The sequence below is a fragment of the Marilutibacter penaei genome (assembly GCF_014145395.1).
In the GTDB taxonomy this organism is placed as follows: Bacteria; Pseudomonadota; Gammaproteobacteria; order Xanthomonadales; family Xanthomonadaceae; genus Marilutibacter; species Marilutibacter penaei.
In genome coordinates this window covers 1-113501 of record NZ_JACHTE010000004.1, presented here as the reverse complement: position 1 = coordinate 113501, position 113501 = coordinate 1, and the positions used below count along the sequence as shown (strand labels likewise).

Genomic DNA, 113501 nt, shown 5'->3' with positions numbered 1-113501 from the left:
TGCGTCGCGTGCTGGACGGCAACGCCGAGGCCAACTGGCCGGCACCGCCGAGCTGGGTGGAGCTCAGCCAGTCGGTGACGCAATGAAGGCCCGGGGCCGTACCGCCTGGCAGGCCGGAACCTGCGGTCGCTGACGCCGATAGCGGCCGGGAAGCCTCAGGCGGCTTCGGTCACGCGGCCCGGCGCGGCGTCGAAGTGCAGGCCGCACTCACGCTTCATGCCGAAGAACCGGGTGTCTTCTGCCGCCATCCCGGCCTCCAGGGGCCGCGTGCTGTGGGTGTCGCCGATCGATACATACCCCTCGTGCCAGAGCGGGTGGTAGGGGAGGTCGTGGCGGTTGAGGTAGTCCCAGACATCGCGATCGCTCCAGTCCGCCAGTGGGTGCAGTTTCCAGCGGCCGTCCTTCAGTTCGAGGAAGTCGATCGCCGCGCGGCTCCGTGACTGGTCGCGGCGCAGGCCGGCGATCCAGGTCCGCACGCCGAGCGCGGCCAGCGCGCGTTGCATCGGTTCGACCTTGTGCACGCGGTTGTAGTCGTCGATGGCTTCCATGCCGAGGGACTCCAGGCGACGCACGCGCGACTCGGTCCAGGCGTGCGCGGGGTCTGGATGGAACACCTTGAGGTTCAGCGCCAGGCGTTCGCGAAGTTCGCCGATGAACACATGCGTCTCGGGGAAGAGATAGCCGGTGTCGACGAGGATGACCGGGATGTCGGGGGACACGCGCGTGGCCATGTGCAGGGACACGGCGGCCTGTGCGCCGAAGCTCGAGGAGAGGGCATGGCTGCCGGCCGTGTTTTCCAGCGCCCAGGCCATCCGGTCGGCGGCATCGAGGCGACCCAGCCAGTGGTTCAGCTCGGACAGCGCGCGGGGCGATTCGGCGGCGGTGACGGGATCGGGGGGGCTCATGCGGTCACCTCGTAGTGCGAGGGATGGTCGTAGGCCACCACCGCGTTGCGCACGAGGAAATCACCGAAGCCTTCGTCGGTGCCGCGTTCCTTGGCGTAGCGCGCCAGCAGCGAATCGAGTTCCGCGAGGATCGCCGTTTCGTCGATGTTCTCGCGGTGCAGGGTATTGATGCGCTGGCCACGGTGATCCGCGCCGAGCATCAGGTTGTAGCGACCGGGCGCCTTGCCGACCAGCGCGATCTCGCCCAGGTAGGGGCGGGAGCAGCCGTTCGGGCAGCCGCTGACGCGCAGGTTGATCGGGGCATCGGCCAGGCCGTGTCGCGCCATCAATGCGTCGATGTGCCCGGTGAGTTCAGGCAGGTAGCGTTCGGCCTCGGCCATGGCGAGGCCGCAGGTAGGAAGTGCCACGCAGGCGATGGCATCGCGCTGGAGCGGCGTGGCGCTTCGGTGGGCGTCCAGCGCGTACACCGCGACCAGCGCGTCGACGGCATCGCGGCGCGCGGCGGGAATGCCTGCGATGACGAGGTTCTGGTTGGCGGTCATGCGGAACTCCGCGCCCTCGTTGGCCGCATCGAGCACCCGGGCGATCTCGCGCAGGCCCGACAGGTGGCGCACCTGGGTGTCGTCGACGATGCGGCCGGCAGGCAGCGCGAGGGTCAGGTGCCAGCGCCCGTCCTCGCCTTCCACCCAGCCGAACCGGTCGTTGTTGTGCTCGAACGCCCAGGGACGGTCCGGCTCCAGGGTGATGCCGGCGCGCTTCTCCACTTCCGCCTTGAAGTTGTCGAGGCCATGGTCGTCGATGGTGTACTTCAGGCGCGCACGCTTGCGCACGGTACGATTGCCCCAGTCCCGCTGCACGGTGACGACCGCGGTCGCGACGGCCTTGAGTGCATCGACCGGGACGAACCCGATCACGTTGGCCAGCCGAGGATAGGTCTCTGCATCGCCATGGGTCGCACCCATGCCGCCGCCGACGGCGACGTTGTAGCCGATGACTCTGCCTGCCTCGACGATGGCAATGAAGCCCAGGTCCTGCGCGAACACATCGACATCATTGAACGGGGGGATGGCGAAGCCGATCTTGAACTTGCGCGGCAGATAGGTCTCGCCATAGACCGGTTCGTCGACCTGCGGGCCGCCCGCGACCTGCTCCTCGTCCAGCCAGATCTCGTAGTACGCACGGGTGTTCGGCAGCAGGTGCTCTGACACCGCGGCGGCATGTGCGTACACCTCCGCATGCACGTCCGACTGCAAGGGGTTGGCGGACACCGCCACGTTGCGGTTGACGTCGCCGCAGGCGGCCAGCGTGTCGATCAGCGCGGCGTTGATGGCCTGCATCGTCGACTTGAGCTCGGTCTTGATCACCCCGTGGAACTGGAACGCCTGGCGGGTGGTGATGCGCAGGCCACGTTCGGCGAAGGTCGTCGCGATCGCGTCCAGCTTCAGCCATTGCGCGGGCGTGACCACGCCACCCGGCGTACGGGTGCGGATCATGAAGCTGTACGCCGGTTCCAGCTTCGCGACGCGACGGGCTTCGCGCACGTCCCGGTCGTCCTGCTGGTAGCTGCCGTGGTACTTGATCAGGGTCTGGTCGTCCTCGCGCAGCGACCCGGTCAACGGGTCGGCGAGGCTCTCAAGCAGGCTCCCGCGCAGTCCGATGCTGGCGCGCTTGATGTCTTCGACCGAATGCGTGCTCATTGCAGGTGTTCCTGGTGATGCCTAGTAGGTGTCGCGGGCGTAGCGGCCCTGTTGCTGGAGGTGGGCGAGGTAGGCCTCGGCATCCTCGCGGGACCTGCCACCGTGTTCGGCGACCACGTCCAGCAGGGCCGCGTGCACGTCCTTGCCCATGCCGATCGCGCCGCACACATAGAAATGCGCACCGTTCTCCAGCCAGTCGTACAGCGCGCGCCCCTGTTCGCGGATACGCTGTTGCACGTAGACCTTGTGCGCCTGGTCACGCGAGAACGCGAGGTCGATGCGGTGCAGGTGGCCGTCCCGGATCGCGCGCTGCCATTCGAGCTGGTAGAGGAAATCGGTGCGGAAATGCGGGTTTCCGAAGAAGAGCCAGTTGCGGCCGCTCGCGCCGACTTCGGCGCGCTCCTGCACGAAGGCGCGGAACGGTGCGACGCCGGTGCCGGGGCCGACCATGATGATGTCGCGTGACGCGTCCGCGGGCAGGCGAAAGCGTTCGTTCGGCTCGATGTAGACCGGAAGCCGGTCGCCCTCGGCGGCTCGCGAAAGGAAACTGGAGGCCGTGCCCCAGCGCGTACGTTCCTCGAACGCGTACTCGACGTGGGCCACCGTCAGGTGGACTTCATCACCAACCTGCTTCTGGCTGGACGCGATCGAATACAGGCGCGGGGTCATCGGGCGCAGCGCGGCGACCAGCGAGCCGGCATCCCAGCGGGTGGGGTGCCGCTGGAGGAGGTCGACGACCTGCAGGCGATCGAACAGCTGGGCCAGCTCCTCGCGACGTTCCGGCTCCAGCAGGGCGCCCAGCGAAGCTTCGCCGCCGCGTTCGACATGGGCGGCCAGGAAAGGCCGGGACAGGCGGGTCAGTTCGCGTCGGGTGGACAGCCACTCGCGGAGCGGGCGCTCTTCCCCGGACAGGCTGACCGGTGCCTCGCCATCGAGCGCCAGCGTGGCCAGCACCTCGTCGACGAGCAGCGGTGGATTCTCGGGCCATAGGCCCAGCGCATCGCCGGGTTCGTAGCGCAGCCCGGAGCCTTCCAGCGATATCTCGAAGTGGCGGACATCGCGGCCCTGCGGTGAACGCAGGCCGCTGGATGCGCTCAGCGCGTGGCCGGCCAGGAGCTCGGCGTGGAAGGGGCGGTCACGGTCATGTGCAGGCGCGACCGGATGGGGCCGCAGCGGCGTCACGGTGGCGCTGTGGGCCGGTGCACCCGGGGCGGCAAGGGCGCGTGCTTCCTCGACGGCCTGCTGCAGCCAGGGCGTCGCGACCGTGTCGATGTCCAGGTCGGCGTCGCCGCGTGCGAACAGCCGGGTCGCGCCGAGCTCGGCCAGGCGTTCGTCGAGCACGCGGCCGATCTCGCAGAACTGCGGGTAGCTGGAATCGCCGAGGCCCAGCACCGCGAACTTCAGCGCGGGGAGTTTCGGGGCACGGCGTCCACGAATGAACTCGACCAGGCCCAGGGCGTCGTCCGGCGGATCGCCTTCGCCCTGGGTGCTGATGACGATGTAGAGCTGCCTCTCGTCCTTGAGCTCGCGGGTCGGGTAGGCATCGGCACGCAACAGGCGGACCGCGATACCGGCCGACTCCGCCTGCGCCGCGAGCTTCTCGGCCAGTCGCCGGGCGTTGCCGGTCTGGCTCCCGTAGAGCACGGTGAGGGTGGACGAGGCGGCGGGAGGCGCCGCGGGGCTCGCTGTAGCGGCCGCCGGGCCGCCCGGGCGGGCCTGCCCGCGGGCCAGGCCAGCGGCGTAGCCGGACAGCCACCACAAGCCGGCGCCATCCAGGCCATCGGTCAGTTGGGTCAACAGTCCGGCCTGCGCGTCGGTGAGGGGCGCGGGCAGCGGGGCGGGGGTGGCGGACATGGCAACGGCCCTGCACGGGTTCCTTCGATGCCTGCAGCCTAGGTAGGCCCCCGCGCAAGCGGAAAGGATGGCTGGTTATGCGGTTATGCCATTCTCGAACTTCCGGCGGGTGGGGGAGGTCCGGATACTGCCGCATCGCAACATCACGCCCCTTCCTCCGCCTTCCGAGAGCGCCGCGAGTGCCATGGAACTGCCGCCCGAGCTGCTGTACTACATCGCGATCGGCTTCGCCGCGCAGCTCGTCGACGGCGCGCTGGGGATGGCATATGGGGTGACGGCGTCCAGCCTGTTGCTGGGCATGGGGGTGCCCCCGGCGGTGACGAGCGCCACGGTGCATGCCGCCGAGTGCTTCACCACCGGGGCGTCAGCAACGTCGCACCATGCGTTCGGGAACATCGACAAGCAACTGTTCAAGCGTCTGTTATTACCCGCCATCGCGGGTGCGGCGATAGGTGCCTGGCTGCTCTCGAGTCTGCCGGGAGATGCCATGCGACCTTGGATTGCGTGCTATCTGCTGGCGATGGGGCTCATCATCATCATCAAGGCATTCAGGGCCTTTCCAACCCGCGAAGTAACCAGTCATACTGCCCCGCTGGGGTTCTTCGGTGCCCTGGTCGACGCGATGGGCGGTGGGGGCTGGGGCCCGATCGTCGCCAGCAACCTGCTGGCGCGCGGCAACGGCTTCCGCCTGACCGTGGGCACGGTGAATGCGGTCGAATTCTTCGTCACCCTCACGGCATCGCTGATGTTCCTGCTGACGCTGGGCCTGTCCCACTGGGACGTCATCCTGGGCCTGGCCATCGGGGGTGTCGCCGCGGCTCCGCTGGGCGCCTGGCTGGTCAAGCGGGTGCGCCCGAAGCCCATGCTGGTGCTCGTGGGCCTGGTCGTCATCGCGCTCAGCGCGCGGACCCTGCTCAAGCACTTCGGACTGATCTGAGTCACGATGTCGAGAGTTTCCCCTTCATGATCCAACGCAATCTCCATCATGCCGTCATTTGAGCTGTCCCATCTCGATCGCCTCGAAGCCGAGAGCATCCACATCCTTCGCGAAGTCGCGGCGGAGTTCCAGAACCCGGTGATGCTGTACTCCGTCGGCAAGGACAGCTCCGTGCTCCTGCACCTGCTGGTGAAGGCCTTCGCACCGGCACGTCCGCCCATCCCGCTGCTGCATGTCGATACCGGCTGGAAGTTCCGCGAGATGATCGCGTTCCGTGACCGTCGCGCCGTGGAGACGGGCGTCGAACTGCGCACCCACACCAACCCGGAGGGCGTGGCTCACGGTGTCGGACCGTTCACGCACGGCGCCACGGTGCACACCGACGTCATGAAGACGCAGGCCCTCAAGCAGGCCCTCGACCATGGCAAGTTCGACGCAGCGATTGGCGGCGCGCGCAGGGACGAGGAGAAGTCGCGTGCCAAGGAGCGCATCTTCAGCTTCCGGAACGCCCAGCATCGCTGGGATCCGAAGGCGCAGCGCCCCGAACTGTGGGACGTCTACAACACGCGCGTGAACAAGGGGGAGAGCGTACGCGTGTTCCCGCTGTCCAACTGGACCGAGCTGGACGTGTGGCTCTACATCTATCGGGAGAACATCCCGGTGCCCCAGCTCTACTTCGCGGCGGACCGGCCCGTCGTGGAGCGTGAAGGCGCGCTGATCATGGTCGACGACGAACGCATGCCGCTCCTCGAGGGCGAGGTGCCCCAGCCCCGAAAGGTGCGCTTCCGCACGCTGGGCTGCTACCCCCTCACCGGCGCGATCGAATCCGAGGCGGACACGCTGGAGAAGATCATCGCCGAGATGCTGGTGTCCACCACGTCCGAGCGCCAGGGCCGGGTGATCGACCACGACCCGACCGCGTCGATGGAGAAGAAGAAGCAGGAGGGGTACTTCTGATGGGCGCCCACGATACCGGCACACAGGATGCCGCCGCAGCGGTTGCCGCCTACCTGGAGCAGCACGAGACGAAGGGCCTGCTGCGATTCATCACCTGCGGCAGTGTCGATGACGGCAAGAGCACGCTCATCGGCCGTCTTCTCCACGACACCAAGCGGTTGTTCGACGACCAGCTGGCGGCGCTGGAGTCCGACAGCCGGCGCCATGGCACGCAAAACGGCGAGATCGATTTCGCCCTGCTCGTCGACGGCCTGTCCGCCGAGCGCGAACAGGGGATCACGATCGACGTTGCGTACCGGTTCTTCAGTACCGAAAGGCGCAAGTTCATCGTTGCCGACTGCCCGGGCCACGAGCAGTACACCCGCAACATGGCCACCGGCGCGTCGACGGCGGACGTCGCGGTCGTGCTCGTGGATGCACGCAAGGGCCTGCTCACGCAGACCCACCGGCACAGCTACATCGTGTCCCTGCTCGGTATCCGGCATGTGCTGTTGGCCGTCAACAAGATGGACCTGGTCGACTACGACCAGGGCGTCTTCGATGCCATCGTCGACGGCTACCGCGCGCTCGCCGACGCGCTCGGGATCGCGCACGTGCAGGCGGTGCCGTTGTCCGCGCTCAAGGGCGACAACCTGATCGGGCGCTCGTCGTCCACCCCGTGGTACGACGGTCCCAGTGCGCTGGAGTACCTGGAGACGGTGGACGTTTCACGCGCGGGCAACGACATCGGCTTCCGCCTGCCGGTGCAATGGGTCAACCGTCCCAACCAGGATTTCCGTGGCTTCGCGGGCACGGTATGCGCCGGCGAGGTTCGCCCGGGCGATCCCGTGGTGGCCCTGCCATCGGGGCGTCGATCGAAGGTCGCGCGGATCGTCACTGCCGAGGGTGACCTGGACCGGGCCATCGCCGGCCAGGCCATCACGCTGACCCTGGACGACGAGCTCGATGTCAGCCGCGGCGACGTCATCGCCAGTGCCGGCCGTCCGGCGGAGGTGTCCGACCAGTTCTCGGCGCACGTGCTGTGGATGGGCGAGCAGCCGCTGCTGCCGGGCCGTCCCTACTGGTTCAAGATCGGTGCGCGCCAGGTCAGTGCCACGGTGACCGACATCAAGCACAAGGTGGACGTCAACACGCGCGATGAGCTGGCGGCCCGGCACCTGGATCTCAACGAAGTCGGGTTGTGCAACCTCCATCTCGACCAGCCGATCCCGTTCGAGCGCTATGCGGACAATCGCAGCCTGGGCGGCTTCATCATCATCGACCGGATGAGCAACGCCACCGTGGGCGCCGGGACGCTGGAATTCGCGCTGCGCCGGGCGGGCAACATCCATTGGCAGCACGTCGATGTCGACCGGGCGGCCCGCGCGGCCAGCAAGGGGCAGGCTGCGCGCTGCGTCTGGTTCACCGGCCTGTCCGGCTCGGGCAAGTCGACGATCGCCAACCTGGTCGACAAGCGCCTGCATGCCCTGGGTCGCCACGCCTTCGTGCTGGATGGCGACAACGTGCGCCATGGCCTGAACAAGGACCTTGGCTTCACCGACGAGGACCGGGTCGAGAACATCCGCCGCGTGGCCGAGGTCGCGAAGCTGATGACCGACGCAGGCCTGATCGTGCTGGTCAGCTTCATTTCGCCGTTCCGAGCCGAGCGGCGCCTGGCGCGCGAGCTGTTCGACGCGGACGAGTTCATCGAGGTGCACGTCGACACGCCGCTGGAGGTGGCCGAGCAGCGCGACGTCAAGGGCCTCTACGCGAAGGCGCGCGCGGGGAAGATCCCCAACTTCACGGGCATCGACTCGCCCTACGAGGCCCCGGAGCAGGCCGAGCTGGTGCTCGACACGGTCTCCGAGGATGCGGAACGGCTGGCCGACCGGGTCGTCCAGCGCCTGCTGGGCTGAAGCCGGGACAGGCATCGGGACCGGGAACCATGCCCCGGTCCCGTTGCGCGGGATGCTTCAACAGCAGCCGTGGTCGCCGTGACGCGTGCCGCTGTCCGCAGCGACCGGCGTTCCCCGGGTCTCGCCACGCGCACTCGCGCGCTGGTGCGCCGCGATGACCTGCGCCACGCAGGCGGTGACTTTCTTGCCCATCGGAATGTGCAGGAACTCGTTGGGTCCATGCGCGTTCGAATGCGGGCCCAGCACCCCCGTGATCATGAACTGTGCGCCCGGGAACTTCTCCCCGAGCATGCCCATGAACGGGATCGAACCCCCTTCGCCCATGTACATCGCGGGCGCCTTGTAGAAGGCCTGGCTGGCCTCCTCGATGGCCGTGGCCAGCCAAGGCGACATCTCCGGTGCATTCCAGCCGGTGGACGCCTTCTCCAGGTTCAGCGAAACCTTCGCGCCGTTCGGCGCATCGTGCAGCAAGGCGTGTTTCAGCAATGCGCCGGCTTCGGCGCCGTCCAGGGTCGGCGGCAGGCGCAGGGAGAGCTTGACCGAGGTTTGCGGCCGGAGGACGTTGCCCGCGGAATCCAGCGGGGGGATCCCGCCGATGCCTGTGATCGAGAGCGCCGGTCGCCATGTCCGGTTGAGTACCAGTTCGGCGCGATCGTCGTTCATCGGCGTCATGCCTTCGAGCAGCGGGAACTTGGCGAACACTTCGTCGCCCAGCACCGATGCGGCGCGGTCGGCCTGCTCCAGGCGTTCGGCGGGGATCTCCACGTGCAGCCCATCCAGCAGGATGCGGCCGGTCTTCTCGTCCTCGATGCGCGAAAGGAGCTGGCGCAACAGCCGGAAGCTGGAGGGCACGATGCCGGACGCATCGCCTGAGTGCACGCCTTCGTCCAGCACCTCCACCGTCAGGTTGCCCCCGGCCAGGCCACGCAGCGAGGTCGTGCACCACAGCTGGTCGTAGTTGCCGCAGCCGGAATCGAGGCACACGACCAGCGAAGGCCGCCCGATCCGGTCGGCGAGGTGGTCGACGTAGGCGGGCAGGTCGTAGCTGCCGGACTCTTCGCAGGCTTCGATGATCACCACGCAGCGTGCGTGCGGCAGGTCCTGCTCCTGCAGCGCCTTGATCGCGGTCAGCGAACCGAAGATGGCATAGCCATCGTCGGCGCCCCCGCGGCCGTACAGCCGGTCGCCGCGCAGGACGGGCGTCCAGGGGCCCAGGTCCTCGTCCCAGCCGGTCATCTCCGGCTGCTTGTCCAGGTGGCCGTAAAGGAGGACGCAGTCGTCCTCGCTGCCGCCGCCGGACGCGGGGATGTCGATGTAGATGAGGGGCGTGCGTCCTTCCAGGCGCACCACCTCCAGCTGCATCCCGGGGATGTCCTGCGCCTCCGCCCAGGTCACCATCAGCTTGACGGCGTCCTCCATGTAACCGTGTGCCACCCAGTCGGCATCGAACATCGGCGACTTGTTGGGAATGCGGATGTATTCGATGAGCTCGGGGACGATCTCGTCGTCCCATTTCCGGGCGACGAAACGTTCGACCTGGCTGGCATCCATGGGGCTGGCCTCTGGGTTAAGGATTTCCACCATTCTAGCGATCCCGCCGGGTAGGACTTTTCCTACAGATGAACGCGTGGAAAGCGCAGTCCCGGCGAGCCGACTGCCGATACCCGCCGGTGTGGTCGAGCGGGAGACTGTGGTGGCCCGGAACGCGGGACGTCGCCAGAGGAGTGCCGCCATGCGCTACAAGCAGATTCTCAGGGCCGTGGGCCTGGCGTTGCTGGTGGCATTCAGTGTCCTGACCGGCGCGGGCGTGGCGGGGGAACGCGTCGACATCAACACGGCCGATGCGCAGACCCTGGACCGCGTGCTCACCAACGTCGGGCCGGCCAAGGCGGCCGCCATCATCGCCTACCGCGACGCCCACGGCCCCTTCCGCAGCGCGGAGGAACTGGTACTCGTCCGCGGCATCGGCCTCAAGACGGTGGAGAAGAACCGGGACCGGATAGACGTCGGCAGCTCCGCGGCGCGGCGTCCTGCAGGTTCTGGTGGCGTGCTGCCCCGGATCGTGCCGGTCACGCCGTGAGCGTTGCCGGCGGAGGAACGCCTGTCCGTCCTGCAAGGAGGCAGGAGGGGCGACCGTCAGGGCTGGAGGCCCGGAGGAGTCGGGGGGAGTCCCCGGACATGGAGGTACACCGCCCGTCGCGGAAGGACTCGCGATCGGGCGGCCCGGGTTCGGAGGCGGTCATGGGCTCCGGTGGGCCGCGTTGGGGCGGGGAGCGCCACCGTGGCGTCGTCCCGGGGATGCACCGACTACACTGTCCGGATGGTGGAGCAGATACCGGTTCCGGGCCCGGCATGGCGCGTGCTGCGCGCGCAGGACTGCGTCCGGACGCGCTGGAAGAACGGCCTCGGGTGGACACGCGAGGTGGCGCGAGGGTGCCTGCCGCCGGATGCGCCTTCCGCGCAGATCGTCGATGGCTGGGACTGGCGCCTGTCGATCGGTGAGATCGACGCCGATGCGGATTTCTCGACGTTCCACGGGGTGGACCGTGAGCTCACCCTGCTCTCCGGCGCGGGCGTGCGTCTGCGCGGCGCGGATGGGAGCCTGCGAGAAGTCCTGCCGCCGCATGGGAGCGCCCGTTTCGACGGCGAGACGCGGCTTCATGGCGAGCGCGTGGACGGGCGTGTCGAGGTGCTCAACCTGATGTGGCGGCGTGATGCGGTCGCCGTCCAGTCGTGGTTCCGCCCCCTGGTCGGGCCGATGCTGGTATTCGCGGCACCGGGTGAGACCTGGCTCGTGCACCTGGTGGCCGGGCAGGCGCGCCTGGACCGGGACGAGCGGACGCCCCTTCTGGAAATGGGGGACAGCGTGCTGCTCAGCGCCACCGACGCGCGGGAACGTTGCCTGTTGGAGGGCGGCGGAGCGGTCGTGCTTGCGAAGCTCGCCCCGCTGTCGCGCGGCATGACGGACGATCAGTAGACATCCCGGCGGTAGCGCCCCGCTTCGATCATCGTGTCCACCGTGATGTCGCCCAGGATGTCGCGAAGGGCCGCGTCGACACCGGGTGCCATGCCCTGGAGGCTGCCGCACACGTGGATCGCGGCTCCGGCCTGGACCCATTCGTCGAGCCTGGAGGCCTGGTCGCGCACCAGGTCCTGCACGTAACGAAGGGGACCGGCATCGCGGGAGAACACCCTGTCCAGGCGGCTCAACTGGCCCGCCTCCAGCCAGGCTGCGAGGTCGGCTTCGAAAAAGCGGTCGTGCGCATGGGTGCGCTCGCCAAACAGCAGCCAGTTCCGGGGTCGGCGCTGCTCGATCCGTGCCCGGAGCAGTGCACGCAGTCCGGCCAGGCCAGTGCCGTTGCCGATCAGGACCAGCGGTCGCTCATCCGCCGGGGGATGGAAGCCGGCATTGCGACGGATGCGCAGGTCGATGCGCGCCCCCGGCGGGGCGTGCGCGGTCAACCAGCCGCTGCCACTGCCCAGCCGGCCGTCCTCGCCCCGCATCTGCCTGACAAGGAGGCGCAGCTCCCCCTCGGCCGGGGTGGAGGCGATGGAGTACTCACGGTGCGGCAGCGGCTGCAGTCCGTCGGCGAGGGCCTGCGCCGTGGAGTGCACGCCCAGTGCATCGAAAGCGGGTGGCTGGCTTCGCGCAAGGACGTCCCGCAGCGGCTGCCGGCCGTCCTCGACCTCCACCGCTGCGTCGCCATCCGCGCCCAGGCGCTCCAGCCAGTCTTCGACCGAATCGGAGGCGTGGCATGGCCCGATCTCGGCGATGTCGCCGGCCGTCCAGTCGAGGTGGGCGGGGTCCTCGGGCGTCAGGGCCAGGTCGAAGACCGGTGCGCCCGGACTGCCCGGATTCACGTGATGGCGTGCCCGGAGCCGCCATGCCTGGTACCGCGGGCGGCTCCAGTCCGCTTCGCCGGTATGGCCGACCAGTTGCCCCAGGTGCTGCTGCCACAGGCGCAGCGCGCCGGGTTCGCCGTTGTCCACTTCGATCGGATCGAACAGGGGCTGGGCGTGGCTATGGCGCAACCAGGCATCAAGGCGGTGCCCGAAGGCGCAGTAGGCGTCGTACTCGCGGTCGCCCAGGGCGAGCAGGCCATAGCGCGTGCGCCCCAGCGCTGCCGGTGCCTGCATCGCCTCCCGCACGAAGCGCAGCGCGGGGTCGGGCGGGTCGCCTTCGCCGGTGGTGCTGACCACGAACAGGGCGTGCGGCGTCTCGGCCAGGGTGTCGACCGTCGTCGTGCCGATGCCCTGCACGACGACCCGCTGCCCGGCGGCACGTAGCGCGTCAGCGGTGAGCCCCGCGATCTCCTCCGCGAATCCGGTCTGGCTCGCATGCAGGATCCGCCAGTCGACCGGGCCGCTTTCGAGGGTGTCGCGGGTGGCGGGACGGCCGTGTCGGCGTGCGACCCGGACGAGGCCGGTGAAGCCCACCCACAGGCCCACCACGGCGAGTGCGGACCCCCAGCGCGCGCGGCCCGGTTCACGCCATTCGACCGGGTCGACCTGCCAGCCCAGCAGTGCAATGGCGAGCGCCACGAGCGCGGCGATGACCAGGACATTGCCGAGCACGCCGGGGTCGAAGCGGCCCGGTACGCGAGGGGCGTTCATGGCGCGGCGAGATGGCGCATGAACGCCGGGGTCATCCGGGTGGAGAACGTGCTGCCGTCATGGCTGACGAAGAGCGCCGCCAGGTCGTTGCGGAGCGCATGACGCCATCCGGCTTCAGGCCCGAGCACGGTCAGTGCCGTGGCCCATCCGTCGGCCTGCATGGCCGCCTCGTGCAGCACCGTGACCGAGGCGAGGTCGTGGGTGACCGGTCGACCGGTCCGCGGGTCGAGCGTATGCGAGTAACGCCGCCCACCGGACTCGAAGAAGTGGCGATAGTCGCCTGACGTCGCCACGGCAAGGTCATCGAGCGCGATGACGATGTCCGACATTCGCGGGGCATCGGCACCATCGGAAGGGGCCGGGTGCTCGATCGCCACCCGCCATTGCGCACCGTCAGGTTTGCGTCCGCGTCCACGCAGTTCGCCGCCGACCTCCAGCAGATAGGCACGGATGCCCGCGCGCTCGAGCGTGGCCGCTGCGCGGTCGACGCCATGCCCCTTCGCGATCGAGGACAGGTCGACATGGAGTCCACCGGGTTGCGTGGCGCTGTGGGACGGAGCGTCCAGTACGAGCTTTTGCCAACCAGTCCGGAGGCGCACCTGCTCGATCTCCGCCTCGGACGGCGGGGCATCGCGTGCGCCGTCGGGGCCGAAGCCCCACAGATTGACCAGCGGACCGACCGTGGCGTCGTAGGCCCCGCCGGTGTCCGCCGACAGGGCGGTCGCGGCCTGGAGCACCTCGAAGAAGCCTGCGGGCATGACCTGGACCGTCCCCGGCGGCGCACGGTTGAAGCGGCTGATGTCCGAATCGGCCTCCCAGGTGCTCATCTCGTCGACGACCTCGTCAAGCGCCGCCTGGATACCGTCGCGCAGGCGATCGGCATCGGCGGCGTCCGCGACCACGGTGGCCTGCCAGGTCGTGCCCATGGTCTTCCCCGACAGGTGCTGCAGGCCTTCGGCCGCGGCGGGCGGCAGCAGACTCGCCAGCAGCACCAGCAGTGCGAGGACACGGACGCCCGGACGCATCGGCAGGCTTCCCCGGACCGCTTAAAGCGGCAGCACTTCGAAGGTGGCGACGTAGCCGGTCCGGCGCTGGCCGGCCTCGGGCAACGACGTCTTGTCGTCGCTTTGGCTGGTTTCAAGCCAGTACATGCCGGCAGCCGGCCAGGTCACGGTGATCGCGCCGTCGGCACCGGTCTTCAGCTTGATCTCGTCCTGGTGGTCGCGGTAGCGGGTGGCGCCCGGCACGATCTCGACGTCGAGCCCGGCCGCTGGCTGGCCATCGATCAGGAACCGGAAAGTCGCCTCTTCACCCGCATACAGGTCGTTCGGATGGGTCACCGGCACCATTTCCAGGCCGCGACCGCTGGTCTTGAACACGGCGGTGTCCGGCGCGCCGACGGTCACGAAGGTCTCGATGCGGCTGAGGCTCTCGTTCGCGTTCACGTCCGTCGCGTCGGCCGGGATGGCGGCCTTGAACTCGTCCGGGCTGCCGCGCCATCGCTTGTTCTCACCGCCCTGCTTGTAGCTGGCGAACATGCCGTGGTTGCTCATCGCGATCTTGTAGGTGCCTTCCTGCAGGAGCTCGAGGTCGAACACGGTGCGCAGCTTGCCGGTGGCGCCGTTCTGCGGCGCGACGGTGCTGCCGTCCGGTGCGGTGACCTGCACGCGTTCGAGCGGCAGCGGCACGTGGTTGAAGTAGAACAGGTCGTTGGAGACCGCGGCATCGACGGTCATCCACGCGCCGGTCTCGGAGAACACGGTCTGCGACGGCTGCAGCCAGGTCTTGTGGGCGAAGGCGGGGCTCGTGGCGCCGAGGGTCAGGGCGACGGCCAGTGCAACGGTACGGAAGTTCATCTCGGGCTCCTCTGGAGTGCCGGGGCAGGATGGTGGAGAAAGGAAAGGGTCAGGGCTTCAGCGCCAGCTTGACGACGCCGAGCTCACTGTTGCCCTGGGCCTGCTTCTGCGAAGCGGCCGTCGCCGGCCAGGTGAAGGGAATGCTGACGACCTCGCGGCCGCCGACCTCGCGCGAGGCCTCGACCTGCAGCGTGTACTGGCCCGGTGCCAGGCCGGCCAGCGGTGCGTCGGCACCCTTGAAGTTCAGCTGGTGCTGGCCCACCGGACGCGTCGCACCGCTGACGCCATCGACCGGCATGCTCAGCGTGCGTCCGGTGCGGCGCCACCACTGGCGCATGTCCTTCAGCCACTTGGTGCCTTCGTTGTCCTTCATGTCGACGTCGTACCAGACCGACAGGTTGGCGGCGACGCTGTTGTCGGGGCGCTCGATCCAGATCGCCACGTAGGGGCGGTGGTACTCGGCGACGTTCAGGCGCGGGACCTCGACGGTGATGTCCATGTCCGCGGCCGTCGCCGCGAAGGGCGACAGCAGGGCGAAGGTGAGGCACAGCGGGACGAGCTTCATGGGGGCTCCTGGAAGGGGTGGTTTCAGTGCATGAAGAGGATGACGACGATTGCCGGCACGGCCAGGCCGGCGGCCACCAGCGGCCAGGTCGCGTCGCGCTGGCGTGAATGCAGGTACAGCAGCCACAGCCCGGTCAACGCGAACAGCAGGCAGGCGATGGCGAAGATGTCGATGAACCAGCGCCACACGGCGCCGGTGTTGCGGCCCTTGTGCAGGTCGTTGAGCCAGGCGATGGTGCCGCGCGTGGTCAACTCGTACTCGACGTCGCCGGTGCCGCGGTCGATCGCCAGCCATGCGTCTCCACCCGGGCGCGGGAGCGACACATAGGCTTCGCCGTCCGACCATTCGGCGGCGCGCGCGTCGACGCGCACGTCCAGTTCCTCCTGCAGCCAGCGGCGTACCGTCCCGGGCAGGGGCGCGTCGTCATCGAATTCGCCCTCCAGCGTCGCCAGCACGCTGTCGGGCAGCGTTGCGGCGTGGTTGGAGACGCGGGGCTCCGCTTCGATCTGCGCGGCATGGTTCAGGGTGATCCCGGTCACCGTGAACAGCAACAGGACCACGAGGCTGAAGGCCGCACTGATCCAGTGCCACTGGTGCAGGGTGCGCAGCCAGTAACCGCGGCGTTGCTGTGCGGCCGCCGGTCCGGCGGTGCGGGTAGGGGTCAAGGGCGACGCTCCGGGCGGGGCGTGGGTGATCCCGCCATTACATCAGAAGTGAGAATGAGTCGCAATTGGCCCGGCCGTGACGACCGGGCCGTGATGCGTTCAGAAGCCGACGTGGAGGCTCACCCAGAGGTTCCGGGCCTTGTCCTTGTTGTTGTAGTCGTCCAGGTAGGTGAGCGTGTAGCCGCCCAGGCCATCCTCGGTGAACGTCGTCTCGTAGCTGGTGAAGTCCTCGTCCAGCAGGTTGTTGATCCGGGCGGCGAGGGCGATGTCGTCGGTGAACCGGTACTGCGCCGCCAGGTGCAGGACGTCGTAGTCCTTGTAGTAACGGTCGTTGCTGCTGTCATAGCGGCGGTGCCGAAGTTCGCCGATCAGCTGCATCCCGAAGCGGTCGGTGACCCGCCAGTCCAGCGTCGCGTTCGCCATGTGGCGGGCCACATCGGTCAGCGGCTTGCCGATGTCCGCGCCGCTCAGGCGCTCGCTGTCGGTGTAGGTGTAGTTGGCGCGCAGCGACAGCGGCTCGATGATGCCCCAGCGGCCGGCCAGCTCCAGGCCGCGGATGCGTGCCTTGTCGACGTTGACGAACTGGTTGACGTTGCCGACGCCGATCACCGCGAAGTAGTCGCCCAGGTTGACGCAGGGGCGGACGCCGCCGGTCACCGTGCAGCTCTGGGTGGCTTCGGCGCGCTCGATCTTGTCTTCGAAGTCGTTCTGGAATGCCGTCGCGTTGAAGTTGTGCGCGCCACTCTCTGACGTCCAGTACAGCGCGACCTCGCTGTTGACGCTGGTTTCCGGCTCCAGGTCGGGGTTGCCGGCCCAGGGGATGGTGCCCTGTCCGCCGAAACCGGTGATGCCGTCGTACAGATCGGTGGTCTTGGGGGTCTTGTAGCCGGTGCTCACGCCGCCCTTCAGGGTCCAGCCCGCGGCCATGTCGTAGACCGCGTACGCGCGAGGGCTCAGGTGGCCACCGAACAGGTTGTGGTCGTCGTGGCGCAGGCCCAGCGTGATCGTCAACGGGTCGACCGGATTCCAGTTGTCCTCGACGAACAGCGACCACATGCGCTGCTCCTGCACGGTGCCGTTGCCGTAGCCGCCGCTTTCCATGCCGAAGATGCCGTCCTCCAGCTCGCCGTCGATCGCCTGGCCGCCGAGCACGAAGTGGTGATAGCCGCCCCAGCCCTCGACCGGGATGTCCACCTTGGCGTCCAGGGTGTACTGGCTGCTGGTCATCGTGCGCTCCGGGCGGGGCAGGAAGGTCGATTCCGCCAGCGCGCGACGTTCGTCCTCGCTCATGCCGGCGTAGGCGCCGGTCCCGTCGTACATCGCCTGCAGCTCCAGGCGCTCGGCCACCGAGAACGGCAGGGTGCGGCCCTCGTTGCCGGTCTCGATCCAGCTGAGCGAGACGGTGCTGCGGCCCCAGTCCCAGGTGCCGAGGTGGGTCAGTGCCCATTGGTCGCGCGTGTAGGTCTGTTCGTCCCGGTAGCCCACGCGCGGACCGACCACGCCGCCACGTGCCTGCCAGATGGTGTCGATGCTGTCGACCGTTCCCAGCGGGTAAGACGTGCTGCCGAGGTTGTTGGTGTAGGGGCGGTTGTCGTACACCTGTTCCGAGACGTCGTAGTCGAAGGTCAGGCTCTGGTCGTCGGTCGGGCGCCACGACAGGGTCACGCCCGCCGTCTTGTTGGTGTTGTCCACGGTCTTGCCGCCACCGCCAAAGCCCAGCGTGCGCTCGTGCGGCTGTCCCGCCGGGTCGAGTACGGTCTCGTACTCGGGCTCCGAGGCATCGCGACGGTACCAGGCCCCGCGCACGCCCAGGCCCAGGGTGTCGGAGGCCAATGGGCCCATCAGGGCGAAGTCGAAGGTGCTGTCCGAGCCGAACGCCTCGTTCTCCTGGTAGGTATGCGTTGCCGTCGCCGATCCCATCCAGCGGTTCGCCACCTTGCGGGTGATGATGTTGATCACGCCGCCGAGCGCGTCGGCCCCGTACAGCGTGGAGGCGGGACCGCGGATCACTTCGATGCGCTCGATCATGTCCAGCGGAGGGATGTGGTTGAACTGGTTGCCGCCGAAGTTGTTGGGATAGATGTCGCCGTGGTTGTTCTGCCGGCGGCCATCGATCAGCACCAGCGTGTAGTCGGACCCCATGCCGCGCATGCTGATCGTCCGCTGCCCGGTCTTGTCCGAGGTCTCGCCGACGTCCACGCCCTCGAGTTCGCGCACCGCATCGATAAGCGTCATGTAGGGGCGCTTCTCGAGCTCCTCGCGGGTCACGATGGAGATGCTCGCGGGGGCCTCGGTGAGCTTCTGTTCGAAGCCCGCGGCGGTGACGACGACCGTGTCGAGGTCCACCGCGTCGGCGGAGAGCGCCGGCAGGGGTGCCAGGAGGGCGCTGCACAGAGCGACGGACAGCAGGGAGCGGCGGACGGGCCGCTTCAGGATCGGGTACATGGAAGAGTCTCGTGGTGGAAGTCAGGCACGCGCTCGCGCCGGCTGCACGTGGGCCGGGCAGGCGGAGGGGGTCGGGAAGTCATGCAAGGCGCCCCGGAAGGGCGCGGCGGTCAGGCCCTGGCCGGAGGCGGCTGTCCGCGCAATGGCAAGAAGCGGACTTCGGCAGCCGGAGAGGGTGCGCGATACGCGTCGCCCTCCATGGGGAGATCCCCGACGTTGTCGCGCGTGCTTGCGGAGCTCCCGTCATCGACAAGGACGTAGCCCGTCGGTGGCGGTAGCGGCACGTCCACGAGCGACACCAGGTGCCGTCGGGATTTCTTGACCGGATCCGGCGCCTCCGGAGCACGCGGCGGCGCCTCGTCACCGGCGCCTGTCGCCCAGACCGCTGCGTGGGCCTCGATGTGCTGCGTCGTACCGGGCGCGCCGCCACCTTCGACGGCCTGCCATGCCATCCCGATGGCGAAAGCCAGCACCACCTGGATCAACAGGTGACGCCGGGCTCGCCGGTCAACGAAGGTCGGGAGGGAGGCGAAAGGCACGTCGGTGTCCGTTAGCCACCAGCGCGGGCGCGCCGGCGAACCTGAACATGCTAATGAGAATGATTGTCTATTGCAATCAATGCGGCGTGCGGATGCTGGCGAAACGCCCTGTCCGGGACGTCAGGGCTCCGACCAGCGACGCAACAGGTTGTGGTAGACGCCCGTGAGCCGGAGCAGATCGGCCCGGTGCGCGTTCGCCGCGGTCAACGACTGGATCGCCGTATCCATTTCGAACAACAGGCGGCGCTGGCCGTCGTCGCGGACGAGACTTTGCACCCAGAAGAAGGACGCCCATCGTTCACCGCGCGTGACCGGCTCGACCCGATGCAGGCTGCTCGACGGATACACGATGAGGTCGCCGGCCGGCAGTTTCACCTCGTGCTCGCCGTAGGTGTCGTGGATGACCAGTTCGCCGCCGTCGTAGTCGTCGGGGTCGTTGAGGAACAGCGTGCAGGAGACGTCGCTGCGCAGGTGCGCCTGGGGTTGCCCCGGCGGCGTCGCGAGCTGCATTACCGCACCGTCCACATGGAATCCGTACTGGCCTCCGCCCCGGTAGCAGTTGAAGCGGGGTGGCAGCGTACGCGCGGGGAGGGCTGCGGCGAAGTAGAGCGGATTGCGGGCCAGCGCAGCCAGTACCTGCTGGCCCAGCCGCTGGCGCAGCTCACCATCATCGGCCAATTGCAGGTTGCGCTTCACTTCGGCGCCCTGCGCGCCCACCGTTGCACGCCCGTCCACCCAGTCCGCGCCGGCCAGTGCCTGGCGCATGCCAGCCAGCTCTTCGCCGGTGAGGACGTCGGGGATGTGCATCAGCATGGCGTGTCTCCGGATACGGCGACGCCTCCCCCGGCCAGGGGAGGCGCCGCTTCACCGCATCAATGTTTCAGAAGCGGTAGTTGAGGGTCACCAGGGCCGAGCGCGGCTGCCCGGGGGTGTAACGGTAGCCGCTCTTGTTGATCGCGGCCACGTACTCTTCGTCGAACACGTTGTACACGTTCAGGCGCACATCCCAGTTGGGGCCGAAGGCATAGCTCGCGACCGCGTCGAATACCCAGTAGTCCTCGGTGTAGGCGGGCGTGCCGACCGCACCGTCGCGACCCCTTTCCAGCTGGCCCGAGTAGCGGGCGCCGCCACCGACCGTCAGGCCGAACGGGAACTGGTAGGTGGACCAGGCGGTGAAGGCCTTGTCCGGGGTGTAGGTGAGCTCATCGGAGCCGTCGACCGCCACCGGCGGGCCCTCGACCACTTCGGTATCCATGGTGGTGAAACCGGCCGAGACCGACCATGCCTCGGTGATCTGGCCGACGGCCGAGATCTCGATGCCGCGCACGCGCTTCTCGCCGTTCTGGTAGTACTGCTGGTCGACCGGGTCCTGCACGATCTCGTTCTCGATCGTGGTGTCGTACAGCGCGGCGCTCAGCAGCAGGGCGTCCTCGGAGAAGCTCCACTTGGCCCCGATCTCGGCGGTGCTGGCCTCCTGCGGGTCGAAGATCGGGTTGTTGGCATTGTTGGCCGAACCGCTCAGTTCGAGCGATGCGCCGCCGGGCGGCTGCTGCGAGATCGCATAGTTCGCATACAGGCTCGATGCCGGCGTGGGCTTGAACAGCGCGCCGACCTTCCAGTTGAAGAGGGTGTCGGAGCTGTCCGCATCGACATTCGGCAGCACCGTTCCCGCGGGTGCGCTGCCGCAGGCCGGGCCGCCGCGACCGCCGCACGGGGCGGTGTTCGAGAACGCGCTGTCGTAGCGGTCCAGGCGGAGGCCGCCATTGAACTGCCAGCGATCGCCGACCTTCATGGTGTCGAACAGGTACACGGCGATGGTGTCGGTGCGGCCATCGGCACCGGCACCGGTCGAGCCCCAGTCCAGTCCGCTTACGTCCGCGTCGGGCCGGTAGAGGTTGGCGACCGGCCACGCGCTGCCGCCCCGTACCCCGACGCCGGCGCTGTCCAGTTCCTCGCGGGTGATCTCAAGGCCCGTGCTCAGGTCGTGGACCACGTCGCCGCTGCCCAGCCGGGTGGTCAGGCTGGTCTGGTTGGTGGCGATGCTGTAGCGCTGGTCCTTGAACGTCGGCAGGTTACGCGTGAGGGTCCAGCTGCCCGGATCGGCGAGGTCGGGCGTGTCGATGTTGCCGCTGCCCCCCATGAAGGCCGTGAGCATGTAGTCCTGGTGCGACCGGCCCCAGCGGGTGGTGTTGCGCAGGACGGTCTCGTCGCTGAAACGGTGCTCGATGTTCAGCGTGAGCATGTCCGCGGTGACATCATCGTAATCCTTCAGCGTGCCGTAGAAGTTCTCCGGGTCGACCGTCGGTGCCTGGCCGATCTCCGGCCGGGTCGGATCGGGCGAGCTGTAGCCGGGCAGGCCGATGGTCGGCACGCCGCCATCGGGCAGGTTGTTCTGCTCGACATGCGACAGGTCGAGGTGGATGCGGGTGTCGCCATCAAGGCCGAACCCGAACGACGTCGCGATGCCCCAGCGGTTGCGCTCCACCACGTCGCGGCCCGGCACGCCGCTGTCCTGTGCCATCAGGTTGATGCGGAACGCATTGCCGGTGCCGAAGGTCTGGTTCCAGTCGGCGGTCGCGCGGAGCTGGTCGTCGGTGCCGAAGGAGAGCGAAGCGGAGGTGGCGTCGGCAAGGCGCGCGCGCTTGGTGACCAGGTTGATCGCGCCGGTCGGCGAGCTGCGGCCGGTATCGGTGCCGGCGGGCCCTTTCTCGACTTCGATCTGTTCGATGTTGAACACGTCGCGCGTGATCGAGCCGAGGTCGCGCACGCCATCCACGAAGATGCTGCCCGAGCTGTCGAAGCCGCGCATGTAGATCGCGTCGCCGGTGGTGGTGTTGCCGTTCTCGCCGACGTAGAACGTGCCCACGCCGGGGCTGTTGCGCAGCGCTTCGGTCAGGCTGGTGGCGCCCTGCTCGTTGAACAGGTCGCTGCCGATCACCTGGATGGTCTGCGTGGTGTCGAGCAGGGGCTGGGTGAACTTCGGCGAGGACACCTCGTCGGCGCCGTAGCGCTTCACGCGCTGGCCCACCACCTCGACGTGGTCGAGGGTCTTGGTGTCGGAGTCCGCGCTCACTTCACCGGTGGCGTGCGCGGCCAACGGCGTGGCGAGGGCCAGGCCGGTCAGCAGCGAGGCGGTGCCCAGCGATCGCGCGGTGGAGGGGCGGGGATGCTTGCGACTCTTGATGTGCGACATGGCGGTTCCATTGACATGCGAAAGCCCGGCAAGGGGGCCGGGTGACGGGAGGTCGGACGCGTCCGGGGGATGCGGGCACGGCGGGTGCCAGGCGGCCGGATCGGCTGCGCATTAGAACGCAATCAAGAATGATTCGCAATATCGAATATGGGTGCGGCCACGTCACCGCGGGGGACAGGCGCGGTTTTCAGCGGTCGTCGCGGGTCCAGATGCCGCCGTGTTCGACCCGGGTGGGGAACGTGCGGACCGGTTCGTACGCAGGCGGATTCAGGCACCGCCCGTCGCGCACGTCGAATTTCGATCCGTGGAGCACGCATTCGATGGTGGCTTCTTCGCCATCGAAAGGCCCGGCGGACAGCTCGAAGTCCTCGTGCGAGCACTTGTCCTCGAGCGCGTAGAAATCGCCGTCGTAGTTGACCACCAGGATGGGCGTGTCGTCCGCCCAGACCACCCGCGATTCGCCGGGCAGCAGCTCGGCCGTGGCGCAGACGAAGGTCCAGTCGCTGAGGTCGCTCATCGGGTCACCTGGCGGCACGCGTGGGGTCGGCGGCCATGGTACCAAGCCGCCCGCTCAGAGCGGCTTTTCCAGGACCTCGAACCGGAGGTCGTCGCGCTTCGGGATACCGAAGCGCACGTCGCCATACGGGAAAGGTTTGTGGATCCCGGTCCGCCGGTAGCCGCGGCGCTCGTACCAGGCGATGAGCGTGTCGCGGATGTCGATTACCGTCATCCGCATCATGGGCAGGCCGAGGACCTCGTGCGCGATGCGCTCGGCTTCGCCCAGCACGGCATCGCCGATGCCCGCACCCTGAAGGGTGGGGGCGACCGAGAACATGCCGAAGTAACCGGCGCCGTCGGTTTCGGCGACGTGCGCGCAGGCCACCATCGCGCCCTGCCGCTCGGCGACCAGCACCACGCTTCGCGGTCGCAGGATGTCGTGGCGCAGCACCTCCGGGTCGATGCGGCTGCCGTCGAGGAGATCGGCCTCGGTGGTCCAGCCGGCGCGGCTGGCGTCGCCGCGATACGCGGACGTGACGAGGGTGACCAGGACCGGGATGTCGGCCTCGGTCGCGTGCCGGAACGTGAGCGTCATCGGCGTATCAGGCCAGCAGGCGGCGCACTTTGTGGATCGCGGCGACGAAGGCGTCGATCTCCTCGTGCGTGTTGTAGTACGCGAAGGAGGCCCGGCAGGTCGCGGGCACGCCGAAGTGCTGCATCAACGGGTGGGCGCAGTGGTGGCCGGAGCGGATCGCGACGCCTTCGAGGTCGAGCAGGGTGGCGAGGTCGTGGGCATGTGCGCCTTCGACCAGGAAGCTCACCACCGCGGCCTTTTCGCGGGGGCGGCCGAAGATGTGCAGGCCTTCTACCGCCGACATCGCCTCGGTCGCGTGTGCGAGCAGGGCCTGTTCGCGCGTCTCGATGGCCTCCATCCCGAGCGTGGACAGGTAGTCCACGGCGGCGCCCAGGCCGACGAAGCCGGCGATGTTGGGCGTGCCTGCCTCGAATTTGTGCGGCGGGTCGTTGAACACGGTGCCGTCGAAACGGACTTCCTTGATCATCTCGCCGCCGCCGATGAAGGGCGGCATCGCCTCCAGGTGTTCGCGCCGCGCCCACAGGGCCCCGGTCCCGGTGGGGCCGCTCATCTTGTGACCGGTGATCGCGTAGAAGTCGCAGCCGATGGCGGCGATATCCAGCGGGCGGTGCGGTGCGGCCTGCGAGCCGTCGACCACCGTGGCAATGCCGCGCTTGCGTGCCTCGCGGCAGATCTCCCGGACCGGGTTGACCGTGCCGAGCACGTTGGACACGTGGGCCAGCGCAAGCAGCTTCACCTCGGGCGTCATCAGGGCGCGGAGGCCGTCGAGGTCGAGGTCACCGTTCGCGTCCAGTTCGGCGACCTTGAGCGTGGCGCCGGTGCGCTGTGCGACCAGTTGCCAGGGCACGATGTTGGCGTGGTGTTCCATCCGCGTCACCACGATCGCGTCACCGGCCTTCAGCCGCGGCAGCGCCCACGAATAGGCCACCAGGTTGATGGCGAAGGTCGTGCCGCTGCACAGCACCAGCTCGTCGGCATGCACGTTGAGGAAGCGCGCCAGCTTGCCGCGCGCGCCTTCGTAGGCTTCGGTGGCTTCGGTCCCGAGGGCGTGCACCGCACGGCTGACGTTGGCGTTGTGGCGGCGGTAGAAGTCGTCCACCGCCTCGATGACCGCCACAGGCTTCTGCCCGGTGTTGGCCGAGTCCAGGTAAACCAGCGGCTTGCCGTGGACCTCGCGTTCCAGCACCGGGAAATCGGCGCGGACCCGGGCCCAGTCGACGGCAGGCATGCTGGGGTCGACCGGCAGGTTCATTCGGCCTCCAGGCGGGCAAGTGCGGCGTCGAGCCGGGCCGCGAGCATGTCCCGCAGGTCGGGATCGTCGATGGGCGAGAGCGTTTCGCGGCAGAACGCGGCAGTCAGCAGGGCGCGCGCCTGTTCGGCGGGAATGCCGCGGCTGCGCAGGTAGAACAGCGCGGTCTGGTCGATCTGGCCGACAGTGGCGCCGTGCGCGGCCTGCACTTCGTCGGCATGGATTTCCAGTACCGGCTGGCTGTCGATCTCCGCGCGCTCGTCCAGCAGCAGGTTCTTGTTCGAGAGCACGGCCTCGGTCCCGTCGGCCCCTTCGCGGATCAGGATCCCGCCATGGAACGCTGCGCGCGAGCGTCCGGCGGCCAGTCCGCGCCATGTCAGGTGGCAGGCGGTGTCGCGGCCCACGTGGTCGAGGCCCAGTCGCGTCTCCAGGTGGCGTTTCCCGCTGGCCAGCAGCACCCCGTTGGCGTCGGCCCGGCTGCGGTCGCCGTGCAGCGCGATGTTCAACTCGTGGCGTGACAGGGCGGCGCCGAGTTCAAGGTCGACGCGCCGGTAGTGGGCATCGCTGGCCAGCGCGGCGTCGGTACGGTGCATGAGCGTCGCGCCTTCGCTCTCGTCCTGTACGCGGGCATGCAGCAGCCGTGTACCCGGGCCGAGATGGGCATGCAGCAGGTGGTTGGACAGATGGCGGTGACGCCCCGTCGAGACGTGATGCTCGACGACACCAAGGGACGCGTCCCTGCCCAGTTCGACGAGGTGGCGCAGGTGCCAGGCGGCGTCGGCATCCGCAGGCGCCCCGACGAACACCAGGTGTACAGGTGCCTGCACCTGCACGCCGGCCGCCACCCGCAGAACGGCACCTTCGACGGCGAGCGCGGCATTGATGCGCGCGAACGGCTCGTCCAGGCGATCGAAGCGGCGGGCAAGGAAGTTCGCGTCGCGGGCCTCGCCGTCCGACAGGACGCCGGAGAGCGGCTGAAGCGACACGCCTTCGGGCAGATCCTCCGGCGCGCCGAGCGCCGGTGCGAGTCGTCCGTTGACGAAGACCAGGCGAGGCGCGGGGATGCCGGCCACGATCGCGGGGTCGAGGTCGGGCACGGGCGTCGAGGCGACGAAGCTGCGGCGTTCGAGCGCGCGCAAGGACGTGTACTTCCACGCTTCGACGCGCGCATGCGGCAGGCCATCGCCGAGCGCGGCCTCAAGCGCTGTGCGGCGGCTTTCGCCCAGGCCGGCCGCGTCGCGGTCGGGAAGGGCGTCGAAGGCCTCGCGGAAAGAGTCGAGCAGCGCGGTCATGTCAGGCCGGTGCCCCCGGGACAACGCGGTCCTTCAGCCATGCATATCCATGCTGTTCGAGTTCGACGGCCAGCTCCGGCCCACCGCTCTCGACGATGCGGCCGTCGGCCAGCACATGCACCACGTCCGGCTTGATGTAGTCGAGCAGGCGCTGGTAATGGGTGATGACGAGGAAGGCGCGATCCGCGGCGCGCAACGCATTGACGCCCTCCGCGACCGTCTTGAGCGCGTCGATGTCGAGCCCGGAGTCGGTTTCGTCCAGGATCGCCAGCTTCGGCTCCAGCAGGGCCAGCTGGAAGATCTCGTTGCGCTTCTTCTCGCCGCCGGAGAAGCCTTCGTTGACGCCGCGGTGCAGCAGTTCGTCCTTCAGGTGCAGCACCGCGAGCTTCTCGCGGACGCGCTTGAGGAACTGCATCGAATCGAGCTCCTCCTCGCCGCGTGCCTTGCGCTGGGCGTTGAGCGCGGTGCGGAGGAAGTAGGTGTTGTTCACGCCCGGGATCTCGACCGGGTACTGGAAGGCCAGGAACACGCCGGCGGCCGCCCGCTCCTCGGGTTCCAGCGCCAGCAGGTCGCGTCCTTCGAACTCCACCGAACCCTCGGTGACCTCGTAACCCTCGCGCCCGGCGAGGATGTTGCCCAGCGTCGATTTACCGGCGCCGTTCGGACCCATGATGGCGTGCACCTGGCCCGGCTGCAGGTCGAGCGTGAGGCCCTTGAGGATTTCTCGGCCGCCAACGCTGGCGTGGAGGTTGTTGATCTTCAGCATGTTCGTATCTTGGGTGGTGGTGGCGCGGAGGGAGGCGGGCCGCCTGCGGTCAGTGGGCCGCCGGGGCGGCGGCAGGGCCATTGCAGGACGAGGGTGCAGCGGGGTCGGGACGGACACGGTCGGGCAGCCAGGCTTCGCACAGGAAGGCGATGCGCTGGCGTACCAGCATCGTGCGCGTCTGCTCGAAGCTCATCACCCAGGCAGACCCCCACTGGACGCTCGGATGCTCGCCTTCGGGAACCGGGTAAAGGGCTTCGACGTCGCGCTCCACCTGCGCGCTCCAGGAGGACTGCGCGTCGCGCAATCCGCGGGTTGCCTCGGGCGTGCCGTTCCCGGCATAGGTGCGGTCGATCTCGTCGAGGACCGCCTCCAGCCTGTCGTCGGCCCTCGCGTTCTCGACGATCGCACACGCGTTGATGGCCTGCTGGCCACCGTGGGGGTCGCACTGCTCGATCCAGCCCCGGAGTGTGTCGTCGCCCGGCGTCGCATGCGTGGGCGTGCAGGCGAGCGCAAGCAGCAATGGGAGCCCGACGCGGGTCATCCAACCGACCCTTCGAGTGAGACGTCGAGCAGTTTCTTGGCCTCGACCGCGAACTCCATCGGCAGTTCGCGGAAGACGCTCTTGCAGAATCCGTCGACGATCATCGACACCGCGTCTTCCTCGCCGATGCCGCGGCTGCGGCAGTAGAACAGCTGGTCCTCGCTGATCTTCGAGGTGGTGGCCTCGTGCTCGACGGTGGCCGTCGGATGCTTGACCTCGATGTAAGGGAAGGTATGCGCGCCGCACTTCTTGCCGATCAGCAGGCTGTCGCACTGGGTGTGGTTGCGCGCGCCCTCTGCCTTCGGACCCACCTTGACCAGGCCGCGATACGTGTTCTGTCCACGGCCGGCACTGATGCCCTTGCTGACGATCTTGCTCTTCGTGCGCGCACCGACGTGGATCATCTTGGTGCCGGTATCCGCCTGCTGGCGATGGTGGGTCAGGGCGACCGAATGGAACTCGCCCACCGAGTCGTCGCCGAGCAACACGCAGGACGGGTACTTCCAGGTGATCGCCGAGCCGGTCTCGACCTGGGTCCAGGTCACTTTGCTGCGCGCACCGCGGCATTCCGCGCGCTTGGTCACGAAGTTGTAGATGCCGCCGCGGCCCTGTTCGTCGCCCGGGTACCAGTTCTGCACGGTCGAGTACTTGATCTCGGCCTCCTCGAGCGCGACCAGCTCCACGACGGCCGCGTGCAGCTGGTTCTCGTCGCGCATCGGCGCCGTGCAGCCTTCGAGGTAGGAGACGTAGGCCTTGTCCTCGCAGACGATCAGGGTGCGCTCGAACTGGCCGGTGTGGCCGGCATTGATGCGGAAGTAGGTGCTCAGCTCCATCGGGCAGCGCACGCCCTTGGGGATGAACACGAAGCTGCCGTCGGAGAACACCGCCGAATTGAGCGCGGCGAAGAAGTTGTCGCCTGTCGGCACCACCGAGCCGAGGTAGCGCCGCACGAGGTCCGGGTGCTCGGCGATCGCCTCGGACATCGAGCAGAAGATCACGCCCTTCTCGGCGAGCTCCTTGCGGTAGGTCGTGCCGACCGAGACCGAGTCGAACACCGCGTCCACCGCGACGCCGGCCAGTTTGGCGCGCTCGTGCAGCGGCACGCCCAGCTTCTCGTAGGTGTCCAGCAGTTCCTGCGGGACCTCGTCCAGGGACTTGTACTTCGGGCCCTTCGGCGCGCTGTAGTAGCTCAGCGCCTGGAAATCGATCGCCGCGATCTGCAGCTTGGCCCAGTCCGGCATCGGCATGGTCAGCCAGTGCCGGTAGGCCTCGAGTCGCCACTCGGTCATCCATTCCGGCTCGTTCTTCCTGGCCGAAAGCGCGCGGATGGTGTCTTCGTCCAGCCCGGGCGGGAGGCTGTCGGACTCGATGTCGGTGACGAAGCCGGCGTCGTAGCTGCGGCCCAGCCGCGCGTGGATGTCGCGGTTGGCTTCGGGCAGGGTGTCGTCCGCCACGGGGGCTTCGGAGATGTCGGTGGCCATGGGGCTGCCTACTGTCTATGCGTTGGCGAGGCGCAGGTCGATGCGCCTCGGGTCGGGTGGGGCCGCCGGTGCCGGCGGGGCCAGCATCTGCGCGAGGGTGACGCTGCGCAGGGCCGCGACCACCACGTCGTTGATGTGCCGCCAGTTGGCGCGTACGCCGCACTGGTCCTCGATGGTGCAGGCGCCGCCGTGCAGGCTGCACTCGGTCATGCCGAGGGGCCCTTCCATGGCTTCCACGATCTCGATCAGGCCGATCGCGTCGGCGTCGCGGGCCAGCCGGTAGCCGCCGTTGGCACCGCGGAAGCCTTCGACCAGGCCGCCCTGGGCCAGCGGCTTGAGGACCTTTGCCACGGTCGGCGCTTCCAGGCCGGCACGCTCGGCCAGCTCCGACGCGCTGAGCACGTCGCCGGGTCGGCTGGCGAGGACGGTCAGGACGACCGTCGCGTAGTCGGTGAGCTTGGTGACGCGGAGCATGGGGGTTCATCCAATCCGTACCGGAATTGTACGGATTTGGGCCGGCCGCTCCAAGCCGTCCCGGGGCGGACGTTCAGCCCGCGGGTGTCCCGTTCAGGGTGCGCCGGCGGCAGCCGGCGGCGGGCCGTCGGGCAGGACCAGTTCGAAATAGGGGCGCGGCGCGTCCACGCCCGGCGGGATGAAGGCCGGAGCGGGCTCGCCGGCCGGACCCAGGGACTTCACGAAACGGAAGATCGCCACCCGGTCCTCCTCGTGCATGGTCCGGAGGATGAAGTCCGGCATGATCGGGCGGGTCCGCAGGCTGGCGGTGTAGGCCAGCCATTCGGCTTCCTCCATGCCGTCGATGCGCAGGCGCAGGTTGGTCGCGTAGGTGGTGCCCCACGGTCCGCGGTAGCCCAAGGGGGAACCGGTCAGCCAGCGCGCGGTGTCGACCTCGCCGCCGGCCTCGGCATAGCCGGCGGTATGGCAGTCGTTGCAGCCGGCGATGCGGACGAGGTATTCGCCGCGGGCGATGATGTCCTCCGGCGCGGCAGCGGCAGGCACAGGATGCGCGTCGGGTGGCGCGGTGGCCACGTCCGGCGTCGGGGCGGGTTGGCAGGCAGCGATGAAGACGGCGCTGGCGAATAGGGCGATGCCCCGGCTGGCGTGCATGGTGCTGATCTCGGTTGAGGGGTTTCCGGACAACGTCCCCGCGTGCCCCGGTCGGCCATGCGGTTTCCCGATGTCATCGTTTACGGGTCAGAATGGGCCGAAGCCAACCCGGGAACCCACATGCCCAGCAAGATCGTCGCGCGCCAGTCCGAGATCCACGGAAACGGCGTGTTCGCCACCCAGGCCATCCGCAAGGGCGAGCGTGTCGTCCAGTACAAGGGAACCCTGAAGACCCACGCCGAGGTCGATGCCGGCGACACCGGCGACGTCGATTCCGGCCATACCTTCCTGTTCACGCTCAACGACACCTACGTGATTGACGCGAACGAGCGGGGCAACATCGCGCGCTGGATCAACCACAGCTGCAAGCCGAACTGCGAGGCCTTGCTGCACGAGGACGAGGGCGGGGACCCGACGAAAGACCGGGTGTTCATCGAGGCGATCCGCGACATCGAGCCCGGCGAGGAGCTGTCCTACAACTACGGGATCACCCTGGCCGAGAAGCACACGAAGGCACTGAAGGCGGTCTGGGCCTGCCGCTGCGGCGCGAAGAAGTGCACCGGCACGATGCTGCAGCCGAAAAAGGACAAGAAGAAAGCCGGCAAGAAAAAGAAGAAGTAGGGGGCCCGCGTACGAAGGGTCAATGGTCCCGTCACGGGACCCGCGTGATACTGCCCGGGTCGTCGCAACGGCGGCGCGCTCGCCATCCGCCTACCCCACGGGCGGGGCACGGGATCCGAGGAGTCACGCATGGCATCGATTGAAGGCAAGGTCGCGCTGGTCACCGGCGCGGCGAGCGGCATCGGCAAGGAGATCGCACACGAGCTGGCGCGCGCAGGGGCGGCGGTGGTGATCGCGGACCTCAACCTCGAGGGCGCGCGCGAGGTGGCAGCGAGCATCGAAGGGAGCGGCGGGCGTGCCTTTGCCGTCGCGATGGACGTCACCGACGAGGCCGCCGTCAATGACGGCGTGGCCCGCGCGGTGGAAGCGCTGGGCGCGATCGACATCCTCGTCTCGAATGCCGGCATCCAGATCGTGAATCCGATCGAGCAGTACGCCTTCTCCGACTGGAAGAAGATGCTGGCCATCCACCTCGATGGCGCCTTCCTGACCACCCGTGCGGTGCTGCCGCACATGTACGCGGCCGGCGACGACGGCAAGGCGCGCGGTGGCACGGTGATCTACATGGGCTCGGTGCATTCGCACCAGGCGTCCAAGCTCAAGTCCGCGTACGTGACGGCCAAGCATGGCCTGCTCGGCCTGTCGCGCACGCTGGCGAAGGAAGGCGGCGATCGCGGCGTGCGCAGCCACGTGGTGTGTCCCGGCTTCGTGCGTACGCCGCTGGTCGACAAGCAGATCCCGGAGCAGTCGAAGGAGCTGGGCATCAGCGAGGAGGAGGTGATCCGCAACGTCATGCTGGGGCAGACCGTGGATGGCATCTTCACGACGGTCGAGGACGTGGCGCAGACCGTGCGTTTCCTGTGCGAGTTCCCCAGTGCGGCGTTGACCGGGCAAAGCCTCATCGTCAGCCACGGCTGGCACATGCAGTAGCCGGACGATGCCGCCCGGACTGGTGCTGCCCGACCGCATCGCCCTCGTCCTGCAGGGCGGCGGCGCGTTGGGCGCCTACCAGGGCGGTGTCTTCCAGGGCCTGCACGAGGCCGGCGTGGCCCCGGGCTGGCTGGCGGGCATCTCGATCGGCGCTTTCAATACGGCGATCATCGCTGGCAACCCGCCCGCGCGACGCGTCGAGGCCTTGCGGACCTTCTGGGAGACGATCTCGCAGCCCCATGTCCTGCCGGCGACGACGCTGGGGCAGGAAGCGCGCCTGGATGGAATGGGCGAGGACGCCCGCGCGTGGCTGGACAGCTGGGAGGCCTGGCGCGCCCTGGTCGAGGGCCAGCGCGGGTTCTACCATCCGCGTGCCTGGTTCACGGGCCTGCCGGGGAGCAACCCGTTCGAGCCTGGTGGCCCGGCGACCGCGAGCTGGTACGACACCGCGCCGATGATCGGCACCCTTGAGCGCCTGGTCGACTTCGACCGGCTCAACGACGGCGGCATCCGCGTGTCGGTGGGGGCGGTCAACGTCGCCACCGGCAACCTCGAGTACTTCGACAACACCCGGATGCGCCTGGACGCACGGCACATCCTCGCGTCCGGCGCACTGCCGCCGGCGTTTCCCGCCGTGGAGATCGACGGCCAGTTCTACTGGGACGGCGGGCTGGTGTCGAACACGCCGCTGTCGCACGTCCTCTCCAACGCGCGGCGAGACGACACGCTGGTGTTCCAGGTCGACCTGTGGAGCGCGCGGGGCGACCTGCCGAAGAACCTGCTCGACGTGGCGGAGCGGCAGAAGGAAATCCAGTACTCGAGCCGCACGCGCATGGTCACGACCATGCAGCGGATCGACCAGCACTACCGGCGGCTGCTGCGCGAACTGCTCGAGGCGCTCCCGGCAGGTGAGCGCGAGTCAAATCCCTGGGCGCGCCATGCCGCTGACCTGGCCTGCGGCAACCGCATCTCGGTGATCCATCTGATCTACCGCGAGCGCGCCCGCATCGGGCACTTCAAGGACTACCAGTTCGGTCGCGTCGCCCTGCGCGAGCACTGGCGGTCGGGCCTGGTCGACGTGAACCGGGCACTCGCGCACCCCGACTGGCTGCGGCTGCCCACCGGCGAGGACACCTTCGTGACCCACGATGCGTCTGCCGTGGAAGACACCGGCGAGGGCGCCGGGGCGTAGGGTCGACTGCACCGATGCGCGCGGGTGGCAAAGGGTTGCCATGACTTGTGCCCCTCGGGTGCCCCGGAGGCCTGGGCTATCCTGCGCGCCCTCGACCCGTCGCGATCCCTGCCATGCGCCTGCGTTCCCTGCTGCTCCTGTCAGCCCTCTGGGCCGGCCCCACTGGCGCCGTCGAGATCGACGGGCGGGTGGGCGCCGACGAGTGGCGCGAAGCCCGGCATGTCCAGGCCTTCGTCCAGACCCAGCCGCTGACGCAGGCACCCGCAACGCTGCCGACGGAAGCCTGGGTGATGGCCACCCCGGAGGGGCTGGCGGTGGCCTTCCGCAACGTCCAGCCCCGCGACGTGGAGTGGACCCGGCAGAAGGTGCAGCGCGACTTCAGCGAGCAGGTCGACCGCGTGAACCTGATGGTGGACTTCGATGGCGACGGGCGGACCGGCTACAACTTCACCGTGGCCTCCACGGGCGGCGTCGCCGACGCGGTGATCACCAACGAGCGTGAGTTCAACGACGACTGGGATGGTCGCTGGTCCCATGCGGTGCATGAGGAGGGCGATGCCTGGACGGTCGAGATGCTGATCCCCTGGTATATCGCGCCGATGCGCAGCGGCAGCGACGGCACGCGCCGGATCACCTTGCAGCTGGACCGGGTGGTCGGTTCCACCGGTGAGCGCGTCGCCTGGCCGGGGGCGAGCTTCGAGCGCCCGCGCTACCTGTCCGATTTCGCGCCGATCGACATCCCGGTCTATAGCCAGTCACTGCTGGCCATCACGCCCTATGTGTCCGGCCTGCATGACCTGGTCGGCAACGCGAGCGACCTGGAAGGTGGCGTCGACCTGTTCTGGAAGCCGAACGGGCAGTTCCAGCTCACCGCCACGCTGAACCCGGACTTCGGCCAGGTGGAAAGCGACGACCTCGTGATCAATTTCAGCGCGACCGAGACCTTCGTCAGCGACAAGCGTCCGTTCTTCACCGAGAACCAGGGCATCTTCGGCTTCACCACGCCTTCGGACTACAGCCAGCTGCTCTACACCCGCCGCGTCGGCGGTCCCGCGGACGATGGCGACGGGGCCGGCGACATCGACGCCGCGGTGAAGCTCAACGGCAGCTTCGGGGCGGCGAAGTACGGCGTGTTCCTGGCCGACGAGTCCGGAGATGCCGGCCGTACCTTCGGCGCGCTGCGGCTGGTGCGCGACTTCGACAACCAGAACCTGGGCGCGATGCTGACGCGGGTGGAACGGCCGTTCCTGGACCGGGAGGCGACCGTGCTCGGCGTCGACCACAACTGGCGTCCGACGGAGCGGGTCAGTGTCGAATCGCGACTCATCGGCAGTGACATCGACATGGCCGGCGAGGAGAGCCGCGACTCCGGCGCGACCGTCTTCGTGAACTTCGAGATGGACGATGCGTGGCGGCAGCAGTGGCTGGCGATGCATTTCGGCGACGCGCTGCAGCTCAACGATTTCGGCTACCTGTCGCGGAACGACCTGAACTACGCGCACTGGCAGGTCCAGCGGCGGTTCGCGGACCAGCCGGCCGGCTCACGCTTCCAGTCCACTGACTGGCGCGCGCGGATCAGCGGGACCGACAACGACCACGGCCTGCGCCTGCAGCGCCAGTTCCGGCTCAGCCGCGAGGGTCGCCTGCGCGACGGCAGCTTCGAGTATGCGCAGGTGAACATCAATGGCGGCGGGTTCGAGGATCGCCTGACCCGCGGCAACGGCGCATTGGCCGTGCCGGGCAACTTCAATGCGTACTACGAGTACGATCGGCCCCGCCAGGGCAACTGGGCATGGGAGATGTCGGCGGAAGCCTTCAGTGGCGGCCTGGAGGGCAACGATGCCGTCGGCGTTGCCGCGGAGTTCGAGCCGACCTACTTCTTCAGCGATGCCCTGAGCGCCAGCGTTGGCATCGAATACCTGCAGCGTCCGGACTGGCTGGTGTGGCAAAGGGACAACCTGATCGGAAGCTTCGAACAGCGCAGCGCCGGCCTGTCCGCGGGCCTGGAGTGGCTGGTGGACGAGCGCCAGGAGCTGCGGGTGAAGCTGCAGGCGATCGGCCTCGACGCGGACCTGCGCCAGGCCTACCGGGTCGCCGCCAACGGCCAGGCGGTGGCCAGCAGCGATCCGGTGGATGACTTCAGCGTGCGCACGCTGGGCTTCCAGGTCCGCTATCGCTATGAGCTGGCGCCGCTGTCCTACCTGTACATCGTGTACGGACGAGGAGGGTACGAAGGCCAGCCCTTCTCCGAGGCACCGTTCGACCTGGTGGAGGACAGTTTCCGGCTGCGCGACGACGAGCAGCTGCTGGTCAAGCTGTCCTACCGCTTCGAGATCTAGCCCGGCGGCGCCCAGGCCTCGGGCACGAGGATCTCGAACAATCCGTCGCGGCGGGTCCGGCGGTTGAGCTTCAGCAAGGCCTTGTCGCGGCTCAGCAGCCAGCGCGCGCCGCTGGCATGGGCAAGTTCCAGGAATTTCTGGTCGTCGGGGTCACTGCAGCGTGGCAGCATGCCGTCCGGCGACGCGCTTGCCTCGACCAGGACCGCGTGGACGTCGTACGCATCCATCAGGGCGTGCTGGCGCACGGTGGGCAGCGCCAGCACGGGATAGTCCAGAACGCGGCGCCACTCCTCGCGGCAGGCGCTATCCGTGACCGCGACCACGCCCCCCTGCCGCAGCGCAATCGCCAGCGTGCCGATGCGGGGATCCGCGAAAACAAGCAGGTCCAGCCATGCGTTGGTGTCGAGGACGATGCGGGGTGGCGTGTCGGGCATGGCGACAAGGCTAGCAGCCGCCACGCCCGCGCGAGACCCGCGTCGGATCAGTCCTCGTCCGGGTGCGGCTTCCAGGCCGCCACGAGTTTCTGCTGCACCTGCGGAGGGACCGGCTCGTAGTGGCTGAAATCAAGCGCGTAGCGACCGCGCCCGGCCGTCGTCGACTTGAGCTCGGCGGCGTAGCCTTCCAGTTCCGAGAGGGGCACCTGCGCACGGACCACGATCTCGCCGCCCTTGAGCGTGTCGGTGCCGTTGATGCGCGCACGCTTGGACGCCAGCCCACCGCTGATGTCGCCCATGTGCTGTTCGGGCGCGACGACCTCCAGGTCGACGATCGGTTCCAGCACCTGCGGGCGCGCCCTGGCCACCGCGTCCAGGAAGGCCTTGCGGCCGGCAGCGACGAAGGCGACCTCCTTGCTGTCGACCGCGTGGTGCTTGCCGTCGTGCACGACCACGCGGATGTCCTGCATGGGATAGCCGGCCAGCGCCCCGCCGCGCAGCACCTCGCGCACGCCTTTCTCGACTGCGGGCAGGAACTGCCCGGGGATGGTGCCGCCCTTGATCTCGTCGACGAACTCGAAGCCACCGCCGCGGGGCAACGGTTCCACCCTCAGGAACACCTCGCCGAACTGCCCGGCGCCACCGGTCTGCTTCTTGTGGCGATGGTGGCCCTCGGCGCGGCCACCGATGGTCTCGCGGTACGCGATGCGAGGCGGCCGGGTGGTGACTTCGACCCCGTGGCGGTCCTTCAGTCGGTCGATGTTGATGCGCAGGTGGAGGTCGGAAAGTCCACGCACCACCGTTTCGTTGGTCTCCTCCTCGTGTTCGACGGTGAAGCAGGGGTCCTCCTCGGCAAGCTTCTGCAGTGCCGTGGCCAGCTTCTGTTCCTGGCCCTTGCGGGTCGCTTCGACGGCCAGGCCGAACATCGGCTTGGGGAAATCGATCGCGGCCAGGTGGATGTGGTCGTCCTCGTGGCTGTCGTGGAGCACCGCGTCGAAGTGGAGGTCGTCGACCTTGGCCACCGCGACGATGTCACCGGGCACGGCCTGGTCGACCTCCACGTGTTCCTTGCCCTTGAGCTTGAACAGATGGCCGACCTTGAACGGCTTGCGGCCATCGTCGATGAACAGCTGGCTGTCGCGCTTCACGGTGCCCTGGTAGACCCGGAACGCCGCGAGCTTGCCGACGAAGGGGTCGTTGACCACCTTGAACACGTCGGCGATCACGTGCGCGTCGGGGTCGGGCCGGGCGTCGATGGGCGTGGCGCCGGCCCCGTTGCGCTTCTCGAAGGGCGGCGGATTGGCCTCGCCGGGATGGGGCAGCAGGTGTTCCGTGACGTCCAGGAGCTCCGGCACACCGACCCCGCTGCGCGCCGAGCAGAACACCACCGGCACCAGGTGGCCTTCGCGCAGGCACTGCTCGAAGGCGTCGTGGAGCTCCTGCCCGGAGAGACCGCCCTCGCCGAGGTCGAGGTAGTGCTCCATCACTGTCTCGTTGACCTCGACCACCTGGTCGATGATGCGCTGGTGCCAGTCGGCGACGGGACCGAGGTCGCTCTCGCCTGCGCTGGTACCGAAGCAGTTGACGACCCGGCTGCCGCCGTCGGCCGGCAGGTTCAGCGGAAGGCAGACCGGTCCGAATGCTTCCCGCAGATCCTCGAGCACGCGCCCGGGGTCGGCGCCGTCCTGGTCGATCTTGTTGATCACGATGGCGCGGCACAGGCCACGCGAGCGCGCGTGCTCCATCATCCTCCGGGTGCCGTACTCGACGCCGCGGTCCGCGTCGACCACAAGCAGCACGGTCTCCACCGCCGCCAGCGAGGCCAGTGCGGGACCTCGGAAATCCGGATACCCGGGGGTGTCGATGAGGTTAACGTGGATGCCGCCGTGGTCGGTGCTGGCGATCGCCGCGTCGAGGGAGTGGCCACGGGACTTCTCCATCGGGTCGAAATCGGACACGGTGCTGCCGCGCTCGATGCTGCCTGCCGTCTGGATGGTGCCGCCGGCGTGCAGCAGGGCTTCGAACAGGGTGGTCTTGCCGGCGGCGGGGTGGCCTGCCAGGGCCACGTTGCGGATGCTTTCGGTGGAGTGCTGCATGACGTCGTACCTCCCAAGGGATGGCAAGGGAAGTCCGGCCGGGCGGCCGGGCTTTCGCGGACGGGGCCGCGTGCATCGTCATGGCTGTCCGCGTGGGAAGCGCTTCCGTCCGAGGGCGAGGGGCGCTCGGCGGGCGGTCATGGCGGGGATCCGGCCGGGGCCGGACGCCTAGGCTCGCGCCGTCCGCGGGGCGGGTCAAGTCCCGTGGACGGACATAACGCAACCCTCACGAAGCCCTCGCGGGGGCGTGCCACCATGGCGCGATCCCCCACCCGAGACAGGAGACTCCCGATGGCTTTCAAACGGTATGCGGACGCGGTCTGGCAGGGTGACCTGCAGGCCGGAAAGGGCACCATGAGTACCCCCCAGAGTGGCCTGTTCGACGCGCAGAACTATTCCTTCAAGACCCGCTTCGGCGACGAGAAGGGCACCAATCCTGAAGAGCTGCTGGCGGCCGCACACGCGGGCTGTTTCAGCATGGCGCTGTCGGCGGTCCTGGGCAAGGAAGGCCACGTGCCCGACCGGATCGCGACCCGCGCCGAGGTCGAGATGGAACCCGGTGCCGACCCCGGCCCGACCGTGACCGGCGTCCGCCTCGTGGTCGAGGCGAGCATCCCGGGCATCGACGATGCCGCCTTCCAGGCCATCGCGGAGGCCGCGAAGGCCGGTTGCGTGATCTCGCGCGCGCTGGCCGTGTCCGTGACGCTGTCGGCGACGCTCAAGGACTGACGGTCGCGCGGTACCTCAGTCCCAGTCGAGGGTGCCGCGGACGATATCGCGGACCTGGCCCCCCGACCAGACGTCGCCGTCGTGGTCGATGCGCAGGTGAAGGCGGGCGTCGTACCCCACTTCGCGGCCCTGGCTGGCCACGTACTCGAGGCGCCCGCCGGGGACGGCATCGTTGTGCCTGAGCCAGGCCGCCAGCGTCGCGTTTGCGGCGCCCGACGCGGCATCCTCGAAGCGCGGGCCGGCGCCGACGAGGGCCCGGACCGCGAGGTCATGGCCCTGGCCCGCGTCTGCCCGGGCGAACGCGCACAGCCCCATGCTGCCGGTCGACCCGGCAAGTGCGGCGACCGCGTCCCAGTCGGGTTGCAGGCCGCGCAGGGCAGCTTCGCTGGCGAGTTCCGCCACCCACCAGCGTCGCCCGCCGTCCATCAGTGCCGGCGGCAAGGGGCCCACCGGTGCCCCGGCCAGGATCGGGATGATCCGCGCGTCACCGGGATCCGCCACTTCGACCACGCGGGCGCGCGGCACGCGCACGGCGATGGTGCGTCCAGGACCTTCCCCGCGGACCGCCAACGGCAACACCCCGGTTTCGCCCTGTTGCCAGAGCAGGCCGTCCACCGGGGCCGCAAGGCCCAGTTCCAGCACCGCGTGGGCGGTGCCGATGCTCGGGTGCCCGGCGAACGGCACTTCGCGTTCGGGACTGAACATGCGCACCCGGTAGCTGGCCCCCTCCACGGTCGGCGGGAACAGGAAGGTCGTTTCCGGTCGCCGGGTCCAGCGGGCGATCGCCTGCATGCGGGACGCGTCGAGGCCGTCCGTATCCGGGATGACCACCAGTGGGTTACCCGCGCCGGGCCGGTCGGCGAACACGTCCATTTCCAGATAGCGGCGGGCCATATGACGGCGGGGCATGTCGAAAGGGTGTCCTGTGGCAGTGCGGGCGGGGGAGTTCGACTAGAATCGCGGGTCGGGATCGACGGTGGAAACGCAGGTCCCGGGTGGATTCCTGCCGGGCGCGACCCGAGACGGGAATTCTAGGCGGTACCGGCACGGGATGCCGGGCCGATTCCCCATGTCGATATAACCTCAGAGGCGCAGTGGTGGCAGAAGGACAGCGTTGGGTCGTACTCAAGTTCGGCGGAACCTCGGTTTCACGCCGCAACCGTTGGGACACCATCGGACGCCTGGCCGCCAAACGCATGGCCGAGGACGAAGCGCGCGTGCTGGTCGTCGTCTCGGCGCTGTCGGGCGTGACCAACGAACTCACGGCGATCTGCGCGGGTGACGGCATCCCGGCGCGGATCGAGGCGCTGGTGGAACGCCACCGCGCGTTCTGCGCGGAGCTCGAACTGGACGCGGATGGCGTGTTGGGCGAACGTTTCGCCGCGCTTCGCGCGCTGGGGAAGGACGTGCGTGCCGGTGCGCTCGCGCTCGACTGGCAGGCCGAAGTGCTGGCCCAGGGTGAGTTGTTGTCCTCCACGCTGGGCGCGGCCTACCTCCGCAGCCAGGGCCATGATTTCGGCTGGTGCGATGCCCGCGACTGGCTCGACGCGGTGTCGCTGCCGAATGCCAGCGAGTGGTCGCAGCGGCTTTCGGTCAACTGCCAGCGCGAGGCCGACGCGGCTTTCGTCGAACGCTTCAGCGCGCAGCCGACGGCGATGCTGATCACCCAGGGTTTCATCGCCCGCCATCGTGACGGCCGCACGGCGGTGCTCGGACGCGGGGGGTCGGATACGTCCGCGGCCTACTTTGGCGGCCTGCTGAAGGCGAAGCGCGTCGAGATCTGGACCGACGTGCCCGGCATGTTCAGCGCCAATCCGCGCGACGTGCCCGATGCACGCCTGCTGACGCGCCTCGACTACGCGGAAGCGCAGGAAATCGCCACCACCGGCGCCAAGGTCCTGCACCCGCGCTCATTGGGGCCCTGCCGCCATGCCGGCGTGCCGATGGCCATCCTCGACACCGAGCGCCCCGAGCTGCCGGGCACGCGCATCGATGCCCTGGCCGACGTCATCCCCGGCGTCAAGGCGATCAGCCGCCGCAACGGCATCGTGCTGGTGTCGATGGAAAGCGTGGGGATGTGGCAGTCGGTGGGTTTCCTGTCCGACATCTTCGAGCGCTTCAAGCGCCATGGCCTCTCCGTCGACCTGATCGGTACGTCTGAGACCAACGTCACCGTGTCGCTGGACCCCAGCGAGAACCTCGTCAGCACGAACGTGCTCGAGGAGCTTTCGGCCGACCTGGAGGAGATCTGCCGGGTGCGGATCATCCTGCCCTGCGCAGCGATCACGCTGGTCGGGCGCGGTATCCGCTCGTTGCTGCACAAGCTGTCCGGTGTGTGGGCGACCTTCGGCAAGGAGCGCGTGCACCTGATCTCGCAGTCCTCCAACGACCTCAACCTGACGTTCGTGCTGGACGAGGCCGATGCCGACGGCATGCTTCCGCTGCTGCACGCGGACCTGATCGACAGTGGCGCGATGCCGGTGCACGAGGCCCAGGTGTTCGGCCCGCGCTGGCGCGAGATCGAGGGCCAGTTGCGGCCCAAGCCGACGCCCTGGTGGCCGGCGGAGCGCGAGCGGCTGCTGGCGTTGGCCGGAGCGGGTACGCCGCGCTACGTGTACCACCTGCCGACCGTGCGCGAGCGTGCGCGGCAGTTGGCGGGAATCACGGCGGTGGACCGGCGCTACTACGCCATCAAGGCCAATTCGCACCCCGCGGTGCTGCGGACCCTGGTGGAGGAGGGTTTCGGGCTGGAATGCGTGTCGCTGGGTGAACTGCGCCGCGTGTTCGAAGTCCTGCCCGACCTGCCGCCCTCGCGCGTCCTGTTCACCCCCAGCTTCGCGCCAAGCGATGAGTACGCGGCGGCGCTGGCGCTCGGCGTCACCGTCACGCTGGACAATGTCGAGGCCCTGCAGCGCTGGCCCGGTGTGTTCCGCGGCCACAACCTGTGGTTGCGCATCGACCTCGGCCATGGCGACGGGCATCACGAGAAGGTCACCACCGGCGGCAAGAAGTCCAAGTTCGGCCTGGCCGCGGCGCGTGTGGACGAGTTCGTCGACGCCGCGCGCGCGCTGGACGTGCGCATCACCGGCGTCCATGCGCATCTCGGCAGCGGCGTGGAAACGCGCGCGCACTGGCGCCAGATGTACGACGAACTCGCCGGTTTCGCCCGCCGCATCGGCACCGTGCAGGTGCTGGACATCGGCGGCGGCCTGCCCATCCCCTACGGCCAGGACGACGAGCCGTTCGACCTGGACGACTGGGCCGAAGGGCTGGCCGAGATCAAGGCGGTCCACCCGGCCTTCGAGCTGGCGATCGAACCCGGCCGCTTCCTGGTGGCAGAGGCCGGCGTCCTGCTTGCCAGCACCACGCAGGTGGTGGAGAAGGACGGCGTGCACCGTGTCGGCCTCGACACCGGCATGAACGCGCTGATCCGGCCCGCGCTCTATGACGCATGGCACGAGATCAAGAACCTTCAACGCCTGGACGAAGCCGCCGACGGCGCATTCGACGTCGTGGGGCCGATCTGCGAGTCGAGCGATGTGTTCGGCCATCGCGTGCGCCTGCCGTCGACGACCACGCCCGGCGACTGCGTGCTGATCGCCGATGCCGGTGCCTATGGCTTCACCATGGCCAGCACCTACAACCTGCGGGCCCTGCCGGCCGAGGACGTCATTGAATGAGTGAGTGGAAATTCCAGCGCGACGCGATCGAGGCCTTCCGCTTCGTCCGGTGCTCGCTTGATGAGGCGAGCGGCACCGCCCGTCTCGTCTATGCCTTCGACGATGGCCCGGAGCTGGTCGAGACGGTCACCTTTCCCGGTGCGCCGTTTGCCCTCGACGAGGCCCGCGCGGCGGCCGTTGGCCGCGCCCTGCAATTGCTGCACCTGGTGGCTGGCGTCAGCTACTACAAGGCCGCCGTCCCGCGCAGGATCCGCATCGAGAACGGCGACATCGACGCCGCGACGGCGCGGCTGCTGGAGTCCATCTACATCAACGGACTGGGTGAGTTCGCCTACCGCAACGGGCTGGACGTGCGCGGCCGCATCCGCTTTCCGCATGCAGCGGACGAAGGGAAGATGGCGCCCGCGCTGGGCCTGTCGGCGCATGCCCTGGTCGCCATCGGTGGCGGCAAGGACTCGCTGGTCAGCATCGAGGCGCTGCGGGCGCTCGGCGTCGAGCAGACCGTTACCTGGATCGGCGGATCGCAGTTGATCCGTGCCTGCGCGGCGCATACCGGCCTGCCGACGCTCAACATCGGCCGGGCGCTGGCGCCGGAGCTGTTCGACTACAACCGCCTGGGGGCATGGAACGGCCACATCCCGGTCACCGCGGTGAACTCGGCCATCCTGGTGCTGGCCGCCCTGCTGAAGGGCGTCGACCAGGTGGTCTTCTCCAACGAGCGCTCGGCCAGCTACGGCAGTCTGATCGAGGGCACCGGCGAAGTGAACCACCAGTGGTCGAAGGGCTGGGCCTTCGAGCAGGCCTTTGGCGAGCATGTCGAACGCCACGTGGCCGCTGACCTGCATTACTACTCGTTGCTGCGGCCGTTGAGCGAGCTGGCGGTGGCGCGGCAGTTCGCGCGCACGGACCGTTACGACGCGCACTTCTCCAGCTGCAACCGCAATTTCCACATCCTCGGCGAGCGCCCCGCGAATCGCTGGTGCGGCGTCTGTCCGAAGTGCCACTTCGTATTCCTGGCGCTGGCGCCATTCATGCCCAAGGCGCGGCTGGTCGGCATCTTCGGCCGCAACCTCCTGGACGACACGGGGCAGACGGCGGGTTATGACGCGCTGCTTGAGTATCGCGACCACAAGCCTTTCGAATGCGTGGGCGAGGCCCGCGAGTCGCGCGCGGCGATGGCAGCGCTGGCCACCCGTGCGGAATGGCGCGGCGACGTGCTGGTCCAGCGCTTCGCAGGGGAGATCCAGCCCCAACTGGACATCACGGAGCTTGAGCTGGCCCCGCTGCTCGTGCCGGACGGCGTCCACCGCATTCCGCCAGCACTGGCAGGACGACTGGATGCGCATTTCCGCGCTTGAGGCGATCGCCGCGGCGGGAGGGCGCATCGGCCTGTGGGGCTGGGGCCGTGAAGGGCGCGCAGCCCATTCGGTCCTCCGTGCCCGGCTGCCCGGGGTGCCACTGACCCTGTTCTGCACCGAGGCCGACCGCGCCAGTGCGGTGGCCTTGGGGGACGACGGCCTGATCGTCGACACCCACCCGGATGCCGACGCACTCGCGCGCCATGCGGTCGTGGTGAAGTCGCCCGGCATCAGCCCGTATTCGCCGGAAGCCACCGCGGCGAGGGCGGCCGGCACCCGTTTCGTGGGTGGCACGGGCCTGTGGTTCGCCGAAAAGGCCGGTCCGGATGGGGTTGTGGCCGGCAGTGTCTGCGTCACCGGGACCAAGGGCAAGAGCACGACCACCGCGCTGCTCGCGCACCTGCTGCGCGCGGCCGGGCACCGGACCGCGCTCGCCGGCAACATCGGCCTGCCCCTGCTCGACCTGCTCTCACCCGACCCGCCCCCGGCATGGTGGGCCATCGAACTGTCCAGTTACCAGACGGGCGACGTCGCGGACAGCGGCGGCCGTCCGCAGGTGGCCGTGGTGACGAACGTCCATCCCGAGCACCTGGACTGGCACGGTGGCGAGCAACGCTACGTCGAGGACAAGCTGAAACTGGTCACGCAGGCGCGGCCGCGGATCGCGGTCCTGAACGCCGCCGACCCCCCCCTGGCAGCGCTCGAACTGCCGGGCAGCGAAGTACGCTGGTACGGCCGGGAGGACGGCTGGCACCTGCGTGGCGACGAGGTCTGGCGCGGGGACTCGAGCGTCATCGATACCCGTGGCATGCCGCTGCCGGGGCGCCACAATCGCGGCAACCTGTGCGCGGTGCTGGCGGCGATCGAGGCGCTCGGGCTGGATGCCCTCTCGATGGCGCCGGCTGCCTTCGCATTCGAGCCGCTGCCGCACCGTCTCCAGTCACTGGGTCGCCGGGACGGAATCGAGTACGTGAATGATTCGATCAGCACCACGCCGTACGCCACGCTGGCGGCGCTGGGCTGTTATCGCGGCCGCAAGGTCGCCGTGCTGGTGGGCGGACACGACCGCGGCATTGACTGGTCGGGATTTGCGACGGGGCTGCACGACCGCATGCCAAGGACGGTGGTCACGATGGGGGCCAACGGAGGACGCATCGCCGACCTGCTCGAGTCCGAGGCGCCGCGAGGAGGATTCGAGCTGATCCGGAGCGCCACCTTGCAGGACGCCATGGCAGTGGCCCGCGAGCGTCTCCAGGGCGATGGCGTGATGCTGCTCTCGCCCGGGGCACCGAGCTTCGGGCCTTTCAAGGACTACGTGGACCGGGGGCGCGCCTTCGCACGCGAAGCCGGTTTCGATCCGGACGGGATCAGCGCGATCCCGGGGCTCGGTATCGCCTGACGACGGACCAGGGGCTCAGTGGTCGCGGTTGACCGCGTAGCGCGCAAGGCCGCGGAGGGCAGCGACATGGGGGTTCTCTCCCAGTTCGTCGAGGCAGGCTTCGGCGGCGCCGGCGTAGGCCAGCGCGCGTTTCCGGCTGTAGGCGAGGCTGCCGTGCGCATGGATCGCGGCGAGCACGTCCGGCAGGGCGTCCACGTCGCCATGTTCGATCGCGTGGCGCAGGCGCCGACGCGTGGCCTCGTCGGCCTGCGACATGGCGTGGATCAACGGCAGGGTCGCCTTGCCTTCGGCCAGGTCATCGCCCAGGTTCTTCCCCAGCGTTTCCGCATCCGAGGCGTAGTCCAGCACGTCATCGGCGATCTGGAAGGCGTAGCCCAGGTTGAGGCCGTAGTCGTGGAGCGCATCGCAGGTCGTGTCGTCGGCGCCCGCGACCACGGCACCGAGTCGCGTCGCGGCGGCGAACAGCACCGCGGTCTTGCGCTCGATCACGCGCAGGTAGGCGGCCTCGTCGGTGTCCGGGTTGCGGACATGCAGCAATTGCAGGACCTCGCCCTCGGCGATCTGGTTGGTGGTGTCGGCCAGGATGCGCATGACCGCCATCCGCTCCAGCTCGACCATCAGCTGGAAACTGCGTGAATAGAGGAAATCTCCGACCAGTACGCTTGCGGCATTGCCCCAGACCGCGTTGGCGGTGCGGCGGCCACGGCGGAGGTCCGATTCGTCGACGACGTCATCGTGCAGCAGGGTCGCGGTGTGGATGAATTCGACCACGGCCGCGAGCTGATGGGCATCGGCGCCACGGTGTCCCAGGGCCCCCGCGGCGAGCAGCAGCAGCATCGGACGGAGGCGCTTGCCGCCGGCGCCGACGATGTACTCGGCGACCTGGTTGATGAGCACCACGTCGGACTCGAGCCGACGCCGGATCAGCGCATCCACCGCCGCCATGTCGTCACGGGCAAGGGCCTGGATGGCGGGGAGGTCCGGGAGGCTGGCCTGGGGCTGGGCTGACATGGCACGGGGGGCGGGGAGACCCGCGGATTATACGCGCCGGCGGCCGGCCTGGCCGGGCCCCGTCAGGGAATTCCTACGTCACCACGCGCTCCGGTCGGATGGCAGCAGGCCGGGCGTTATACTCAAATGTCCCGTGCCGGCGGCTGCCGGCGCTTCCCGGACCCACATAGGACGCAATCCATGGCACGTGGCATCAACAAGGTCATCCTGGTCGGCAACCTCGGCAACGATCCCGACATGAAGTACACCCAGGGTGGCATGGCCATCTGCACGCTGAGCGTCGCCACCACCAGCGTGCGCAAGGATCGCGATGGCAACAGCCAGGAACGCACGGAATGGCACCGGGTCAAGCTGTTCGGCAAGCTTGGCGAGATCGCCGGCGAGTACCTGCGGAAGGGGCGCCAGGTCTATATCGAAGGCTCGATCCGCTACGACAAGTTCACCGGGCAGGACGGGCAGGAGCGCTACATCACCGAGATCGTCGCGGACGAGATGCAGATGCTCGGTGGCGGCGAGGGCGGAGGCCGCGGAGGGAACTTCGGTGGTGGCGCGGGAGGCGACCGTCCGTCGCGGCCGGCCCCACGCCAGGATTCCCCGGCCCGTCGGGAAGCGCCACCCGCGAAGTCCAACGACTTCGGTGACGACTTCGCCGACGACGACATTCCGTTCTGAGTCTTCCCCTCGGCTGCGATAGGATTGCAGCCCTCGATTGTTCGTCGGATTCAACAACTGGAGGCCTGAGTGCCCACTTGGCTCGTGACCGGCGGTGCCGGCTTCATCGGCGGCAATTTCGTGCTGGCCGCGGTTTCGCGGGGCATCCGCGTCGTCAATCTGGACGCGCTGACCTATGCCGGCAACCTGGATACGCTCGCCTCCCTTGAGGGCAATCCAGAGCATGTGTTCATCAAGGGCGACATCGGCGACCGGTCGCTCGTCGCACGCCTGCTTGCGGAGCACCGGCCCGATGCGGTGGTGAACTTCGCCGCCGAGAGCCATGTCGATCGATCCATCGACGGACCGGGCGCCTTCGTGCAGACCAATGTCGTGGGCACGCTGAATCTGCTCGAGTGCGCGCGGGATTACTGGAAGGCGCAGGATGATGCCGGACGCGAGGCGTTCCGCTTCCTGCACGTGTCCACGGACGAGGTCTACGGCTCGCTGGGCGAGACCGGTGCGTTCACCGAGACCACTGCTTACGCGCCGAACTCCCCGTATTCCGCCTCGAAGGCGGCATCCGACCATCTGGTCCGGGCGTTCCACCATACCTACGGGTTGCCGGTGCTGACCACCAACTGCTCCAACAACTACGGCCCTTACCAGTTCCCCGAGAAGCTGATCCCGCTGGTGATCGCCAAGGCGTTGGCGGGCGAGCCGATCCCCGTCTATGGCGATGGCCTGAACGTTCGCGACTGGCTGTACGTGCAGGACCACTGCGACGCGATCGCCTGCGTGCTGGAGAAGGGCCGGGTCGGCGAGACCTACAACGTCGGCGGCAATGCGGAGCGCGACAACCTCACGGTCGTCCGCATGCTCTGCGCCCGCCTGGATGAGCGCGAGCCTCTTGCTGACGGGCGGAGGCGCGAGGAGCTCATCACCTTCGTCAAGGACCGGCCCGGCCACGACAGGCGCTATGCGATCGACGCCAGCAAACTTCGCGACGAACTGGGCTGGGAGCCCAGCCTCGGCTTCGAGGAGGGCATGGCACGCACGGTGGACTGGTACCTGGGGCACCAGCCCTGGGTGCAGCGCGTGCTGGATGGCAGCTATCGCCTCGAACGCATCGGCCAGGCTTGAGGGAGGTCGTCCAGATGGCACGCAAGGGCATCATCCTCGCGGGCGGCTCGGGTACGCGCCTGTATCCGATCACCCAGGCGATCAGCAAGCAGCTGTTGCCGGTCTATGACAAGCCGATGATCTACTACCCGCTCAGCGTCTTGATGCTGGCGGGGATCCGCGACGTCCTGATCATCAACACGCCCCACGAGCAGGGGCTGTTCCAGAACCTGCTGGGCGACGGCAGCCAATGGGGCATGAACCTCGAATACGCGGTCCAGCCCAGTCCCGACGGGCTGGCGCAGGCGTTCCTGATCGGTCGCGAGTTCCTCGGGGGGGCGCCGAGTTGCCTGGTGCTCGGCGACAATATCTTCCACGGCCCCGGGCTCACTTCGATGCTGAAGCGGGCCGATGCGCGCGCCGAGGGCGCCACCGTGTTCGGCTACTGGGTGCGCGATCCGGAGCGCTATGGCGTTGCCGAGTTCGATGGCGATGGACGCGTGGTCAGTCTGGAGGAGAAGCCGGCGCAGCCGCGATCGAACTATGCGGTGACCGGCCTCTATTTCTATGACGCGCGCGCAAGCGACATCGCCGCGGAACTCACGCCGTCCCCGCGCGGCGAACTGGAGATCACCGATCTCAACAAGCGCTACCTCGAAGAAGGATCGTTGCACCTCGAACAGCTGGGCCGCGGTTACGCCTGGCTGGACACCGGCACCCATCAGTCCCTGCTGGAAGCCAGCAACTACATCGAGACGATCGAAGCGCGCCAGGGCCTGCGTGTCTGCTGTCCGGAGGAGATCGCCTGGAACAACGGCTGGATCGATGACGCCCAACTGGAGGCGCTGGCACGACCGCTGGCCAAGAACGGCTACGGCGAATACCTGCTGGGCCTGGCGAAGCGGGGGTTCGTGCCATGAAGGTGATCGAAACCGGGCTGCCCGGCTGCATCGTGATCGAGCCCCAGGTATTCGGCGATGACCGCGGGTTCTTCTTCGAGTCGTTCAACCTGGACAAGCTTGCGGATCATGGCCTGCAACCCGCATTCGTGCAGGGCAACGTCTCCTCGTCCACCCAGGGCGTGTTGCGCGGGCTGCATTACCAGTGGCCGAAGCCGCAGGGCAAGTACGTCTCGGTCGTCGAAGGTGAGGTCTGGGACGTGGCGGTGGATATTCGTCGCGGGTCGCCGCACTTCGGACAGTGGACCGCCGTCCACCTGAGCGCTGAGAACAAGCGCCATTTCTGGATCCCGGAAGGTTTCGCGCACGGGTTCGTCACCCTGAGCGAACGCGCCGTGTTCACGTATCTGTGCACCGCCACCTACGACCGCGACGCGGACGCCGGCATCCGCTGGAATGACCCGGGCCTGGCGATCGATTGGCCGGTTTCGTCCCCAGTGCTGTCCGAGAAGGACGGGCGCGCGCCGTTCCTTGACGAGGTGTCCGGCGAACGCTTGCCGGTTTACCTGCCATGAAATGCCTGCTGGTAGGCGGGAACGGCCAGGTGGGGCATGAGCTGCGGCGCAGCCTGGCACCGCTGGGGGAGCTGCTGGTCACCACCCGGGATGGCGACCTGGGCAACGGCCTGCGGGGCGAAGCGCTCGACCTGAGCCGCACCGGGGACATCGCACCGCTGGTCGAGCGCGTGGCGCCGGATATCGTCGTCAACGCGGCCGCGTACACCGCGGTGGACCGGGCCGAGCAGGAGCGCGAACTCGCCTTCCGCGTCAACGCCGAGGCGCCTTCGGCGCTGGCGGCTGCCTGCGCGAACGCCGGCATCCCACTGGTTCACTATTCAACCGACTACGTGTTCAACGGTCGCGGGACGCGTCCGTACCGCGAGGACGACCCCACGGATCCCCTGGGCGTGTACGGGCAGAGCAAGCGGGCTGGCGAAGAAGCGATCCAGTCTGCCGGCGGCGACCACCTGATCCTGCGTACCGCATGGGTGTATGCCGCGCATGGACACAATTTCATGCGCACGATGCTCAAGTTGGCTGCCGATCGCGATCGGCTCCGGGTGGTGGACGACCAGGTCGGCAGCCCCACGCCGGCCGCTTGGATTGCCGATGCCACTGCCCGGTTGCTCTCGCGAGCGGCCATGCCGCGAGGGATCGTCCATCTCACCACCGCGGGGGCCACGAGCTGGCACGGTTTCGCGGAGGCGATCTTCGAAGAAGGCGTCCGGCGTGGCGCGATCGCGCGCAGGCCACACGTGACGCCCATCCCCACGGCAGACTACCCCACGCCGGCCGCGCGCCCGGCCTATTCCGTGCTGGACACGGCATTGCTGGCCTCACACGGCATCGAGCCACCGGAATGGCGGGCCGCGCTCCCGGACACCCTCGAGCAGGCCATGCGCTGAACGGAACCGGATCGTGCGTTCCGGCGGCCGTCTTCGGCTACTCTTCGTGGGCCGCGCCGGCGATGCCGTGGGGCGCAACGGGGATGCGGCGCCATATGGAAGGGGATTTCATGAAGAAGTTGCTGATGTTCGCCGCGCTGCTCGCCATCGCGCCGGCCCATGCCGCAGCTCCCGTGGACGTGCAGGCCTACACGCGTTCCGGACAGTTCAACGAGTTGAAGATATCGCCCACGGGCGACCACCTGGCCGCAACGGTCCCGCTGGAGGACCGGACCGTCCTGGTCGTGATGGACCGGAAGACACTCGCCGTTACCGCCAACCTGCAGATGGGGGCGAACGGCCATATCGCGGATTTCGTGTGGGCGACGCCGGACCGCCTGCTGATCAGCGGTGCGGAAAAGTTCGGCTCGCTGGAAGCGCCGCAATGGACGGGCGAGCTGTTCGCCATGAACGCGGATGGCAGCCGGATCGAGATGCTCTCCGGCGCGCGCGTGGACGATGGTGGACTGGGCACCACCATCAAGCCCAAGCAGGGCAGCGACAGGATCGCCGCGCATCCCATCCCGACCATCGCCAATACCGCCGACGATCGCACGGCGCTGGTCCGTGTCATTCCCTACAACACGCGTGACCCCTATACGGTGGCCGAGAGAATGGACCTGTTCACCGGCCGGCGGATGCGCGTGGCGACGGTGCCGGTCCGGGGCGCGCATTTCGCCACCGACAACCAGGGTGTCGTGCGCTATGCCTGGGGCTCCAACGCGGACAATTCGCGCCGGCTCTACTACCGCAGTTCGGAGGATGCCGACTGGCGCCTGGTCAAGGCAGAGGAGAACGGCCTGTTCGAAGTGCCGATCGGATTCTCCGAGGACGATGCCACCGCATACCTGCGCGTCGAGCAGCCCCGCGGGCCGGATAGCATCGTCGCGGTCGACCTCGCGTCGGGCACCCGGGAAGAGGTGCTGCGGGACGAAACCGCCGACCCGGCCCTGATCGGTTACCAGCATGGAGCGGAGACCAACGTGATCTACCGCTCGGGTACCCGCATCCCGTTGGGCGTGTTCTACGTGGACGGCAAGCCCCGCTCGGCCTTCATCCAGCCCGATGCACCGGAGGCACGGCTGTATCGCAGTCTCGAGGCGGCCTTCGAGGGCCAGGCGGTGGAGATCACCTCGCAGACGGCGGATGGCCGGCTCGCGCTCGTCCATGTATCGAGCGACGCCAATCCGGGCGAGTACTACCTCTTCGACACCGTCGACAAGAAGGCCGATTTCGTCGTCGCCAACCGCGACTGGTTCGATCCCGGGCAGCAGGCCACCAGTACCCCGTTCACCTTCACCGCGCGCGATGGCATGGCGCTGCACGGCTACGTGACGCGGCCACGCGGCAGTGACGGGCAGGCGTTGCCGATGGTCGTCATGCCCCACGGCGGGCCGTTCTTCATCCAGGATGTCTGGGGCTTCGACACACAGGCGCAGATGCTCGCGGATGCCGGCTACGCGGTCCTCCAGCTCAACTTCCGTGGTTCGGCAGGCTATGGCCGGGCCTACGAGAGCGCTGGTGCCCGCGAATGGGGCGGCAAGATGCAGGATGACCTGACCGATGCAACCCGCTGGGCCATCGAAGAGGGCATCGCAGACCGGGGCCGCATCTGCCTGTTCGGGGCCAGCTATGGTGCCTACGCGTCGTTGATGGGCGTCGCCAAGGAGCCGGATCTCTATCGCTGCGCGGCGGGTTACGTCGGTGTCTACGATCTCCCGGCGATGCAGGCGGAGGACCGTCGCTCGAGCCTCCGCCTGGGCAACTGGTCGATGGAGTGGGTCGGTGATGCGGCGACGCTTGCTGCGGTATCGCCGAACCGCCTGGCCGACCGGATCAAGGCGCCGGTGTTCCTGGCGGCCGGCGGGGAGGACCACATCGCGCCGATCGAGCATACGCAGAAGATGGAGCGCGCGCTGCAGGCCGCAGGTGTGCCCGTGGAGAGCCTGTACTACAGCACCGAGGGACACGGCTTCTACAAGGAGGCGCACCGCCGCGAGTTCTATACCCGGTTGCTGGCCTTCCTCTCGACCCATCTCGGGGGCGGCGTGGCCGCCGAGGCCACCCCGGCCGGCAGCGGGTCAACGGCCCGCTGATCCACCTCCGTCGGACGAATGCTACGGGAACGGCGCCTCCGGGCGTCGTTTTCGTTCGGGAGGGGACCCGGGAGACCCGTGCGCTGCTGCATCGCAGCATCCCCGCGCGCCCTGCGAGGCGGGGCGGCGCCTTTGCGGGCGACCTTGCCGGCGGCCTACCATCGGGTCTTTCGTCCCGATGCCCGGAGTTCCCGATGCCCGTCCGCCCTGCCATCCTGCCGCTGCTCATCGCGGCCGCGCTGCCCGTTGCCAGCCTGTCTGCCGCCCCGCGCGGCTTCGATGTACGGGATCTCGCGTCGATGGACCGGTTCTCTTCGCCCACGCTTTCGCCCGACGGCCGCCATGTCGTGTTTGCCAAGCGCGTCGCTGACCTCGAGGCCAACAGCGCGAGCACCAGCCTGTGGATCGAGGACCTGTTCGCGCGCGATGCCGCACCGCCGAAGCAACTTACGCCCGAAGGGTGGAACGTGAACTCACCGGCCTTCGGTCCCGACGGCGGGACGGTGTATTTCCTCAGTGCCCGGTCGGGGAGCTCCCAGTTGTATGCGATGGATACCGGCGGCGGAGCGCCCCGCCAGCTGACCGACCTTCCGGTGGGCGTGGGCGGTTTCCAGCTGTCCCCGGAGGGCGACCGCGTGGCGGTCAACGTGGAGGCGTTCGTCGACTGCAAGAGCGATCTGGCCTGCACCGCCGCGCGCACGGCGTCGCGGGACGCGTCGAAGCAGACCGGTGTCGTGTACGACCGCATGTTCGTACGGCACTGGGATGCATGGAACGACGGTCGCCTGAACCGCGTGTTCGTCGCCGCGCTCGGCAGGACGCCTGCGAAGACGGCGACCCTGGTCGGCGCCGACCTGATCGCAGACGTGCCATCGAGGCCTTTCGGCGACAGCAGCGAGTACACCTGGTCGCCCGACGGCCAGACCCTGGTGATGAGCGCGCGCCTCGCCAACGGCGAGGAGCCCTGGTCGACCAACTTTGACCTGTACCAGGTCAACGCCGATGGCAGCGGCACCGCGCGCAACCTGACGGCTGCCAACCTGGCCTGGGATACCGGCGCGACCTTCAGTGCCGACGGCGGCACGTTGTACTACATGGCGATGAAGCGCCCCGGCTTCGAGGCCGACCGCTTTGGCCTGATGGCCATGGACCTGTCGACCGGCGCGAGCCGCGAGATCGCGCCCGATTGGGATCGCTCCGCGGGCGGCATCACGCTCTCGGTCGACGGCGAGACGATCTACACCGCCGTGCAGGACATGGGCGAACATCCGCTGTATGCCGTCGATATCGCCACCGGCGAGCCGCGCAAGCTGGTCGGCGATGGCGGCGTCTCGTCGGTGCAGCTGGCGGGCCCGACGCTGGCGTTCACCCGCAACGGACTCAAGACCGGTGACGTCATTTACACGGCGACCCCCGACGGCGAGTCGCTGCGCGCGATCACGCCGAGCGCGGGCGAGATGCTCCCCGACGTGGCGTTCGGTGACTTCGAGCAGTTCAGCTTCAAGGGCTGGAACGGCGAGACCGTGCACGGCTACGTGGTCAAGCCGTGGAACTACGAAGCCGGCAAGACCTACCCGGTAGCCTTCATCATCCACGGGGGGCCGCAGGGCAGCTTCGGCAACGGCTGGAGCTATCGCTGGAACCCGCAGACCTACGCCGGCCAAGGCTACGCGGCGGTCATGATCGACTTCCACGGGTCGACCGGCTACGGCCAGGCGTTCACCGATTCGATCAGCGGCCACTGGGGCGATCGCCCGCTGGAAGACCTGCAGAAGGGCTGGGCGGCGGCGCAGGAGAAGTACCCATTCCTCGACGGTGACCGCGCCTGCGCGCTCGGCGCGAGCTACGGCGGCTTCATGGTCAACTGGATCGCCGGGAACTGGTTCGACGAAGCCGGTCACTCGCCCTGGAAGTGCCTGGTCAGCCACGACGGCGTGTTCGACCAGCGCATGATGGGCTACGCCACCGAAGAGCTGTGGTTCACCGAGTGGGAGAACGGCGGCACGCCCTACGACAACCCGGAGGGCTACGAGAAGTTCAACCCGGTCAACCACGTGCAGGACTGGCGCGTGCCGATGCTGGTCATCCACGGCCAGCTCGATTACCGCATCCCGGTGGAGCAGGGCCTGGGCGTGTTCACCGCGCTTCAGCGCCAGGGCATCGAGTCGAAGTTCCTGTACTTCCCCGACGAGAACCACTGGGTGCTGAAGCCGCAGAACAGCGTGCAATGGCATGACACCGTCAACGGCTGGCTGAAGCAGTACATCGGCCAATAGCACGGGTGGGCCGGTGCCCACGCGGGCGCCGGCCTCGCCTCATCCAACACCAGGAGCCTCGATGGCCGCTGCCACCGACCCCGCCACCACGTCCGCCTTCATCACCAACGATGCCGTCGTCATGGGCCTGCTGGCCGTGACACTGGGCGCGATCTTCTGGACGTCATCGCGGCCTTCCGGATTCTGGAAGTCCTTCTACACCTATGTGCCGGCCCTGTTGCTGTGCTACCTGGTGCCGGCGATCTACAACAGCATCGGACTGATCGACGGCAACGCGTCCGGGCTCTACCCGATGGCGCGCGACTACCTGCTGCCAAGTGCCCTGGTGCTGCTGTGCATCGCGATCGACCTCGGCGCGATCGTCCGCCTGGGGCCGAAGGCGGTCGTGATGTTCCTGACCGGCACCCTGGGGGTGATGCTTGGCGCGGTGGTCTCGTTCTCGGTGATGGGCCTCGTGCATCCGGAGACCGTGGCCGGGGACACCTGGCGCGGCATGACGACGGTCGCCGGCAGCTGGATCGGCGGTGGCGCCAACCAGGCGGCGATGAAAGAGGTGTTCGAGGTCGAGGAGAACCTGTTCGGCCAGTTCATCGCGGTCGACGTGCTGGTGGCGAACGTGTGGATGGCGGTGCTGCTGTTCCTGGCGGCGCGATCGGAGGTGTTCGATCGCTGGACCGGCGCCGACACCTCGGCGATCGACGACATGAAGCGGCGCATCGAGGCCTACCAGGCCGAGCATTCGCGCAACCCGAGCCTGGCCGACCTGATGGTCATCCTCGCGGTGGGCCTGGGCGCCACCGGCCTGTCGCACTTCCTGGCCGATCCGCTGGTCGCCTGGCTGGAGTCCCTGCCGTTCGCCGACGCGCTTGCGGATTACAGCCTGACCTCGACCTTCTTCTGGATGGTCGTGTTCGCGACGACCCTCGGCCTGCTGATGAGCTTCACGCGCGCGCGGACCCTGGAGGGCGCCGGCGCGTCCAAGGTCGGCTCGGCCATGCTCTACGTGCTGGTCGCGACCATCGGCATGCACATGGACATCGGGGCGCTGCTGGACAAGCCGGGTCTGTTCGCGCTCGGGCTGATCTGGATCGCGGTCCACGGCGGCCTGCTGCTGCTCGTCGCCAAGCTGATCCGTGCGCCGCTGTTCTTCATGGCCGTGGGCTCGCAGGCCAATGTCGGTGGCGCGGCCTCGGCGCCCGTGGTCGCCAGCGCCTTCCATCCCGCGCTGGCGCCGGTGGGCGTGCTGCTGGCCGTGCTGGGCTACGCGCTCGGCACTTATTGCGCCTACCTGACCGGGCAACTCCTGCGCATCATCGCGACCTGATTCGCGCCCACGGGTGCTGCGCTGCAGCACCCGTGACGCCCCACGGTGCAACTTTAGTCGGAATGCGCCGCGACTTTGCCGGTCGTGCTTCCAATCCGGCGGGGGAGCGACCATGCTCGACCCGGTGACGGCGGAGGGCCGTCGCAGCCGATGAGGAGGGGTCCGCCGTGAATGCCGTCGTCCTGATGCTGATTGGCCTGGCCACCATGGCGCTGGGCTTCTTCTTCTACTCGAAGTTCATCGCCGAGAAGATCTACCGGCTCGACCCGAACTACGTCACCCCCGCGCATTCGATGCGCGACGACATCGACTTCGTGCCCACCAACAAGTTCGTGCTGTGGGGGCATCACTTCACGTCGGTGGCGGGTGCCGCGCCGATCGTCGGCCCGGCGATCGCGGTGATCTGGGGCTGGCTGCCGGCGTTCCTGTGGGTGACCCTGGGCACGGTGTTCTTCGCCGGCATCCACGATTTCGGCGCGCTGTGGGCCAGCGTCCGCAACAAGGGCAAGTCGATCGGCACGCTGACCGGCACGGTGATCGGCAACCGCGCGCGCAACCTGTTCCTCGTCGTGATCTTCCTGCTGCTGCTGATGGTCAACGCGGCCTTCGCGGTGGTGATCTCCAACCTGCTCGTCGCGAACCCGGCCTCGGTGATCCCGACCTGGGGCGCGATCGTGGTGGCGCTGTTCATCGGCCAGGCGATCTACCGGTTCAAGGTGCCGCTGCTGTGGCCGTCGATCATCGGCGTCGTCGTGCTGTACGCGCTGATCTTCCTCGGCCAGGCGTATCCGGTCACCCTGCCGGAATCGGTGTTGGGCTTCGGTCCGAAGGCGCAGTGGATCATCCTGCTGTTCGCCTACGCGGGCATCGCATCGCTGCTGCCGGTGTGGGTGCTGCTGCAGCCGCGCGACTACATCAATGGCCTGCAGCTGTTCGTCGGCCTTGGGCTGATGTACGCGGCCACGCTGTTCTTCCACCCGACGATCGTCGCGCCGGCCGTCAACGCCGACGTGCCTGACGGGACGCCCGGCATCGTGCCGCTGTTGTTCGTGACGATCGCCTGCGGCGCGATCAGTGGCTTCCATGGCCTGGTGGCATCGGGCACCAGTTCCAAGCAGCTCGACAAGGAGACCGACGCGCGCTTCGTCGGCTACTTCGGCGCGATCGGCGAGGGCATGCTGGCGCTGGCCGCGATCATCGCCTGCACCGCCGGCTTCGCCACCTTGGGCGAGTGGCAGGGCGTGTACGACAAGTTCGGCTCGGGCGGCGTGGTCGCCTTCGTCAACGGCGGCGGCAACATCCTCGCCAACGGGCTCGGGCTGGATCCCGGCCTGGGCGCGACCATCCTCTCGGTGATGGCGATCCTGTTCGCCGCCACCACCATGGATACCGGGCTCCGCCTGCAGCGCTACGTCGTGCAGGAGGCGGGCGAAATCGTTGGCATCAAGCCGCTGCAGAACGCCACCGTGTCCACCGTAGTGGCCCTGGGCTTCTGCCTCGCGCTTGCCTTCGGTGCGGGCGGCGACGGGGCGGGCGGCATGGTCATCTGGCCGCTGTTCGGGACGACCAACCAGCTCCTGGCCGGCCTCACCCTGGCCATCCTGTCGGTGATCCTGATCAAGCAGCGGCGATCGGTCTGGTTCACCGCGATCCCGCTGGCTTTCCTGCTGGTCATGTCGCTGTTCGCGCTGCTGGTGCAGCTCGGACAGTTCTACAACGAGCAGAAGTGGCTGCTGCTGGGCATGGACGTGGTGATCCTGGTGGCCGCGCTGTGGGTGGCCTTCGAAGCGATCGGTGCGATGGCAAGGGGAGCGGGGCCGGCCGTCGTGGACGAAGCCCGCGGATGAAGCGATCGCAGGCCCGGGGTGGGCAATCCCTGGCCGCGCGGCTGTCGTCCGGCCTGCGCGAGTTCTACGTAGCGCCTTACCGCGCGACGTTCGCACGCGCGCAGCGCGACGAGGACGACCTGTTCATGCTGCTGGTGTTCGCGGAGACGCTGGGCGTCCCCAACCCGGCCGCCTGCTACACCCTGGAGTTGATGCCCGTGATGTACGAGCGCTTCCATGACTGGCATCGCCGCATGGGCATGGAGCGCTCACCGCTGGACCACGTCGGCTGCTGTTGAGCGCGATGTTGCTGGAGCTCGCGCGGCGGCGGCGCATCCTGTTCCTCGGCGGGAAGGGGGGCGTCGGCAAGACCACGGTCGCCGCGGGCGTGGCCGTGGCGGCGGCATCGGAAGGGCGTCGCGTACTGCTGGTGTCCACCGATCCGGCCCATAACCTTGGGCACCTGTGGCGGTGCGAGGTCGGTGATCGCGTCCGGCGGCTCGCGCCCAACCTCGATGGGCTGGAGCTCGATCCCGAGCAGACCGCGCGCGCGCATCTGGACGAGGTCGGGGTCGCGCTTCGCACGCTGATGCCGCGCCACCTGTCCGGAGAGGTCGACAAGCACATGGCCCTGTCGATGGACACGCCGGGCATGCACGAAGCGGCGTTGCTGGAGCGCATGGCCGAACTGGTCGAGGAGGGGCTCGGGACGCACGACCTGCTGGTGTTCGACACCGCGCCGTCGGGCCACACCGCACGCCTGATGGCCTTGCCCGAGATGATGCAGGCCTGGGTCGACGGCATGCTGCAGCGGCACGAGCGCAGTCGCCACCTCGGCGATGTGCTGCGCGGCCTGGGCAAGGACGATCCCATGGGCCGGCGGGTCGTGGGCGGTGACGACGAGGGCGCGGCATCGCGCGACGACCGGATTCGCGCCATGCTCCAGCGCCGGCGGCATCGCTTCGATCACCTGCGCGCGAGCCTCTCGGACGCCGGGTTGACGGCCTTCGTGATCGTCCTGACGGCCGAACGGCTGCCCGTACTCGAGACCATCGAACTGCATGCGCAACTGCGCCGCAGCGGCATCGATGTCGGGGCACTGGTCGTCAATCGACGTTCGCCCACTGATGCCGGGGCGCTGCTGGCGGGGCGCGCGGCGATGGAAGCGGGGCACCTCGAGACGCTGGCACGTGCGTTACCGGGCGTCCCGCGCCACGAAGTGCCGCTTCTGGCGGACGAGCCGGTCGGGCGCGCGGCGCTGGAGGCGCTGGCCACCCGGCTGGCCGCTGCCCCTGGGTCCTGAGCCGGTTGCGCGCTACAGCCAGCCGACACGCCGGAACAGGCGATACAGCGCGTAGCTCGTGCCGGCCACGATGGCGATCAGCAGCGCGTAGCTATGCCGACCCTGCAGTTCCGGCATGTGCGCGAAGTTCATGCCGTACCAGCTGGTCACGAGGGTCGGCGCGGCGAGCAGGGCTGCCCAGGCGCCCAGCCGCTTGACGGTCTCGCCCTGCTGCACGGTCACCAGCGACAGGTTGGTGCTGACCGCGGCGGTCAGCATCTCGCGCAGCATGTCGGTGGTCTCGCTCATCCGCAGGACGTGGTCGAGCACGTCGCGGAAGTACGGTTGGATGTCGTCGTCGATCAGCCCGTGGCGGGTGCGGCTGAGCTGCCCAAGGATGTCCTGCAGCGGTGACATCGACATGCGCAGCCGGGTGAGTTCGCGCTTCAGCGTGTACAGCCTGCGCACGACGCGGGGGTGGAAGGTTTCCCCCAGGATGTCGCGTTCGAGCAGGTTCAGTTCGGCATCGAACTCGTCGACGATCGGGCGGTAGTTGTCGACGATCATGTCCAGCACCGCGTAAAGCGCGGCGCCCGGTCCGTGGCGGAGCAGTTCCGGTTCGCGCTCCATCCTGGCCCTGGCCGGTGCGTAACTGATCGATGCGCCATGGCGGACGGTGATGAAGTAGCGTTCGCCCACGAAGATCTGCGTCTCGCCGAAGCCGAACGTGTCGTCGACCCGCTGGGCGGTGCGCAGCGCGACGAACAACGAGCTGCCGTAGCCTTCGATCTTGGAACGCTGGTGGGCGTTGTGGGCGTCCTCCACCGCGAGGTCGTGCAGGTCGAAGACGTCCTGCAGGCGCTCCAGCAGTGCCTCGTCGGGCTGGTAGAGGCCGACCCAGACGAACCCCTGCGACGTATCGGCCAATGCCGCGGGAATATCCTCGAGGGTGATGTCGCGCCGCGTGCCATCGCGGTCGTAGGCGCTGCAGTTGACGACGCAGCCGGGATCGAGGGTGCTCATGACGCCATCCTGCCGCCCGGCGCGACGGGCGACAAGCCGGGCTCAGCGCAGCCGCGTCCGCGCCGATTGCCGGAATGCCCACCAGAGCCCGGCATGGATCGGGCCGAACAGCACGATCCAGCGCAGGTTCTGTTGCGGAATGACGGGGAGCCAGTAGAAGAACAGGGCGACGACGGGCAGCGTCGCCACCGCCGCGAGCAGGAGTCCGAACAGCCGACCCGCCGCCCGTCCCCGCAACAGGCGGATGCCGCCGGGCAGCAGCAACCAGCACAGGGGACTCAGCAGGAACAGATTGCGGTTCGCCCATCCGAAGCGGTGCTCGGTTCCGAACCAGATGAAAAGCATCAGCGCACCGAGTACGCCGCAGATGGCCCAGAACGGCAAGGCAATGGCCGCGACCGTGCGCGGCATCCGCGGTCCCGCGAGGGCGCAGGCCGCGCCGATCAGGATGCCGGCGAGCGCCCATGGCCACCAGCGCCGGGGAGCCTCGAACGGTTCCGGCGGCAGTCGCTGCGGCAACAATGCGGTTGCCGACGCGACCAGCGGCCGGCCGGTGGCCGGGTTCCCGACCTCGTCGAGGGCCGACGCCAGTCGCATCGGCACGAAGGATTCACCCCAGAGCGGCTGTGGCCGGTCAGCCAGTGGGCCCAGGCCTAGGTCGAAACCCAGCCACATCCAGGGTGCCGGCGATGCCAGGCGCACGGCTTCGCTGCGGAAGGTGGTGCCATGGGAGCGTCCCTGCGTCTGCCGCGCCAGGGCGCCGCCCAGCGCCGCGTCGATCGCGTCGCGCACCCGGGTGGAACAGTTGTCGAGGAAGTAGTCGTACCGGTAGTAGGCATTCTCGGGCTGCGCATTGGCCGACAGTGCCTCCGCGAGCCCGCGCGCCTGAGCATCGTCCAGGTCGAGCCATTGGATCGAGACGCCGCGGCCGACCTCCTCGTAGTAGCGCAGGTCCTGGCCAAAGGGCAGGGCCGCCAGCCGGTATCGCATGTCGCCGCGTACGAAGCGCATGATGAAGCCGGGCTCGTCGGGATCGAAGAAGCCGAAGTTGTAGGAGGTCCGTTCGCCCGTGGAGGCGTCCTCGACCACCAGCGCGTTGTGCCCGAAGCGCTCGAAGAAGATCTCGCCCGGCTGCATCGTGGCGACGCCGATGCGCGGGGCGGAGGCGTCCGCCGGTGGGGCGGGATCCGGGGTGCTGGCCCCTGCGAACCCGCAGGCCAGCAACAGCAGGAGCAGGCCGATCAGTCGCGGGGCGATGCGTCGGGCCGCATCACGCATCACCCAGGATCCCGACATGGAAGGCGTGCACGCGTCGTGCGTCCGCGCTGGACACGCGGAACACGAAGCGGCCCAGGGTCAGCTCCTCGCCGGCCTCGGGCAGATGGCCGATCGCGGCGATCACCAGGCCCCCGATCGTGTCGTACTCGTCGTCGTCGAAGTCCGCGCCGAAGCGCTCGTTGAAATCCTCGATCGGCGTCAGCGCGTCGACCACGTACTGGCCGTCGGCCTGGGCGGCGATCAGGGCATCCGGGTCCTCGGCGTCGTCGTGTTCGTCGTCGATCTCGCCGACGATCTGTTCCAATACGTCCTCGATGGTGAGGAGGCCGGCCACGCCGCCGTACTCGTCGATGACGATCGCCATGTGGTTGCGGCTGAGGCGGAACTCGCGCAGCAGCACGTCGAGGCGCTTGGATTCGGGGATCAGCACCGCCGGCCGGATCAGCGCGTGGATGCCCTCCGGCGCACCGTCGTCCACCATCAGCCGCAGCAGGTCCTTGGCCAGCAGGATGCCGAGGATCTCGTCCTTGTCGTCGCCATGCACCGGGAAACGCGAGTGGCCGGATTCGACCACCTGCCTCAGCAGGGCCTGCAGGGGTTCGTCGGCGGCCAGGACCACCATCTGCGAGCGCGGGATCATCACGTCGCCCACGCTCATGTCGGAGACGCTGATCGCGCCTTCCATCATCGCGAGCGTATCGGCGGCGACCAGGCCATCGGCCTGTGCATCGCGCAGCAGTTCGACCAGGTCTTCGCGGGTGGTGGGTTCGCCCGAAAGGGCCGAACTGATCCTGTCCAGCCACGACCGCCGTTTCTCGGCCGGCCGGTCGGTGGTATCGAGCGATGGGGTACTACTGTCGTCCTCGGACATCATGTCGGTTGAAACGCCCGCGGGGGTTGGGCGTCGGGGCGAGTCTAGCGCAGGAGCGGGCGTCGTGCGCGCCCGGCGCCTCAGGCGTCGGGGTAGGGGTCGGCAATCCCGAGCGTCCCCAGGATATCCCGCTCCAGCTGCTCCATCGCGGTGGCTTCGGTGTCGTCCTCGTGGTCCCAGCCGAGCAGGTGCAGGGCGCCGTGGACCGTCATGTGGGCGTAGTGGGCGGCGAGCGGCTTGGCCTGTTCACGGGCCTCGCGGGCGACCACGGGCGCACAGATCACCAGGTCGCCGAGCAGCGGGAAGCGGACGTTCTTCGGCAGGCCCTCGGGCACCTCGGCCGGAAAGCTCAGGACGTTCGTGGCGTAGTCCTTGCCCCGGTAGTGGCGGTTCAGCGCGCGGCCCTCGCGCACGTCGACCAGCCGGATCGCGAGGTCGGCTTCGCGGATGCGGCCCTCAAGTGCGGCGGCCACCCACTTGCGGAAGCTCTGCGCGGCCGGCACGCCCTTGCGGGGCAGGCCGTAGGTGATGCTGACATCGAGTCGGACGGGACCGCGGGTCATGGTCGGCTCAGCCCTTGGGGCCGGTTTCGGAATCCGAAGCGTCGCGTGCATCGTAGGCGTTGACGATCCGCGCCACCAGAGGGTGCCGGACGACGTCGCGCGATTCGAAGAACGTGAACGAAATGCCGTCGATGTTGCGCAACACCTCCAGGGCGTCCTTGAGCCCGGATTTCTGGTGGCGCGGCAGGTCGATCTGGGTCATGTCGCCGGTGACCACGGCCGTGCTGCCATGGCCGATCCGGGTCAGGAACATCTTCATCTGCTCGATGGAGGTGTTCTGTGCTTCGTCGAGGATCACGAAGGCATCGTTGAGCGTGCGCCCGCGCATGTAGGCCAGCGGCGCGATCTCGATGACGTTCTTCTCGAGCAGCTTGACGACCTTCTCGACGCCCAGCATCTCGTACAGCGCGTCGTACAGCGGGCGCAGGTAGGGGTCGACCTTCTGGGTCAGGTCGCCCGGCAGGAAGCCGAGTTTCTCGCCGGCCTCCACCGCGGGGCGGACCAGGATCAGCCGGTGCACCCGGCCCTCGTTCAGCGCCTCGACCGCGCTGGCCACCCCCAGGAACGTCTTGCCCGTACCGGCCGGGCCGATCCCGAAGTTGACGTCGTGGGTCGCGATCGCGTGCAGGTACTTCTGCTGGTTGGCGCCACGCCCGCGCACGGTGCCCCGCTTGGTGCGGATGCTGACGTCCTGGGGTACGTAACCGGGGGAGGCCTGGTCGGCCCCGCTCTCCGCGATCCGAAGATGGATGACGGCCTCGTCCAGGGTTTCCACGGCGGCGTCCTCCCACAACTGGCGGAGCAGGCGCTCGGTACGCGCAGTGGCGGCGGGTGCGCCGGTGACCCGGAACACCTGGCCCCGGTTGGCGATCTCCACCCCGAGGCGCAGCTCCAGCTGGCGCAGGTGCGCGTCGAACGGCCCCGCGAGGTTGGCCAGGCGCTCGACGTCGTCGGGTTGCAAGGTGAAATCCGTGGCAGTCGTGCGGGCAGTCGAAGCGTTCAAACGTGATCCGTCATCCGGGCAGGGGACGCTCGCGCGTCCGCGCGGCGAGTACGAAGCTTGCGCCGAGTACGGCATTTTCGCAAAAGTACCGGGCAGCACGCGTTCAGCCCCGTGGGCGCGCACGCCACGCTGCGGCCAGGCACAGCAGGCCGCCCGCCAGCCACGCCCAGCCCTGCACCGCTGGCGGCGATGACATGGCGTGGATGGCGAAGCGGGCGATGCCGAGCACCCCAAGGCCACCGAACCACAGGCTGAGGGCATGGGCACGCAGCCAGCGTGCTGCCGCCTGTGCGCTGGTAAGCCGGGACTCGTGCATGGGGCCACCTTAGCGCGCGCGAGCCTCCCCGTGTTTGCGCGACCGGCGGATCGACACGGGTGACTGCCGATGAACCGTGCAAGCGTGAACAGGCTGGCGCCGGGGACGCCGGCTACCCGGTGGCCTTGCGCAACGCCACCGCGTTCATGCAGTAGCGCAGGCCGCTCGGGGGCGGGCCGTCCGGGAACACGTGCCCGAGATGCGCGTCGCACTGGTTGCATACCGTTTCGACCCGCTGCATGCCGTGGCTTTCGTCCAGCCGGTACGCGATTGCATTCGCCGCCGCCGGCTGGCTGAACGAGGGCCAGCCGGTGCCCGAGTCGAACTTCTTGCCGGCGTCGAACAGCAGCGCGTCGCAGCACACGCAATGGTAGCGACCGGGTTCAAGCAGCCCGCAGGCCGGGTCGCTGAATGGTCGCTCCGTGGCGGCCTGCCGGGTGACGCGGTACTGGTCGGGCGTCAGCTGCCGACGCCACGCATCCTCGCTCTTCTCAACGCGCCGGTCCGGGAGGGGGGTGCCCTCGCGCGCAAAGCGCATCACGTCCTGCCAGGTCAGCATGCGCGTCTCCAAAAGAGGGGGAGAGCTACTCTCGCACAGGCGCACTGAAGGCATCGTGCACCGGCGGTGCCACTGGCGGGCGCTATTGCACCGTGCAGTCGAATGCCATCGTGAGGCGGTTGTCCGGTGCCGTTGGCGCAAGCAGACCCAATGCAACACCTGCGGCGAGGTCGCCAATGGTGACCGCGCTGGCCGGGCACGCCGCGCTGGGGCCGGCGCAGGTCACCGGGTTGCCGGTCACGCCGGCTTCATGCGCCCTCGGATAACGGGCCGCGCTTGATCGGGCCTTGCCGCTGCCGCACAGTCGAACCCGGATCGGGACGGGAGAAGCGGAATGCCGGTGTGTCGTTTCATGGCCTGGGTGATGCTGTTGATGCCGATGCCTGCCGTGCAGGCGGCAGAGGTGACGGTGGTTCGCGCGGGTGCGATCCACACCATCGACAAGGAGGCGCCCCATGTCGAAGCGCTGGCATTCGACGGGGACGGTCGCATCCTCGCCACGGGCACGCATGAGGCGCTGGTGGCCCGGTTCGCCGACGCGGCGCACCTCGACTTCGGCGAGGCCACCGTGGTCCCGGGCCTGATTGATGCCCATGGCCACGTGGCGGGGCTGGGCATGGCACGGCTGACGGCCAGCCTGGTGGGCGCCCGCGACAAGCAGGACGTGCTGGCCCGGCTTCGCGAGTTCGCCGCCGATCTGCCGGACGGCGCATGGCTGGTCGGTCGCGGCTGGGACCAGAACGACTGGCCCGACCGCCAGTTCCCGACCGCAGCCGACCTCGATGCCGCGTTTCCCGACCGCGCGGTCTGGCTGGAGCGCATCGATGGACACGCCGGCTGGGCGAACACCGTCGCGATGCAGGCCGTGCAGCGCGACCTGTCCGGCGACTGGCAACCCGATGGCGGACGGATCGTGCGCGATGCGGCGGGCCGACCGACCGGCGTATTCATCGATGCCGCCGCATCGCTGGTCGAGGAGGCAAGGCCCCCGGTCGACGAGGCCACGGCCGAGCGCGCCCTGCAGCTGGGCATGCAGGCCGCCGTGGAACATGGCTTGACCGGTGTGCACGACGCCGGCGTCGACCTGGCCGGATTGCAACGGTACCGGCGCCTCGCCGATCGCGATGCGTTGCCGATGCGCATCACCGCGATGGCGGCGGGAGACGGCGACGCCCTGGACGCGCTGTGCCGCGATGGACTGTACCGCCATCCTTCCGGTCGCCTCGCCATGCGCACGGTGAAGGTCTACGCCGACGGTGCGCTCGGCAGCCGCGGCGCAGCACTGATTCGCGACTACAGCGACGATCCGGGAAATCGCGGGCTGATGGTGACGCCTCCGCAGGGGCTGCGCGCGGTGGCTCGCAAGGCGCGCGACTGCGGCGTGCAGGTCGCCACCCATGCCATCGGGGATCGTGGCAACCACGAGGTGCTGGAGGCCTACGACGACGTCCTCGGCAGCCGCGCCGGCGACGGCCATCGCTGGCGCATCGAGCACGCGCAGGTGCTGGCGCCGGAAGACCTGCCGCGGCTTGCGGGCCTCGGGGTCATCGCCTCGATGCAGCCCACCCATGCCACCAGCGACATGCCGTGGGCCGAAGATCGCCTTGGCCCCCAGCGGATCGTCGGCGCCTATTCCTGGCGCCAGCTGCGCGACAGTGGCGCGCGCCTGGCGCTGGGTTCGGATTTTCCGGTCGAGTCGGTCGATCCGCGCCTGGGCCTGCATGCGGCCACCACGCGGACCGATGCCGAGGGCCTTCCGGCCGGCGGCTGGCGTCCGGAGGAAAAGCTCACCGCGTTCGAGGCCCTGAGGGGGTTCACCCTCGATGCGGCCTACGCGGGCTTCGCCGAGAGCGAGGTCGGCAGCCTGGCGGTCGGCAAGCGCGCGGATTTCGTGGTATTCGCCGAAGATCCGCTACACGTCGCGCCAGGGGGCCTGCGAAACCTGACCGTGCTGGCGACCTATGTCGACGGGCGGCCCGTCTACCGCCGGGGCGAGGCAGGCGGCATGGGGCCGACGCAGGGGCCGTGAGGCGCATCCCACGCGATGGGCCCCGGCGACCGGGGCGCCTCGTCAGGCCGGCGCGTCGTCGCGTGTCAGCACCCGCCCGCGCAGGGAGTTGCTCAGGGCGCCGGTGATCACCACGTCCACGAAGCGACCGACCAAACGCGGGTCGGCCGGGAAGTTCACCGACCGCATGTTCTCCGTCTTGCCGGTCAGCTCGTTCGGATCCTTCCGCGAAGGTCCTTCCACCAGCACGCGCTGCACGCTGCCGACCATCGACTCCGAAATCCGCTTCGCATTGGCGTTGATCGTCGCCTGCAGGCGCGAGAGGCGGGCGTGTTTTTCCTCGCTGGACACACTGTCCTCGAGGTCGGCCGCCGGCGTGCCCGGGCGACGCGAATAGATGAACGAGAACGACTGGTCGAAGCCGACGTCCTCGATCAGCTTCATCGTCTTCTCGAAGTCCGCTTCCGTCTCGCCCGGGAAGCCCACGATGAAGTCGGAACTGATCGAGATGTCCGGCCGCACCGCGCGCAGCTTGCGGATCTTCTGCTTGAACTCGAGCGCGGTGTAGCCGCGCTTCATCGCCGCCAGCACCCGGTCGGAGCCGGCCTGGACGGGCAAGTGCAGGTAGTTGGCGAGCTGTGGGACGTCGCGGTAAGCCTCCACCAGCGAGTCGCTGAACTCCAGCGGGTGCGAGGTGGTGAAGCGGATGCGGTCGACGCCGTCGATCTCGGCGATCGCCCGGATCAGCAGGCCGAGGTCCGCGACACCGGCATCCTCGCCCTCCCCGAACGGACCCCGGTAAGCGTTCACGTTCTGGCCCAGCAGGTTGATCTCGCGGACGCCCTGGGCAGCGAGGTCCGCGACTTCCACGAGGACATCCTCGAACGGGCGGCTGATCTCGGTGCCGCGCGTGTAGGGCACCACGCAGAACGAGCAGTACTTGGAGCAGCCCTCCATGATCGACACGAAGGCGGTCGGGCCCTCGGCGCGTGGTTCGGGCAGCCGGTCGAACTTCTCGATCTCGGGGAAACTGATGTCCACCTGCGGGCGGTCCTGCTCGCGGCGGGCGCGGATCAGCTCGGGCAGGCGGTGCAGGGTCTGAGGGCCGAAGACCAGGTCGACGAACGGCGCGCGCTTGATGATCGCCTCGCCCTCCTGGCTGGCCACGCAGCCGCCCACGCCGATCAGGACCGGCCGGTCGCCGCTCTTCAGCGTCCGCCAGCGGCCCAGTTGGCTGAAGACCTTTTCCTGGGCTTTCTCACGGATCGAACAGGTGTTCACCAGGATGACGTCCGCCTCTTCGGCATTCGTCGTCAGCTCGAACCCGTCGGACGCGGCCAGCACGTCGGCCATCTTGGCCGAGTCGTACTCGTTCATCTGGCAGCCGTGGGTCTGGATGTAGAGCTTCGGCGCGGAAGCGCCCCCCGGCTGGCGATGGCTGGCAGGGGCGGGCGCGGCCGACCCGGCGGTCGGCAAGGCGTGGAACTGGGTCATGGGTCGTCCCGGGGAAGCGGCGGTTAATCCGTGCCGGTGAGCACTGCAAAGGGCGTCTGATTGCGTATTGTAGCGGCCGGAACACCGACCCGGTCGCGTTTTCACGGGTTGGAAGGTGGCAATTCAGGTCGAATGGAGTGACACTCGCGCTTATGAAGGGGGCCTTCACGCTGTTGGGGATCATGTGTCTGTTCGCGGCCGCACCGGCGGCGGCGGGCACGATTTACCGTTGCGAAGGCGCCGACGGGGTGCCCAGTTACGTCAGCAAGCGCGTCGCGGGCGCGCGCTGCACCGCGGTGACAAGCTACAGCGGGGGGCGCAGTGCGCCGTCCCAGCCGACGACCGCCGCCGCCTTGCCGCAGCCTTCCCGGCCGGCCACGGTGGGGGCCGCCACACCCGCCAATCCAGTGGCCGGGTCGCCCGCCAGCGGCAGCGTCCAGGCCGCGGATGGCCCCTCGATGACCAATGCCGCCCCCATCCAGAGCGTGCGCCAGGGTGCCCCGGGTTCGCGGACGGTATCCGGGCAGGTGTACTCCTACATCAAGGACGGCGTCCGCCACTACACCAGCCGCCGCCCGTCGGGCGTGGCGAACGCGGGTGCGGTGCGGACGATCAACTACAGCTTCATCGAGACCTGCTACGCCTGTGGCGAAGCGAGCGGCGTGAACTTCGGCGCGGTCAGGCTGAACACGGCGGCGTACAGCAACGAGATCGCCGCTGCCGCCCGGCGCCACGGCGTCGACGAGGCCATCGTACGTGCGGTCATCCATGCCGAGTCGGCCTTCAATCCCAATGCGCTTTCGCATGCGGGGGCCCAGGGCCTGATGCAGCTCATCCCGGCCACCGCGCGGCGGTTCGGCGTGGAGAATCCGTTCGATGCCAGCCAAAACATCGAGGGTGGCGTGCAGTACCTGGCCTGGCTGCTGAAGCGCTTCAACGGCGACCTGACGCTGGCAGCGGCCGGCTACAACGCGGGCGAGGGGGCGGTCGACAAGTACAACGGCGTCCCGCCGTACCGTGAGACGCAACGGTACGTCCAGCGGGTCGGCGTGCTCGCCGAACGCTACCGGAGCGCGGTCGTCCAGCGCTGAGCCCCCCGTGGCGCGGCCCGCTCGACGACCGGACCCGTTTCCTGACCGGGTCGACGCGTGCGGATTGTCTGTTCGTTAAGCCATCCGGTACACTTTCCCGTCTTTATAAGCCGCGAGCAGTCGCCAGTGGCCGGCTCGCGGTGAACTTCGATATTCAAGAGTTGCGGAGTGCCGGATGGCCAACCAAGGGGTCAACGATCCTATTCATGAGCCCGTCAACGCGGGGCGTCGACGGTTCCTGACGGCGACCACCGCCGTCGTTGGCGCTGCCGGCGTCGCGGCCGCGGCCGTGCCGTTCATCAAGTCCTGGAACCCCAGCGCGCGGGCCAAGCTCGCTGGCGCGCCGGTGACCGCGGACATCAGCGCCCTGCAGGAAGGCGAACGCCTGGTGCTGGAGTGGCGCGGCCAGCCGATCTGGATCGTCAAGCGTTCCAAGGCCGTCCTGGACGCCCTGCCGACCCTTGACGGCCACCTGCGCGACCCGCGCTCCGAGAATCCGGAGCAGCAGCCGGCCTACATCGCAGAGGCCAGCCCCGAGCTGCGCTCGATCAAGCCGGATGTCTCGGTGCTGGTCGGCCTGTGTACCCACCTCGGCTGCTCGCCGGAGATGAAGGCGGAGATCCGCCCCGAGCCGTTCGATCCCGAGTGGAAGGGCGGCTACTTCTGCCCCTGCCACAAGTCGCGCTTCGACATGGCCGGGCGTGTGTTCGAGGGCGTGCCGGCACCGACCAACCTGGTCGTGCCGCCGCACCACTACGCCGACGACACCACCATCGTGATCGGCGTCGATCCCACGCAGACCAACAGCGCGGGGGCCGCGTAAGCCATGTCGAACATCATCACCCGTACCGCCAATAACGTGATGGACTGGGTCAACGCGCGTGCGCCCGGCATGATGCCGATGTACCGCAAGCACATGACCGAGTACTACGCGCCGAAGAACTTCAACCTCTGGTACTACTTCGGTTCGCTCGCGATGCTGGTGCTGGTCAACCAGATCCTGACCGGCATCTTCCTGACGATGCACTTCAAGCCGTCCGCGGCCGAGGCGTTCTCGTCGGTCGAGTACATCATGCGCGACGTCGAGTGGGGCTGGCTGATCCGCTACATGCACTCCACCGGCGCGTCGCTGTTCTTCATCGTCGTCTACCTGCACATGTTCCGCGGCCTGATGTACGGCTCGTACCAGAAGCCCCGCGAACTGGTGTGGATCCTGGGCATGTTGATCTACCTGGTGCTGATGGCCGAGGCCTTCATGGGCTACGTGCTGCCCTGGGGCCAGATGTCGTTCTGGGGCGCCAAGGTGATCATCTCGCTGTTCGGCGCGATCCCGGTGATCGGCGGCGGTCTGGTCGAGTGGATCATGGGCGACTACCTGCCCGGCGATGCCACCCTCAACCGCTTCTTCGCGCTGCACGTGATCGCGCTGCCCCTGGTCCTGCTGCTGCTGGTCGTGCTGCACCTGGGCGCGCTGCACGAGGTGGGTTCCAACAACCCGGACGGCGTCGACATCAAGAAGGGCCCGAAGGGCAATCGCTGGGACGCGAACAAGCCGAAGGACGGCATTCCCTTCCACCCGTACTACACGGTCAAGGACCTGTTCGGCGTCGGCTTCTTCCTGATCATCGCCGCCTTCATCATCTTCTTCGCACCGGCGTTCGGTGGCTGGTTCCTCGAGCACGACAACTTCGTCGAGGCCAACCGCCTGGTGACCCCGGAGCACATCAAGCCGGTCTGGTACTACACCCCGTACTACGCCATGTTGCGCGTCGTGCCGGACAAGCTGGGCGGTGTGATCGTGATGTTCGCGGCGATCGCCATCCTGTTCCTGGTGCCGTGGCTCGACAAGGCGAAGGTCAGGTCCTATCGCTACCGCGGGGTGTTCTCCTGGGTGATGCTGCTGGCCTTTGCGTTCAGCTTCCTGTGGCTGGGCAAGATCGGCGCGGGCCCGGGCACCGATCCGGTCGAGACCATCGTCGGCCGCATCCTGACCTTCTTCTACTTCGCGTTCTTCATCACCATGCCGCTTTGGACCAAGCTGGACCGGACCAAGCCGGTGCCGGAACGGGTGACGATGCATGACTGACCTCATCACCGCCAACGACCGAATCGCCCGGACCGCCAAGCCCATGAAGAAGTTCGCCATTTTCGTCGCCGGCCTGCTGGTGTCGGCCACCGCACTTGCCGCGGGTGGCGGCAACACCGAGCAGGCGGGCACCGACCTCGGTGACCAGGCCTCGCTGCAGCGCGGCGCACAGCTCTACATGAACTACTGCTCGGGCTGCCACTCGCTGAAATACCTGCGTTACTCGCGCATGGCCGAGGACCTGGGCCTGACCGAAGAGGAGGTGATGAACAACCTCAACTTCACCGGCGCCAAGTTCGGCGAACAGATCCAGGTGGCGATGACCGCCGAGCATGCCAATGCGTGGTTCGGCAAGATGCCGCCGGACCTGAGCCTGATCGCGCGCTCGCGCGGTCCGGACTGGATCTATACCTACCTGAAGTCCTTCTACCTGGACGAATCGCGGCCGCTGGGCTGGAACAACACGCTGTTCCCCAACGCGTCGATGCCGAATCCCCTGTGGGAGCTTCAGGGCCTGCAGCACGCCGAGTACGGCGAGCCCGACGCGGCAGGCGAGCGCCACGTCACGGGGCTGAAGGTCACCCAGCCCGGCGAGCTGGATGCGTCCGGTTTCAACCAGGCGGTGCGTGACATCACCGCCTTCCTCGAGTACGCCGGCGAGCCGGCCGCCCTGAAGCGCCAGAGCCTGGGCGTGTGGGTGATCCTGTTCCTGTCCGTCTTCACCTTCCTGGCCTGGTTGCTCAAGAAGGAATACTGGCGCGACGTGCACTGACGCCGGGACGCCCGGTCCGCTCCGCTCCGCGCGGGGCGCCGGGGCCCCGGGGCTTTACGGGCACGCTGCTGACAGGCAGTCTCGGGACCGTGGCGACCGTCCACAAGGGGTGGGCGGCGTCTTGACGACGGGAGCGCTCGCGCCTCCGTCCCAGGAGAGGTCGATGATGGCGGCAAGTCCCCGTATGCGTAATGCCCTGACACTGTTTTCCTCGACCGATTGCGTGCTCTGCCACCGGGTGCGCCTGGTGCTCGCGGCCAAGGGCGTGAGCTACGACCTGATCCCGGTGGATCCGCAGAATCCTCCCGAGGACCTGATCGACCTGAATCCGTACCACTCCGTGCCGACCCTGGTCGAGCGCGAGCTGGTGCTGTACGCCGCCAGCGTGGTCAGCGAATACCTCGACGAACGCTACCCGCACCCGCCGCTGATGCCGGTGGATCCGTTGTCCCGCGCCCGCCTGCGCCTGGCCATGCTGCGGCTGGAGCACGACTGGGTGCCCCAGGTGCAGGCCATCCAGCTGGGCAACAAGGCGCAGGCCGATGCCGGGCGGAAGCGCCTGAAGGAACTGCTGACGGCGTCGGTGCCGCTGTTCAAGGCCGGCAAGTTCTTCCTGAACCCGGAAATGAGCCTGGCCGACTGCGCCATGGCCCCGATCATCTGGCGCCTGCCCGCGCTGGGCGTGGCGTTGCCCAAGGATGGCAAGGCGATCGAGGACTACGGCAGCCGGATCTTCCGCAGCGCCGGGTTCGCGCGAAGCCTCACCGAAGACGAGCGCAAGCTGAACGAACTGCCGGTCTGAATCCCACTGCCACGTGGCCCGGCCCGCGCCCGCGACGACTGAGCGGGCGGCACGCCCGGGTCGCGGGGCCCGCTGCCCGGCGGCACAGGGCGCGCGAGGCTCGACAGATCCGCGTGCGGGCTCCAAAGTAGGCGGCTGATGCAGCATGCGAAGTCGTTGGCAATGAGTGAATCCAGTCCCCCCATGAGCAGTCACCGCCCCTACCTCCTGCGGGCGCTCTATGAGTGGATCGCGGACAACGACATGACGCCCCATCTGCTGGTGGATGCCACGCACGCCGGGGTCAAGGTGCCCTCGCACGCAGTGGACGATGGCCGGGTGGTCCTCAACGTGGCGCAGCGGGCGGTCTCCCATCTGGAAATGGGCAACGATGCGATCATGTTCGATGCGCGCTTCGGCGGTGTCAGCCAGTCGGTCGTCGTGCCGGTCTCGGCCGTGCTTGCCATCTATGCACGCGAAACCGGGCAGGGCATGGCGCTGCCCGAGGACGTGGGCGGCTCGGCTCCGGGCGGACGGCCCGGCGCGGACCCGGAGGGGGCCGATGCGTCGGCCCCGCCTACCCTCAGTGCAGTGCCGGGCGATGCCGAGCGTCGAGAGGATGACGGCGACGGAGACGACGATGGCCCCGGCGCCCCGGGCCCGCGTCGCACCGGGCACCTGCGCGTCGTGAAGTAGCGCGGACGGCGGTGGGATTCAGGTCGCGGGCGGCAGCGGCGGTCCGCTGAACATGACCAGCCGGTCCCCCCGCAAGGTCATCCGGCCAAAGTAGCGGTCTTCCCCGTCGATCGAATACTCGAAGCGGAACGTGCGCTCCAGCCCGAGTCGACCGTCGTCGTGCCGGCACAGGCGCATCCCGGCGGCGTGGACGCTCTGGTCCAGCCATTGCACGCCAGCGCGCCTGCAGGCGTCCCGGCCCAGTTGACCGGCGCGCTCGGCGGCGGCACGGGCCGAATTCCACCAGGCGTACCCGAGGGCGCCGAGCAGCATCAGTGCGATCGCGGTGGGCATGGGACGGGGCCTTGGCGTGGGTCAGGCCGGCGGCGGGCCGAGTTTCATCGACAGGTCGATGGCCTGGACATGCTTGGTCAATCCGCCGATGGAGATGCAGTCGACGCCATCCTCCGCGATGGCGCGCAGGCCCTCCAGGTCGACGCCCCCGGATACCTCCAGGGGAATCCGGCCATCGAACGGCGATGCGCGCGCAATCGATACGGCTTCCCTGCGCATCGCCGCGGTGAAGTCGTCGATGAGGATGCGCTCGCAGCCTTCAGACAGGGCCTCGCGAAGCTGCTCGAGGGTTTCCACTTCGACGATCAGCGGCAGGGTCGGGTGGGTATCGCGGGCCGCCCGGATGGCCAGCGTCAGCGAACCGGCGGCGCGGACGTGGTTCTCCTTCAGCATGAGCTGGTCGTACAGGCCCATGCGATGGTTGTCGCCGCCCCCCACGCGCACCGCGTATTTCTGCGCCAGGCGCAGGCCGGGCAGGGTCTTGCGGGTGTCGAGGATGCGGGTTCCGGTGCCGGCCACCGCGGCGACATGGCGTGCGGTGGTGGTGGCCGTCCCGCTCAGGGTCTGCATGAAGTTCAACGACGCCCGTTCGGCCGTCACCAGGGCGCGGATGCGGCCCGAGAGCGTGGCCAGCACCGTGCCGGCGGCCACGGCGTCGCCTTCCTCCACCCGCCAATCGATGCGGACGTCGGGATCCAGCGCGCGATGGCAGGCATCGAACCAGGGGCGGCCGCACACCACGGCGTCCTGCTTGCACAGCAGGTAGGCGGTGTCCGGGCCATCGGGCAACAGCGCGGCGGTGACGTCGCCACTGCCGATGTCTTCGGCGAGCGCGTTGGCGACGTCGGCATCCACCTGGTCCGGAGGCGGTGCCTGCACGCTCATGCCGCCGGGAAGCCGTCGAGGCCGGTCGTGGCCAGGGCGTCTTCGGCCAGCAGGACGGGAATGCCGTCATCCACCCGGTAAACCGTCCTGCGGTCCCGGGTGACCAGGGCTTCGTCCAGCGGTGACGGCTCGAGCGCGCCATCGGCGCGGCGCAGGGTGCCGGCGGTGATCGCGGCGTTCACCGCGGCCAGGCCGTCCTTGTCCAACAAGGCGAGGGGCTGGCGGGTGGTCGGGCAGACCAGGAGGTCGAGCAGCTTGCGGTCCATGGGTATCCTGGAGCGGGTAAGGCGGCCACGAGCGGGCGCGGGCGCATGTAGAATACCGTTTTGACGTTGGACCGAGCCATGACCGACCGCAAGACCGCGACCGACGCCCCGCCGCTGGTGGGCATCGTGATGGGGTCGCGTTCCGACTGGGAGACCATGCAGAACGCCGCGCAGCGCCTCGAAGCGCTGGGTGTGCCGCATGAAGTGCGGGTGGTGTCCGCGCACCGCACCCCGGACGTGCTGTTCGACTACGCGGCCTCGGCGCAGTCGCGCGGGTTGAGGGCCATCATCGCGGGCGCCGGCGGCGCCGCCCACCTGCCCGGCATGCTGGCCGCCAAGACCGCGGTGCCCGTGCTGGGCGTACCCGTGCAGAGCAAGGCGCTCAACGGCATGGATTCGCTGCTTTCGATCGTGCAGATGCCGGCGGGGATTCCCGTCGCGACGTTCGCGATCGGCAACGCCGGCGCTTCCAACGCGGCGCTGTTCGCCGCGGCGATGCTGGCGCCGGAGCATCCCGGGATAGGCGAAGCCCTCGCGGCATTCCGGCAGAAGCAGACCGACGACGTGTCCTCCAACGACGACCCGCGCCAATGACGACCGTCGGCATCCTGGGGGGCGGCCAGCTGGCCCGCATGATGGCCCTGTCGGGCGCGCCGCTCGGGCTGCGTTTCAAGGTGATGGATACCGCGCCGGATGCCTGTGCCGGACAGTTCGCGCCGATGGTGGTGGGCGACTACCGCGACGAGGCCGCGCTGGCGGAGTTCGCGGGCAGCGTGGACGTGGCGACCTTCGATTTCGAGAATGTGCCGTCCGAATCCGCGGCCTGGCTGGCGGAACGGATCCCGGTGTTCCCGAACCCGCGCGCCCTGGGCGTGGCCCAGGACCGGCTGGCCGAGAAGACCCTGTTCCGCGAGCTCGGCATTCCGGTCCCGCCGTTTGCCGCGGTGGATACCCGCGAGGGGCTGGACGGTGCCGTCGCCGAGGTGGGCCTGCCCTGCATCCTCAAGACCCGGCGTCTTGGCTACGACGGCAAGGGCCAGTTCCGGATCCGCACCGCCGACGACATCGACGCCGCGTGGGCCGCCCTGGGCCCGCAGGCCGACAGCGTGGGCCTGATCGTCGAAGGCTTCGTCGCTTTCCAGCGCGAGCTGTCGGTCGTCGCGGTCCGTGGCCGGGATGGCGAGTTCCGCACCTGGCCGCTTACCGAGAACTGGCATGTCGATGGCGTGCTGTCGGCAAGCCTGGCCCCCGCGGCCGTGGATGACGTCCTGCTGGCGACGGCAACCGGCCACGCGCAGGCCCTCGCCGATGCGCTGGATTACGTCGGCGTGTTCGCGCTTGAGCTGTTCTGCCGGGACGGGGAGCTGCTGGCCAACGAGATGGCACCGAGGGTGCACAACTCGGGCCACTGGACCCTCGAGGGCAGCGAGACCAGCCAGTTCCAGAACCACCTTCGTGCCGTACTGGGGCTGCCGCTGGGCGATACCCGCATGGTAGGACAGGCCTGCATGCTCAACTGGATCGGCGCGATGCCGGATGCCGCCACCGTGCTGGCCGAGGCGGGCGGGCACTGGCACGACTATGGCAAGAGCGCGCGCGAGGGCCGCAAGGTCGGCCACGCCACCCTGCGAGCCGAAAGCCGCGCCGAGCTGGCGCACGCGCTCGAGCGCGTGGGGCAGGGCCTGGGACGGGAGGCGCAGGTGGCGCCGGTGGTGGAGCGCTTGCGGGGCTGACGCATCCTCTCGCCCGTACGGCGGGACTGTTGGGCGCCTGACACGCAGCACACTCATCCTCGGGGCTCGAATGCGGCATCCCTGCCGCATACGGTCAAGCCAGAGGGCTGCTCCTCCGGTACTTGTACTGCAAAGTGCGCAGGCGGGCGGCCCGCCAAAGCGTGGCCAGCCCGCAAGTCGAACGCGCTACACGTAGAGCGCTCTAACGGATCACTTCATCTGCGACGCGATGAAGTCCCAGTTCACCAGGTTCCAGAACGCCTCCATGTACTTCGGACGGGCGTTGCGGTAATCGATGTAGTAGGCGTGCTCCCACACGTCACAGGTCGCCAGCGGCGTGTCATCCCCGGTCAGCGGGGTCGCGGCATTGGAGGTGCTCACCAGCGCCAGCGAACCGTCCGGGCGCTGCACCAGCCAGCCCCACCCGGAACCGAACGTCGTCACGCAGGTCTTGGTGAACTCCTCCTTGAACGTCGCGAAGTCACCGAAGGCCTTGTTGATGGCGTCGGCCAGCTTGCCGCTCGGCTCGCCGCCGCCCGCGGGCGACAGGCAGTTCCAGTAGAACGTGTGGTTCCAGATCTGCGCGGCATTGTTGAACATGCCGCCTTGCGACTTGCGGACGATCTCCTCCAGCGGCAGGTCGGCGAACTCCGTTCCCTCGATCATCTTGTTGAGGTTGTCCACGTAGGTCTTGTGGTGCTTGCCATAGTGGAAGTCGATCGTCTCGCCGGAGATATGCGGCTCCAGGGCGGTGCGGTCGTAGGGCAGGGCGGGCAGTTCGATCGCCATGTGGGGGCTCCTTGTGGCTCGATGTTGGCTGAAGGCAGACCCTGACGCGGCCCCTCGGGCCACGTCCAGGACTTCGCGAGGGCTTACAATACGGGCAGTCGCTACCGACGGGACACGCCGCAGGCTGTTCGACTGGTCGCTCATTCTATCGTCCATGCGCGTGGCTGCACCGTCAAAGCGCATGACTGTCCATTGCAGGAGCGTTCAATGTCCGTGCTCGAGCGGATCCAGGCCGAGGTGGAGCGCCACCCGCTGGTGCTTTTCATGAAGGGCACCCCCGAGTTTCCCATGTGCGGCTTCTCCAGCCGTGCGTTGAAGGCGCTGCGCGATGCGGGCGCCACCGAGCTCCATACGGTCAACGTGCTCGAGGACCCGGAGCTCCGGGCCAACCTCCCGCGGTTTTCGAACTGGCCCACGTTCCCGCAGCTCTTCATCAACGGAGAACTGATCGGCGGCTGCGACATCACCGTCGAGCTGTACGAATCACGCGAGCTGGGCCGGATCATCCGCGAGACCCAGGGCGCGTGAGCGGAGGAACCGGGGGCCCCGGCGCACTGGCGGATCGCGTGGTCCTGGTCAGCGGCGCGCATGGCGGGCTGGGTAGCGAAGCGGCCAAGGCGTGCGCGGCGGCTGGCGCCACGGTCGTCCTGCTGGGCCGCAAGGTGCCGCGGCTGAACCGGGTGCACGATGCGCTGGCCGAGGTCGGGCCGGCGCCCGTGCTGTATCCGATGGACCTGGAAGGCGCCACGCCCGACGATTTCTCGGAGCTGTCCGCGCGCATCGAATCCGAATTCGGGCGGCTCGACGGACTGTTGCACTGCGCGGCTGAATTCCGTGGCCTGACGCCGCTGCCCCAGACCGATCCGGCGACACTCGCCCGGGCGGTCCATGTCAACCTGACGGCGCCGCTGTGGCTGACCCAGGCGTGCCTGCCCCTGCTGCAACGGGCGGAGGACGCCGCGGTCGTGTTCACGCTCGACGCGCCGGAACGCGTCGGCGGCGCCTACTGGGGTGGCTACGGACTGGCCCACCATGCGCTGGCCGCGGCGGTGGGCATGCTTGATCGCGAACTCGCGGGCAGTACGGTGCGTATCAGTGGACTGCGTCCCGGCCCCATGCGCACGCCGCTGCGCGCGCGCGCCTACGCGGAAGACCCGGATCCGCGCACGGCGCTCCCCGCGCGCTATGCCCCCGCCTGCGTCACCCTGCTGTCCCGGGAGGGCCATGTGCACCGCGGCCAGGTATGGAGCCCGCCGGCATGACCATCGCCTCCGCCGCCCTCCTGCTGTTCCTGATCCTGGATCCGCTGGGCAACATCCCGATCTTCCTGAGCCTGCTGCGCAGCCTGCCCCCCAAGCGCCAACGGGTGGTGCTGGCGCGGGAGCTGCTGATCGCCCTGGCCGTCCTGATGATGTTCCTCTGGGGCGGCAAGTACGCCCTGGAGCTGATGCACCTCCGGCAGGAATCCGTCTCGATCGCCGGCGGCATCGTGCTGTTCCTGATCGGCATCCGGATGATCTTCCCGCGCCCGGAAGGCTTGATGGGCGAGCTGCCCGACGGCGAACCGTTCATCGTGCCGATGGCGATTCCGCTGGTGGCGGGGCCGTCCGGGATGGCCGCCGTGATGCTGATGGGCAGCGACGACCCGACCCGCCTCGGGGACTGGAGCATTGCGCTGTTGATCGCCTGGGGCGCGACGGCAGCGATCTTGTTCTCCGCCACGCTGTTGTACAAGCTGCTCGGCGGGCGTGCCCTGTCGGCCATCGAGCGCCTGATGGGCATGCTCCTGGTGGCGATTTCAGTGCAGATGTTCCTGGATGGTCTCGGGACATACCTGCAGATCGCCGCCGCTTGACCCATTTTCGACGCGGATGGGCCTGCATCGGCCCATTCGCCATCTCGATGACGGGGGTCACGATACTGTAACGTAGGGATCGTAGCGTGTTAATGTGTCGTTAACCCGGAGAGGCGCATCGCGCCGGCCGGGTGCGGACGCACTTGCTGAAGTCGTGGCCCAGCGTGTCTGCCTGCATGGATGCGCTCGTCCACCCTTTTTCCTGTCTACGAGGCCTCGCTCATGTCCCGTTGCCACCGAGTCCGGATGTCCCGGCTCACCCTCGGCCTGTTGGCCGCCCTTGCCGCCGCCCCCGCCATGGCCCAGAGCACGTCCGCCGGTATCGGCGGCCTGGTCACCGATGGCAGTGGCCAGCCCGTCCAGGGCGCGGACGTCACCATCACGCACGTCGAGTCGGGCACCGTCAGCCGTGCCACCACCGACGAGAGCGGCCGCTACAACGCGCGTGGCCTGCGCGTGGGTGGCCCCTACACCGTCACCATTACCGGTGCAGGCGGTACCACGACCGAAGAGGGCGTCTACCTCGATCTCAACCGCGTCAATGCCATCAATGCGCAGCTCGATGGCGGCACGGCCGACGCCGTGACGCTGGACACCGTGTCGGTGACCGGTTCGTCCGACCTCTACTCGGTGTTCAGCCCGGACAACAAGGGCGTGGGCACCTCGGTGGCGGGACGCGTGCTGGAGCTGACGCCGCAGGCCAACCGCTCGCTCGACGACGTGGCGCGCCTGGATCCGCGCGTGCAGGTCACCGACGCGGGCGACGGTTCCATCTCGGTCGCGGGCGTGAACAACCGCTTCAACAACATCTCCGTCGACGGCATGTCGCAGGGCGATCCCTTCGGCCTGAATGCCAATGGCATGCCGTACATCGGCACCCCGATCTCGGTGGACACCATCGAGGCGTATGACATCAAGGTGGCCGACTACGACGTCGCCACCGACACCGTGGGCGCGACCGTCAACGCGGTGACCAAGTCGGGTACCAACGAGTTCCACGGTTCGGTCTATGGCGCGTTCCGTGACTCCGACTGGATGGGCGATCTGGACGACGAAGCCTACGAAGGCTTCGACACCGACCGGACCTTCGGCGCCACGCTGGGCGGCCCCATCCTGAAGGACCGCCTGTTCTTCTTCGGTTCGTATGAAGAGCAGACCATCAAGAACTTCGGCGGTTCGGCGACCTCCGACGGCGTCGCCAACGGCGATGTCACCCAGGCGGACGTGGACCGCGCGATCGCCATCGCCGAGAGCCTGGGCATGGAGCCCGGCAGCTACGGCGCCACCGGCGTCAATCTCGAGACCAAGCGTTACCTGGCCAAGATCGACTGGAACATCAACGACTTCCACCGCGCCAGCCTGACCTACCAGCAGACCGAAGAGTTCCGTCCGTCCCCGTACGACGCGTTCTCCGACACCGTGGTGCTGACCAGCCACTGGTACAACATCGACAACATCACCAAGAACACCTCGCTGCAGCTGTTCAGTGACTGGACCGAGAACTTCAGCACCGAGGCGAAGATCAGCTACAACAAATTCGACCAGGTCAACGGCAACCCGGTGAACCAGCCGGAGGTCGAGGTCGAGACGGCGAACGGCGGTTCGATCTTCATCGGCGAGGACAACAACCGCCATGAGAACCAGATCAACACGGAGCGCCTGACCGCCAACGTGTTCGGCACGTACTACGCCGGCGACCACGTCATCAAGGGCGGCTTCGACTACCTGCGTCACGACGTGTTCAACCTGTACGGCCGCGACCTGCACGGCTCCTACGTGTTCGCGAGCCTGGATGACTTCGAGGCCGGGAACTACGACGTCTACAACCTGCGTACCCCGGCCCCGGGCTTCGGCGTCGAGGACACCGCGGCGGCGCTGGTGTACAGCCAGTGGAGCCCCTTCCTGCAGGACACCTGGCAGGTCAACGACCAGCTGTCGCTGACGTACGGCGTGCGCGTCAACATCCCGAGCGTCGACGAAGCGCCGGTGCGCAACCCGGGCTTCGAGCAGGCCTTCGGCTTCCGCAACGACTACAAGCTGGGCTCGGACAACAAGGTCATCCTGCCGCGCGTGTCGTTCAACTACCTCTTCGACACCGAGCGTTTCTCGCAGTTGCGCGGTGGCGTGGGTTCGTTCCAGAGCGTCCCGCCGTTCGTCTGGCTGGCCAACCCGTACCAGAACAACGGTGGCATGACCGCATGGTCCTACCGCGTGTTCGATCCGAACGAAGCGCCGTTCAGCCCGGACGCCTACAACCAGAACGTCCCGACCGGCGGCAGCCCGTCCAACCAGATCGATACCATCGATCCGGACTTCAAGCTCCCGACCGTGTGGAAGGCCAGCCTGGGCTACGACCACGAGCTGCCCTGGTGGGGCATGATCGGCACGGTCGAGTTCCAGTCGATCCAGGCCCGCAACGCGGCGTACTACCAGGCCCTCAACATCGGGCAGGCGCAGGGCACGCTGGCTGATGGCCGGGAGAGCTACTGGTGCACGCTCGGCAACAACTCCAGCTCCAACAAGAACTGCGGGCGCAACCCGGACTACAGCTTCAACTCGACGGTCCTGGGCAACACCGACAAGGGCGGCTCGAATTCCTTGACCCTGGCGCTGAGCAAGCCGCTGTCCAACGGCTGGTACGGCAACATCAGCTACACGTACACGGATGCCGACGAAGTGGGCTCGGACGCCAGCTCGCAGGCCTGGTCCAGCTACCAGTACGTCTCGCGCGTCAACCCGAACGAAGAGATCGCCACGACCGCCAGCCGCGAGATCCCGAACTCCATCAAGGCCTCGCTGGGTTGGGAGCACGCGTTCTTCGGTGACTACAAGTCCAGCGTCTCGCTGTTCTACTACGGCCGCGACGGCCTGCCGTACACCTGGCTGGTCAACGGTGACCCGAACGGCGATGGCATCTTCCAGGATCCGGCCTACATTCCGCTGGTCAACGATCCGAACGTGAGCTACGGCGGGGCGACGGCCGACCAGATCGAAGCCTTCCACCGCTTCATCTCGAACGATCCGTACCTGCAGTCGCATCGTGGACAGATCGCCGGCCGCAACGAAGGTCGCCTGCCGTGGGTCAACCAGCTCGACCTGGGCCTGCAGCAGGAGCTCCCGGGCTTCTTCGAGGACCACAAGTCGATCGTCCGCCTCGACATCTACAACGTCCTGAACATGCTCAACAAGGACTGGGGTGTCACCGACGAGATCGGCGGCTTCGACACGCGCTACCTGGCCCGCCTGGCCGGTGTGAACGCCGACGGGACCTACGTGTACGACCTGGGTACCGCCGACAACCCGACGTGGCAGGACCTCCGTCCGTACGAAGGCCGCGTGCCGCGCGTCGTGTCGCGCTGGTCGGCGCAGCTGACCCTGCGTTACGAGTTCTGATCCATAGCGCTCGTCGCGAACCGACGGCCGGGGGGCGACCCCCGGCCGTTTTTTTGTGGGGGACCCTGCGCTAGAGTCACAGCGACACAGACAAGAAGAACAAGAAGAAGGAAACGGAAGGAATGAGCGACTTCATCGATGCCCCCACCGTCGACGCCCGCATCCATCCGCGCGGAGGGCTCGACGTGCTCTCCCGCGACGAGGTTGCGCGACTGCGTGATGCGTCCACCGGCATGCACGACCTGCTGCGCCGCTGTGCGCTGGCGGTGCTGACCACCGGCAGCGTGTCCGACGACCCGCGCGCCGCACAGGCGCAGTACGCCGACTTCGACATCCAGGTCCACCAGCAGGACCGCGGCATGCGGATCGACCTGTTCAATGCGCCGGCGATGGCCTTCGTCGACGGCGAGATCATCCGCGGCGTCGCCGACCTGCTGTTCGCCGTGGTGCGCGACCTGGCCTATACCGCGATCGACCTGGGCGAAGCCTGTGGACGCGACCTCACCACCAGCGCCGGCATCACCGACGGCGTGTTCGACCTGTTGCGCAACGCGCGCCTGCTGCAGCCGACCGACCCGAACCTCGTGGTCTGCTGGGGCGGCCACTCGATCTCGCGCGAGGAGTACATCTACACCAAGCAGGTCGGCTATGAGCTGGGGCTGCGTGGGCTGGATATCTGCACGGGCTGCGGGCCCGGTGCGATGAAGGGGCCGATGAAGGGCGCGAACATCGCCCACGCCAAGCAGCGCCGCCGTTACCCGCGGTACATCGGGGTCACCGAGCCGGGCATCATCGCCGCCGAGTCACCGAACCCGATCGTCAACCACCTGGTGATCATGCCGGACATCGAGAAGCGCCTGGAGGCCTTCGTCCGGATCGGCCACGGCATCATCGTGTTCCCGGGCGGCGTCGGTACCGCCGAGGAGATCCTGTACCTGCTGGGCATCCTGCTGCGCGAGGAAAATGCCCACTTGCCGTTCCCGCTGATTTTCACCGGGCCCACCGGTTCGGCGGCCTACTTCGAGCAGATCGACCGTTTCCTGCGCCTGACCCTGGGCGAGGCCGCGACCTCGCGCTACGAGATCATCATCGCCGACCCGACCGCGGTGGCGCGACGCATGACCGCGGGCGTGCGCAAGGTTCGCGAGCACCGGATCGCACAGAAGGACGCATTCTTCTTCAACTGGTCGATCGACGTGCCGCTGGAGTTCCAGCTGCCGTTCCGCCCGACCCACGAGGCCATGGCCGCGCTCGACCTGCACAAGGGCCGCAAGCCGCATGCGCTGGCTGCGGACCTCCGGCGTGCATTCTCCGGGATCGTGGCGGGCAACGTGAAGGAGGAGGGCATGCGGCGCATCGAGCAGTTCGGGCCCTTCGAGATCCATGGGGATCCCGAGATGATGCAATCGCTGGACGCCTTGCTCCGTGCCTTCGTCGAACAACGGCGGATGAAGATCGACGGGGACTACCAGCCCTGCTACCGCGTCGTCGCCTGACGTTTACTCGCGGGGCGTCGGACTTCCGGCCGTGGGCAGGCGCACCGTTGCGACGAACCGGTCTCCTTCGCGTTGGGTCACGACACTCCCGCGTCCGGCCGTGAGCGCCTCCACGCGCTCCTGCGCCGCCGGCAGGCCCACGTTGTGGCCCTGTCGCCCCGCGTCACCGGGGGCCGGCACCGGGTTGGAGATGCGGACGATCACCTTGCCCGGCGCGGTCGATACCGTGATTTCCACTTCGCCGCCCCGTGGCAGCCGCTCCACCCCGTGCCGGATGGCGTTCTCGACCAGCGGCTGGATGGTCAGCGCGGGCACCGTCACGTCCGGGATGGTGCGGGGCAACGACCATTCGACCCTCAGGCGATCCCGGAAGCGCAGGCCCTCGATCTCGAGGTAACGCCGCGCAAGCGCCAGCTCGTCTTCCAGCGGGATCTGCTGCGGTCCCGCCAGCGCCGCGCGGAACAGGTCCGACAGGTCCAGCAGCAACTGCTCGACGGCCTCCGGCCGCTGGTGCACCAGCGCCGCCCCGGTATTGAGCGTGTTGAACAGGAAGTGCGGGCGTATCCGGGCCTGCAGCGCCTCCAGCTCCGCCTGCTTGGCGCGGATCGCCAGTTGCCGCGCCCGCCAGTGGTTCTGGAAGGCGGCAAGGCCGAGCAGGCCGACCGTCAACGACACTCCCGTCAGCCGAAGCGCCAGCGAAGCCCAGCCGCCATCAGCCATCGGCCAGGCATCGTGGAGGACCAGCCATGCGGCTGCGCTCACGAACCAAGTGCTGCAGAGCAACGAGCCCAGTGCGGCGTAAGCCAGCGTCTGGTGGCTTGATGTAGCCAATGGTCGCCGTCCAAAGTAGAGAAGGGCCATCGCTAGAAGCGATATCCACTGCATGAGGATCGACGTAAGCCCGAAATGCACCCATCGGTTCCCCTCGGCGCCTGGGGCCAACGCCAGCACGATGGCGAGACCTTCGCCGGCGATCACCACCCATGCCAGGGTCCTGGGGTGCCAGAGCGTGTCAAGCGGGCTGTCCGGTGGCGTTGATGTCATCGATCGGGGCAGGGCGGAACGTTGCCCATCATGACAGCACCGGTGGGGCCGTGGTCGTTGCCGCCTGCGCTGTCCGGGGGGCCGCTGGTCGGCCGACGCTGGAGGGGGGCTGGGGCGGCGGGTACTGTTTGCGATGAGAATCTTTATCGGGAGTGGGGATGTCGAGTCCATCCAAGGGGGCTTGCGAGCTGCGCCGGGCGCAAGTGGCAGGCTTCACCCTCGTTGAGCTGATGATCACGGTGGTGGTTCTGGGAGTCCTGTTGGCGCTCGGGATTCCGAGCTTCAGATACGTGAGTAATTCGGCACGACTCTCCACGCCCGCGAATGAGCTGGTGGCGAGCCTGCAACTGGCGCGAGCCGAAGCCATCCGCCGCAACGCACGGACGGCGCTGTGCAGCTCATCCGACGGGGCGGCGTGTGCGGGGGCGGGCGCCTGGCAGGGTTGGATTGTTTTTGTCGATGCCGACCGCAACGGGGCGGTGACCGCGGGCGAGGAGGTGCTCAAGCAGTTCACCACGCCAGCATCGATCAATGTGACGGCGAGCCCGGCGCTCAACAACGGAGTGCTTACATTCCGCTCTGACGGGTTCGCCCGCGATACCGCCGGGAACCTGCTGACCGCACGCATTGGCGTGTGCATGGCGACCACCTTCCCCGCAGACAATGTGCGAAACGTCACCCTCGGCGCGGGGAGCCGCCCCTTCATCGAACGCGTCGACGCGAACGGCGCCTGCAATGCGCCCGCGAACCCCTGACATCAACATGGCAGTGAAACCCATGGAAACTCCCATCCCACTCCCGCGACAGCGCCGTTGCCAGGCTGGCATGAGCCTGTTGGAGGTGATGATCGCAGTGCTGATCCTGGCCATTGGCCTGCTTGGCGTGGCAGCGCTGCAAGCGACGGCACTGAAGAACAGTCAGGGTTCGCTGGCGCGGAGCCAGGCCATCATGGAGAGCTACGCGATCCTCGATTCGATCCGTGCGTCCATCCCGGTGGCGGCCATCAACGATCCCACGGCGAAAGCTGCAGCCATCGCCCTGTATCAGATGGCGCGCACCTGCGCACCGCCGGCAGCAGGTGCGACCTTGCCTGTGAACGACCAGCGCCGATGGATCCAGACGATGCAGCGAACCCTCGGGGCCACCTCATGCGGCACGATTGCATGCAACGGGACCGTGTGCACGGTGACGGTCGAGTGGGACGAGTCCCGGGCGACCGGTGGTGTCCAGAACTTCTCGATCAGCACGGTGAGCCAGCTATGAACGTCCGTTCCGTCCCCCGCACCGGGCGTGACCAGTCGGGCGTCACCCTGGTCGAAATGATGATCGCGATGCTGCTCGGCCTGCTCGTGGTGGGCAGCGCCATCGGCATGTTCATGGCGAACAGCCGGGTCTACAAGGCAACGGAGAGCCTGGGGCGGATCCAGGAGAACGGCCGCATCGGTTTCGAGCTCATGGCCCGTGACATCCGCGAGGCGGACGGCACCCCGTGCCGCCAACCGCAGACGCAGCCCGCTCTTCCGCAGTACGGCAAGATGTTGCCAATAGCGAACCTGCTGACCTCGGGCGCGTGGTGGGCGAACTGGGGAAGCGGCATCCAGGGGTTCGAAAATGGCGCCCTGGCGGGCAGCCTCGCTGGCACCGATGCGATTGAACTGCATTCCGCCAATACCAGTGCTACCACCGTGCAGGCGTACTCCGCCGGCAGCTTCACGCTGAGCACCGCTGCGCATGACATTCGAAGCAATGATGTCGTCCTGGCCTGCGACGGTAACCAGGGTTCCATTTTCCAGGCGGGCAATGTCGCCGGGAGTGCGGTGCCCGTCGGGGCGGCTGGAAACTGCGGGAGCAACCTGGGCCTGGGTGGCGTCTGCGGTGCCGTGCCTTACACCTACGCCACCGTCGAGAACGGGCAGGCAAGCATTGCCCGCGTTCATGCCGTTCAGTGGTATGTCGCAGCGAATGGGCATGGGGGAAACTCGCTTTGGCAGCGCGACATGGGCAACCCCCCGACCGAAGTCATTGATGGCGTGCGGGATCTGGAGCTTACCTACCTGCTCCCCGGGGCCGCGGACTATGTTGCCGCCAATGCCGTGGGCGCCAACTGGAAGGAGGTGACAGCTGTCCGGATCGAGCTTGAGCTCGAGGGCCAGCAGGGCATCCACGAAGACGCCATCAAAGTGGGCACGGACGGCCAGGGCATCCGTCGGCAGATCACCCACGTCGTCACCTTGCGGAATCGCAGCATATGAAAATGTTCTCCCGTCGCCGATCGGTGTCCCTTGCTGCGCCACGCGCACAGCGAGGCGTGGCTCTGGTGGTTGTCCTGATCCTGCTGCTCGTGATGACCCTCCTGGGTCTGGCGAGCCTGCGTGGCACGCTGCTGGAAGAGCGCATGGCTGCCAACCTGTTCGATCGCAGCCTTGGCTTCCAGGCGGCAGAAGCCGCGCTTCGCCAAGGGGAGGTGGTGGCCATGGGGCTCGCGTCACCGCCCGTGGGCAATGCGTGCGCGGCCGGTGTCTGTGGACCGCCGTTGAACGGTTTGAACCGCGCCCTGGGCAATTCCGACTGGGTGAATGCCGCCGCTCTGGCGAACAATACACTCGCCGTACCGAATGCCAGTGACCTCCAGTACCTCATCGAATACATGGGTGAGTACAACACCACGCCGAAGTGCGACCTGATCACGGGGCCGAACGGTAGGCCCAAGGACCCGCTCTGCAAGGCCTACATGTATCGAGTAAGCGCCCGCTATGTGGCGGCAGGGCGCTCCAGCGTCATTCTTCAGTCCGTCGTGCGCAAGCCGGCACCCTGATACGGGACGAGATCATGAACACGAAGTCCAGCCAGAACGGTCGCGCGACCGGAGTGAAAAGCCGGCTCTCGGCAATGCTGTGCGCCTTTGCGGCGACCATGATGAGCTTCCCTAGTGCGGCGGCCTTGAATGTGCCGGCGGTTCCACTTCAGGTGGGCACGCCCCTTCCGCCCAATATCATGCTCATCCTGGATGATTCGGGGTCGATGGACTGGACCTTCATGCCTGGGCCGTTTGCCGCCTCGGCCGCGCCGTTGAACAACCAGACAAGCCCTGTATCGATCGGACTGGAAACCTACGCGCACAACACGCTCTACTACGATCCGTCCATTGATTACACGCCCTGGATTCTCGCAGACGGCAGCTATCACTCCGGGGGCACTACCCTGAATTCTGTCTGGACGGACGCGGCGCTGGCAAGCAGTAACGCCTCGATTGCCAATCGGGTACATACCTACTACGTGCCGAAGACGCCCGGCACGAACCTTGATCGAACAAACGGGTTCTATCGGTACCAGATCCATGCGGATGGATCAGTGTGGAGGAGCGAGTACACCGGGGCCTCTTCCCGGATTACGCTCCTCAATCAGGGTGGCATATGGCAGAGCAACAACAATTGGCGCCAGTACCAGGTCGACGTGCCGAGCGGTGTATACGATCTCGAAATCACCACCAGTGGTGGTGGCGGGGATGCAGATCTCTACGTCAGACGCGGCGCCCAGCCCACCACATCGAACTACGATTGCCGCGAGCGCAGCAACGGAAACAATCACACCTGCGAGTTCGATCCACCGCAAGCGGGCCGTTATTACATCGGCTTGTTCGCGGACTCGACGTTCAACAACGTAAACCTTAATGTGAGCTACGTCGCGTCCAGGTATTGCGGGGCGGACGATGGCTGGAACAATTGCACGCGCGTAACGCCCAACGGGCGCAGCGAGCAAGCGGAAGCGAACAACTTCGCGACGTGGTACTCATATCACCGCACCCGCATGAAAGCCGCGAAAGCGGGAGCGGGCTCTGCGTTCGCTGATCTGAATGGCGGCAACTACCGCGTCGGCTTCACTACCATCTGGGGCCCCAGTCAGTCCGATCGCAACGCGGAATTCCTGATCAACGTTGGCTCGAACAACGGGCTCTTCGAGAATCGCAACGGCTCGACCAATCGGACCACCTGGTTCAACCGGCTCTATGATGCCACCGCGAACAATGGCACGCCGCTACACAATGCGCTTCGTCGGATGGGGCTCTATTACAGTGACGACTTGGCGGGGTACGGCGGTACTTCGGGTCCTTATGGCCCTGAGGCTTCTCCGTTGGCGTGTCGCCAGAATTTTTCGATTCTCACGACGGACGGTTACTGGAACCAGGAGGACAGTATCGTCTATTCGGGGAACGATGACGGAAACGACGGCGCGACGTATTCCCGTCCTGATGGCACCAGCGAGCAGTCCTATGTAGCGGCTGCGCCCTATAGGGACAACTTCTCGAAAACCCTGGCCGACGTCGCCATGAAGTACTGGAAGACCGACCTGATGCCGGGTATGGACAATATCGTCCCCACCACGACGGTCAATCCCGCGTTCTGGCAACACATGGTGACGTTTGGCATCTCGCTCGGCCTCAAGGGTACGCTGCCCCAGACGTCCGTAGCGGATGTGCTGCAGGCCCAGCAGGCGGGTACGTTCCCGGGGTGGCCGAACCCGACCGACAACGAGGATGACCATCGTATCGATGATCTGCTGCACGCCGCGGTGAACGGCCATGGTGCATTCGCGGCAGCAAGCAACCCGACCGAGTTTGCGATGGCGCTGCGTTCGGCGCTTGCCTCCATCGACGAGCGGACCAGCTCCGCATCCAACCTGTCTTTCAACAGCTCGGTCCTCAACAACGACACGGTGTCCTATTCGGCGAACTTCGTGGCCGGACAATGGATCGGCGACGTCACGGCCTATTCCACGACCTCCGCAGGTGCCGTGAATCCGCCGCTCTGGCGTGCGTCGAATGGCATTCCCACGACGCCGTCCAGCCGCAGGATACGCACCTATGGCGGGGCAACGGGCACGCGTACCGCGGCGACCGCCTTCCCGACGGCTGCCCAGGAGACCGTACTCACAACGGCCGTTGCGAACTACATCAAGGGCGACCGCACCGGAGAAGGATCGACGTACCGCGCGCGCGCCACGCTGTTCGGCGACATCGTCAACTCCTCGCCCGTATACGTGGAGACGGGTAGCGACAAGACGATCTACGTGGGTGCGAACGACGGCATGCTGCATGCGATCAATGCGGAGAACGGCGCCGAGCGCTTTGCTTACGTTCCGAAGCTGCTGGACATGGCCCGACTGAAGGACCTGAGCCGGCGCGTTGACTTCGTGCACCAGTACTTCGTGGATGGTCCGATCAGTGTGTCCACGCGTGTGCAGACACCCAACAAGAACTACCTGGTAGGCACGCTCGGTCGCGGTGGGCGTGGCGTGTATGGACTCGACGTGACGGACCCGACGACATTCGCGACGAGCGGTCAGTCCTGGGAGTTCGCGGGCGACAACGACATGGGCATGGTGTTGGGCAAGCCCCTGATCGCGAAGGTGAATATTGGTACCAATGGGACGATGGCGGCGATCGTTGCGAACGGAATCAACAGTCCGAACGACCGCGCCGCCCTGTTCGTCATCAACCTTGCAACGGGTGCATTGATCCAGAAGATCACCACCAACGCAGAAACCGCGAACGGCCTCTCCGTGCCGACGGGCGTGGATGCCAATGGCGATGGCAAGGTGGACACGGTCTACGCCGGCGACCTCCAGGGCAACGTCTGGCGCTTCGACCTCTCCGCCAGCACCAGCACCTCCTGGTCCTCTGCGAAGCTGTTCACCGCCACCTACAAGGATGACCCGACACGCCGCCAGCCGATTACGGGCGGCATCACCGTCGCGTACAACCCGGCGACCTACAACCCGTGGGTGTTCTTCGGTACCGGGCGCTACATCCTGGAAACCGATCCCGGCGACACCAGCACGCAGACCTGGTACGGCATGGAGGACAATGGAACCGCCATCACCGGTCGTGCCCAGTTGAAGGAACGTGAGATCGTCCTGGCAGGTGTCCTCGGCGGCAATCCGGTCCGGGCCTTCGAGGAGACCACTTCGGGGGACATGAACGGAACAAAGGGGTGGTACGTGGAACTGCTGACGCCGCCCGACTACACCGCAGAAGGCGAGCGCATGATTGGTGACCAGTTCGTGGTTTCCGGCAACGTCCTGGTCGCCTCCAGTGTCATTCCCCGGAGCGATGGTTGCGACACGACGGGGCGCGGCTATCTGAACTTCATCGATGCGTTTACCGGTGGCGCGCTCAGTGCCCCGTTCATTGATGCCAATGGGGACGGGGTGATCGACCACAACGACACGCTGCCTTCCGGCACGGGCGGTGGAGGTACCGATGTGCCGGTTGGCTCGATCGACCTGGGCATCGGCATGCCGACCGATCCGGGTGCGTTGATTGGCTCAGGTGGTGAGGCCGTGTTCTGCGCGAACGGCTCGACGGGTGCGCCGGGTTGCGTACCATTTGAATGGGGGCCGGGCTTTGGCCGTATCTCCTGGCGTGAGCTTCTTAGGGACTGACCAATGATGAGTTCAACCGTTTCGCGAGTTGTTACAGGCACCGCCCGTGGAGGGCGGCCAGCGCGGGTATCGGGCTTCACTCTGGTAGAGCTGATGATCGTGGTGCTGGTTATTGCGGTACTCATGGGGATCGCGTACCCCAGCTACCAGAACCACACGATCAAGACCCGGAGGGCAACCGCCGCCGCCTGCGTGCTGGAGGCGTCCCAGTTCATGGAGCGCTTCTACACCACCAATCTCCGTTATGACCAGAACCAGGCAGGGGTCGCGGTAGCGCTGCCCCAGACACAGTGCATGACGGATCTTGCCGGTCACTATGCGGTCCAGCTCGCGGCCACCACGGCCACGACCTACAGCGTCAGTGCGGTACCCCAAGGCAGGCAAGCGAGTCTGGATACCAAGTGTGGGACGCTGGGATTGAACCAGGCAGGCGCCAAGTCCGTGAGCGTAAGCGGGACTTCGGTCGCCGAGTGCTGGTAACACCGATAGCTTAGGATCACCTGATACCAACGAAAAAGGGTCCGCATGCGCGGACCCTTTTTCTTTAACTGCATTCTGGCGCCCGAAGTTGGACTCGAACCAACGACCCCCTGATTAACAGTCAAGTGCTCTAACCAGCTGAGCTATTCGGGCGGGGACGTGAATTGTAAGCCCTCCCGTGCCCGGGTCAAGCCCCAGCCTCCAGGTTCTCAATCTGGACAGGGGGTGCCTGGCGGAGCCCGCTCACTCCGGGGGCGTCCGGCGTTGTTGACGATCACCTGGCCACGAAGGTGGCCATCAGGCCCGCACACGGCCAGCGTCAGATTATGTCCTCCCGACCACCCGAGGGCGCCGAAACGCACCCGTGACCGGTAGCGCGAACTACGTACCCTGAATCCATTGTTTGGCGTTGAATCGTAGTGGACGACGGTCTGGAGGGTGGGATGATCAGTCCTGCCTCGGTCCCGATAGACCAGCCAGCCGTGGTCCCATACCCCGTCTGACCGGCATGTTTGGCCGTTGGATGAGGGGCAGACCGTGACGGGAGCCGCGTCGCGGATTGCCGCGATCCGTCCAAGCGCGAGGGAAACCGTCAAGCGATGTTGGATGTCATGGATGCGATGCTCTGCCAGGATCCGGGAGAACGAGGGGAGGCCGATCCCAAGCACGACGCCGAGGACCGCGAGGGTAGCGGCGAGGTCGAGAAGGCTGAAGCCCCTAATGCGTGAGCGTGGAGCGCATACGAAAACCGAACCTTCCATGAATCGTTCCTGTGATGTCCATGCGACAAGCGTGAAGCCACGTGAACGCACGCACAGCCAGCCACCTCCACCACGCGGGGTAGGAAAACCGCCCGGCGACCCCATCCAGTACTCTGACCCTTCTCGCCGCCGCAGGTCGTCGCATGAGTCCACGCCCCAACTCGCCCCGAGTCGACGAGGCAGCCCGCAATCTGCAGGCGGCCGGCTTCCGGCTGGTCTCGCCCTATACGCCGGCAGGCGACCAGCCGGCGGCGATCGAGCGGCTGGTGCAGGGATTCGAGGACGGCCTGGCCCACCAGACGCTGCTGGGCGTCACCGGTTCGGGCAAGACCTACACCATCGCCAACGTGGTCCAGCAGGTGCAGAAGCCGACCCTGGTGATGGCGCACAACAAGACGCTGGCGGCGCAGCTGTACGGTGAGTTCAAGGCGTTCTTTCCGGACAATGCGGTCGAGTACTTCGTCAGCTATTACGACTACTATCAGCCAGAAGCCTACGTGCCGTCGTCGGATACCTTCATCGAGAAGGACAGTTCGGTGAACGAGCACATTGAGCAGATGCGCCTGTCGGCGACCAAGGCGCTGCTGGAACGCCGCGATGCGCTGATCGTCTGCACGGTGTCGGCGATCTACGGCCTAGGCGATCCCAACGAGTATTTCCGCATGGTCCTGCACATGGTGCAGGGCGAACGCATCGACCAGCGCGAGCTGATCCGGCGCCTGACCGAGATGCAGTACACGCGCAACGACACCGAACTCCGCCGCGGCACCTATCGCGTGCGCGGCGAGGTGATCGATGTGCATCCGGCCGAGAGCGACGACGAGGCCCTGCGGATCGAACTGTTCGATGGCGAGATCGAGCAGCTGACGATGTTCGACCCGCTCACGGGCGAAACGCTGCAGAAAGTCGGCCGCTACACCATCTACCCGGGCTCGCACTACGTCACCACGCGCCGGACCGTGCTCGATGCCGTCGAGACGATCAAGGACGAACTGCGCGTGCGGCTGGAGCAGCTTTACGCCGCCAACAAGCTGGTCGAGGCGCAACGGCTTTCGCAACGCACCCAGTTCGACCTGGAGATGCTCGCGGAGGTCGGCTACTGCAACGGCGTGGAGAACTACAGCCGCCACCTGACCGGGCACATGCCCGGGGAGCCGCCGCCCTGCCTGTTCGACTACCTGCCGCCGGATGCGCTGCTGGTCGTCGACGAGTCGCACGTGACCGTCCCGCAGATCGGTGCGATGTATAAGGGTGATCGATCCCGCAAGGAGACCCTGGTCGAGTTCGGCTTCCGCCTGCCTTCCGCGCTGGACAACCGGCCGCTGAAATTCGAGGAGTGGGAAGGGCGTTCGCCGCGCACGATCTTCGTGTCCGCGACGCCGGGCCCGTATGAGCTGAACCATTCGGGCGAGGAGGTCGTGGAGCTGGTCGTGCGGCCGACCGGCCTGGTCGATCCCGAGGTCGAGATCCGGCCGGTGGCGACCCAGGTCGACGACGTGCTCGGCGAGATCCACGAGCGCGTCGCGATGGGCGACCGGGTGCTGATCACCACCCTCACCAAGCGCATGGCGGAAAACCTGACCGAATACCTCGCCGAGCACGGGGTCAAGGTGCGCTACCTCCATTCCGACATCGACACGGTGGAGCGCGTCGAGATCATCCGCGACCTGCGCCTGGGCAAGTTCGACGTGCTGGTCGGCATCAACCTGCTGCGCGAGGGCCTGGACATGCCCGAGGTGTCGCTGGTGGCCATCCTCGATGCGGACAAGGAGGGGTTCCTGCGTTCGGCCGGCTCCCTGATCCAGACCATCGGACGCGCCGCGCGCAACGTACGCGGCAAGGCGATCCTCTATGCCGACCGCATCACCAACTCGATGCAGAAGGCCATCGACGAGACCGACCGCCGCCGCCAGAAACAGGTCGAACACAACGCCGAGCACGGGATCACCCCGCAGTCGGTGAACAAGGCGGTCGCCGACATCATGGAAGGGGCGCGCACCGAACCGGACGCCGCCCGTGCACGGGGGCGCGGGCGCCGTGTCGCCGAGGAGGCCCCCGACTATTCGACGATGGAGCCCCGGCAGCTGGCAGCGCGGATCAAGGCGCTCGAACAGCAGATGTACCAGCACGCCCGCGACCTGGAGTTCGAGCAGGCCGCCTCCGTGCGCGACGAACTGCACCGGCTGAAGGAGCAGGGCTTCGCCGGCTGAATCCCGCCGGCGTGGCGGGTATTGTGGGCGCGTCCCGGCTGGGATACACTGCGCGCCCCTCGCCGGGACGTTTGCGGCGAATGGGCGGTTAGCTCAGCGGTAGAGCACTACCTTGACATGGTAGGGGTCACAGGTTCGAACCCTGTACCGCCCACCAGATTCACCAGAAGCCCTCGGCGCAAGCCGGGGGCTTCTGCTTTCCGGGATATTGGGGCGTCAGGAGAGCTGCATCCGCACCGCATGCAGGCGTTCATAGGCCGGTTGGCAGGCCTCCGCGACCGCACGCGGCAGGCCTTCGAGGCGGACATCGCGGGGGCGGGGTGGCTCGAACCCGGTTGACCGCCACACGGCGTCATACCAATAGGGCGCCCAGACGCCGTCGCTGTCGCGCGGTCCGGCGGGCCAGGCCAGCATGCGCCCGTCGAAGTCGATCCCCAGGCGTCCGCACAGGGCCCGCAGGTGGGCTTCCGGATCGCGGAGGAAATCGCCGGCGTCGATCACGGGCGGTGGAGTGCCGGCCGCGGCCAGCACGTCGTAAAGGCGTTCCTGTTGAAGTAGTCCGATGTCGTCCGGCTCGATCTCCGCGCGGGAGCGGATGTAGGACGCCACAACCTCGGCCGGGTCGCGGATCAGGAAGACGTTGGCAAGCCCGTGGACCCAGTCCAGCGGCATGTCCACCAGCAGGTGGTGGCTCATGTGTTTCTGGTACCAGAGCGACGCGCCCCCGGGCACCGGTCCCAGCGTCAGGTCCTCCACGACCCGGCGCCAGTCCGTCTCGCCCGCGGCGATCACCTCCTCACGTCCCGGATGGTCCAGCCCGGTCTCGGCCAGGTAGGCGGCATACAGCGGCTCGTCGCTCACCCCGCAGTCGGGCCGGTTCTCCCAGGCCCGCATCATCGCCGTCGAGATGTTCCGCGGGCCGCTCCACATGGCGATCCGCAGGCCGTTCATGCGAGCCGGACCCCGCCGCGGAAGGCGACGTCGCGCGCCACCATTTCCCTGTAAAGGCCCTGGAGGCGCTGGACCATCGGGCCCGGCACCGCGCCCATCGGGCGGCCGTCGATTTCGCGCACCGGCACCACGCCGGCGAAGGTGCCGGTGACGAAGGCCTCGTCGGCACCATACACCTCGGTCAGGCTGAAGTTCTTCTCGAACGCGGGGATGCCGGCGTCGCGGCAGGCGCGCAGCACGTTGGCGCGCGTGATGCCGCCTAGGCAGTAGTCACCGGTCGACGTCCACACCTCGCCTTTGCGGACGATGAAGAAGTGGGTCGAATTGCACGTGGCCACGAAGCCGTGCGGATCCAGCATCAAGCCTTCGTCGGCACCGGCCGCGGTCGCCTGGATGCAGGCGGTGATGCAGTTCAGCTTGCTGTGGCTGTTGAGCTTCGGATCCTGTACGTCCGGAAAGCCGCGCCGGACGTGCACGGTGAACAGCTTCAGTCCCGTGGACAGCGTCTCCGGCTTGGCATTCTTGAACTCGGGGATGATGACGACCGTCGCCGGCCCGACCGTCACGCGCGGGTCCTGGTACGGCGTGCGCTTCACGCCGCGGGTCACCATCAGGCGCAGGTGCACGCCTTCGTCCATGCCATTCGCCGCGAGTGTCTCCATGATGGCCGCGGTGAGCTGTCCGCGGTCCATACCGATGTCCAGCGCGATCGCCCGGGCACCTTCGAACAGGCGGTCCAGGTGGGCGTCGAGGAACACCGGCTGCCCGCCGTGGACGCGCAGGCCCTCCCATACGCCGTCGCCGAGGACGAAGCCGCTGTCGAATACCGACACGACGGCTTCGGCGCGGGGCTTCAGCGCACCGTTGATCCAGATGAGGATGCCGGCATTGCGCGGATCGTCGTGGAAGTCGTGGATGCTGGTCGACATGGGCGTGCCTTCTGGATCGGGCTCAGCGTTGGGCGCCTGCTTCGACCGCCTGCCAGACCCGCAGCAGGTTGCCACCGAGGAGCTTGCGGATATCGGCCTCCGCATAGCCGCGGGCCTGCAGGCCCGCGACCAGGTTCGGATAGTCCGCGACGGTCTTCAGGCCGGTGGGCAGGTTGCCGCCCACGCCGTCGAAATCCGAACCGATGCCGACATGGTCGATGCCCAGCAGCTTCACGCCGTGGTCGATGTGGTCGAGCACGGTGTCCAGCGGCACCGTGCGGTGCGGGTGCTCGGCATCCCACTTCGCGTCGAAGGCGGCCTCGTCCAGCAGGGGTTCGCCTGCTTCCGTGCGGCGCGCGTTCTCGGCGAGGAACGCGTCGTAGGCGGTGAAGTAGCCCTGCAGGTCCTTCGCCGACGCCGGGTCGATGAAGCCGTTGCCGAAGGGGATCTGGATGACGCCGCCGCCTTCCGCCACGCGCCTGGCGAGGGCGTCGCTGATGTTGCGCTCCAGCCCCGGGGTGAAGTGGCGGAACGCGGAGTGGGTGGCGACCACGGGCACCGTGCTCAGCTCGAGCACGTCCTCGACCGTCTCGTCGGACAGGTGCGAGACATCCACCATCATGCCGAGCCGGTTCATCTCGGCCACCGCCTGCCGGCCGAGCGGGCTGAGCCCGTTCCAGCGCTTGATCCGCTGGTAGGACGAATCGCCCATCGCGTTGTTCGCGCTGTGGACCAGGGTGATGTAGCGCACGCCGCGTTCAAAGAAGAAGCCCAGGTTGCCGATGTCCTCGCCGATCGGGGCGCCGTTCTCCATGCCGAGCGGCAGCAACACGCGTCCGCCCTCGCGCAGCCGGCCGACGTCGCCCGGGGAGGTCAGCAGGGCGAACTTGTCCGGATGCCGCTGCACCAGCGCCTCGACGCCGTCGATCATCTTGTTCGCGACTTCCCAGGCGCTGTCGTCCTCGTCCTGCCCGGGGGAGGTGTAGATCGACATGAAGGCGACATCGAGGCCGCCGGCACGGGCGCGGGGGTAGTCGAACTCGCGGTCCGAGGCGTCGGTGGCCAGCTCCGCCCAGTGCGACATCAGCTGGCCCGGGGCGTCGATATGGGTGTCCACGATCACGGCATCCCGGGCGAGGGCCAAGGCTTCGGGCGTGGCCGCCGGTGAGGGCGTGGCGCCGAGCCCGCCGAGCGTGAGGACGAGTGGAACCACCATGGTCTTGCGCATGCCATCTCCCCGGATTCGATGTCGGTCCGCCCAAACGGGCGGGTCCGCCCACCATACCGCAGCTCCGGCCGGCTTCATTGACTTGACGCGGGCCCGTCACTACCTTGTAGAGACACCCAGCCGGATTCGAGGTGGCCCGCGGAAACGCAGGCCGAGCGTGCGACATGAGGACTACCGCCGCCCATCGCTGACCCGCCCGAGGCCCCGCATCCCGCAGGCGCCCTTGAGGGCGCCTTGTTTTTTGTTCGTCCATGAACAAGACCCCGGCCATGCCTGGCCGGACTCTTCAATGCAAAGGACCGGCTCCGGCCGGTGGCTTGGAATCCCCAATTGCTCCCATGATCACGATTACGCTCCCCGACGGCAGCCGCCGCGAATTCGACAACCCCGTGTCCGTGATGGACGTCGCCCAGTCCATCGGCCCCGGCCTCGCCAAGGCCACCATTGCCGGCGCCGTCGACGGCAAGCTGGTGGATGCCAGCGACCTCATCGACCGGGACGCCAGCCTGCGCATCATCACCGCCAAGGACGAGGAGGGCGTCGAGATCATCCGCCACTCCTGCGCCCATCTGGTGGGGCACGCCGTCAAGCAGCTGTATCCGGACGCGAAGATGGTCATCGGCCCGGTGATCGACGAGGGCTTCTATTACGACATCTACTCCGAGCGCCCGTTCACGCCCGACGACATGGCGGCGATCGAGCAGCGCATGCAGCAACTCATCGACCAGGACTACGACGTCATCAAGAAGGTGACGCCGCGCGCCGAGGTCATCGAGGTCTTCAAGGCACGCGGCGAGGACTACAAGCTCCGCCTGGTCGAGGACATGCCCGACGAGCAGGCGATGGGCCTGTACTACCACCAGGAATACGTGGACATGTGCCGCGGCCCGCACGTGCCCAACACGCGCTTCCTCAAGGTGTTCAAGCTGACGCGCATCTCCGGTGCCTACTGGCGCGGCGATTCCAAGAACGAGCAGCTGCAGCGTATCTACGGCACGGCCTGGGCGGACAAGAAGCAGCTCAACGCCTACATCCAGCGCATCGAGGAGGCGGAGAAGCGCGACCACCGCCGCATCGCCAAGCAGCAGGACCTGTTCCACCTGCAGGAAGAAGCGCCGGGCCTGATCTTCTGGCACCCGAAGGGCTGGTCGATCTGGCAGAGCGTCGAGCAGCACATGCGCAAGGTCTACCGCGACAGCGGGTACCAGGAAGTGCGCTGCCCGCAGATCCTCGATGTGTCGCTGTGGCAGAAGTCCGGCCACTGGGACAACTACAAGGAGAACATGTTCTTCACCGAGTCGGAGAAGCGTACCTACGCGCTGAAGCCGATGAACTGCCCGGGGCACGTGCAGGTCTTCAACCATGGCCTGCACAGCTACCGCGACCTGCCGATCCGCTACGGCGAGTTCGGCGCCTGTCACCGCAACGAGCCGTCGGGTGCGCTGCACGGCATCCTGCGCGTGCGCGGCTTCACCCAGGACGACGGCCACGTCTTCTGCACCGAGGCGCAGGTCGAATCCGAGGTCACCGCCTTCCATGCGCAGGCGATGCAGGTCTACGCCGACTTCGGTTTCGATGACATCCAGGTCAAGCTCGCGCTTCGTCCCGAGTCGCGGCTCGGCGACGACGCGACCTGGGACAAGGCCGAAGAGGCCCTGCGCGCGGCATTGCGCGCGGCGGGCGTCGAGTGGACCGAACTGCCGGGCGAGGGCGCGTTCTATGGCCCGAAGATCGAATACCACCTGCGCGACGCCATCGGCCGCACCTGGCAGTTGGGCACGATGCAGGTCGATTTCATGATGCCCGGACGCCTCGGCGCCGAGTACGTGGACGAGCACAGCCAGCGTCGCCACCCGGTGATGCTGCACCGCGCGATCGTCGGTTCGATGGAGCGTTTCATCGGCATCCTCATCGAACATCACGCCGGACAACTGCCCACCTGGCTGGCTCCGGTGCAGGCGGTGATCATGAATATCACCGATGCGCAGGCCGATTACGTCCAGGAGGTCCGGAAAACCCTTGCAAATCAAGGCTTCCGGGTCGCGGCCGATTTGCGGAACGAGAAGATCGGCTATAAGATTCGCGAGCACACGCTGCAGCGCGTGCCTTACCAGCTGGTGGTCGGCGACCGCGAGCGGGACAATGGCATGGTCGCGGTGCGGGCGCGAGGAGGGGAGGACCTGGGGACGATGACCGTCGCCGAGTTCGCCTCGCGTTTGCGCAGTGAGCAGGTCGGCGCTTCCGGCGCCCCCTGATCCGGCAGCGGGCCATACTCCGGCCAGGGTCCCATGCCCCGGCCGGTTCCGACCCTTTTGGAGATTGCACACATCAGTACCGCCGACAAACCGAACCGCAGGAACCATGAGATCCGCGTCCCCCGTGTCCGAGTGATCGGCAGCGACGGCGAGATGATCGGCGTCCTGACGCGCGACGAAGCCCTGGGCCGGGCCGAGGACGAAGGGCTCGACCTGGTCGAGATCCAGCCCAATGCGGACCCGCCGGTCTGCAAGATCATGGATTTCGGCAAATTCCGGTTCGAGATGCAGAAGAAGGCGGCCGAGGCCAAGAAGCGCCAGAAGCAGGTCGAGATCAAGGAAGTGAAGTTCCGTCCGGTCACGGACGAGGGCGACTACCAGATCAAGCTGCGCAAGATGCGCGAGTTCCTGGAAGAAGGCGACAAGATCAAGGTCAACATCCGCTTCCGTGGCCGCGAGATGAGCCACCAGGAGCTGGGCCGCGAGATGGCCGCCCGCATCGAGGCCGACCTCGGCGAGGACATCGTGATCGAGTCGCGCCCGCGCCTGGAAGGCCGCCAGATGGTGATGATGATCGCGCCGAAGAAGAAGTAAGCGGCGCGGCATCCGGGGCCCCGGCCCCGCAACGGGGGCGCCTTCGGGCGCCCTTCGTCGTTCGGGCCGCCCGGCGGGCTGAACCCCGCCAAGCCCATGATTTGCAAGCCAAACCCGGGACCGGCATAATGTGCGGCCCGGTTCGCCGGGTTTGTTGTGATTGAAGTACCCAGGACCTGTCGGGATCCTTTCAGGATCAACGACTTACAAGCCGGCACGGGCAGGACGGAAAGCGTGGCTCAGCCACCGCCCAGGCCAGTGAGACAACATCCGAAAGGACATTCCAATGCCCAAGATCAAGACCCACCGGGGTGCGGCCAAGCGTTTCCGCAAGACCGCCTCCGGCAAGTACAAGGCTGGCCACGCCAACCGTAGCCACATCCTCACCAAGAAGGCGACCAAGCGGAAGCGCAACCTGCGGCAGACGAACCACGTTCGTGCCGAGGACGCGGGCCGTCTGGACCGCATGCTGCCGTATCTCTGAGGAGGACTGAACCATGGCACGAGTCAAGCGTGGCGTCACTGCACGACGCCGTCACAAGAAGGTCCTCAAGCAGGCCAAGGGTTACTACAACGCGCGCCGCAAGGTCTACCGCGTTGCCAAGCAGGCCGTCACCAAGGCCCTGCAGTACGCCTACATCGGCCGCAAGCAGAAGAAGCGCAACTTCCGCTCGCTGTGGATCACGCGTATCAACGCTGCTGCCCGCATCAATGGCATGAGCTACAGCCGCTTCATGAACGGCCTGAACAAGGCCGGCATCACCCTCGACCGCAAGGTGCTGGCGGACATCGCCGTGCACGACGCGACGGGTTTTGCCGCGCTGGCCGAGAAGGCGAAAGGCGCGCTCGCAGCGTAATTGTCACCGGTCGCCGTCCTCGGGCGGTGCCGGACAATGCAGTACACGCATGGGGAAGGGCGCAAGTCCTTCCCCATGTTCGTTTCAGGGGTCGCCACTCGGGGAGCGTTGCACCGCGCGAGCGGACGCGTCCAAGGAAGGCGGCGGAGTCCAATGCGTCCGCGCGGACGCGAACTGGCCATGAGTGGCGCATGATCGAAATCGAAGCACTGACCCGGCAGGCACTGGACGACATCGACGCAGCGGATTCGTCGCAGGCGATCGAGGCCTTGCGCGTGGCCCTGCTGGGCAAGTCGGGCAGCGTGACGGCCCAGCTGAAGCAGCTCGGTGGCTTGCCGCCGGAGCAGCGAAAGGACGCGGGGGAGGCGATCAACCGGGCGCGCGACGTGCTGGCCACGGCCCTGTCGGCGCGCAAGTCCGCGCTGGATTCGGCGGCGCTGGATGCCCGCCTGGCCACCGAAACGATCGACGTGACCCTGCCCGGCATCGACGGGGGACGCGGTGGCCTGCATCCGATCAGCCGGACCCTGGAGCGCATGGCCGACATCTTCGGCCGGTTGGGCTTTGAGCAGGCGGAAGGGCCGGAGATCGAGGACGACTGGCACAACTTCGAAGCGCTCAACTTCCCGCCGCACCACCCGGCGCGCGCCATGCACGATACGTTCTATTTCCCGCCCGACGGCAAGGGCGTCGCCCGCCTGCTGCGCACCCACACTTCGGGCGTGCAGGTGCGCTACATGCTGGGCAACAAGCCGCCGCTGCGCATGATCGCGCTGGGCAAGGTCTACCGCAGCGACAGCGACCAGACCCATACGCCGATGTTCCACCAATGCGAGGGCCTGCTGGTCGACGAGCACGCCAGCTTCGCCGATCTCAAGGGCACCCTGGCCGAGTTCGTGCGCGCGTTCTTCGAGCGCGACTTCGAGATGCGCTTCCGCCCGAGCTACTTCCCCTTCACCGAGCCGTCGGCCGAGCTCGACATCGCCTGGCAGCAGGCCGATGGCAGCACCCGCTGGCTGGAGGTGCTGGGCTGCGGCATGGTCCATCCGAACGTGCTGCGCAACGTCGGCATCGACCCGGAGAAGTACACCGGTTACGCCTTCGGCATGGGCGTCGAGCGGCTGACCATGCTGCGATACGGCGTGGACGACCTGCGCAGCTTCTTCGACAACGACGTGCGCTTCCTCCGGCAGTTCGCCTGAGGCCGACCGACCTTGCCCGGCGCGGGCCCATGCCCGCGCACGACGATTGAACAGGATCCACGCGAGATGAAATTCAGCGAGAACTGGCTGCGCCAGCACGTGCCCACCGATGCCACGCGCGATGAACTCGCGGCGACGCTGACCGCCATCGGCCTCGAGGTCGAGGAGGTCACCGCACTGGGTGATTCGCTCGATGGCGTGGTCGTGGCCGAGATCGTGCAGGCCCTGCCGCACCCGGATGCCGAGCGCCTGCAGGTGTGCCAGGTCGAGACCGGCGAGGGCACCGTGCAGATCGTCTGCGGTGCGCCGAATGCGCGCGTCGGCCTGAAGGCCCCGCTGGCCAAGGTCGGGGCGGTGCTGCCCGGTGACTTCCGGATCAAGCCCGCGAAGCTGCGTGGCGTGGAGTCCTTCGGCATGCTCTGTTCGGCCAAGGAACTCGGTACCGACGGCGACGCCGCCGGGCTGCTCGAACTGCCGGCCGATGCGACGGTGGGCCAGCCGATCGCCGATTGCCTGGGGCTCCCGGACGCCAGCATCGAGATCAAGCTGACGCCCAATCGCGCCGACTGTTTCGGCGTGCGCGGGATCGCCTACGACGTCGCCGCCGCATCCGGCAGCGAAGTCGCACCGTTCGAGGCGGCGCCGGTGGCCGCCACCAGCGACGCGACCCTTGAGGTCGGCCTGCAGGCCGGCGCCGCCGCACCCCGCTATTGCGGTCGCGTGCTGGAAGGCGTGGCCGCCGACGTCAGCACGCCCTTGTGGATGGCCGAGCGCCTGCGTCGCAGCGGCATCCGCCCGGTGTCCTTCCTGGTCGACGTCACCCAGTACGTGATGATCGAGCTCGGGCAGCCGATGCATGCCTTCGACCGCGACCTGCTCAAGGGACCGATCGGTGTGCGCCCGGCACGCGACGGCGAGGCGCTCAAGCTGCTCGATGGCCGCGACGTCTCCGTCGATCCCAGCTTCCTCGTCATCACCGATGCCGATCGCGCCGTCGCCTTGGCCGGCATCATGGGCGGGCATGACACACGCGTGACCGATGCGACCCGCAACGTGTTTCTCGAGGCGGCCCACTTCGCGCCCGACGCGATCATTGGCCGCGGCCGCAAGCTGGGCCTGCACACCGACGCAGGCCACCGCTTCGAGCGCGGTGTTGATCCGGCGCTGCCGCGCATCGCGATCGAACATGCCACGCGCCTGATCCTCGACATCGCAGGCGGCACGCCGGGGCCGGTGGTCGAGGCTGCGCTGCCCGAGCATCTGCCGTCGCCCCAGCCGGTGCTGCTGCGTCGCGCCCGTCTGGCGCGCCTGCTCGGCATGCAGATCGCCGATGCCGACGTCGAGCGCATCCTGCGCGCGCTGGGCCTCGGGGTCGAGGTGGACGAAGCCGGCTGGCGGGTGATGCCGCCCAGCCGCCGCTTCGACATCGCCATCGAAGAGGACCTGATCGAAGAAGTCGTCCGCATCCACGGCTACGACGCGGTGCCGACGACCCTGCCCGCCGGCGCCGCTCGGCTGGTCGCGCCGGGCGAGGGGCGCGTCGACGTGCCCAGCCTGCGCCGGCAGATCGCCGCACGCGGCTATCTGGAGGCCATCAATTTCGCCTTCGTCGATGCCGACCTGCTCGAGGCCTGGGGCCTGCAGGCCGGCGGCGTCCCGCTGGCCAACCCGCTCAGTGCCGACCTCGGCGTGATGCGGACCTCGCTGCTGCCCGGCCTGGTCGCCGCGCTGGGCCGCAACGCCGCCCGCCAACAGGCACGCGTGCGCCTGTTCGAGCTGGGCAAGGTCTTTGCCGCCACCGACGACGCACCGCATGAGATTCCGCGTATCGCCGCGGTGGCCTGTGGCACCGCGCACGCCGAGCAGTGGGGGCAGGGCGAGCGCGCCCTCGGTTTCCATGACATCAAGGGTGATCTGGAGAGTCTGGCCGCACTGTCAGGTGCGGCCCTCGAGTTCCGTCCCTCCCGGCCGGCCTGGGCCCATCCGGGGCGCTCCGCCGACGTGTATCGCGACGGCGTCCAACTGGGCTGGATCGGCCAGCTGCATCCGCGCCTGCAGCAGGCGCTGGAGCTCGACGTCGATGTCCTGGCCTTCGAACTCGACCTTGCGCCGCTGGCTGAACGGGCGCTGCCGCGTGCCGGCACGCTTTCCCGGTACCCGTCCGTCCGCCGCGACCTCGCGTTCGTCGTCGCCGAGGACCTGCCTTGGGCGACCGTGTCGCATGCGGTGCGCGAGGCCGCGGGCCCGTCCCTGCGCGATCTGGTCCTGTTCGACCGCTACCAGGGCAAGGGCGTGGAAACCGGATTCAAGAGTCTCGCTATGGGCTTGATTCTGCAGGATGAATCCCGCACTCTGGAAGATCGCGACGTGGACGCGATCGTGGCTGGCGTAACCGCCTTGCTGCAGGAACGGCACGGTGCGGTGATCCGCGGTTGAGCCGTGGCGAGGTAGGGGAACGAGATGGCACTGACCAAGGCGGAGATGGCCGAACGACTGTTCGAGGAAGTCGGCCTGAACAAGCGGGAAGCGAAGGAGTTCGTCGATGCATTCTTCGACGCCCTGCGCGAATCGCTGGAGCAGGGACGCCAGGTGAAGCTGTCGGGCTTCGGCAATTTCGACCTGCGCCGCAAGAACCAGCGGCCGGGCCGGAACCCCAAGACCGGTGAGGAAATTCCGATTTCGGCCCGTACGGTGGTGACCTTCCGTCCGGGCCAGAAGCTCAAGGAGCGCGTGGAGGCCTATGCTGGACCCGGGCAGTAACCGCGAACTTCCGCCGATCCCGGCGAAGCGCTACTTCACCATCGGTGAAGTCAGCGAGCTGTGCGACGTCAAGCCGCACGTCCTGCGGTACTGGGAAACCGAGTTCCCCAGCCTCAACCCGGTCAAGCGTCGCGGCAATCGCCGCTACTACCAGCGCCACGAGGTGCTGATGGTCCGCCAGATCCGCGCGTTGCTGTACGAACAGGGCTACACCATCGGCGGCGCGCGCCAGCGCCTGGAAGGCGACTCGGCCAAGGAAGAGGCCGTGCTCAGCGGGCAGATCATCCGCCAGGTGCGGATGGAGCTCGAGGAGATCCTGCAACTGCTCCGCCGCTGAGCGGATGCATCGCGGGGCATGGCCGGATCGGTCGAGTCCCGCTATACTTGCCGCCCGCTCGGCCCCTGGCCGCAGCCGGCACCGTTCGGGGTGTAGCGCAGCCTGGTAGCGCACCTGTCTGGGGGACAGGTGGTCGTCGGTTCGAATCCGGCCACCCCGACCAATTCCTGAATGCCAGAACGACACCCGGACGTCCGGGTGTTTTTGTTTCCGGGGCGGTCTGCTGTACTCGGCGCTTGTCCTTCACACGGAGCGTGCATGAAGCGTTCGATGCGGATCTGCGCGGCCCTGGTGCTGCTGGCGGGCGTCTGCGGGCCCTTGGATGCACAGGAGGCCGGGGACGATGCCGGCCCCGTGCGCGACCTTGAAACGCTCGTCGTCAGTGGCGTCCAGCCGGGTCCCGGTTTGTGGAAGGTGTCCACCGGATCCGGCCACGTGATGTGGGTGCTCGGCACGGTTTCGCCGCTCCCGCGGCGGATGGAATGGGAGGCCCGCGAGGTGGGCGGGGTGATCGCCGGAGCCCAGGAAGTGATGCTGGCGCCCGGGATCGATATCGACGCGGACGTGGGCTTCTTCGGTGGCCTGGCGCTGGCGCCCCGGCTCATGCGCGCGCGGCGCAGCCCCGACGGTCGTCGCCTGGAGGAAGTGCTTTCGCCCGGCGAATACGCGCGCTGGTCGACGCTCAAGCGCCAGTACATCGGCGGTGATCGTGGGATCGAGAAATGGCGGCCCATGTTCGCGGCCGCGCGCCTCTACCAGGAAGCCGTGGAGGACGTCGGCCTGCGGACCCGTGGGGTGGTCACGCCGGTGGTGGAGGATCTCGCGCGCGACCACGGGGTGACCGTCAGCCGGCCGATGGTCGAGCTGAAGATCGAGGATCCCAAGGCGGCGATCAGCGAGTTCAGCGCGGCCGAGATCGACGACCTCGCCTGCTTCAGCAAGACCCTTGATCGCGTGCAGGATGACCTGGGATACATGCGCGAGCGTGCGAATGCCTGGGCCGTCGGCGATATCGAAGGGCTGCGCTCGATTCCCTTCCAGCCCTTCGAGGACTGCGAGCAGGCCTGGGCCAGTGTGCAGGCGCTGAGCGACCGGGTGGGCGACCTGCGCGCCCAGCGCGATGCGCTCTGGTTGAAGGAGGTCGACCGCGTACTGGCCAACAACCGGGTGACCCTGGCGTTGCTGCCGATGGAAGAGCTGTTCCGTCCGGACGGGCTCGCTGCCAGCCTGCAGGCACGCGGCTACCGGGTCGAGGCACCGGGCGAATACGACGCGGCGTCCCCCATGGACGCCCCCACGCCGGACGACGGGGTGGCCCCGCCTGCCGGGTGAACGGACGCGTCGGCTTGACGGGCCTGCTGGCCCGCCCGCAACTGCACCAGCAGGCCATGCAGCATCTCGGTCGAGAGGCCGTGCAGGGTCAGGCGGAAGCCGGCACGCAGCGTGGACATCGGGACCAGCGGATGGCGGTTGTTGAGCAGCACCAGATGCTCGTGCGCGTCCAGCAGGGTGGCGGCGTAGAGGCCGATGGTCTCGTCCAGCTGCAGTGAGTTGGTCGCGCGCCAGAAGTCGCTGTCGGTCAGCATCAACTGGTAGATCGGCGTGAACAGTTCGATCGAACTCTGCAGGTCCAGGAAGTTGCGCCGCCGGCGCGGCATGTCCTCCAGCCGCAGCGGCGGCTGCTCGACCATCGACAGGTCGGGGTGGGGCACGCGTGCCAGTCGCTGGCCGCTGTCGCGCAGGTTCTGGTTGAGGCGAATGATGAAGTTGTAGAGGTTGAGGTCGTGCACGAGGTACATGTCCTCGCGCACGTCGCTGATCTTCATCGGCGCCAGCGGATTCGTCGGCACTTCCACTGGCGCATTGCGCGCGATGAAACCGAGGATCTGCGAACCGAGATGGAAATGGCGCAGGATCAGCCAGTTTGCCTCGGGCCGGATGAAGTGCTCCATGCCCCAGGCCAGCAGCCGGTGCAGCGCGCGCGAGAACGCGAGCTTGCGCGGCAGGAATACCTTCAGCACCTGGATCAGCACGATCATCGTGCGCGCGAACGGGCGGATGAAGGGCAGCAGGTACTGCCGGGACCAGGAGCTGGAATCGGCCAGCCACGCGTGCTTGACCGCCTCGTCGATGGGGGTGCTCTGGTCCAGCTGCAGCGCGAGCCAGGGATTGGGGTCGCGCGGGTCGTGGCCCGGGCCGGCGAAGTCGGGGGCGGGTTTCATGGGTCGGTACGTTCCTGCGGAGTGGCTCCCGTGCCCACCGGGATGTGCTCGAACTGCATTAGGTACAGCGCCGCGGTGCGGCGCGCGGTATCGATGATCGCGCGTGCGCCCTGCCCGTCGGTGTCATGCGCGAGCACGATCTCCACCGCGCGCAACCAGCGCGCCAGATGGTGCGCGTCGTTCTCGCCATGGTACTCGAGGAAGCGGAACGCCTCCGCGGGCAGGTCCAGCGTGCTTTTCATCAATGGCAGCAGGGCGGGGATGATGCGCTGGCCGGTGCCTTCGATCATGTAGATCGCGCCCAGCAGGCCGAGGGGGTTGGGCGTCGCGGCAAGTGCATGCAGGTAGCTGTTGAGCGCCTCGCCGCCGGGATTGCGGCGCAGCGCGTCGATGTCCGCGACCTCGCCGCCGGCGCGCCGGTAGTCCTCGAACAGGATCATGTAGTCGTCCTGCTCGTCGCCGGCATGGGTTTCGATCAGCGTGGCCAGCGCCTCGTAAGGCGCGCGCACCGACGCCGCCCCTTCGCGCATCCACTTGCTGCCCTCGCGTACCTGCGGGATCCAGTGCTGCATCCAGGCCCGATAATCGGCCGTATCGAAGCGGCCCTCGCGGAGCGCGCGGATCACCGGCGTGCGCCATGCGCGCGAGCGGTAGTCGTGCCAGAGTGTCGCCAGCTCGCCGAGCAGGTGGCGGAGCGCGGCCGGTGCATCGGCCGGATCGTGCGGAGGGGCGATCACGGGATCGGCCGCCGCGGGTGCCGACGGCACGGGGTCGGGCAGCGGGGGGGCGCCAGGCGCGTCATCGGCCTCCACCTCGATCATCACGAAGGCCACGCTGAAGCGGCCGGACTCCGGGACGAAGCACAGGATGCGCTGGCCGGCCTCCAACTCATGGGTGTGCAGGAACTCGTCGAGCATGACGAAGATCGATGCCGCCCCGGTGTTGCCGCGCGTCGTGAGGTTGCTGTACCAGCGTTCGCGCGGGATCGACAGTCCCGCCTTCGCCATCAGTTCGTCCACCACCGGCGCGAAACGCTCGGAAGAGTAGTGGCAAAGGAAATGGTCGATGCCAGCCGGGTCGATCCAGCCGTCGCGGCAGAGCCGCGCGTACTCGTGCACGCCGACGTCGAACAGGTGGGGCAGCAGGCGGATGTCCTGGCGCAGGAACAGCGCGCCATCGGCCTCCGCGTCGCCCCAGGCCGGATAGTCGAGGTGCGAGCGGCTGCGGTCGGGCGTGAGGCCGAGTTGCATGCAGACCGGGTAGTCGCCGGCGAACGAGCGCTGGTGGATGAAGCGCAAGCGCAGCCGGACGCCGGCACGGCCGCGTGGCGCCCCACCCAGCTGCAGTGCACCGGCGCCGTCCGAGAGCATCCAGCGCAGGAAGTGCGCGTCGAAGTCGGCGTCGTAATCGCGGCCCGCGTAGCGCGAGCGCTTGAACAGCCGCGACGGCATCTCCGCGGCCGCGACGAGGGCATGGTCGTGCGCACCGAGCTCCACGGCGCTGGCCGCCGCCTCCCACGCACCCACGCCGGACGCACAGATGCCATGGCTGCTGAAAACCTGCATGGGTGGCGCCGCCAGGGTGCCGTGGACCATGCTGCCGAAGCCGGGCATCAGCGCGTCGCCGCCGGAACTGCCGCAGGCCAGCAGGCCGATGGTGTCGATCGAGGCGCCGCTGTCGTCCAGGCACGCACGGATCGCCGCGGCGGCCATGTCCGCGCAGCCGTGCACGGTCCGGCCTTCCGGGTCGATGGCGTAGTGGCGCTGCCGGATGCCGTTCTCCGCGAGGATGCGGCGCTTGATCCGCCCGGAGATCCGGTTCAGGGGGGCGATGTAGGCATCCATGCCGTCGTTGTCGACCGGCGCGCCGGGCAGGAAGCGCCCGCTGCCGTGCAGCCAGGTGCGTTGGAAAACAGTGGGCATCAACCGTCCTTCGTATCCGTTGGCGAACGCCCGATCCGCGCGTCCGCGGCATCGAGCGGAAGCGTGCTGCCGGCCATCCGGTCGAACACGTCCAGCAGGAAGCCGTAGTTCCCGTGGTAGCAGGCATGGTGCAGATGGTGCCGGCGGCTGGCGGCGCGCCAGCCCCGTGCGGGCGATTCGCGGCTGGCTTCGTAGTTGGCGTGGCCGAGATTGTTGAGCACGATGCTCAGCACCGGCAGCGTCATCAGCGCGACGAAGCTGAAATCGTGCAGCAGCATCGGGATCACCGGCACGCTGCCCAGCATCAGCGCCTCGACCGGATGGAACGCATAGGTGGACCACGGCGTCGGCACGTGCGAGCGGTGGTGCACGGCATGGAAACGGCGCAGTGGCGCGGTGTGCAGCAGGCGATGGTTGACGTAGAAGTGCAGCTCGTTCCAGAAGAACAGCGCCACGATCTCCAGCGCGACCTGCCAGGCCGGCGGATCGCTCGCCAACCCTGCCCAGCCCAGTCGCAGCAGCGCCCATGGCAGCAGCAGCCCCACGCCGAACAGGACGATCGACGACGCGGACGCGGCCCACTCGCGCTGCAACTGGCGCCGCGGGACCGGGCGGGGATCGAGCCGGCGACCGAGCCCCAGCCGCGGCAGGATCCGCCGGGTCAGCAGCACGGTGGCGAGTCCGGTGGTGACATACAGACCGCTGAACCAGGCGAGTCCCACCAGGACCACGGCCCAGGGCGGCAGCGCGACGAACCCGGTCCCCACGCCCGGCTCAGCCCCGTTCCGTGCGTATGCGTGGTCCGCCCATCCCTGGCGCAGCGCTCAGAGCGATGCCGACTGCGCGGGCGGCGCGCCGAGCTCCGGCCAGCGGGCCAGCAGGGACGCCCGGATGCCGTCGGCGTCGAGTCCCGCCTCGGCCAGCAGCTGCTCGCGGCTGGCGTGGTGCTGGAACGCGTCGGGCAGGCCGAGGTGCAGGACCGGCAGGGTCACCCCTTCGGCGGCGAGCAGTTCGGCCACGCCCGACCCGGCGCCGCCGGCGACCACGTTGTCCTCGATCGTGACGAAGCCCGTGTGCGAGCGCGCGAGTTCAAGCACGAGGTCGCGGTCCAGCGGTTTCACGAAACGCATGTTGACCAGGGTCAGTCCGAGCGCGCCTGCGACCTGTTCCGCCGCGGCGACCATCGCGCCGAAGGCCAGCAGTGCCACCGGGCCGCCGCGTCGCCGCAGGTCCGCCTTGCCGACCGGCAGCACGTCGAGCGTCGGCCGGACCTCGACCCCCGGGCCGGTGCCGCGCGGGTAGCGCACCGCCGCGGGGCCCGCGTAGTGGTGGCCGGTGCTCAGCATCATCCGGCACTCGTTCTCGTCCGCCGGCGCCATCACCACCATGTTGGGTACGCAGCGCAGGTAGCTCAGGTCGAGGTTGCCGGCATGGGTCGCGCCGTCGGGGCCGACCACGCCGCCGCGGTCGATCGCGAACAGCACGTCGAGGTCCTGGATCGCGACGTCGTGCACCAGCTGGTCGTAGCCGCGCTGCAGGAAGGTCGAATAGATCGCGCACACCGGCTTGGCGCCTTCGCAGGCCATGCCCGCGGCCAGCGTCACCGCGTGCTGCTCGGCGATCGCGACGTCGAAGTAGCGCTCGGGGTACGCCTTGCTGAAACGCACCAGGCCGGAGCCCTCGCGCATCGCCGGGGTGATGCCCATCAGCTTCGGGTCGGCCGCGGCCATGTCGCACAGCCAGTCGCCGAATACGTCGGTGTAGGTCGGCTTCTTGACGCCGGCCTTCTTGACCATGCCCTGCGCGGGGTCGAAGGGGCTGACCGCGTGGTAACCGATCTGGTCGCCCTCGGCGCGCTCGTAGCCCTTGCCCTTGGTGGTGATGATATGGAGCAGCTGCGGGCCCTTGAGGGTCTTCAGCGTCTTTAGCGTGCCGACCAGGGCGGGCAGGTCATGGCCGTCGATCGGGCCGGTGTAGTGGAAGCCGAGTTCCTCGAACATGGTCGAGGGCACGAACATGCCCTTCCAGTGCTCCTCCCAGCGGCGCACGAAACGCGCCGGGGCGCCGTGCTTGTCGCCCAGCAGCTTCTTGCCGCCCTCGCGGATCGCGTTGAGCGTGCGGCTGCCGGTCAGCCGGCCGAGCATGCGGGTCACGCCACCGACGTTCTCCGAGATCGACATCTGGTTGTCGTTGAGGATCACCAGCAGGTCCGGCTCTGGCCCCTGGCCGTCCTCGCCCATGCCGCCGGCGTGCGCGAGCGCCTCGAAGGCCATGCCACCGGTGATCGCGCCGTCGCCGATCACCGCGACGACCTTGCGCGGATCGCCGCCGCGCTGCAGCGCGATCGCCATGCCGAGCGCGGCGGAGATGCTGGTCGAGCTGTGGCCGACGCCGAAGGTGTCGTACTCGGACTCCTCGCGCTTCGGGAAGGGCGCCACGCCGTCCTGCTGCTTGACCGTATGGATGGTGTCGCGGCGGCCGGTGAGGATCTTGTGCGGGTAGGTCTGATGGCCGACGTCCCACACCAGCCGGTCGACCGGGGTGTCGTACAGGTAGTGCAGGGCCACGGTCAGCTCGATCACGCCCAGCCCCGCGCCGAAATGGCCGCCGACGCGCGCGACCTGCTCGATCAGGTAGGCGCGCAGCTCGTCCGCGATGGCCGGCAGTTCCTCTTCAGGGAACTGGCGCAGGTCGGTCGGGACGGCGATGCGGGAAAGGCGGGGGTAGCGTTGCGGATCGATCATCAGGACGTGCCAACATCGCCACGGGAACGCGGCGCGTCCGTCATTGTCCTGCGGTCATCCGGGAGGGGCAAGCGCGGGCGGCCCGACCCCCGTCGCGCGGCGTTCAGCGGCCGCGCAGGCGCCCGAACAGGCCGCCCTTGGCGGTCTCGGCCTCGGGCTCCGGCTCGCGGTATTCCTCGGCGAAGCCGGTGGCCAGGTTCGCATTGATGAAGTCGGCGACGTCGGCCTCCGGCACGCTGCTGGCGGCGGCGATCTCGGCGAGCGTGGCCGGTCCCTTCATCATGGCCGTCGCGATGCGGAAGTGCTTCGGATACTCGCGCTCGGTCTGCGGCCACTTCAGCATGTGGAAACGCGCCGCCGGCCCGTAGCCGCCCACCACCTCGCCCTGGCCGGCCAGCAGGCCGCCCAGCCAGGTGAGCCGCGCCAGCGGCTGCGGCTCGCCCTTGTCGGCGATGGCGGCCTGCCATGCGGCGGCATCCAGGGTGCGGGCATCGGACTCGCCGATATGGCCCTCGAACAGCGGCAGCAGCGGCTTCAGCGCGGTGCCGGCGTAGTACTGGCCCGCATCGGCGTCGATCAGGACCTCGGCACCGCCGTGGCTCAGGGCCACCCGGCCCTGCAGGCGGTTGTCGACCAGCAGGACGGCCAGGCCGATGCCGCGTGCGGTCGGTGCTGCAGCGGGGGCCGGCGTCGTCGGTGCCGCCGGTGCCGGAGCCGGTGCCGGGGCGGGCGCCGAAGCCGCAACGGGCACCGGAGCGGGCGTCGCCGCCGGCGCGGGCGGCTGGGAAGGAGACGGCGCCGGCGTGGGCGGAGCGGCCGCCACCGGAGCGGCCAC

At 68.0% G+C, this 113501-nt stretch carries 103 protein-coding genes and 3 tRNA genes (1 of these 106 running past the window's edge); 57 read left to right on the top strand and 49 right to left on the bottom strand.

The window, feature by feature from the left end; translation table 11 throughout:
• Positions 1-86: the 3' portion of a LysR family transcriptional regulator gene (locus tag H4F99_RS06435; protein ID WP_182668908.1), read on the top strand. The gene continues 901 nt to the left of window position 1, outside the view; only the last 86 of its 987 coding nucleotides appear in the window; its start codon lies off the left edge, out of view; the stop codon is at positions 84-86.
• A gap of 69 nt (positions 87-155) precedes the next feature.
• Here H4F99_RS06435 and H4F99_RS06430 read toward each other — a convergent pair whose 3' ends face one another.
• The 3 genes from H4F99_RS06430 to H4F99_RS06420 are packed head-to-tail and all read right to left on the bottom strand — an operon-like array spanning position 156 to position 4456.
• Entirely contained in the window at positions 156-905 is a 750-nt protein-coding gene (locus tag H4F99_RS06430; protein WP_182668907.1) for a phosphoadenylyl-sulfate reductase, read from the bottom strand.
• The gene (gene cysI / locus H4F99_RS06425) at positions 902-2602 is read right to left on the bottom strand and encodes an assimilatory sulfite reductase (NADPH) hemoprotein subunit (RefSeq protein WP_182668906.1); all 1701 of its coding nucleotides are present in this window, start codon (positions 2600-2602) and stop codon (positions 902-904) included. The genes H4F99_RS06430 and cysI overlap by 4 nt, the downstream gene beginning before the upstream one ends.
• Before the next feature lie 21 nt (positions 2603-2623).
• Entirely contained in the window at positions 2624-4456 is a 1833-nt protein-coding gene (locus H4F99_RS06420) for an assimilatory sulfite reductase (NADPH) flavoprotein subunit (RefSeq protein WP_182668905.1), read from the bottom strand.
• 184 nt (positions 4457-4640) lie between these two features.
• Between H4F99_RS06420 and H4F99_RS06415 the strand changes: the two genes are divergently transcribed.
• From H4F99_RS06415 to cysN, 3 genes are read left to right on the top strand one after another with little or no spacing between them, the layout of a single operon-like run.
• Entirely contained in the window at positions 4641-5393 is a 753-nt protein-coding gene (locus H4F99_RS06415; RefSeq protein ID WP_182668904.1) for a sulfite exporter TauE/SafE family protein, read from the top strand.
• 48 nt (positions 5394-5441) lie between these two features.
• Positions 5442-6350, top strand: a complete 909-nt coding sequence (cysD, locus tag H4F99_RS06410; protein WP_182668903.1) for a sulfate adenylyltransferase subunit CysD — start codon at positions 5442-5444, stop codon at positions 6348-6350.
• Positions 6350-8245: a sulfate adenylyltransferase subunit CysN gene (gene cysN, locus H4F99_RS06405; protein ID WP_182668902.1), complete on the top strand. Its 1896-nt coding sequence runs from the start codon at positions 6350-6352 to the stop codon at positions 8243-8245. The genes cysD and cysN overlap by 1 nt, the downstream gene beginning before the upstream one ends.
• Before the next feature lie 57 nt (positions 8246-8302).
• Here cysN and H4F99_RS06400 read toward each other — a convergent pair whose 3' ends face one another.
• Positions 8303-9796, bottom strand: coding sequence for a M20 family metallopeptidase (locus H4F99_RS06400; RefSeq protein ID WP_182669107.1), 1494 nt, complete (start codon positions 9794-9796; stop codon positions 8303-8305).
• A 181-nt stretch (positions 9797-9977) separates the two neighbouring features.
• On the opposite strand from H4F99_RS06400, the gene H4F99_RS06395 reads away from it, so the two are divergent.
• The gene (locus tag H4F99_RS06395) at positions 9978-10325 is read left to right on the top strand and encodes a ComEA family DNA-binding protein (RefSeq protein ID WP_182668901.1); all 348 of its coding nucleotides are present in this window, start codon (positions 9978-9980) and stop codon (positions 10323-10325) included.
• A 240-nt stretch (positions 10326-10565) separates the two neighbouring features.
• The gene (locus tag H4F99_RS06390; protein ID WP_182669106.1) at positions 10566-11222 is read left to right on the top strand and encodes a HutD/Ves family protein; all 657 of its coding nucleotides are present in this window, start codon (positions 10566-10568) and stop codon (positions 11220-11222) included.
• Here H4F99_RS06390 and H4F99_RS06385 read toward each other — a convergent pair.
• The 18 genes from H4F99_RS06385 to H4F99_RS06300 form a co-directional block, all read right to left on the bottom strand.
• A complete protein-coding gene (locus H4F99_RS06385; protein ID WP_182668900.1) occupies positions 11216-12859 on the bottom strand; it encodes a sulfite reductase subunit alpha in 1644 nt (547 codons plus the stop codon). The genes H4F99_RS06390 and H4F99_RS06385 overlap by 7 nt on opposite strands.
• On the bottom strand, positions 12856-13785 hold the full coding sequence (locus H4F99_RS06380) for an FAD:protein FMN transferase (RefSeq protein ID WP_343064167.1): 930 nt from the start codon (positions 13783-13785) through the stop codon (positions 12856-12858). The genes H4F99_RS06385 and H4F99_RS06380 overlap by 4 nt, the downstream gene beginning before the upstream one ends.
• Positions 13786-13905: 120 nt before the next feature.
• Positions 13906-14715, bottom strand: a complete 810-nt coding sequence (locus H4F99_RS06375) for a DUF4198 domain-containing protein (RefSeq protein ID WP_182668898.1) — start codon at positions 14713-14715, stop codon at positions 13906-13908.
• 49 nt (positions 14716-14764) lie between these two features.
• Positions 14765-15280 (bottom strand): DUF2271 domain-containing protein, encoded by a 516-nt coding sequence (locus H4F99_RS06370; protein WP_182668897.1) that lies wholly within the window; start codon positions 15278-15280, stop codon positions 14765-14767.
• 23 nt (positions 15281-15303) lie between these two features.
• Positions 15304-15945: a PepSY-associated TM helix domain-containing protein gene (locus tag H4F99_RS06365; protein WP_182668896.1), complete on the bottom strand. Its 642-nt coding sequence runs from the start codon at positions 15943-15945 to the stop codon at positions 15304-15306.
• A 99-nt stretch (positions 15946-16044) separates the two neighbouring features.
• Positions 16045-18390 carry a TonB-dependent receptor domain-containing protein gene (locus H4F99_RS06360; RefSeq protein ID WP_182668895.1) on the bottom strand — a complete coding sequence of 782 codons (2346 nt, stop codon included), beginning with the start codon at positions 18388-18390 and terminating at the stop codon, positions 16045-16047.
• A 110-nt stretch (positions 18391-18500) separates the two neighbouring features.
• Positions 18501-18929, bottom strand: coding sequence for a hypothetical protein (locus H4F99_RS06355; protein ID WP_182668894.1), 429 nt, complete (start codon positions 18927-18929; stop codon positions 18501-18503).
• Between the two features lie 120 nt (positions 18930-19049).
• Positions 19050-19742: a Fe2+-dependent dioxygenase gene (locus tag H4F99_RS06350; protein WP_182668893.1), complete on the bottom strand. Its 693-nt coding sequence runs from the start codon at positions 19740-19742 to the stop codon at positions 19050-19052.
• Between the two features lie 67 nt (positions 19743-19809).
• Positions 19810-22122 (bottom strand): catecholate siderophore receptor Fiu, encoded by a 2313-nt coding sequence (locus H4F99_RS06345; protein ID WP_182668892.1) that lies wholly within the window; start codon positions 22120-22122, stop codon positions 19810-19812.
• A 187-nt stretch (positions 22123-22309) separates the two neighbouring features.
• Positions 22310-22639: a Rieske (2Fe-2S) protein gene (locus H4F99_RS06340; RefSeq protein ID WP_182668891.1), complete on the bottom strand. Its 330-nt coding sequence runs from the start codon at positions 22637-22639 to the stop codon at positions 22310-22312.
• A gap of 54 nt (positions 22640-22693) precedes the next feature.
• Entirely contained in the window at positions 22694-23215 is a 522-nt protein-coding gene (locus H4F99_RS06335) for a GNAT family N-acetyltransferase (RefSeq protein ID WP_182668890.1), read from the bottom strand.
• Between the two features lie 7 nt (positions 23216-23222).
• Entirely contained in the window at positions 23223-24467 is a 1245-nt protein-coding gene (locus H4F99_RS06330) for a cysteine desulfurase (RefSeq protein WP_182668889.1), read from the bottom strand.
• Positions 24464-25756 carry a Fe-S cluster assembly protein SufD gene (sufD, locus tag H4F99_RS06325; RefSeq protein WP_182668888.1) on the bottom strand — a complete coding sequence of 431 codons (1293 nt, stop codon included), beginning with the start codon at positions 25754-25756 and terminating at the stop codon, positions 24464-24466. Before sufD ends, H4F99_RS06330 begins: the two co-directional genes overlap by 4 nt.
• Before the next feature lies 1 nt (position 25757).
• Positions 25758-26522 (bottom strand): Fe-S cluster assembly ATPase SufC, encoded by a 765-nt coding sequence (sufC, locus tag H4F99_RS06320; protein WP_182668887.1) that lies wholly within the window; start codon positions 26520-26522, stop codon positions 25758-25760.
• A gap of 49 nt (positions 26523-26571) precedes the next feature.
• The gene (locus H4F99_RS06315) at positions 26572-27063 is read right to left on the bottom strand and encodes a lysozyme inhibitor LprI family protein (protein WP_182668886.1); all 492 of its coding nucleotides are present in this window, start codon (positions 27061-27063) and stop codon (positions 26572-26574) included.
• Entirely contained in the window at positions 27060-28544 is a 1485-nt protein-coding gene (sufB, locus tag H4F99_RS06310) for a Fe-S cluster assembly protein SufB (protein WP_246371413.1), read from the bottom strand. The genes H4F99_RS06315 and sufB overlap by 4 nt, the downstream gene beginning before the upstream one ends.
• Before the next feature lie 15 nt (positions 28545-28559).
• Positions 28560-29018 (bottom strand): SUF system Fe-S cluster assembly regulator, encoded by a 459-nt coding sequence (locus H4F99_RS06305; protein WP_182668885.1) that lies wholly within the window; start codon positions 29016-29018, stop codon positions 28560-28562.
• A 93-nt stretch (positions 29019-29111) separates the two neighbouring features.
• Complete coding sequence (locus H4F99_RS06300) at positions 29112-29669, bottom strand: cytochrome C (protein ID WP_182668884.1); 558 nt, start codon at positions 29667-29669, stop codon at positions 29112-29114.
• Positions 29670-29789: 120 nt separating this feature from the next.
• Between H4F99_RS06300 and H4F99_RS06295 the strand changes: the two genes are divergently transcribed.
• The 4 genes from H4F99_RS06295 (at position 29790) to H4F99_RS06280 (ending at position 34751) form a co-directional block, all read left to right on the top strand.
• Positions 29790-30290, top strand: coding sequence for an SET domain-containing protein (locus H4F99_RS06295; protein WP_182668883.1), 501 nt, complete (start codon positions 29790-29792; stop codon positions 30288-30290).
• 129 nt (positions 30291-30419) lie between these two features.
• Positions 30420-31220 carry a 3-hydroxybutyrate dehydrogenase gene (locus H4F99_RS06290; RefSeq protein WP_182668882.1) on the top strand — a complete coding sequence of 267 codons (801 nt, stop codon included), beginning with the start codon at positions 30420-30422 and terminating at the stop codon, positions 31218-31220.
• A gap of 7 nt (positions 31221-31227) precedes the next feature.
• Positions 31228-32412, top strand: a complete 1185-nt coding sequence (locus H4F99_RS06285; protein WP_182668881.1) for a DUF3734 domain-containing protein — start codon at positions 31228-31230, stop codon at positions 32410-32412.
• A 113-nt stretch (positions 32413-32525) separates the two neighbouring features.
• Complete coding sequence (locus tag H4F99_RS06280) at positions 32526-34751, top strand: DUF5916 domain-containing protein (protein WP_182668880.1); 2226 nt, start codon at positions 32526-32528, stop codon at positions 34749-34751.
• On the opposite strand, the gene H4F99_RS06275 is transcribed toward H4F99_RS06280, so the two are convergent.
• The gene (locus H4F99_RS06275; RefSeq protein WP_182668879.1) at positions 34748-35185 is read right to left on the bottom strand and encodes a putative toxin-antitoxin system toxin component, PIN family; all 438 of its coding nucleotides are present in this window, start codon (positions 35183-35185) and stop codon (positions 34748-34750) included. The genes H4F99_RS06280 and H4F99_RS06275 overlap by 4 nt on opposite strands.
• 47 nt (positions 35186-35232) lie before the next feature.
• Positions 35233-37281 carry an elongation factor G gene (gene fusA, locus H4F99_RS06270; RefSeq protein ID WP_182668878.1) on the bottom strand — a complete coding sequence of 683 codons (2049 nt, stop codon included), beginning with the start codon at positions 37279-37281 and terminating at the stop codon, positions 35233-35235.
• Between the two features lie 291 nt (positions 37282-37572).
• Here fusA and H4F99_RS06265 point away from each other — a divergent pair, with 291 nt between their 5' ends.
• Positions 37573-38010 (top strand): OsmC family protein, encoded by a 438-nt coding sequence (locus tag H4F99_RS06265; protein WP_182668877.1) that lies wholly within the window; start codon positions 37573-37575, stop codon positions 38008-38010.
• A gap of 15 nt (positions 38011-38025) precedes the next feature.
• Here the strand turns inward: H4F99_RS06265 and H4F99_RS06260 are convergent, their stop codons facing one another.
• On the bottom strand, positions 38026-38919 hold the full coding sequence (locus tag H4F99_RS06260) for a PhzF family phenazine biosynthesis protein (protein ID WP_246371411.1): 894 nt from the start codon (positions 38917-38919) through the stop codon (positions 38026-38028).
• 188 nt (positions 38920-39107) lie between these two features.
• On the opposite strand from H4F99_RS06260, the gene H4F99_RS06255 reads away from it, so the two are divergent.
• The 3 genes from H4F99_RS06255 to murD are packed head-to-tail and all read left to right on the top strand — an operon-like array spanning position 39108 to position 44447.
• Positions 39108-41690 (top strand): bifunctional aspartate kinase/diaminopimelate decarboxylase, encoded by a 2583-nt coding sequence (locus H4F99_RS06255; RefSeq protein WP_343064154.1) that lies wholly within the window; start codon positions 39108-39110, stop codon positions 41688-41690.
• A complete protein-coding gene (gene murL / locus H4F99_RS06250; protein ID WP_182668875.1) occupies positions 41687-43048 on the top strand; it encodes a UDP-N-acetyl-alpha-D-muramoyl-L-alanyl-L-glutamate epimerase in 1362 nt (453 codons plus the stop codon). The genes H4F99_RS06255 and murL overlap by 4 nt, the downstream gene beginning before the upstream one ends.
• A complete protein-coding gene (murD, locus tag H4F99_RS06245) occupies positions 43029-44447 on the top strand; it encodes a UDP-N-acetylmuramoyl-L-alanine--D-glutamate ligase (protein ID WP_182668874.1) in 1419 nt (472 codons plus the stop codon). The genes murL and murD overlap by 20 nt, the downstream gene beginning before the upstream one ends.
• Positions 44448-44462: 15 nt before the next feature.
• On the opposite strand, the gene H4F99_RS06240 is transcribed toward murD, so the two are convergent.
• Positions 44463-45458 (bottom strand): polyprenyl synthetase family protein, encoded by a 996-nt coding sequence (locus H4F99_RS06240; RefSeq protein WP_182668873.1) that lies wholly within the window; start codon positions 45456-45458, stop codon positions 44463-44465.
• Positions 45459-45638: 180 nt separating this feature from the next.
• Here H4F99_RS06240 and ssb point away from each other — a divergent pair, with 180 nt between their 5' ends.
• From ssb to H4F99_RS06185, 11 genes are all read left to right on the top strand, one after another.
• A complete protein-coding gene (gene ssb, locus H4F99_RS06235; protein WP_182668872.1) occupies positions 45639-46130 on the top strand; it encodes a single-stranded DNA-binding protein in 492 nt (163 codons plus the stop codon).
• A gap of 69 nt (positions 46131-46199) precedes the next feature.
• Positions 46200-47252, top strand: coding sequence for a dTDP-glucose 4,6-dehydratase (gene rfbB / locus H4F99_RS06230; protein ID WP_182668871.1), 1053 nt, complete (start codon positions 46200-46202; stop codon positions 47250-47252).
• Between the two features lie 14 nt (positions 47253-47266).
• Complete coding sequence (rfbA, locus tag H4F99_RS06225; RefSeq protein WP_182668870.1) at positions 47267-48151, top strand: glucose-1-phosphate thymidylyltransferase RfbA; 885 nt, start codon at positions 47267-47269, stop codon at positions 48149-48151.
• Positions 48148-48705 (top strand): dTDP-4-dehydrorhamnose 3,5-epimerase, encoded by a 558-nt coding sequence (rfbC, locus tag H4F99_RS06220; RefSeq protein ID WP_182668869.1) that lies wholly within the window; start codon positions 48148-48150, stop codon positions 48703-48705. Before rfbA ends, rfbC begins: the two co-directional genes overlap by 4 nt.
• Positions 48702-49595, top strand: coding sequence for a dTDP-4-dehydrorhamnose reductase (gene rfbD / locus H4F99_RS06215; RefSeq protein WP_182668868.1), 894 nt, complete (start codon positions 48702-48704; stop codon positions 49593-49595). Before rfbC ends, rfbD begins: the two co-directional genes overlap by 4 nt.
• A gap of 110 nt (positions 49596-49705) precedes the next feature.
• Positions 49706-51730 carry an alpha/beta hydrolase family protein gene (locus tag H4F99_RS06210; RefSeq protein WP_182668867.1) on the top strand — a complete coding sequence of 675 codons (2025 nt, stop codon included), beginning with the start codon at positions 49706-49708 and terminating at the stop codon, positions 51728-51730.
• Positions 51731-51924: 194 nt separating this feature from the next.
• The gene (locus H4F99_RS06205; protein ID WP_182668866.1) at positions 51925-54006 is read left to right on the top strand and encodes a S9 family peptidase; all 2082 of its coding nucleotides are present in this window, start codon (positions 51925-51927) and stop codon (positions 54004-54006) included.
• Positions 54007-54067: 61 nt separating this feature from the next.
• Entirely contained in the window at positions 54068-55330 is a 1263-nt protein-coding gene (locus tag H4F99_RS06200; RefSeq protein ID WP_182668865.1) for a DUF819 family protein, read from the top strand.
• Between the two features lie 167 nt (positions 55331-55497).
• Positions 55498-57177, top strand: coding sequence for a carbon starvation CstA family protein (locus H4F99_RS14615; RefSeq protein ID WP_182668864.1), 1680 nt, complete (start codon positions 55498-55500; stop codon positions 57175-57177).
• A complete protein-coding gene (locus tag H4F99_RS06190; RefSeq protein ID WP_182668863.1) occupies positions 57174-57455 on the top strand; it encodes a cory-CC-star protein in 282 nt (93 codons plus the stop codon). The genes H4F99_RS14615 and H4F99_RS06190 overlap by 4 nt, the downstream gene beginning before the upstream one ends.
• Before the next feature lie 5 nt (positions 57456-57460).
• The gene (locus H4F99_RS06185) at positions 57461-58459 is read left to right on the top strand and encodes an ArsA family ATPase (protein WP_182669103.1); all 999 of its coding nucleotides are present in this window, start codon (positions 57461-57463) and stop codon (positions 58457-58459) included.
• 12 nt (positions 58460-58471) lie between these two features.
• Here H4F99_RS06185 and H4F99_RS06180 read toward each other — a convergent pair whose 3' ends face one another.
• The 7 genes from H4F99_RS06180 to msrB form a co-directional block, all read right to left on the bottom strand.
• The gene (locus tag H4F99_RS06180; protein ID WP_182668862.1) at positions 58472-59461 is read right to left on the bottom strand and encodes a magnesium and cobalt transport protein CorA; all 990 of its coding nucleotides are present in this window, start codon (positions 59459-59461) and stop codon (positions 58472-58474) included.
• A gap of 42 nt (positions 59462-59503) precedes the next feature.
• Positions 59504-60739 (bottom strand): lipoprotein N-acyltransferase Lnb domain-containing protein, encoded by a 1236-nt coding sequence (locus H4F99_RS06175; protein ID WP_425487998.1) that lies wholly within the window; start codon positions 60737-60739, stop codon positions 59504-59506.
• A complete protein-coding gene (locus tag H4F99_RS06170; RefSeq protein ID WP_182668860.1) occupies positions 60732-61610 on the bottom strand; it encodes a CorC family transporter in 879 nt (292 codons plus the stop codon). Before H4F99_RS06170 ends, H4F99_RS06175 begins: the two co-directional genes overlap by 8 nt.
• Positions 61611-61690: 80 nt before the next feature.
• Positions 61691-62173 (bottom strand): rRNA maturation RNase YbeY, encoded by a 483-nt coding sequence (gene ybeY / locus H4F99_RS06165; RefSeq protein ID WP_182668859.1) that lies wholly within the window; start codon positions 62171-62173, stop codon positions 61691-61693.
• A 7-nt stretch (positions 62174-62180) separates the two neighbouring features.
• Positions 62181-63176: a PhoH family protein gene (locus tag H4F99_RS06160; RefSeq protein ID WP_425487997.1), complete on the bottom strand. Its 996-nt coding sequence runs from the start codon at positions 63174-63176 to the stop codon at positions 62181-62183.
• Positions 63177-63279: 103 nt separating this feature from the next.
• Positions 63280-63492 (bottom strand): hypothetical protein, encoded by a 213-nt coding sequence (locus tag H4F99_RS06155; protein ID WP_182668857.1) that lies wholly within the window; start codon positions 63490-63492, stop codon positions 63280-63282.
• 112 nt (positions 63493-63604) lie between these two features.
• Positions 63605-64051 carry a peptide-methionine (R)-S-oxide reductase MsrB gene (gene msrB / locus H4F99_RS06150; protein ID WP_182668856.1) on the bottom strand — a complete coding sequence of 149 codons (447 nt, stop codon included), beginning with the start codon at positions 64049-64051 and terminating at the stop codon, positions 63605-63607.
• 334 nt (positions 64052-64385) lie between these two features.
• Here msrB and H4F99_RS06145 point away from each other — a divergent pair, with 334 nt between their 5' ends.
• On the top strand, positions 64386-66080 hold the full coding sequence (locus H4F99_RS06145) for an amidohydrolase (RefSeq protein WP_220481059.1): 1695 nt from the start codon (positions 64386-64388) through the stop codon (positions 66078-66080).
• Positions 66081-66122: 42 nt separating this feature from the next.
• Here the strand turns inward: H4F99_RS06145 and miaB are convergent, their stop codons facing one another.
• Positions 66123-67553, bottom strand: a complete 1431-nt coding sequence (miaB, locus tag H4F99_RS06140; protein WP_182668855.1) for a tRNA (N6-isopentenyl adenosine(37)-C2)-methylthiotransferase MiaB — start codon at positions 67551-67553, stop codon at positions 66123-66125.
• A 152-nt stretch (positions 67554-67705) separates the two neighbouring features.
• Between miaB and H4F99_RS06135 the strand changes: the two genes are divergently transcribed.
• The 6 genes from H4F99_RS06135 to H4F99_RS06110 all read left to right on the top strand — a co-directional run bounded on the left by H4F99_RS06135 (position 67706) and on the right by H4F99_RS06110 (position 72979).
• Complete coding sequence (locus H4F99_RS06135) at positions 67706-68644, top strand: lytic transglycosylase domain-containing protein (RefSeq protein ID WP_182669101.1); 939 nt, start codon at positions 67706-67708, stop codon at positions 68642-68644.
• A 175-nt stretch (positions 68645-68819) separates the two neighbouring features.
• The gene (petA, locus tag H4F99_RS06130; RefSeq protein WP_182668854.1) at positions 68820-69467 is read left to right on the top strand and encodes a ubiquinol-cytochrome c reductase iron-sulfur subunit; all 648 of its coding nucleotides are present in this window, start codon (positions 68820-68822) and stop codon (positions 69465-69467) included.
• Positions 69468-69470: 3 nt separating this feature from the next.
• Entirely contained in the window at positions 69471-70730 is a 1260-nt protein-coding gene (locus H4F99_RS06125; RefSeq protein WP_182668853.1) for a cytochrome b, read from the top strand.
• Positions 70731-70773: 43 nt separating this feature from the next.
• Positions 70774-71502, top strand: coding sequence for a cytochrome c1 (locus H4F99_RS06120; protein ID WP_182669100.1), 729 nt, complete (start codon positions 70774-70776; stop codon positions 71500-71502).
• Between the two features lie 166 nt (positions 71503-71668).
• On the top strand, positions 71669-72304 hold the full coding sequence (locus tag H4F99_RS06115; protein ID WP_182669099.1) for a glutathione S-transferase N-terminal domain-containing protein: 636 nt from the start codon (positions 71669-71671) through the stop codon (positions 72302-72304).
• A gap of 162 nt (positions 72305-72466) precedes the next feature.
• Positions 72467-72979 carry a ClpXP protease specificity-enhancing factor gene (locus H4F99_RS06110; protein ID WP_182668852.1) on the top strand — a complete coding sequence of 171 codons (513 nt, stop codon included), beginning with the start codon at positions 72467-72469 and terminating at the stop codon, positions 72977-72979.
• Positions 72980-72997: 18 nt separating this feature from the next.
• Here the strand turns inward: H4F99_RS06110 and H4F99_RS06105 are convergent, their stop codons facing one another.
• Genes H4F99_RS06105 through H4F99_RS06095 form a run of 3 tightly spaced genes read right to left on the bottom strand, consistent with a single transcriptional unit; the run spans position 72998 to position 74463 of the window.
• The gene (locus tag H4F99_RS06105) at positions 72998-73312 is read right to left on the bottom strand and encodes a DUF3301 domain-containing protein (protein ID WP_182668851.1); all 315 of its coding nucleotides are present in this window, start codon (positions 73310-73312) and stop codon (positions 72998-73000) included.
• A 21-nt stretch (positions 73313-73333) separates the two neighbouring features.
• Positions 73334-74197 (bottom strand): carboxylating nicotinate-nucleotide diphosphorylase, encoded by an 864-nt coding sequence (nadC, locus tag H4F99_RS06100; RefSeq protein ID WP_182668850.1) that lies wholly within the window; start codon positions 74195-74197, stop codon positions 73334-73336.
• On the bottom strand, positions 74194-74463 hold the full coding sequence (locus H4F99_RS06095) for a Trm112 family protein (protein WP_182668849.1): 270 nt from the start codon (positions 74461-74463) through the stop codon (positions 74194-74196). Before H4F99_RS06095 ends, nadC begins: the two co-directional genes overlap by 4 nt.
• Before the next feature lie 78 nt (positions 74464-74541).
• Between H4F99_RS06095 and purE the strand changes: the two genes are divergently transcribed.
• Both purE and H4F99_RS06085 read left to right on the top strand, forming a co-directional pair.
• Complete coding sequence (gene purE, locus H4F99_RS06090; protein ID WP_182668848.1) at positions 74542-75057, top strand: 5-(carboxyamino)imidazole ribonucleotide mutase; 516 nt, start codon at positions 74542-74544, stop codon at positions 75055-75057.
• Positions 75054-76196, top strand: coding sequence for a 5-(carboxyamino)imidazole ribonucleotide synthase (locus tag H4F99_RS06085; protein ID WP_182668847.1), 1143 nt, complete (start codon positions 75054-75056; stop codon positions 76194-76196). Before purE ends, H4F99_RS06085 begins: the two co-directional genes overlap by 4 nt.
• 210 nt (positions 76197-76406) lie before the next feature.
• On the opposite strand, the gene H4F99_RS06080 is transcribed toward H4F99_RS06085, so the two are convergent.
• On the bottom strand, positions 76407-76985 hold the full coding sequence (locus tag H4F99_RS06080) for a superoxide dismutase (RefSeq protein WP_182668846.1): 579 nt from the start codon (positions 76983-76985) through the stop codon (positions 76407-76409).
• 207 nt (positions 76986-77192) lie between these two features.
• Here H4F99_RS06080 and grxD point away from each other — a divergent pair, with 207 nt between their 5' ends.
• The 5 genes from grxD (at position 77193) to ppnN (ending at position 83729) form a co-directional block, all read left to right on the top strand.
• Positions 77193-77513 carry a Grx4 family monothiol glutaredoxin gene (gene grxD, locus H4F99_RS06075; RefSeq protein ID WP_182668845.1) on the top strand — a complete coding sequence of 107 codons (321 nt, stop codon included), beginning with the start codon at positions 77193-77195 and terminating at the stop codon, positions 77511-77513.
• Complete coding sequence (locus H4F99_RS06070; RefSeq protein ID WP_182668844.1) at positions 77510-78247, top strand: SDR family NAD(P)-dependent oxidoreductase; 738 nt, start codon at positions 77510-77512, stop codon at positions 78245-78247. The genes grxD and H4F99_RS06070 overlap by 4 nt, the downstream gene beginning before the upstream one ends.
• On the top strand, positions 78244-78840 hold the full coding sequence (locus tag H4F99_RS06065; protein ID WP_182668843.1) for a YhgN family NAAT transporter: 597 nt from the start codon (positions 78244-78246) through the stop codon (positions 78838-78840). The genes H4F99_RS06070 and H4F99_RS06065 overlap by 4 nt, the downstream gene beginning before the upstream one ends.
• 246 nt (positions 78841-79086) lie before the next feature.
• Positions 79087-82233 (top strand): TonB-dependent receptor, encoded by a 3147-nt coding sequence (locus tag H4F99_RS06060; protein WP_246371406.1) that lies wholly within the window; start codon positions 79087-79089, stop codon positions 82231-82233.
• A gap of 122 nt (positions 82234-82355) precedes the next feature.
• On the top strand, positions 82356-83729 hold the full coding sequence (gene ppnN, locus H4F99_RS06055; protein WP_182668841.1) for a nucleotide 5'-monophosphate nucleosidase PpnN: 1374 nt from the start codon (positions 82356-82358) through the stop codon (positions 83727-83729).
• Between the two features lie 3 nt (positions 83730-83732).
• Here the strand turns inward: ppnN and H4F99_RS06050 are convergent, their stop codons facing one another.
• Positions 83733-84491 carry a sensor histidine kinase gene (locus H4F99_RS06050; RefSeq protein ID WP_343064152.1) on the bottom strand — a complete coding sequence of 253 codons (759 nt, stop codon included), beginning with the start codon at positions 84489-84491 and terminating at the stop codon, positions 83733-83735.
• 440 nt (positions 84492-84931) lie between these two features.
• On the opposite strand from H4F99_RS06050, the gene H4F99_RS06045 reads away from it, so the two are divergent.
• Genes H4F99_RS06045 through H4F99_RS06020 form a run of 6 tightly spaced genes read left to right on the top strand, consistent with a single transcriptional unit; the run spans position 84932 to position 91694 of the window.
• Positions 84932-85528, top strand: coding sequence for a GspH/FimT family pseudopilin (locus H4F99_RS06045; protein WP_182669098.1), 597 nt, complete (start codon positions 84932-84934; stop codon positions 85526-85528).
• Entirely contained in the window at positions 85509-86036 is a 528-nt protein-coding gene (gene pilV, locus H4F99_RS06040; RefSeq protein ID WP_425487996.1) for a type IV pilus modification protein PilV, read from the top strand. Before H4F99_RS06045 ends, pilV begins: the two co-directional genes overlap by 20 nt.
• On the top strand, positions 86033-87025 hold the full coding sequence (locus H4F99_RS06035) for a prepilin-type N-terminal cleavage/methylation domain-containing protein (RefSeq protein WP_182668838.1): 993 nt from the start codon (positions 86033-86035) through the stop codon (positions 87023-87025). Before pilV ends, H4F99_RS06035 begins: the two co-directional genes overlap by 4 nt.
• The gene (locus H4F99_RS06030) at positions 87022-87588 is read left to right on the top strand and encodes a pilus assembly PilX family protein (protein WP_246371400.1); all 567 of its coding nucleotides are present in this window, start codon (positions 87022-87024) and stop codon (positions 87586-87588) included. Before H4F99_RS06035 ends, H4F99_RS06030 begins: the two co-directional genes overlap by 4 nt.
• Before the next feature lie 14 nt (positions 87589-87602).
• On the top strand, positions 87603-91214 hold the full coding sequence (locus tag H4F99_RS06025) for a PilC/PilY family type IV pilus protein (protein WP_182668837.1): 3612 nt from the start codon (positions 87603-87605) through the stop codon (positions 91212-91214).
• A gap of 3 nt (positions 91215-91217) precedes the next feature.
• Entirely contained in the window at positions 91218-91694 is a 477-nt protein-coding gene (locus H4F99_RS06020) for a type IV pilin protein (protein WP_425487995.1), read from the top strand.
• Positions 91695-91770: 76 nt separating this feature from the next.
• On the opposite strand, the gene H4F99_RS06015 is transcribed toward H4F99_RS06020, so the two are convergent.
• Both H4F99_RS06015 and H4F99_RS14670 read right to left on the bottom strand, forming a co-directional pair.
• A tRNA-Asn gene (locus H4F99_RS06015) sits at positions 91771-91847 on the bottom strand.
• Between the two features lie 56 nt (positions 91848-91903).
• Positions 91904-92455, bottom strand: a complete 552-nt coding sequence (locus H4F99_RS14670) for a GspH/FimT family pseudopilin (RefSeq protein ID WP_182668836.1) — start codon at positions 92453-92455, stop codon at positions 91904-91906.
• Between the two features lie 143 nt (positions 92456-92598).
• Between H4F99_RS14670 and uvrB the strand changes: the two genes are divergently transcribed.
• Complete coding sequence (gene uvrB / locus H4F99_RS06005; RefSeq protein WP_182668835.1) at positions 92599-94665, top strand: excinuclease ABC subunit UvrB; 2067 nt, start codon at positions 92599-92601, stop codon at positions 94663-94665.
• A gap of 82 nt (positions 94666-94747) precedes the next feature.
• A tRNA-Val gene (locus H4F99_RS06000) sits at positions 94748-94822 on the top strand.
• A gap of 59 nt (positions 94823-94881) precedes the next feature.
• Here H4F99_RS06000 and H4F99_RS05995 read toward each other — a convergent pair.
• From H4F99_RS05995 to H4F99_RS05985, 3 genes are read right to left on the bottom strand one after another with little or no spacing between them, the layout of a single operon-like run.
• Positions 94882-95616 (bottom strand): sulfotransferase-like domain-containing protein, encoded by a 735-nt coding sequence (locus H4F99_RS05995; protein ID WP_182668834.1) that lies wholly within the window; start codon positions 95614-95616, stop codon positions 94882-94884.
• Complete coding sequence (locus tag H4F99_RS05990) at positions 95613-96545, bottom strand: aminotransferase class IV (RefSeq protein WP_182668833.1); 933 nt, start codon at positions 96543-96545, stop codon at positions 95613-95615. The genes H4F99_RS05995 and H4F99_RS05990 overlap by 4 nt, the downstream gene beginning before the upstream one ends.
• Positions 96546-96567: 22 nt before the next feature.
• Positions 96568-97773 carry a dipeptidase gene (locus H4F99_RS05985; protein ID WP_182668832.1) on the bottom strand — a complete coding sequence of 402 codons (1206 nt, stop codon included), beginning with the start codon at positions 97771-97773 and terminating at the stop codon, positions 96568-96570.
• A 338-nt stretch (positions 97774-98111) separates the two neighbouring features.
• On the opposite strand from H4F99_RS05985, the gene thrS reads away from it, so the two are divergent.
• The 10 genes from thrS (at position 98112) to H4F99_RS05935 (ending at position 107110) form a co-directional block, all read left to right on the top strand.
• On the top strand, positions 98112-100028 hold the full coding sequence (gene thrS / locus H4F99_RS05980) for a threonine--tRNA ligase (protein ID WP_182668831.1): 1917 nt from the start codon (positions 98112-98114) through the stop codon (positions 100026-100028).
• Between the two features lie 33 nt (positions 100029-100061).
• On the top strand, positions 100062-100622 hold the full coding sequence (gene infC, locus H4F99_RS05975; protein WP_246371395.1) for a translation initiation factor IF-3: 561 nt from the start codon (positions 100062-100064) through the stop codon (positions 100620-100622).
• A gap of 286 nt (positions 100623-100908) precedes the next feature.
• Positions 100909-101106 carry a 50S ribosomal protein L35 gene (gene rpmI, locus H4F99_RS05970; protein ID WP_024889803.1) on the top strand — a complete coding sequence of 66 codons (198 nt, stop codon included), beginning with the start codon at positions 100909-100911 and terminating at the stop codon, positions 101104-101106.
• A gap of 13 nt (positions 101107-101119) precedes the next feature.
• Positions 101120-101479 (top strand): 50S ribosomal protein L20, encoded by a 360-nt coding sequence (gene rplT, locus H4F99_RS05965; RefSeq protein WP_182668829.1) that lies wholly within the window; start codon positions 101120-101122, stop codon positions 101477-101479.
• A gap of 191 nt (positions 101480-101670) precedes the next feature.
• Positions 101671-102681, top strand: coding sequence for a phenylalanine--tRNA ligase subunit alpha (gene pheS / locus H4F99_RS05960; RefSeq protein WP_182668828.1), 1011 nt, complete (start codon positions 101671-101673; stop codon positions 102679-102681).
• A 66-nt stretch (positions 102682-102747) separates the two neighbouring features.
• The gene (gene pheT / locus H4F99_RS05955) at positions 102748-105117 is read left to right on the top strand and encodes a phenylalanine--tRNA ligase subunit beta (protein WP_182668827.1); all 2370 of its coding nucleotides are present in this window, start codon (positions 102748-102750) and stop codon (positions 105115-105117) included.
• A gap of 24 nt (positions 105118-105141) precedes the next feature.
• The gene (locus tag H4F99_RS05950) at positions 105142-105441 is read left to right on the top strand and encodes an integration host factor subunit alpha (RefSeq protein WP_182668826.1); all 300 of its coding nucleotides are present in this window, start codon (positions 105142-105144) and stop codon (positions 105439-105441) included.
• Positions 105422-105778 (top strand): MerR family transcriptional regulator, encoded by a 357-nt coding sequence (locus H4F99_RS05945; RefSeq protein ID WP_182668825.1) that lies wholly within the window; start codon positions 105422-105424, stop codon positions 105776-105778. Before H4F99_RS05950 ends, H4F99_RS05945 begins: the two co-directional genes overlap by 20 nt.
• 86 nt (positions 105779-105864) lie before the next feature.
• Positions 105865-105941, top strand: a tRNA-Pro gene (locus tag H4F99_RS05940).
• 95 nt (positions 105942-106036) lie between these two features.
• Entirely contained in the window at positions 106037-107110 is a 1074-nt protein-coding gene (locus tag H4F99_RS05935; protein ID WP_182668824.1) for a TraB/GumN family protein, read from the top strand.
• Here H4F99_RS05935 and H4F99_RS05930 read toward each other — a convergent pair.
• The 5 genes from H4F99_RS05930 to H4F99_RS05910 form a co-directional block, all read right to left on the bottom strand.
• Positions 107020-108000: a DUF6999 family protein gene (locus H4F99_RS05930; protein ID WP_182668823.1), complete on the bottom strand. Its 981-nt coding sequence runs from the start codon at positions 107998-108000 to the stop codon at positions 107020-107022. The genes H4F99_RS05935 and H4F99_RS05930 overlap by 91 nt on opposite strands.
• Entirely contained in the window at positions 107997-109922 is a 1926-nt protein-coding gene (locus H4F99_RS14550) for an iron-containing redox enzyme family protein (RefSeq protein ID WP_182668822.1), read from the bottom strand. The genes H4F99_RS05930 and H4F99_RS14550 overlap by 4 nt, the downstream gene beginning before the upstream one ends.
• A complete protein-coding gene (locus H4F99_RS14610; RefSeq protein ID WP_182668821.1) occupies positions 109922-110689 on the bottom strand; it encodes a sterol desaturase family protein in 768 nt (255 codons plus the stop codon). The genes H4F99_RS14550 and H4F99_RS14610 overlap by 1 nt, the downstream gene beginning before the upstream one ends.
• A 57-nt stretch (positions 110690-110746) precedes the next feature.
• Positions 110747-112666: a 1-deoxy-D-xylulose-5-phosphate synthase gene (gene dxs, locus H4F99_RS05915; protein WP_182668820.1), complete on the bottom strand. Its 1920-nt coding sequence runs from the start codon at positions 112664-112666 to the stop codon at positions 110747-110749.
• A 103-nt stretch (positions 112667-112769) separates the two neighbouring features.
• Positions 112770-113501, bottom strand: a 732-nt coding sequence (locus H4F99_RS05910; RefSeq protein WP_182668819.1) for a hypothetical protein, incomplete at its 5' end; no start/stop codon positions are given.

Coding starts and splice junctions, on each gene's coding strand:
- H4F99_RS05950 (WP_182668826.1), top strand. CDS start 105,142: ATGGCACTGACCAAGGCGGAGATGGCCGAACGACTGTTCGAGGAAGTC.
- H4F99_RS06260 (WP_246371411.1), bottom strand. CDS start 38,919: ATGCCCCGCCGTCATATGGCCCGCCGCTATCTGGAAATGGACGTGTTC.
- pheT (WP_182668827.1), top strand. CDS start 102,748: ATGAAATTCAGCGAGAACTGGCTGCGCCAGCACGTGCCCACCGATGCC.
- rfbD (WP_182668868.1), top strand. CDS start 48,702: ATGAAATGCCTGCTGGTAGGCGGGAACGGCCAGGTGGGGCATGAGCTG.
- H4F99_RS06335 (WP_182668890.1), bottom strand. CDS start 23,215: ATGACGCTCACGTTCCGGCACGCGACCGAGGCCGACATCCCGGTCCTG.
- H4F99_RS06125 (WP_182668853.1), top strand. CDS start 69,471: ATGTCGAACATCATCACCCGTACCGCCAATAACGTGATGGACTGGGTC.
- H4F99_RS06350 (WP_182668893.1), bottom strand. CDS start 19,742: ATGCTGATGCACATCCCCGACGTCCTCACCGGCGAAGAGCTGGCTGGC.
- sufD (WP_182668888.1), bottom strand. CDS start 25,756: ATGACCGCGCTGCTCGACTCTTTCCGCGAGGCCTTCGACGCCCTTCCC.
- miaB (WP_182668855.1), bottom strand. CDS start 67,553: ATGACCCAGTTCCACGCCTTGCCGACCGCCGGGTCGGCCGCGCCCGCC.
- H4F99_RS06290 (WP_182668882.1), top strand. CDS start 30,420: ATGGCATCGATTGAAGGCAAGGTCGCGCTGGTCACCGGCGCGGCGAGC.
- H4F99_RS06170 (WP_182668860.1), bottom strand. CDS start 61,610: ATGTCCGAGGACGACAGTAGTACCCCATCGCTCGATACCACCGACCGG.
- thrS (WP_182668831.1), top strand. CDS start 98,112: ATGATCACGATTACGCTCCCCGACGGCAGCCGCCGCGAATTCGACAAC.
- H4F99_RS06305 (WP_182668885.1), bottom strand. CDS start 29,018: ATGCTCCGCGTCACCAAGCTCACCGACTACGCGACGGTCGTCCTGACC.
- H4F99_RS06155 (WP_182668857.1), bottom strand. CDS start 63,492: ATGCACGAGTCCCGGCTTACCAGCGCACAGGCGGCAGCACGCTGGCTG.
- nadC (WP_182668850.1), bottom strand. CDS start 74,197: ATGAGCGTGCAGGCACCGCCTCCGGACCAGGTGGATGCCGACGTCGCC.
- H4F99_RS05990 (WP_182668833.1), bottom strand. CDS start 96,545: ATGTCGACCAGCATCCACGACTTCCACGACGATCCGCGCAATGCCGGC.
- H4F99_RS06035 (WP_182668838.1), top strand. CDS start 86,033: ATGAACGTCCGTTCCGTCCCCCGCACCGGGCGTGACCAGTCGGGCGTC.
- H4F99_RS06190 (WP_182668863.1), top strand. CDS start 57,174: ATGAAGCGATCGCAGGCCCGGGGTGGGCAATCCCTGGCCGCGCGGCTG.
- H4F99_RS06315 (WP_182668886.1), bottom strand. CDS start 27,063: ATGACCCGCGTCGGGCTCCCATTGCTGCTTGCGCTCGCCTGCACGCCC.
- H4F99_RS06415 (WP_182668904.1), top strand. CDS start 4,641: ATGGAACTGCCGCCCGAGCTGCTGTACTACATCGCGATCGGCTTCGCC.
- fusA (WP_182668878.1), bottom strand. CDS start 37,281: ATGCAGCACTCCACCGAAAGCATCCGCAACGTGGCCCTGGCAGGCCAC.
- cysD (WP_182668903.1), top strand. CDS start 5,442: ATGCCGTCATTTGAGCTGTCCCATCTCGATCGCCTCGAAGCCGAGAGC.
- H4F99_RS14550 (WP_182668822.1), bottom strand. CDS start 109,922: ATGCCCACTGTTTTCCAACGCACCTGGCTGCACGGCAGCGGGCGCTTC.
- H4F99_RS06330 (WP_182668889.1), bottom strand. CDS start 24,467: ATGAACCTGCCGGTCGACCCCAGCATGCCTGCCGTCGACTGGGCCCGG.
- H4F99_RS06060 (WP_246371406.1), top strand. CDS start 79,087: ATGTCCCGGCTCACCCTCGGCCTGTTGGCCGCCCTTGCCGCCGCCCCC.
- H4F99_RS06115 (WP_182669099.1), top strand. CDS start 71,669: ATGGCGGCAAGTCCCCGTATGCGTAATGCCCTGACACTGTTTTCCTCG.
- murL (WP_182668875.1), top strand. CDS start 41,687: ATGAGTGAGTGGAAATTCCAGCGCGACGCGATCGAGGCCTTCCGCTTC.
- H4F99_RS05995 (WP_182668834.1), bottom strand. CDS start 95,616: ATGAACGGCCTGCGGATCGCCATGTGGAGCGGCCCGCGGAACATCTCG.
- ppnN (WP_182668841.1), top strand. CDS start 82,356: ATGAGCGACTTCATCGATGCCCCCACCGTCGACGCCCGCATCCATCCG.
- H4F99_RS06395 (WP_182668901.1), top strand. CDS start 9,978: ATGCGCTACAAGCAGATTCTCAGGGCCGTGGGCCTGGCGTTGCTGGTG.
- H4F99_RS06275 (WP_182668879.1), bottom strand. CDS start 35,185: ATGCCCGACACGCCACCCCGCATCGTCCTCGACACCAACGCATGGCTG.
- purE (WP_182668848.1), top strand. CDS start 74,542: ATGACCGACCGCAAGACCGCGACCGACGCCCCGCCGCTGGTGGGCATC.
- H4F99_RS06120 (WP_182669100.1), top strand. CDS start 70,774: ATGAAGAAGTTCGCCATTTTCGTCGCCGGCCTGCTGGTGTCGGCCACC.
- H4F99_RS06265 (WP_182668877.1), top strand. CDS start 37,573: ATGGCTTTCAAACGGTATGCGGACGCGGTCTGGCAGGGTGACCTGCAG.
- H4F99_RS05930 (WP_182668823.1), bottom strand. CDS start 108,000: ATGAAACCCGCCCCCGACTTCGCCGGCCCGGGCCACGACCCGCGCGAC.
- H4F99_RS06135 (WP_182669101.1), top strand. CDS start 67,706: ATGAAGGGGGCCTTCACGCTGTTGGGGATCATGTGTCTGTTCGCGGCC.
- H4F99_RS05935 (WP_182668824.1), top strand. CDS start 106,037: ATGAAGCGTTCGATGCGGATCTGCGCGGCCCTGGTGCTGCTGGCGGGC.
- H4F99_RS06280 (WP_182668880.1), top strand. CDS start 32,526: ATGCGCCTGCGTTCCCTGCTGCTCCTGTCAGCCCTCTGGGCCGGCCCC.
- H4F99_RS06020 (WP_425487995.1), top strand. CDS start 91,218: ATGATGAGTTCAACCGTTTCGCGAGTTGTTACAGGCACCGCCCGTGGA.
- petA (WP_182668854.1), top strand. CDS start 68,820: ATGGCCAACCAAGGGGTCAACGATCCTATTCATGAGCCCGTCAACGCG.
- H4F99_RS06295 (WP_182668883.1), top strand. CDS start 29,790: ATGCCCAGCAAGATCGTCGCGCGCCAGTCCGAGATCCACGGAAACGGC.
- H4F99_RS06205 (WP_182668866.1), top strand. CDS start 51,925: ATGCCCGTCCGCCCTGCCATCCTGCCGCTGCTCATCGCGGCCGCGCTG.
- H4F99_RS06200 (WP_182668865.1), top strand. CDS start 54,068: ATGGCCGCTGCCACCGACCCCGCCACCACGTCCGCCTTCATCACCAAC.
- H4F99_RS05945 (WP_182668825.1), top strand. CDS start 105,422: ATGCTGGACCCGGGCAGTAACCGCGAACTTCCGCCGATCCCGGCGAAG.
- rplT (WP_182668829.1), top strand. CDS start 101,120: ATGGCACGAGTCAAGCGTGGCGTCACTGCACGACGCCGTCACAAGAAG.
- H4F99_RS06095 (WP_182668849.1), bottom strand. CDS start 74,463: ATGGACCGCAAGCTGCTCGACCTCCTGGTCTGCCCGACCACCCGCCAG.
- H4F99_RS06085 (WP_182668847.1), top strand. CDS start 75,054: ATGACGACCGTCGGCATCCTGGGGGGCGGCCAGCTGGCCCGCATGATG.
- infC (WP_246371395.1), top strand. CDS start 100,062: ATGCCCCGGCCGGTTCCGACCCTTTTGGAGATTGCACACATCAGTACC.
- H4F99_RS06025 (WP_182668837.1), top strand. CDS start 87,603: ATGAACACGAAGTCCAGCCAGAACGGTCGCGCGACCGGAGTGAAAAGC.
- cysN (WP_182668902.1), top strand. CDS start 6,350: ATGGGCGCCCACGATACCGGCACACAGGATGCCGCCGCAGCGGTTGCC.
- H4F99_RS06105 (WP_182668851.1), bottom strand. CDS start 73,312: ATGCCCACCGCGATCGCACTGATGCTGCTCGGCGCCCTCGGGTACGCC.
- H4F99_RS06045 (WP_182669098.1), top strand. CDS start 84,932: ATGTCGAGTCCATCCAAGGGGGCTTGCGAGCTGCGCCGGGCGCAAGTG.
- H4F99_RS14670 (WP_182668836.1), bottom strand. CDS start 92,455: ATGGAAGGTTCGGTTTTCGTATGCGCTCCACGCTCACGCATTAGGGGC.
- H4F99_RS06360 (WP_182668895.1), bottom strand. CDS start 18,390: ATGTACCCGATCCTGAAGCGGCCCGTCCGCCGCTCCCTGCTGTCCGTC.
- ybeY (WP_182668859.1), bottom strand. CDS start 62,173: ATGACCCGCGGTCCCGTCCGACTCGATGTCAGCATCACCTACGGCCTG.
- H4F99_RS06180 (WP_182668862.1), bottom strand. CDS start 59,461: ATGAGCACCCTCGATCCCGGCTGCGTCGTCAACTGCAGCGCCTACGAC.
- H4F99_RS06420 (WP_182668905.1), bottom strand. CDS start 4,456: ATGTCCGCCACCCCCGCCCCGCTGCCCGCGCCCCTCACCGACGCGCAG.
- sufC (WP_182668887.1), bottom strand. CDS start 26,522: ATGCTGAAGATCAACAACCTCCACGCCAGCGTTGGCGGCCGAGAAATC.
- H4F99_RS06340 (WP_182668891.1), bottom strand. CDS start 22,639: ATGAGCGACCTCAGCGACTGGACCTTCGTCTGCGCCACGGCCGAGCTG.
- H4F99_RS06390 (WP_182669106.1), top strand. CDS start 10,566: ATGGTGGAGCAGATACCGGTTCCGGGCCCGGCATGGCGCGTGCTGCGC.
- H4F99_RS06300 (WP_182668884.1), bottom strand. CDS start 29,669: ATGCACGCCAGCCGGGGCATCGCCCTATTCGCCAGCGCCGTCTTCATC.
- H4F99_RS06380 (WP_343064167.1), bottom strand. CDS start 13,785: ATGGGCACGACCTGGCAGGCCACCGTGGTCGCGGACGCCGCCGATGCC.
- pheS (WP_182668828.1), top strand. CDS start 101,671: ATGATCGAAATCGAAGCACTGACCCGGCAGGCACTGGACGACATCGAC.
- rfbC (WP_182668869.1), top strand. CDS start 48,148: ATGAAGGTGATCGAAACCGGGCTGCCCGGCTGCATCGTGATCGAGCCC.
- H4F99_RS06030 (WP_246371400.1), top strand. CDS start 87,022: ATGAAAATGTTCTCCCGTCGCCGATCGGTGTCCCTTGCTGCGCCACGC.
- sufB (WP_246371413.1), bottom strand. CDS start 28,544: ATGGCCACCGACATCTCCGAAGCCCCCGTGGCGGACGACACCCTGCCC.
- murD (WP_182668874.1), top strand. CDS start 43,029: ATGCGCATTTCCGCGCTTGAGGCGATCGCCGCGGCGGGAGGGCGCATC.
- H4F99_RS05985 (WP_182668832.1), bottom strand. CDS start 97,773: ATGCGCAAGACCATGGTGGTTCCACTCGTCCTCACGCTCGGCGGGCTC.
- rfbA (WP_182668870.1), top strand. CDS start 47,267: ATGGCACGCAAGGGCATCATCCTCGCGGGCGGCTCGGGTACGCGCCTG.
- msrB (WP_182668856.1), bottom strand. CDS start 64,051: ATGCTGACCTGGCAGGACGTGATGCGCTTTGCGCGCGAGGGCACCCCC.
- H4F99_RS06080 (WP_182668846.1), bottom strand. CDS start 76,985: ATGGCGATCGAACTGCCCGCCCTGCCCTACGACCGCACCGCCCTGGAG.
- H4F99_RS06400 (WP_182669107.1), bottom strand. CDS start 9,796: ATGGATGCCAGCCAGGTCGAACGTTTCGTCGCCCGGAAATGGGACGAC.
- H4F99_RS06065 (WP_182668843.1), top strand. CDS start 78,244: ATGACCATCGCCTCCGCCGCCCTCCTGCTGTTCCTGATCCTGGATCCG.
- H4F99_RS06430 (WP_182668907.1), bottom strand. CDS start 905: ATGAGCCCCCCCGATCCCGTCACCGCCGCCGAATCGCCCCGCGCGCTG.
- pilV (WP_425487996.1), top strand. CDS start 85,509: ATGCGCCCGCGAACCCCTGACATCAACATGGCAGTGAAACCCATGGAA.
- H4F99_RS06375 (WP_182668898.1), bottom strand. CDS start 14,715: ATGAACTTCCGTACCGTTGCACTGGCCGTCGCCCTGACCCTCGGCGCC.
- H4F99_RS06345 (WP_182668892.1), bottom strand. CDS start 22,122: ATGTCGCACATCAAGAGTCGCAAGCATCCCCGCCCCTCCACCGCGCGA.
- dxs (WP_182668820.1), bottom strand. CDS start 112,666: ATGATCGATCCGCAACGCTACCCCCGCCTTTCCCGCATCGCCGTCCCG.
- H4F99_RS06210 (WP_182668867.1), top strand. CDS start 49,706: ATGAAGAAGTTGCTGATGTTCGCCGCGCTGCTCGCCATCGCGCCGGCC.
- H4F99_RS06240 (WP_182668873.1), bottom strand. CDS start 45,458: ATGTCAGCCCAGCCCCAGGCCAGCCTCCCGGACCTCCCCGCCATCCAG.
- H4F99_RS06385 (WP_182668900.1), bottom strand. CDS start 12,859: ATGAACGCCCCTCGCGTACCGGGCCGCTTCGACCCCGGCGTGCTCGGC.
- rpmI (WP_024889803.1), top strand. CDS start 100,909: ATGCCCAAGATCAAGACCCACCGGGGTGCGGCCAAGCGTTTCCGCAAG.
- H4F99_RS06110 (WP_182668852.1), top strand. CDS start 72,467: ATGAGTGAATCCAGTCCCCCCATGAGCAGTCACCGCCCCTACCTCCTG.
- cysI (WP_182668906.1), bottom strand. CDS start 2,602: ATGAGCACGCATTCGGTCGAAGACATCAAGCGCGCCAGCATCGGACTG.
- H4F99_RS06185 (WP_182669103.1), top strand. CDS start 57,461: ATGTTGCTGGAGCTCGCGCGGCGGCGGCGCATCCTGTTCCTCGGCGGG.
- uvrB (WP_182668835.1), top strand. CDS start 92,599: ATGAGTCCACGCCCCAACTCGCCCCGAGTCGACGAGGCAGCCCGCAAT.
- grxD (WP_182668845.1), top strand. CDS start 77,193: ATGTCCGTGCTCGAGCGGATCCAGGCCGAGGTGGAGCGCCACCCGCTG.
- H4F99_RS06285 (WP_182668881.1), top strand. CDS start 31,228: ATGCCGCCCGGACTGGTGCTGCCCGACCGCATCGCCCTCGTCCTGCAG.
- H4F99_RS06175 (WP_425487998.1), bottom strand. CDS start 60,739: ATGCGTGATGCGGCCCGACGCATCGCCCCGCGACTGATCGGCCTGCTC.
- H4F99_RS06370 (WP_182668897.1), bottom strand. CDS start 15,280: ATGAAGCTCGTCCCGCTGTGCCTCACCTTCGCCCTGCTGTCGCCCTTC.
- H4F99_RS06145 (WP_220481059.1), top strand. CDS start 64,386: ATGCCGGTGTGTCGTTTCATGGCCTGGGTGATGCTGTTGATGCCGATG.
- ssb (WP_182668872.1), top strand. CDS start 45,639: ATGGCACGTGGCATCAACAAGGTCATCCTGGTCGGCAACCTCGGCAAC.